A 115,343-nucleotide genomic window follows, 5' to 3' on the forward strand; every position below is an offset into this window, starting at 1 on the left:
AATTTGCAAAATAGCTTCATTATATTATTTTTGTCCCAGCCTCATGTTAGCTACTCTCTATGTCTATTCAACTCAATTTTTTACTAATTACGCTTGTACTTATCATATTTACCGTTAGCTATATCTTGTTCGCGTTGTTGAATTGTTTCATATACTTCATCAGCATCATCACCATCATAATAACCTTCTTCAATGGCGTGTTTTGTTTGAAGTTCTCCTGAAGATAAGCCACCGTTATATTTCTTTCTCAAAGCATCAACATACTCATCCTCATTAGTGGCAGCATTGATTTCTGCATTAGGATCATCAATATCATCTGTCTCAGAAGTTTGGTTTGATTGATCATAAATTGATTTTTCTTGTCCACGTTCAACGCGTAATGAGCTTTCGTATGCAGCGCTTGCAGGGCCTTCCATCACATTCCCTTGAGGAATGACGCCATTAGCTACTGCGCTATTGTATGCAGCAATTTTTTCTATTTCAGTATAGTTATTACTATAAATCACTGTTTCTAATGTTGCTCGATCAGTTATATTTTGAACATCAATTTGCTTAGTGTCTTGGGACACTGAGTCTTGTTTGTTAGACGAGTGGTCGTTATTACTTTGTTGCGTGGATGGATGATCACTTTGCGTATCTTTGTTTGATGATTTAGCACTAGACTGTTGATTGACTTTCTCTTTATCATTATCTTTGTTATCTTGAGATGTTGTCTTAGACTTAGAATGATCGTTTTCCTTGTCTTGGTTTGAAAAGCTACAGCCAGCTAATAGAACTAGGCTTAATAATAATGTAAATAAAACTTTTTTCAATATAGTCACTCCTAAATTTAATATATTATTATTTTATAATGAAATAGATATTGAATGTTTTTATTTTTTGAAAATATTTTCAAAAACAAATTTACATAAAACATACAGTAACTTCATTAATATTTTACAAAATAATGGTAAATATGAAGTGAATAGGATGTGAGATAACATGAATAAAAAATTATTAAAAAGGTACTTTGATAACAATGATTTTAAAGCCATTGCGATTGTGGTAGGTACTAAAAAAATGGTGATGGAAAATGATATTCATTTAGATTATGAAAATGAAATTATTATCTATCCGCTAAAAAATTGTACACGTATTATCCCGTTTAGTTCTATTTCGTATATTGATTTATTAGAAGAAAACGAGCATTTCATTAATTATTTCAAAGAAACAGTATAATCAAAAAAGCCTGAGACAACAATCGATGTCTCAGGCTACAACTATATATTGGCAGTAGTACAATGAAATAAAATTTGAAAAAATCTTATTTCTGTCACACACCCTTGCGATATCTATTTAGTATTGTTTAACTAATTGGAGTTGGTAATCATCAGTGAAGTTGTCGACTAGGGCATAAGGGGAAATGATAAGTAATCCATGTTCATTAATAGCATTTTTACTTACACCATATTTGTACGCCTGATAAATAATTTTAGTGCAGTATGTAAATCTTTCGCTCTTAAGATTTAAAGTGACTAAATAGGTTTTATCTGTATCTTTATAGTGTGTTTCAGCCCATTTGGCAGCTTTCTCTCCAGCACCTGGCATAGTACAACGATAAATTTTAATCCAATCATCCTTTCCTTCACCAAATCGTTGTTTGAAAGAATGAAAGGATTCAGTAATGGGTTCATCACCTGGACCTTCTATTTGTAAAACAGTATCATGATCTAATGCAATGCTTGAATGTCCAAAGAACCCAAATAAAACTGGGCCCTTAGTAAGTATGATATCACCTGGCTGTAAATCAAAATCATCTTCGGTTGGAGAGAGTACTTTTGTATCATCTGTATGCGCGATTGCATGCGTCGAATAAGGTAGAAAAGTAATTAATATTACTAATTGTATTTTTATAAATGAAGAAATTAGACATTTCATTTTTGTACTCCTTAGTAATTATTAAGCATTTATGAATATTGCATATAGATAACAATAAAAAAGGGCGTGCGACAATGAATGTAATAAGATTCCTGTCACACTCCCAAATTCACCGCTATAATATACCGAATATGAATACATAGATTAATAATGCAAATCCGAAAATATAAAATATGACGGTAAAGCCTAAGTATGATTCTTTGCGTTCTTCTCTTTTAGATTTAAGTAATAAGCCCAATATAATTGAGGCTGCTACTACGAAAATGATCCCGAGCCATAATAATATGGTTAAATGCAAACTCATGTGTAAGCCTCCTAAATATTAATTTAAAAAAATGTATATACCATAGGATAAATGTAGTATAGAAGCATAACAATATTAATTAGAAAAATCACTTCGCTAACTATGTTCTTACAAATAAGGGCAGTACTCAAACTTAATATAATGGTAATGCCACTAACCGTAAGTCCTGGAACTAGCCAAAAGAAATCATCTAAATCTGGATTATAGGTGACAACGATATTAAAGCCCAGAAATAAAAGTGTCATAAAAATATTTATCCAAAAAATTTTATTATTATTCATGGGTGTCACCTCTTTATAATTCGTTAAACTTACTAACATCATATCATTTATTTTATACCGGTAACACGAGTTAATCAAAGTAATTAAATGTTTTTATCTTAATATTGAAATTTGGTGAAAATTTAGTTGCTTATATTTGGAAAGTAAGCAATAATGAATATCAAACTAATATGACAACATTTTTAAATACAAAAAGCCAACCGCTATAAAGCAACGGTTGACATCATATCTCTTATTAAATTAAAAATTGAGTTGAATAGTTATTTTCAAATTCATATATGCTGCACAATTAAATAAACGTACCTCGAATGATTCACTTAATTGTAACAATTACAACAAGAAACCATTAAATAAATGATAAATTTAGTGATTATTTATTGGGTTAATGATTTAATAATCTTTAACAGTATATTAAATGTAAGACATTATATACTACAAATAAGCAAAATAAATGCTAATTACATATTAAAGTTGAGTTATATTATATGTTTAGACAAAATTAATAATGAAATATTCAAAGAAAGCATAATTAGACTGAGGAGGGGGAACTATGACATTTTATGATTTTGTAATTGGGTTTATTAATGATGATACGCCTCTTGGAAGTTTAGCTCAGTATATCGAGAATGACGGTGAGTTTCCGAAACATGAACGAAATAATCAAGTAATTAGAGCGTATGTTATGTCAAACTACGTCGATCACCAACTTATTGAAAGTACAAATAGAGCAATAAGTTTATATAAATTAATTTGAGTGAGCGTAATACCAATTTTGCGTGTTTAACGCATTCCACACATCTTTAGTTTTAAAGTTAATTTCATTATTTTTTATTGAAAAAGGTTCAATAATATTTCTGTCCATCCAAGAATTAATTAATTCTTGGGGAACACCATCTAATAGCATGTCAGTTTTGCTTATGATTAAACATTCCCAATCTAACGAGAGCTTATTTGGATTAACATAATTATATTCATTATGATTGCTCATCAATGACACTCCTTTTAGAATTGTGAATCTTATAATAATTAATACCCATCATGACGGGATTCAAACCACTTTATAAATTTTTTCAATGTTCTTGTTTTTGAAAATTAAAAAATTAATGTATACTATTACTCGAAAATTCAATTGTGCTTAAGCATTGTTAGTAATTAGTAACACTTTCGATAAAAGTGAATGATTAGAAGCAAAATTTAAGTTTGAGGTGTATATAATGGTAAAAACTCTCTATTTAATGAGACATGGACAAACAATGTTTAATCTAAGAGGCAAGGTGCAAGGGGCAAGTGACTCTCCTCTAACAAACTTAGGCATCGCTCAAGCTAAACAAGCAGGTCAATATTTTGAGGCACATCAAATTACATTTGGAAATTTATATTCATCAAGTTCGGAACGTGCATGTGATACGTTAGAATGTGTTGTACCTGATCAAGACTATAAGCGTCTAAAGGGACTTAAAGAATGGCATTTTGGGATTTTAGAAGGGGAAAGTAATGATTTACTAAATTCGAATTATGATGTCGAAGATGCATTTGGAGACCGTTTGGTTGTGTTTGACGGAGAATCTAAGGAAGAAGTTGAAGCGCGTTTTATCGGCACGTTAACCGAAATTATGCGTACCACAGACAGTGATACTAATTTAGTTGTCAGTCATGGAACGACACTTGATGTTTTTTTAAGAAAAGTTATTGGAGATACAGCAGCAACGCAATACTTTATTGGAAATTGTCATATTTTAAAATTTACATATGACAATAACGTATTTCAATTTATAGAAAAAATTGATCCAGAAAATGGAGATATTTCTAAACATGAAAATTAAATGGGTTCATGAAGGGAGTGGGACAGAAATCTTTTTAAATTCGTCGTCCCACCCCCGCAAGGATGACTAGAACTGAAAAAAGCTTGATTTAAGCGTATTTTCAGTTCAGTCAGCTACTGCGAATTTGCAAAATAGCATTATTATATTATTTATGTCCCAGCCTCTTTTTGTGCTATTTAGAATGAGTCCTTAGCGCATATACAACAACACTTTTTAAAATAATAAATGGAACATTTTTTGAAGTATCATTAATGCAACGATAACAATGATAATGCTTGATATTTTATTTAATATTATCAATAATCGACCGGACTTATCAAAGTGACCCACACTGCGTCCGGCAATTGCTAAAAAGATAAACCACAACCGTGAAATACTAATCGTCGCTATAGTAAATGCTATCTTTTCAGAACCGGCGTAGGCAGAAGCACTTGTACCAATTACTCCAATTGTATCCATAATTGCATGTGGATTAAGGAGTGAAACAGAGAGAGCGAAGCTAATTTGCTTAGCAGGTGAGATTCCCCTCTGATCATCTAATTGCGTACTTTGTTCATGCCACAATGACCATGCCATATATAGTAGAAACACTAATCCAATGATGTATACTACAATTTGGAGCAATGGAAATGACATAAGGATTAAAGATACACCTATGACAGCTAATACTATGAGTAAAGAATCACATAGTCCAGCGGTAATTACAGCAGGCAGTGCATGCCGAAATTTCGTTTGATTAGCACCTTGGTTAAAGACAAATATATTTTGGGCACCTAAAGGTAGTATTAAGCCTATTGCCAATAAGAGCCCGTGTATAACAGCTTGTATCATTTTATACCCCACATAGAAGCGATTTTGAATTAACAAATTCTGAAAATTTAGAATATAAAACCCATTATAAAGGTCATATATGAAATGTCTAGAAAAATGTTAAGCAATTATGAAAAAGGGTTAGACAATATCATACAATAACCAATGTACATCAAAATATTCATCACCAATTTTTGAAGATTTCGCTTCAAGTCCTAACGTTTCAAATCCTAAAGTTGAGAAAAAGATTTTACCGGTAATGTTATTAGACGTCACACATGTCATTAGTTTTTCGATATTACGAGATTTGGCATGATCTAAAGCAGCTTTCATTAAATCTTGAAGTGTTGTTTCATCCTTCTTATCAAGAAAGAATAAATTCTCTAGCATGGCTTTATGGGAAGTTCCAACTTGTTTTAACTGACGTAATGTCACACATGCAACAAGTTTATCATCCTTGAAAGCACCGATTATATTACAAAATGCTTCATCATCAGAAAGTATTTGATTCAGGTCATCATTAGAGATATTCTCGAGGTATACTTTATCCCATGAATACGTGTGGGAATTACTTGATAATAATTGAGTATAATATGCTAAGTCATTTTGTTTTAGTATACGAATCGTTGTCATTATGTCCTCCTATACCTATCATAGATTACAGTTCTATAATCGCAAAATTTGTATGATTAATAGGGCAAGCTCAAAAAAATTGATGTAAAAACAATTTTATTATAAACTATTTGAGATTTAATATGTATAAATGTTTTATAAAGTTATTTATTTACTGTATTTATAGAATAACTTAAATCTGAAAATTTCACAAAAAAAGAAGACACAAAAATTCTAGAAAAAATTTTTGTGTCTAAAGGTAAGGGAGTGGGACAGAATTCTTTTGAATTCGTCGTCCCACTCCCAACTTGCTTTGCTTGTAGAATTTCTTAGTGAAATTCTCTTTGTTGGGGCCCCGACTCCCAACTTGCTTTGCTTGTAGAATTTCTTAGTGAAATTCTCTTTGTTGGGGCCCCGCCCGCAAGGATGACTAGAACTGAGAAAAGCTTGATTTAAGCGCCTTCTCAGTTCAGTCAGCTACTGCGAATTTGCTAATTAGCGTGATTATATTATTTATGTCCCAGACTGTATTTATTTAAAACGCAGTTATTCTACAACTTCCACATTTAAGTCAACGTCGATATTACCACGTGTTGCTTTAGAATATGGACAGAATTCATGTGCATCTTGTAAATATTTTTCAGCGTCTTCTTGAGACAATACATTTTTTACTTTAGCATCGATTGCTACACTTAGTTTTGGACTTTCTGCATCAGGATCATCTTCAAGGCGTACAGTTAAAGTTACTTCTGGCTCAGCGCCACGCACTTTATTTTGTTTTAAGATAAGGTCAAAAGCACCATTAAAGCATGAAGCGTAACCAGCTGCAAATAATTGTTCAGGGTTAGTTGCTTTTCCGTCCGCTTGTTGTGGTGGTAATACATCTACATTTATTGCATTATCGTCAGTGTTTACATGTCCTTTACGTCCACCAACGTTTGTTGCTTTTGTTTCATATTGAACTGCCATTATTATTACCTCCTAAATTCGTATACAATCATTATCTACCCATTTATAAAATATTAAATCATTAAATAGTAAATTAATCGATAAAGTAAGTAACTTGAGGTTGGAGATAGACTGACAATAGTTTAAAATAAATGCAAGTTTAATTTAGGAAGAAGGAAACTTTATGACTAACGTTGAAGTGGCTGCAACAGTAGCTCCGAATCAATTATTGGATACAGCAACACTAGATGATATTCAGGCCTTTAATGAAGATATGGATATACTAGAATTACGAATTGATCAATGGAAACAACAACATCTTGAGTTACTTGAATCCAATCTCAAGCGTCTACAAGATATGAATTTGAGCGTTAAAGTTCTAGTAACATATCGTACGCTGTCACAAGGTGGCCAAGGTGAAATGTCGTATGAAAGCTATATGGCTTTATTGAATAACATTATCAAAGATTATCATTGCCATATGATTGATATTGAATGGGATATTGAATGGGATAGTGATTGTGATGTCAGTGCATACCGAGATTTAGTCAATTTAGCACATCAAAACAATAAACAAGTTGTCATTTCATATCACAATTTTGAAGAAACGCCTGAAACAGATATATTAAAATTTACTTATTATAAAATGAATCAATTAAATCCTGATTATGTCAAAATCGCTGTGATGCCTCATGGCAAAGAAGATGTGGTTACGTTACTTGAAGCAATGGCAGCAAGTGCAGATACATTAGATGCGAAAGTGATTGGTATTTCAATGTCTAGTACTGGTTTAGTGAGTAGAACTGCGCAAGGTGTATTTGGCGGTACAGTATCATATGGATGTTTAGGTGAACCTCAAGCGCCAGGACAAATACATATCAATCGTTTAAAACAGCAATTACTATTTTATGAGAATCATTAATAGACATTTGAAATTAAGTGGTAAAGGCTTTATAATTGAGAAGAATTATCAATAATAAGGGGCGATAATTGTGGAACTACAAGAAGCAATTGCTTCAAGAAGAAGTATTAAGAAATTTAAACATGATATGACTATAGATGACAATAAGCTTTATCAAGCGATTGAGAAAGCAGCAGATGCTCCAAACCATGGAATGCGAGAACCATGGAGAATTATCCATATAGCTAAGGATAGATTAGGGGAGATGAGTAGAGATGTTACGCATTTTGCTTTTCCAAATGACCCTGATAAACAAGAAGACCACTACCAGAATGTGACTAATTTGGGTGGCATGTTAGTACTCGTGCTTAAAACAGATCCAAGACAACGACAAAATCGCGAAAACTTCTTTGCGATGGGTGCGTATGCTCAAAATTTAATGCTACTATTGCATGAACAAGGTATTGGTACATGTTGGAAGACACCACCTTATATTTTTGAAACTAAAGTTCGAAAAGTATTTGGTGTACAAGGAGACGAAATTATTGCAGGTTTCCTATATTTAACAGATTTAGAAGAAGTGCCACCAAAAGCACCACGTAAAAATAAACATTTAATTTCTAAGTATTAGAATGAACGGGGAGAGTGGACTGAAATAAAATAAATTCGTTGTTTCTCTTCATTAAAGAGAATTTCTTGATAAAATTCTCTTTACTTAGGCCCGGCGACAATCATGACTAGGTTTGAAAGAAATTGATTTAAGCGCATTTTCAAACCAGTGAGTTATTGCTAAAACGATAAGTAGGCTGAGACATTTTATATTGTCCCAGCCTACTTATTTGAGTTAGAAGCTGACCAATTTGACAAGGTCTGAAAGACAAGCTTATCTCAATTTCAGTCAACTACGCCGTAATATAACGACCCAATGTTTAAATTATTTTTTGCTACGTCCTATTTATTAAACGTTTCATCTAAAAATGATTCTACTTGTTCAGGTGATTTAGCATTTGCAGAATGTAAATGTGCGCGTTTATTACCATTTTCAAATACTAATAAACTAGGAATACCCATTACATCATTTTCTGCAGCTACATCTTCAAGTTCATCACGATTTACAGTGTACCATTCGTAATCGTTATACTTTTCAACGATTGGATCAATCCACATATCCATCGCTTTACAATCAGGACACCAACCGGCTTCAAATTTAACGATAACGGGTTTATCACTTTCGATTGTTGATTTAAACGCATCAGTTGTAGTAATACTTTGCATAATAAACGCTCCTTTTAATAAATACTAAATGTATTATAACGAATAATTTACTTTAAATGAAAAATTAAGCTTAAAATATAGAGCGTTTACATAGATTATCTGATATATTTAAAATAAGACGAAATAGGAGGTTACATCTGAATGATTAAATTTTATCAATATTCAAATTGCACAACTTGTAAAAAAGCAGCAAAATTTTTAGATGCGCATGGCGTAAGTTATGAGCCGATTGACATTGTACAACACACACCAACTAAAAAAGAGTTTGAAGATATTATCGATAAAACAGGTGTAGAAGTTAATAAACTATTTAATACGCATGGTGCAAAATATAGAGAATTAGGTTTAAAAGATAAATTAAAAGATTTATCTACTGATGAAAAATTAAATCTATTAGCTTCAGATGGCATGTTAGTTAAACGACCACTAGCTATTTCTGGAGAAAACATCACATTAGGATTTAAAGAAGATCAATACAAAGAAATTTGGTTATAGTTTAAAATTACAAATTTTATTTATATAAATTATTGTAACTTTTACTTTAATAGTTGAATGAAACCTTACTGTATGGCATCATTAAATTGTAATTAATTTTAGGAGGGGATTCTCGTGGCAGTACCGAGCGAATTAAAATATTCAAAAGAACATGAATGGGTAAAAGTTGAAGGCAACACAGTAACAATTGGTATCACTGAATACGCACAAGGCGAATTAGGTGACATTGTATTTGTTGAATTACCAGAAGTTGATGATGAAATCAACGAAGGGGATACTTTTGGTAGCGTAGAATCAGTTAAAACTGTTTCTGAATTATATGCGCCAGTATCTGGTAAAGTTGTAGAATCAAATGAAGAATTAGAAGATAGTCCTGAGTTTGTTAACGAATCACCATATGAGAAAGCATGGATGGTTAAAGTTGAACTTAGCGATGAAAGTCAATTAGATGAATTATTATCAGCTGATCAATACAAAGAAATGATTGGTGAATAATTAATTTAAACTCCTTGATTGCGATCATGGAGTTTTTATTTTGTCTTTTTATCTATAAAGTAATCATCTCAGTTTGGTAGGGTGTCTTTAATTGCGTACATTGTTAAGTAATTGTAAATGATGTTTAAGGTATTCGCGTTCTGTGAAGAAGTAACTGATTGTTTATTATCGACTTAGAAGGTGGATTAACATGGCAATTTTAAATAAAGTTATTATTGTTGAAGGCAAATCTGATAAGAAGAGAGTACAACAAGTCATCGCTGAACCTATCAATATTATTTGTACGCATGGTACAATGAGTATTGATAAATTAGATGACATGATTGAAACATTATATGACAAGCAAGTCTTTGTGCTAGCAGATTCAGATGACGAAGGTGAAAAGATAAGAAAATGGTTTAAACGTCATCTTAGTGAATGTGAACACATTTATGTTGATAAAACATATTGTGAAGTTGCTAGATGTCCCAAGAACTATCTTGCGCATGTATTGAGTAAACATGGCTTTACAGTACGTAAAGAAAAACGTCTAATTCCCAATTTAACGACTGAAAGGTTAGTAATCATGCATGAGTAAATCTGTAGAAATTGAAGATATTAGTGAGAATTTTAATAAAGATAAACACCTCATTTTCGGATACACACCGATGTGTGGTACTTGTAAAATGTCTGAGCGCATGCTCGATATTGCGAATGAAATACTACATTTACCCGTTAAAAAAATCGATTTGAATTACCATCCTAAATATAGTGAACGTAACAAAATTATGTCAGTACCTGTTCTAATTGTTATGAATAAGGATATAGAGATAGATAGAATTTATGCATTTCAATCTGTACCTTATTTGTTAGAAAAATTAAAATAATTGTTGACGAAATTATAGTGCAATGGTAGGATATAAATTAATTAAATAGTGCGAAAACTCTTATCAAGAGAGGTGGAGGGATGTGCCCTATGAAGCCCGGCAACCGTCTATTATTAGAAATGGTGCCAATTCACATAAAGTTAATTACTTTAGAAGATGAGAGAAAGATGAATCAATGCTTTCTCAACTTAATCTAAAGTGAGAAAGCATTTTTTTAATTACATAATGAATTTTAAGGAGGCACTAAACGTGATTAAGTTAAATCAAGTTGTTAAACGCTATCACACAAAAGATAAGGATGTACTAGCAGTTGATCACGTTAACTTAAATATAGAAACGGGCTCTATTTTTGGAGTTATCGGATTCTCTGGTGCTGGTAAAAGTACGTTAATTAGAATGTTCAATAATCTAGAAGCGCCTACATCTGGCGATATTATTATAGATGGCGATAATATTAACAAACTTTCAAAAGCAGAATTAAGAAAAAAACGTCAAAAAGTAAGTATGGTATTCCAACACTTTAACTTATTATGGTCAAGAACGGTACTTCGCAATATTATGTTCCCGTTAGAAATTGCAGGATACTCTAAAGGTAAAGCAATTGAAAGAGCACGAGAATTAATTGATCTTGTTGGTTTGAAGGGACGAGAAAATGCTTATCCTTCTGAATTGTCAGGTGGTCAGAAACAAAGAGTCGGCATCGCACGAGCTCTGGCAAACGAACCAGATGTTCTATTATGTGACGAAGCTACTAGTGCATTAGACCCACAAACAACAGATGAAATATTAGACTTACTGTTAAAGATTAAAGCGCGCGAAAATCTTACAATTGTGATCATCACACATGAAATGCACGTTATCAGACGTGTTTGTGATGAAGTAGCAGTCATGGAAAGCGGACGTGTGATAGAGCAAGGTAAAGTAACGCAAGTATTTGAAAATCCACAACACGAAGTGACTAAACGCTTCGTGAAAGATGATTTAGATGATGATTTTGAAGAATCTATCCAACATCTTGAACCGTTAGATTCAGATGCTTATATCGTTAGACTTAATTTCAATGGTGATAATACGACAGAACCCGTTGTTTCGTACATAAGTAAAACACATAACATTGATATCAATATTCTTGAGGCAAATATCAAAAACACACGTGGCGGTGCAGTAGGTTTCTTAGTGGTTCACATACCACATATTGCTGAAACAGAATTTGAGACATTTAAAGATGATTTACATCAGCAACATGTAAATGTGGAGGTGGTTAAGCATGGATAAATCATACGGTGATATTTTCAAAGAGATGATTACAATGCCTAACGTCCAGTGGCCAGAAGTATGGGAAGCCATTTATGAAACGCTTTATATGACTATTGTTTCGACGATTTTCGCATTTATTTTTGGTTTGATTTTAGGTGTACTTTTATTCCTATCAGCCAAGAGTAATTCGAAAGGTGCTAGAGTCTTTTATAGTATCGTTTCATTTATAGTTAACCTGTTCCGAGCAATTCCATTTATCATCTTAATCTTGTTATTAATTCCATTTACAAGTGTCTTACTCGGAACAATAAGTGGTCCAACGGGTGCTTTACCAGCATTAGTCATCGGCGCAGCGCCATTCTATGCAAGATTAGTTGAAATTGCTTTTAAAGAGATAGATAAAGGTGTTATAGAAGCGGCTTGGTCAATGGGAGCAAGTACTTGGACGGTTGTTCGTAAAGTACTATTACCAGAAGCAATGCCAGCACTCGTTTCAGGTATTACCGTAACAGCGATCGCATTAGTTGGATCTACTGCAATTGCAGGTGTTATTGGTGCAGGTGGTTTAGGTAACTTAGCTTACTTAACAGGATTCACGCGTAACCAAAATGATGTCATTTTAGTTTCAACTGTATTTATTTTAATTATCGTATTTATAATCCAATTTATTGGGGATTGGATTACAAATAAAATTGACAAACGCTAAAAGAAAAGAGGAATGATTCAATGAAAAAACTTTTAAGCTTAATTTTAGTACTAACATTAACTGTCGTTTTAGCAGCTTGTGGCAATGGTAGTGGGGACAAAGATAAGAAAATCGTTGTAGGTGCATCTCCAGCACCACACGCTGAAATTCTAGAAAAAGCGAAACCTTTACTTAAAGAGAAAGGCTATGATCTAGAAATTAAAACGATTAACGATTACACAACACCAAACAAATTGTTAGATAAAGGTGAACTAGACGCGAACTATTTCCAACACGTACCTTACTTAAAAACTGAAAGTAAAGAAAAAGGGTACAAAATTGAAGATGCAGGTAAAGTTCACTTAGAACCAATGGCTGTTTACTCTAAAAAATATAAAAGTTTAAAAGACCTTCCTAAAGGTGCAACAGTATATGTTTCAAACAACCCAGCAGAGCAAGGTCGTTTCTTAAAATTCTTTGTTGATGAAGGATTAATTAAAATCAAAAAAGGTGTAAAAATCGAAGATGCTAAATTCGAAGATATCACTGAAAACAAAAAAGACATTAAATTTAACAGTAAACAATCAGCAGAATATCTTCCAAAAATCTATCAAAACGAAGATGTAGATGCTGCAATCATCAACTCTAACTATGCAATTGATCAAGGATTAAGTCCACAAAAAGATTCAATTGCTGTTGAAAAAGCAAACAATAACCCATACGCAAACTTAATTGCAGTTCAAAAAGGACATAAAGATGATGAAAAAATCAAAGCTTTAATGGAAGTATTACAATCTAAAGAGATTCAAGACTTCATTAAAGATAAATACAAAGGTGCAGTTGTACCAGCAAAGTAAGCATAGAGGCTAGGTCATCAATAATATAATGATGCTATTTTGCAAATTCATAGTAGCTGACTGAACTAGAAAAGCGCTTAAATTAAACTTTTTCAGTTCTAGTCAACCTTGAGGGCGCGGAGCCCTAGCAAAGAGAATTTCATTAAGAAATGCTTCAAGTAAAGCAAGCTAGGAGTCGGGGCCCCAACACAAAAAATCACGAAAGTGATTTTACCAGCTAAGCAAGTTGGGGTTACGACGAATTTTAAAAGAATTCTGTCCACTCCTTTAATTTAGAAAGATTTTCTATCTTTATACAGTATGCCGACACCTTGTCCGCCAGATCCCATTGTATAGTCAAATTTTATAACTTCAATATATGGATTTTCTTCTAAGAAACGATTTACCTTTTTAGTGAGGCCGCTTTCAGTCATTGCAGTAAAATTAATGAATTTCATTATAACCACTCCTTAAATTGATTTATTTCATTATCATTATAGTTGAACGCATATGTAAAATGAAAAAATTAAATTTTTACGAATACGATGTTTAAACATGTTATTGTGTGGTATTTATTACTATACAAGATATACAGACTATCAAGGAGGAATCTCAAATGGCTGAAGATAAATTTGAACAAGCAAAAGGTAACTTAAAAGAAACTGTTGGTAATGCTACTGACAATAAAGATTTAGAAAAAGAAGGTCAAAGCGACAAAGCTTCTGGTAAAGCTAAAGAAGTTGTTGAAAACGTTAAAGAAAAAGCAAACGATGTTATCGATAAAGTAAAAGGTAACAACGATAATAAATAATTTGTTTATAATACGAAGCGCAAGTGCTTAGCACTTGCGCTTTTTTTCATATCCAAGCAACTTTTGTTGCGACGCATGTCTAAGGGAAAGTTTATAGAATCATTTGTGATTCAATACATCGCTTGTCTTTGTCATTAGTATAGGGAACTTTATGAATAGGGACACTATTATTTTGTAATAAAACTTTAAGAAAATAAAAAAATATTTAAAAATCTAGTTAAAAAGTATTACAACGCATTTTGTTTTAAATTATAATCAAATTATAAAATAGGGGTGGGTGATTTAAAGTGAAAACAGATTATATTTTAGGATTAGATATAGGTATAACTTCAGTTGGATATGGCATTATAAATTACAATGACAAATCAATTATTGATGCCGGAGTGAGGTTATTCCCTGAAGCTAATGTAGAAAATAATGAAGGACGTAGAAGTAAAAGAGGCGCTAGAAGGTTAAAAAGACGAAGAATCCATAGATTAGAGCGTGTTAAACAATTATTAAAAGATTATAAGCTACTCGATTCTATTGATGTCATGCCTCAATCAACAAACCCTTATGAAATAAGAGTGAGAGGGTTACGAGAAAAATTAACGAGAGATGAATTAGCAATCGCATTATTACATTTAGCTAAAAGACGCGGTATACATAATATAGATGTTATAGATCAAGAAGAGGATGCATCTAACGAACTTTCTACTAAAGAGCAGTTATCAAAAAATAATCATTTATTGAAAGATAAATTCGTATGTGAACTTTTACTTGAAAGATACAATGAAGGTAAAGTTAGAGGCGAGAAAAATAGATTTAAGACGGCAGATATTGTTAAAGAAATAAAACAAATTTTAGAAACACAAAAAGAAACGCATCATTTGGATAATAGTTTTATTGATAAGTATGTTGAATTAGTGGAGACAAGAAGAGAATATTATGAAGGTCCAGGTGAAGGTAGTCCTTACGGATGGGGTGCTGATTTAAAGAAATGGTATGAACATTTGATGGGCCGTTGTACATATTTTCCTGAAGAATTAAGAAGCGTTAAGTATGCATACTCTGCTGATTTATTTAATGCATTAAATGATTTAAATAACTTAGTAATTCAAAGAGATGGGCTAAATAAATTAGAATATCATGAAAAATACCACATCATTGAAAATGTGTTTAAACAAAAGAAAAAACCTACTTTAAAACAAATTGCTAATGAAATAGGTGTAAAACCAGAAGATATAAAAGGTTATAGAATAACTAAGTCCGGTAAAGAAAACTTTACTGAATTTAGACTGTATCACGATTTAAAAAAATCTCTAAAAGACCAAAGTATATTGGAAAATATTCAGTTATTAGATCAAATTGCTGAAATTATAACTATCTACCAAGATAAAGAGAGCATTAAAAAAGAATTAGAGCAATTAGCTGAACCAATTAATGAAATAGATAAGGAAAGTATTTCTAACTTAGCTGGTTATAACGGTACACACCGACTTTCTTTAAAATGTATAAATTTAGTATTAGAGGAATTATGGCATACTCCTAGAAATCAAATGGAAATCTTTGCATATTTAAATATTAAACCTCGAAAAATTGACTTAAAGAAAGCAAATAAAATACCTAAAGATATGATTGATGAGTTTATACTATCTCCAGTAGTGAAAAGAACGTTTGGTCAAGCAATCAATGTTATCAATAAAGTAATAGAAAAATATGGTGCTCCTAAAGATATTATAATTGAGTTGGCGAGAGAGAATAATACAAAAGATAAACAAAAATTTATTAATGAATTACAAAAGAAAAATGAAAAAACAAGACAGAGAATAAACGAGATTATCGGAAAAACAGGTAATCAAAATGCGAAGCGATTAGTTGAAAAGATTAGACTTCATGATGAACAAGAGGGCAAATGTCTGTATTCTCTTGAGAGTATACCGTTGGAAGACTTATTAAATAATCCTAATCATTATGAAGTAGACCATATTATTCCTAGATCTGTATCATTTGATAATTCATATCAAAATAAAGTTCTCGTTAAGCAAACAGAAAATAGTAAAAAAGGTAACCGTACACCATACCAATACTTAAATTCAGGAGAAGCGAAACTATCCTATAATCAGTTTAAACAGCACGTGTTAAATCTTAGTAAATCAAAAGATAGAATTTCGAAGAAGAAAAAAGACTACTTACTAGAAGAACGAGATATAAATAAATTTGAGGTACAAAAAGAATTTATTAATCGAAACTTAGTTGATACGCGATACGCTACAAGAGAATTAACCAATTATTTAAAAGCATATTTCAGCGCTAATGATATGGATGTTAAAGTGAAAACAATCAATGGTAGCTTTACAAATCATTTAAGAAAAGTATGGGAATTCAAGAAAGAACGTAACCATGGTTATAAGCATCATGCTGAAGATGCGCTAATTATCGCTAACGCTGATTTCTTATTTAAAGAAAGTAAAAAGTTAAAAGCAGCAAATAAGGTTTTAGAACAACCAGAACGTAAAGAGATAGAAACTAAAATTGAAGTTGATAGTGATGAAGAATACCAAGATTTATTTGTCATTCCACAGCAAGTAAAAGAAATTAAAGAATTTAGAGATTTTAAATATTCGCATAGAGTGGATAAGAAACCAAATAGACGATTGATCAATGACACACTATATTCAACAAGGGTAAAAGATGATGACTTATATATCATCTCGCCGATTAAGAATATTTATAGTAAAGATAATACAGATTTAAAAAAACATTTTAAAAAGAATCCTGAAAAATTCTTAATGTACCAAAATGATCCAAAAACGTTTGAAAAACTAGAAGTGATTATGAAGCAATACGCTAATGAGAAAAATCCATTGGCTAAATATCACGAAGAAACAGGAGACTATTTAACTAAATATAGCAAGAAAAATAATGGACCAATTGTTAAATCGATTAAGATGTTTGGTAAAAAGGTTGGAAATCATTTAGATGTTACTAATCAATATAGCAATTCGAGAAACAAACTTGTGAAATTATCATTTAAGTCGTATCGTTTTGATGTGTATCTGACTGATAAAGGTTATAAATTCGTTAGCATTACATATTTGGATGTACTTAAAAAAGATAATTATTATTATATTCCTGAAGCCAAATATGAGAAATTAAAGTTAAATAAAGGTATCGATGCTAAAGCTAAATTTATTGGAAGTTTTTATTATAATGATTTGATTGAACTAGATGGTAAGGTATATACAATTATTGGGGTTAATGAAGATAAGAGAAATATTATAGAACTCAATTTTCCTAAAATAAATTATAAAGAGTATTGTGAGATTAATGGCGTCAAGGGTAGTGGAAGATTAAGGATAACAATAGGTAAAAAAGTGAATAGTATTAGAAAATTATCTACTGACGTTCTAGGAAATAAATATTATCAATCTTGCGCCGAAAAGCCACAATTAATATTAAAAAAAGGAATCTAAGCTATGAGTTGGAGAATTGTGTATATAACAGAAGTTAATCACATGTCACTTAATTTAAATAGCTTGAAAATCAAAAAAGGCGATCTAGAAACTAAGATTCCTTTAGCTGATATTTTTGCGTTAGTTATTGAAGATTTAACTGTTACATTAACATCCAGATTATTAGTAGAACTCTCGGATTATAATATTTTAGTTATCTTTTGCAATCAAAAGCATTTGCCAGAATGCACTTTACAACCGATATCAGGTCATTTTAATCAATATACGCAAATGAAAGCGCAATTAAAATGGGATGTAGCTCGTAAAAGTGAATTGTGGCAATCAATTGTAAAGCAAAAAATTCAAAATCAAATTGAATGTATGAAGTATATGCACATTGATACTGTGCGAATTCAAAAAATGACAGAGTTAAAGCAGTCAGTATTGATATACGATCGGAATAATATTGAGGGTCAAGCTGCAAAATACTATTTTAATAGTTTCTTTAAAGATTTTACAAGAGATAATGATGCGCTTATAGAGAATGCGGTTTTAAATTATGGGTACACTATTTTGAATGCTGCAATAGCTAGAACGATAGTCGCAAAAGGCTTAATACCAGCAATTGGCATCCACCATATTGGAGGGAGAAATCATTTTAACTTAGCATCAGATTTAATTGAACCATTTAGGGCGCTAGTTGATTTGTTCTTATTGAAACATCCTCCTGAAGACTATTTAACGAAAGCGTATAGATTAAAAATAATTAATCTATTACATGCACGTGTTGAAATTGATGGAAAAATGCAAACGGTTATTCGAGCTATTGATATCATGGTGCAATCTATAATTGAGTATTTTAAAGACGGTGATATTAAATCATTAAAGTTTCCTAGTTTGAGTAAATATTCATTTTATGAGTTATAGATTTATGAGAGTACTATTAATGTTTGATCTACCAGTTGAAACTAAGAAACAAAGAAGAATTTATAGTAAATTTAGAAAGCAACTCATTGAGGATGGATTTTTAATGATGCAATACTCAATTTATATCAAGAGTGTCATAAATAAAGATGCGGCAAACCAAACTATAAAAAAAGTAAATACTTTTCTACCTCAAGAAGGTCATGTCAGGGCACTCATGATAACTGAAAAGCAATATCAACATATGCAAATACTTTTAGGAGAAGAAAATCATAATATAGAACTATTAGGTGATAATAGAACTATTATTTTTTGATAAGAGAAAATATGGAACATATCATATGGCAAATAAAATCTGAAGCAGTACCTACAGTGAATCTGAATATTGGCCAATACACTGCTATCTATAATGAATTTGAAACCATTGAAGAGGACATACTTGAACTTATTGGTCAATATTTTAAAAAGAGAAATTCAAATAAGAATGAAGTTTCTATTATAGAATGTACTAATCATGAACTAATTTCTAATCTTGAGTATGAGAGTTTTATTATTGATAATAACAAAATAGAACTTGAGCATTCATTAGGCGCCGCATCTATTTTGAATAAGAAACTTCAAAGAGATTTTGCTAATCACATTGAAAGTTCAGGATATTTAAATTCTATTAATCAACTTCTAAATGATTTACTAGAGATGATTAATTACAATGAATTACCTTTACAAATAAAGACTTTAGATATTAAATATTTCATTAAGTTATTAAGCTTTGAATATGAAATGAAGAAGGATTATACAAAATTAGTAAACAGAATAGAGCAAGTGCTACCTTTAATCGTTGATGAATTAAACAAGCTATACAATAATCATTTATTATTGATTTACTTATATCCTGAAGCAAATTTAAGTCCTAAAGAACAAATTAAATTGAAAGAATTGTTGTTAACGCTCGATGCAAACATAATTGTATTAACAGGATCATTACATTTTCTATCCGAAGAATGGAAATACAATAACTATATAAGAGATGGTAAGCAAAAAAACACATCTGAATTTCTGGAAGAATTAGAGTGGAATGCGCCACTTAATTTTGATAAGAGCGAACTGGAAGAAAGTTTGAACCGATTCATTTTAATTTATCAAGATAAATTAGAATTAAATCCCGTAATATCTAATTATCAAATAGCACAAATTATGTTATTTAGTGCTATTGATATATATGTTGGCGTTTCATATATGCAACATTGTAATCACAAATTTGAATTGAAAATTAAAAATGAATTACTGCCTAAAAGCATCAATAAATATTTAAATCAACAATCGTTGAATTAATTACTTTGCTATAATTAACATAATAATCTATTATTATCTTAGTGAATGAGTTTAGCTAACTTGTTCACTGAGATACCTTTTTATAAACTAATTCTTTTAGCGATTTTATATTGCTAGAGGTTTTAGTACTCTGTAATGTTTTAGTACTCTGTAATTTTAGGTATAAGTGAAACTGCCATATCTACAATTAAAACATCGAGTAGTTTTAGTACTCTGTAATTTTAGGTATAAGTGAAACATTCAAGTTTGGTGTATGGAGCGATACGGTGTTTTAGTACTCTGTAATTTTAGGTATAAGTGAAACACGTGACTAGTAACACGTTGCACTTCTTTTGTTTTAGTACTCTGTAATTTTAGGTATAAGTGAAACAATTAAAACATGCTCTCTACTCAAATGTAGGTTTTAGTACTCTGTAATTTTAGGTATAAGTGAAACGTTGGTGTATCTTCGCCACTTACAACATCTGTTTTAGTACTCTGTAATTTTAGGTATAAGTGAAACTCAAGAAGATGTGAATATATAGATGTTGTTGTTTTAGTACTCTGTAATTTTAGGTATAAGTGAAACATCGCTGATGCCATTACTGCCGGTTCTATTGTTTTAGTACTCTGTAATTTTAGGTATAAGTGAAACATACAAAAAGAAAATGGAGCGTAATCATGCGTTTTAGTACTCTGTAATTTTAGGTATAAGTGAAACAAAACGCCTGCGGACTTTTCAGACTTAGGTGTTTTAGTACTCTGTAATTTTAGGTATAAGTGAAACAGTGCAGGAACGGTTAAACCAATGTGGTTAGTTTTAGTACTCTGTGATTTTAGGTGTAAGTGAACGATGCATTGATGCTACACCGCAAGATTGAAGTTTTAATACGCTAGTACTTCAGTCACAACTATTTTAAATAGTAATTATTAAGTACTATTACTTTCAAATTATTTGATTTAAGTGATTATCTCTATAATTACGCCGATCCATTGTTACTTTCAAATAATCCATAATATTGAAATCAATTATTTGGGGAAGAATGAAGAAATAGTTAATTTTAATTAAAATAGTAGTTGGCTAACATGCTAAGGTAGAAATATAATAAACGTAAGGAACAAGTTTAGCTAACTTGTACTTATACCTAAAATTACAGAATCTACTAAAACAAGACTTTATGTCGTGTTTATCCCATTAATTTATTAATGGGATTTTTTCTTTATAATCAGACAAATCGCCAACGATGATGACTATCGTTGGCGATTATTTTTTAATACTATTGATTACACATTCTCACCTGTAATTTGGCCGAGCCAATAACTGCCGGCAAAACCGACGATTAATGTGATGATTGAAAGTGTCCACTCAACACCAGTTTGAGGAAGACCTGGGAAAACGGCATAGACGGAACCAATAACGAATCCAGTTATTAATGCGAATGTGGTATAGAAGTGATGATGCAAGAAGTATTTAATGATACGACTAGATAATAAAAATCCTGCTAATACACCTAAACCTACAACGATTAATATTGGAAGGCCATCGAAGTTTAATTTAACTAAATCAGCAATGGCTAACATAATTGTTCCATAAGTACCAAATACAAGTAGCATGAATGATCCAGAAATACCAGGTAATAACATTGCACTTGAAGCACACGCACCAGCTAAGAAATATTTAATAATAAGACCAAATGATAAATCTAGTGATGTATCAGCGCTTTGATTACCAGAATTCATTAATGTTATCACTACTAAAATAATGATACCTACTAACATAATGCCGTAATGTTTTGTTGTAAATGTTTTATTAAATTTTGCTGTTCTTAATAAGTAAGGGATAATACCAATGATTAATCCTGTAAAGAAGAACATGGTAACCACTTGATGATGTTCTAATAAATAATTGATTAAGTTACTTAATATGCCAATGGCTAAAGCCATACCAATTAATATAGGAAGTAAAAACTTTAAGCTAGGCCAAAATCGCTTGGAGAATATACCACTTATTGAAGAAATAAAGCCATCATATATGCCTAATAATAACGCGATAGTACCTCCACTAATTCCAGGAACTAAATCGGTTGTTCCCATACCGAACCCTTTTAATATATTAATCCATTTGAAATTTTGCATGAACGTCTCCTTTCGAAATAGGTTAAATAGCATGATAACAGACTTTTGAAGAATAATAAAATATTAAGATTGTAATATTATAATTTTTATAAATATTGCACTAAATGAACGGAGTTTGTGTCTAAATTATTTCTATTGAGAACTGTAAGCCTTTGATTATCAGTTGCAAGAAAAAATTGAGTCCTAGATAAAAATTATTTTAGATAAATAATCACTATAATTTAGAGTTTTAATAAGTTTATATTAAGGGCTATTTGCGTTATAATGAAGTGTATTAAAGTACACAAAGTCTTTTTGACTACAAATTAAAATTATTATAAACTAGTTAAGAAAACTTTATATTTACGGAGGGAATATAAATGTCATCAACATTAGAAATTAAAGACCTACATGTGTCTATTGAAGATAAAGAAATTTTAAAAGGTGTTAATTTAACTATTAATACAGGCGAAATACATGCAATTATGGGGCCAAATGGTACGGGTAAATCAACGTTATCATCAGCGATTATGGGACATCCATCATACGAAGTAACGCAAGGTGAAGTGTTACTTGACGGTGTTAATATTTTAGAATTAGAAGTTGATGAAAGAGCTAAAGCTGGTCTGTTTTTAGCAATGCAATATCCATCAGAAATCACTGGTGTAACGAATGCTGACTTCATGCGTTCAGCGATTAACGCGAAACGTGAAGAAGGACAAGAAATTAACTTAATGCAATTTATCAAGAAATTAGATAAAGAAATGGATTTCTTAGATATTGATAAAGATATGGCTCAACGTTACTTAAACGAAGGTTTCTCTGGCGGTGAGAAAAAACGTAACGAAATCTTACAATTAATGATGTTAGAACCTAAATTCGCTATTCTTGATGAAATCGATTCAGGTTTAGATATCGACGCATTGAAAGTTGTATCTAAAGGTATTAACGAAATGCGCGGTGAAGAATTTGGTGCATTAATGATTACACACTATCAACGTTTATTAAACTACATCACACCTGACAAAGTGCATGTTATGTACGGTGGTAAAGTAGTTAAATCAGGCGGCCCTGAATTAGCTAAACGTCTTGAAGAAGAAGGCTATGAGTGGGTTAAAGAAGAATTTGGTGCTAAAGAATAATCTAGCAGTCGTTTGTTTTTAAATGATGAAACTAGATGCAGATTATTAATGTAAATAGTTGCATTAATAATGACGATTGAATATGTGAGACTGAGACATCGAACATATAAATAAAGTTATTATTTCGATGGTGTTACAGTCGCTAAAATTTTTCATCAAGTAGGAGGAAAAGAGAGTTATGACAACCGAAACTTTAAACATTTCTGAAGAACAACTTGTTGATTATTCTAAAGCGCACAATGAACCTTCTTGGATGACTGAGTTACGTCAAAAAGCGTTGAAATTAACAGAAACTTTAGAAATGCCAAAACCAGATAAAACGAAATTAAGAAAATGGGACTTTGATTCATTTAAACAACATAAAGTCGAAGGACAAACGTTCAATGATTTATCAGAGCTTCCAGATGCGATTAAAAACATTATTGACGTTGAAAACACTAAAAATTTAGTCGTACAACATAATAATGCTTTAGCTTATACGCAAGTATCACAAGAAACACAAGATAATGGCGTGATTATTGAAGGCTTATCTGAAGCATTAGTTAATCATGGAGATTTAGTACAAAAATATTTAATAACAGATGCAGTTACAGTTGATGAACATCGTTTAACTGCATTGCATACGGCTTTAATTAATGGTGGCGTGTTTGTTTATGTACCTAAGAATGTCGTTGTTAAAGATCCTATCCAATATGTTGTGTTACATGATGATGAGAATGCTAGCTTCTTCAATCATGTGATTATAGTTACTGAAGAAAGTGCTGAAGTGACTTACGTTGAGAACTATTTATCAACTGCAAGTGGTGAAGGTAACCAACTCAACATCATTTCTGAAGTCATTGCAGGTGCAAACTCTAATATTACGTATGGTTCAGTTGACTATTTAGACAAAGGCTTTACTGGTCACATCATCCGCCGTGGTACAACTGCTGCAGATGCATCAATTAATTGGGCATTAGGTTTGATGAATGAAGGTAGTCAAATCATTGATAATACAACTAATTTAATTGGTGATCGTTCAACAAGTGAACTTAAATCCGTTGTTGTTGGTACAGGCGACCAAAAAATCAACTTAACGTCTAAAATTGTTCAATATGGTAAAGAAACGAACGGTTATATCTTAAAACATGGTGTAATGCGTGAGAATGCATCATCTGTATTTAATGGTATTGGTTACATTAAACATGGTGGTACGAAATCTATCGCTAACCAAGAGTCACGTGTCTTAATGCTTTCTGAGAATGCTAGAGGTGACGCTAACCCAATCTTATTAATTGATGAAGATGATGTAGAAGCAGGACACGCAGCTTCAGTAGGTCGTGTTGACCCTGAACAACTTTACTATTTAATGAGTCGTGGTATTTCTCAAAAAGAAGCAGAACGATTAGTGATTCATGGTTTCTTAGACCCTGTAGTGCGTGAATTACCAATTGAAGATGTTAAACGTCAATTAAGAGAAGTTATCGAACTTAAAGTTAATAAATAAACTTATCAATCCCAAAGAGATTTTTAATATAAGAAAGGTCGTGAAATAAAGTGGCCGAAACTTCATTAAATGTTGAGGAAATTATTAAAGATTTTCCAATATTAGATCAAAAAGTTAATGGAAAAAGATTAGCGTACCTTGATTCAACAGCTACAAGCCAAACGCCAGTTCAAGTATTAAACGTATTAGACGATTACTACAAACGATACAATTCCAATGTACACCGTGGTGTGCATACACTTGGTTCACTAGCTACTGATGGATACGAAGGTGCTCGTGAAACTGTAAGACGTTTCATTAACGCTAAATACTTTGAAGAAGTCATCTTTACAAGAGGAACAACTGCCTCAATTAATATTGTTGCGCGTAGTTATGGAGATGCCAATATTGAAGAAGGCGACGAAATTGTTGTTACTGAAATGGAACATCATGCCAATATTGTTCCATGGCAACAATTAGCTAAACGCAAAAATGCCTCATTAAAATTCATTCCAATGACAGAAGAGGGTGAATTAAATATTGAGGATGTTAAGGCAACAATTAATGACAACACTAAAATCGTAGCCATAGCACATGTATCTAATGTTCTAGGTACGATTAATGACGTCAAAGAAATCGCTAAAATCGCGCATGAACACGGTGCGATTATAAGTGTCGATGGTGCACAATCTGCGCCACACATGAACATAGACGTTCAAGATTTAGACGCTGATTTCTTCAGTTTCAGTGGCCATAAAATGTTAGGACCTACTGGTATTGGTGTATTATACGGTAAACGTGACTTATTAAAAGACATGGAACCAATTGAATTTGGTGGGGATATGATTGACTTTGTAAGCAAATATGACGCTACATGGGCAGATTTACCTACTAAATTTGAAGCAGGTACACCAATCATTGCTCAAGCTATTGGCTTAGGAGAAGCAATTCGCTACATTGAGAATATAGGCTTCGATGCTATTCATGAACATGAAAAAGCATTAACAGAATATGCTTATGAACAAATGTCATCGATTGAAGGACTTGAAATATACGGTCCGCCTAAAGATCGTCGTGCCGGTGTTATCACATTTAACTTAGCTGATATTCATCCACACGATGTTGCTACTGCAGTAGATACTGAAGGTGTTGCTGTAAGAGCTGGACACCATTGTGCACAACCATTAATGAAATGGTTGAACGTATCATCTACTGCGCGTGCAAGCTTCTATGTTTACAATACTAAAGAAGATGTAGACCAACTTGTTGAAGCATTGAAACAAACGAAGGAGTTTTTCTCTTATGAATTTTAATAATTTAGATCAACTTTATCGATCTGTAATTATGGATCATTATAAGAATCCTAGAAATAAAGGTGTTTTAGATAATGGCTCAATGACTGTAGATATGAACAATCCTACTTGTGGTGACCGCATTCGATTAACGTTTGATATTGAAAATGGCATCATTAACGATGCTAAATTCGAAGGAGAAGGTTGTTCTATTTCAATGTCTAGTGCATCTATGATGACTGAAGCGGTGAAAGGTCATTCACTAGGTGAAGCGATGCAAATGAGTCAAGAATTTACTAAGATGATGCTTGGTGAAGATTATGAAATCACTGAAGATATGGGAGACATTGAAGCACTTCAAGGTGTATCTCAATTCCCAGCTCGCATCAAGTGTGCAACATTAGCCTGGAAAGCACTTGAAAAAGGAACAGTTGAAAAAGAAGGTAAAGCAGAAGGTTCGACTGAAGAATAATCGGCCAGTTTTATGTAAGACTTTATTATCTTATTTAAAGCTTAACCTTAACTTTTTACACGTTTGACTTTTTATGAAGGTTGCATATTGTTACAATGACAATAGACAATAATGAATATTAAAAATCTCGCGCACGTCGTTTTAAATATATTTAAGGAGTGATTGAAATGGCTAAAAAAGCACCTGATGTTGGAGATTACAAATATGGTTTCCACGATGAGGATGTTTCCATTTTCAGATCAGAACGTGGTTTAACTGAAAATATCGTTAGAGAAATTTCAAAAATGAAGGAAGAGCCTGAATGGATGCTTGACTTCAGATTAAAAGCTTTAAAATTATTCTATAAAATGCCAATGCCTCAATGGGGTGGCGATTTATCAGAATTAAACTTTGATGACATCACATACTACGTCAAACCTTCAGAGCATACAGAACGTTCATGGGACGAAGTGCCTGAAGAAATTAAACGTACATTTGATAAATTAGGTATTCCAGAAGCCGAACAAAAATATTTAGCAGGTGTTTCTGCACAATATGAATCAGAAGTTGTATATCACAACATGGAAAAAGAATTAGAAGAAAAAGGTATCATCTTTAAAGATACAGATAGTGCTTTACGTGAAAACGAAGAACTATTCAAAGAATACTTTGCTTCTGTTATTCCAGCAGCTGATAACAAATTCGCAGCATTAAACTCAGCTGTATGGTCAGGTGGTTCATTCATCTATGTACCTAAGAATGTTAAATTAGATACACCATTACAAGCATACTTCCGAATTAACTCAGAGAACATGGGTCAATTCGAACGTACATTAATTATTGCTGATGAAGGTGCATCAGTGAACTACGTTGAAGGTTGTACTGCACCAGTTTATACTACAAGTTCACTACACTCAGCAGTAGTAGAAATCATCGTTCACAAAGATGCACACGTACGTTACACAACAATTCAAAACTGGGCAAACAACGTTTATAACTTAGTTACTAAACGTACATTTGTGCATGAGAATGGTAACATGGAATGGGTAGATGGTAACTTAGGTTCTAAGTTAACTATGAAATATCCAAACTGTGTTCTTTTAGGTGAAGGTGCGAAAGGTAGTACATTATCTATCGCCTTTGCTGGTAAAGGTCAAGTACAAGATGCTGGTGCTAAAATGATTCACAAAGCACCTAACACATCTTCAACAATCGTATCTAAATCAATTTCTAAAAATGGTGGTAAAGTAATCTATCGTGGTATCGTTCACTTCGGACGTAAAGCGAAAGGTGCACGTTCTAACATTGAATGTGATACGTTAATTTTAGATAACGAATCTACTTCAGATACAATTCCATACAATGAAGTATTTAATGACAATATTTCATTAGAACACGAAGCGAAAGTTTCTAAAGTATCAGAAGAACAATTATTCTACTTAATGAGCCGTGGTATTTCTGAAGAAGAAGCGACAGAAATGATCGTTATGGGCTTTATTGAACCATTCACAAAAGAATTACCAATGGAATATGCAGTAGAAATGAACCGTTTAATCAAATTCGAAATGGAAGGCTCTATCGGTTAATTTAACCTATATTACCAACTTTTTCTTAATAACAATCATAAGTACCAAAGTGTTCTAACTAAGTGAATGCTTTGGTGCTTTTTTATATCTCAAAATAGTTAACACTTATTTATATTAATTGTTTATTATTATGATGATATATTTATATATAATATTAAAAAAGTAATTGATTTAACAAAATACATGTTTTGAGAGGATTCTACAATGTTTGACTTTTATGCGAATTGGTATTCTTTGATTATCATTATTGAATATCTTGCTATATTTTTAGGTTCAATTGGCTTAATCTTTATAGCAATGATCAGTCTAAGGCAGATTCAAAAGAAAAAGAAGATTTGGTATTTAGGAATATTTTTAATTTATTCATCATTACTTGAATTGTTAATACATTTCACAGGGGAAGATATTCATACTTACAACTTGGTTTTTGTTGTAACACTTCTTCCTTTTTTATTGGTGTGTTATTTATCAAGTCATTATTTGGTAAAACGGCCATTCAAAACAAAATTAGAATTTGTGAAAACTGGTAACGGTAAAACTAACAAAGTTACTAAGCAAGAAATGAAAGAAATGAAAGACGAATTGCAATCGGCTAATATAATCGCATGGTCAGGTTCAATTGGAGCCGCTTTTCTAATAGTTGCTTGGTCAGCTAAAGTAAGATTTATACATAATAAGGAATGGATGATGTCGCAAGAATTGACCAAAACTACTGATAATTTGTTAGGGTTTGGAGGCTTTATGTTTTTAATCTCGGCCTTTTTAATTGTTATTTATTTCATTATTGACGTAGTGTTATGGAATAAAAGAGGTAAATTTCCTGGTCTAGTATTTCGACCAATGATTTTGTGCTTATGGCAATTTTTGTTTTTGATTTCGATTTAAAAAATAATAATTAGATAATTATCAAGCAAAGTTTACTGAAAATGGGAGTAGGGAATACTTTGAATAATTATTTAAGTGAAAAAAGCATAGTAATTACCATAAAATAAAGAAAAGGTGATTTTAAATGTGGTATAACAATCGACTAACGCAATCTTTAAATATTCAATATCCCATTATTCAAGCAGGTATGGCTGGTAGTACAACACCAGAACTTGTGGCATCTGTTAGTAATAAAGGTGGATTAGGATGTATTGGTGCAGGCTACTTTACAACTGAAAAGTTAGAACAAGAAATAGAACAAGTTCGATCGTTAACAACGCAACCATTTGGCGTAAACTTATTTGTACCAGGGCAACATACGTATACCAATGAACAAGTTGAGCGTATGAATGCTTGGCTAAAACCTTACCGTAAGGCTTTAAATCTTGAAGAACCTGTCATTAATATCTCAGAAGCACAACAATTTAACCAGGCAATTCACATGATTATTAAAAAGAAAATACCAGTGTGTTGCTTTACCTTTGGTATACCATCACAAGATATCATTAAACAACTGAAAGATGCTCAAGTCACTTTAATAGGTACGGCAACATCTGTTGATGAAGCAATAGAAAACGAACAGGCAGGCATGGATATAGTGGTTGCGCAAGGTAGTGAAGCAGGTGGCCATAGGGGGTCATTTTTACCAAGTAAACAGCAATCAACACCACTAATTGGCACAATGAGTTTAATTCCTCAAATTGTTGATCAAGTGACGATACTAGTTGTTGCTGCAGGCGGTATCATGGACGGTCGTGGCGTATTAGCGAGTCAAGTACTAGGAGCGCAAGGCGTTCAGATGGGGACAGCGTTTTTAACTACAGTGGAAAGTGGTGCGAATGATTTAGTGAAACAAGCGGTGCTACATAGTAAGGAAACGGACACTGTTGTTACGGACGTCTTTAGTGGTAAATTTGCGCGTGGCATCCATAATGAATTTGTGGCAAAACTGTCGCAATATGAAGGTGTTCTACCACCGTATCCAGTTCAAAATCAATTAACCAATGCAATTAGAAAGACTGCGGCTTCCAATGGTAAACGTGAATGGACACATATGTGGAGTGGTCAATCGCCACGTTTAGCTACAGCGCAACATGTAGATCAATTCATGGATAATCTTGTCGAACAAATTGAGGCGTTATTGAAGGCTGTGCAATAGTATGGATTTATAAAAACAATGTGAGCTGAAGTGGGCCGCATTTTCAAAAAATAATAAGATAATGTAAAGATGGGATAGAACAAGTGATATCTTAAAATTGAATATGGTATCATATACCTGGTGATAAAAATGATTAATATAGGTCTTACTGGATGGGGCGATCATGATACGTTATATGAAGATTTGGAACGACAGTCGGACAAGTTACAAACGTATGCAAGTCACTTTCCTATTGTTGAACTTGATGCATCATATTATGCCATCCAACCTGAACGAAATATCATGAAATGGATTAAAGAAACACCTGATCGCTTTGAATTTGTTGTGAAAATTCATCAAGCGCTCACATTGCATGCAGATTATAAAGATTATGCAGAAACAAGAAGTGAATTATTTGCGCAATTTAAGCGTATGTTACAACCACTCATTGACCATCATAAATTAGCTATGGTACTAGTTCAATTTCCACCTTGGTTTGATTGTACGGCACAGAACATCAAGTATATCTTATACGTTCGTCAGCAATTATCAGATATACCGATTTGTGTTGAATTTCGTCATCAATCATGGTTTAACGAACAATTTAAAGAGCAAACGCTCTCATTTTTAATGGAACACCATATAATCCATTCAGTTGTTGATGAACCACAAGTAAGAGAAGGATCTGTACCACTCGTTAACCGTATTACTACTGAAACAGCGTTCGTCCGTTATCATGGAAGGAACAGACAAGGATGGACTAAAAAAGATATGACAGATCAAGAGTGGCGTGATGTGCGATATTTATATAATTACAATAAGGAAGAGCTTACCGATTTAGCTAATAAAGTTAGGATTTTAGAACAAAAAGCCAAAAAAGTTTATGTCGTATTCAATAATAATTCAGGTGGCCATGCTGCTCAAAATGCTAAAACATATCAAGATATTTTAGACATTGAATACACAGGTTTAGCTCCCCAACAATTAAAATTATTCTAAGAGGCGAAATATAATGTTAGTGACAATTATTTTATTAGTGCTTATCGGTCTTTTCTCTGCTATTTTAGGGTCATTAGTAGGCATTGGTGGAGGTATTATCATCGTTCCAACACTGGTTTATTTAGGCGTGACGCACGATATATTACATGGTATAACACCGCAAATAGCAATAGGAACATCATCTGTGATTTTAATCGTCACAGGTTTATCTTCATCACTAGGCTATTTAAAGACGAAGCAAGTGGACATCAAGAATGGCTCTATTTTTTTATTTGGTTTACTACCAGGTTCGTTGCTAGGGTCATTTTTAAGTAGGTACCTCACTTTAGAATCATTCAATTTATATTTTGGTATTTTCATGATTATTGTCTCTATTATTTTAATGGTAAGACATAAAATCAAACCGTTTAAAATCTTTGATAAAGAGAAATATCGTAAAACGTATATTGATTCTGAAGGCAAGACGTATCATTACAGTGTACCGCCTTTATTTGCATTTGTTGCGACGCTATTTATCGGTATATTAACTGGTTTATTTGGTATTGGTGGTGGCGCATTAATGACGCCACTCATGTTAATCGTCTTTAGATTTCCACCTCATGTTGCAGTAGGTACAAGTATGATGATGATCTTCTTTTCAAGTGTAATGAGTTCCATAGGGCATATCATACAAGGTCATGTTGCGTGGTCTTATTCTATCGTCCTCATTATTTCAAGTTATATTGGTGCTCAAATTGGTGTGCGTGTCAATCACTCAATTAAATCTGAAACGGTTGTCACACTTTTGCGTACGGTGATGTTGATAATGGGTGTGTACTTAATTATTAAATCTTTTCTTTAAATAAAAATAGGGGGAATTTAAGTGAAGTTAACCATTTTTCACACGAACGATATTCATAGTCATTTAAACGAATATGCACGTATTACATCTTATATGGCAGAACATAGCCCTCAACTTCAACATCCCTCACTCTATTTAGATATAGGCGACCATGTAGATTTATCGGCACCGGTGACTCAAGCAACGATAGGGCGTAAGAATGTCGAGTTGCTTAACGAGGCACATTGCGATATTGCGACAATTGGTAATAATGAAGGAATGACGATTTCACATGAAGCGTTAAATCAGTTATACAACAACGCGGAGTTTGACGTGATTTGCACCAATGTTATTGATGAGGAAGGGCATTTACCACATAATATAGCATCGTCGTGTATTAAAGACATTGAAGGTGTTCGTATTTTATTCGTGGCGGCTACAGCAGCGTTTACGCCATTTTATCGCGCACTTGATTGGATTGTTACAGATCCGTTAGAAGCGATTAAAGATGAAATTGCCAATCAACAAGGTAATTACGATGTACTTATTGTGATGAGTCATGTTGGCATATTCTTTGATGAAAAGTTATGCCAAGAGATTCCGGAAATTGATGTCATTTTAGGTAGTCACACACATCATCATTTTGATAAAGGTGAAATGAACAATGGTGTACTTATGGCTGCTGCCGGAAAATATGGATATTACTTAGGTGAAGTTAATTTAACTATTGAAAATAAAAAGGTTGTTAATAAAGAAGCCATGATTTATCCAGTTGAAACGTTGCCTTTAGTTGACACGGATTATGAGTCTGAAGGGAAAGCGCTTATGAGTGAGCCAGTGATTGATCATCCTATCAATTTAAGTAGTAAAACCGATGTGATTACTAAAACGACGTATTTATTAGCAGAAAGTGTATTCGAATTCACGAATACAGATTGTACGATCATTAATGCAGGGCTTATCGTAAAAGGCGTTGAAGCAGATCGACTAACAGAATACGACATTCATAAAATGTTGCCGCATCCGATTAATTTAGTGCGTGTACGTCTAACAGGTGCTGAACTTAAAAAAGTCATTATCAAAAGTCAAAAGCAAGAATATATGCATGAACATGCGCAGGGCTTAGGCTTTAGAGGCGATATTTTTGGTGGTTATATATTATATAATTGTGGCTATATTCAGTCAGACAATCGCTTCTTTGTTAATGGTGAAGAAGTGATTGATGATAAGACATATACGCTAGGAACAGTTGATATGTATACCTTTGGTCGATATTTTCCAATATTAAAAGGTAAATCAATTGATTATTTAATGCCTCAATTCCTTAGAGATATTTTCAAGGATAAGTTATTAAGATTATAATAGAATAGTGCAAGATATATTTGTTCATTAAATAGAAATCGTGTGAATCACGAAATTTATAGCTTATTACGTTTTAATTTAATGTAAAGTTCGTTATAATAGGAAAAGATAGATTATACAGGAGGGTATACGTGGTTATGGCTACTAAAAATGAAGAAATCTTACGTAAACCAGATTGGTTGAAAATTAAGCTTAACACGAACGAAAACTATATTGGCCTCAAGAAAATGATGCGTGAAAAAAACTTACACACTGTTTGCGAAGAAGCAAAGTGTCCAAATATACATGAATGTTGGGGAGCTAGACGTACGGCTACATTTATGATTTTAGGTGCGGTATGTACAAGAGCATGTCGTTTCTGTGCTGTTAAGACAGGCTTACCTAATGAATTAGATTTAAATGAACCAGAACGTGTTGCAGAATCAGTTGAATTAATGAACTTGAAACACGTTGTTATCACTGCTGTTGCACGTGATGACCTAAGAGATGCAGGTTCAAACGTTTATGCTGAAACGGTACGTAAAGTACGTGAGCGTAATCCATTCACTACAATCGAAATCTTACCATCAGATATGGGTGGTGACTATGAAGCACTAGAAACTTTAATGGCTTCTAAACCAGATATCTTAAACCACAACATCGAAACAGTACGTCGTTTAACACCAAGAGTTCGTGCACGTGCTACATATGAACGAACATTAGAATTCTTACGTCGTTCTAAAGAATTACAACCAGATATTCCTACTAAATCAAGTTTAATGGTTGGCTTAGGTGAAACGATAGAAGAAATCTACGAAACAATGGATGATCTTCGTGCAAATGATGTAGACATACTAACAATTGGTCAATATTTACAACCATCACGTAAGCATTTAAAAGTTGAAAAATATTATACGCCATTAGAATTTGGTAAATTAAGAAAAGTAGCTATGGACAAAGGATTCAAACACTGTGAAGCTGGCCCTATGGTACGTAGTTCTTATCATGCCGATGAACAAGTAAATGAAGCGGCTAAAGAAAAACACCGTCTAGGTGAAGAAAAATTACAACAAAATTAATTTAAACATGTGAATAGTTTAGATTAAGTTTTTAGAGACTTAGGTTGCACATTTTTTACTGAATTGTGTAATCTAAGTTTTTATTATACGAGTTAAAGGTGACAAATTATGATTAAGATAGGTCAACAATATTTTGAAATCATTGAAGATTATAGATCATGTTTTGATGAAGAATTAGTTGCATCGAGATATTCAGATATACTAGATAAATATGATTTTGTCGTAGGAGATTTTGGATATGACCAGTTACGTTTAAAAGGCTTTTACAAAGATACCAATAAGAAAGCTGAAATATCTAAACGTTTTTCAAGTATTCAAGATTATATATTAGAATATTGTAATTTTGGTTGTCCTTATTTTGTATTGCGTCATTTATCAAATAAAGAAGTACAACAATTAGAACATGAAAAAGATGATGTCATTTTGTCGGATACAGAAGATAAGTTGCATGACGTTAAAATTAAACCTACGATTCAAGAAGTTAAACACCATGATGATGAACAATAGAAATAATTAAATAAGCTGTGAAAAAATNNATTTTTTCACAGCTTATTTAAATTGAAATTATTGAATAACTTGATTCAGATATTCAATAATTTCATCACTTTCTTCTTGGCTTATACCTAGAATATGCGCGATGTAGCCTTCTTCTTCAATATCATCTGTACCGATGATACCAAATTTATTTGTTTGCATATTTAACACAAGCGTTTTACCATAATGACGGTCTGTTTGAACAAGCATTAAATCATATCGACTGTGTTCACCTACAAAGCCTACAAATTGCACTTGGCTTTGTTCTTCATCGTCATATAAGTACATATCTATCATAAGAGTAGAACTCCTTTTATCTTTGTATTTTAATTTAGTATAACGACAAATGAAGACCGATGCAAAACTGTGATATGATAGACATATTAAGAGGTGAAGGATATGTATTTTGTAGATAAAGATCAACTTACTTTAAAATTAACTTACTTAAATCAATTAATTAAAGATTATGAAGCAAATAAAGAAAATCATTACGCATTTGAACGTATCGCTCAAATGTTAATTGAATCATCTGTGGATATAGGGAATATGATTATTGATGGTTTTATCTTGAGAGACCCTGGAAATTATAAAGATGTCATTGATATTCTTGAACTTGAAGGTGTTATTTCGAAATCTACACAGCAACGTGTAAATGAAACGATTGATGTTAGAAAGCAGTTCGCACACAATTACACGGAATTAGATGATACTAAGATTCAACCGTTATTTGATCATGCTCTGCCGTATTATGAACAGTTTATTCAAGAGGTAACGCAATTCCTTGAGAAAGAGAATGTGCCGGTTACTGCTTTTGGAAAAGGAGACAACAGCTAATGAAGAATTATAAAGGTTATTTAATTGATTTAGATGGAACGATGTATTTAGGTACAGACGAAATTGATGGTGCAGCACAATTTATCGATTACTTAAACAATCATCAAATTCCACATTTATATGTTACAAACAATTCTACAAAGACACCTGAAGAGGTAACGCAAAAATTAAAAGAGATGAAGATTGATGCGAAACCTGAAGAGGTTGTCACATCTGCGTTAGCAACAGCCAATTTTATTGCCGGTGAGAAAAGTGATGCTACAGTATATATGTTAGGTGGTAATGGCTTACGCACAGCATTAACTGAAGCTGGATTAACTGTAAAAGACGATGAAAACGTGGATTATGTTGCGATAGGTTTAGATGAAAATGTCACTTATGAGAAGTTAGCCGTTGCAACGCTTGCAGTACGTAAGGGTGCACGTTTTATTTCAACAAACCCAGATGTATCTATTCCTAAAGAACGTGGTTTCTTACCAGGTAATGGTGCAATTACGAGTGTAGTAAGTGTATCAACGGGTCAAGCCCCTCAATTTATTGGTAAACCTGAACCAGTCATTATGGACATTGCATTAGATATCTTACAATTGGACAAATCTGATGTAGCAATGGTCGGTGATTTGTACGATACAGATATCATGTCAGGGATTAATGTTGGTGTAGATACGATTCATGTTCAAACAGGTGTAACGACGTATGAAGAATTACAAGAGAAAGATCAACAACCTACATATTCATTTAAAGATTTAAATGTAGCAATTGCAGAATTAGAAAAAAATGCCCAAAAATAGATAAAGGGGTGGCACGACAATGGTGAAAATTCTAGTCACACGTCAGATTCCAAATCGTTTCATTGAACAATTGGAACAACTCGGCGACGTTAAAATGGGGAAGAAGCATTTGAACCTATGCCAAGAGCGCAATTTTTGAAGGAAATAGAAGACGTAGATGCATGCTTTATTACATTGAGTGAAACGATAGATGCAACCTGTCTGGAACACGCGAAAAACGTGAAGATTATTGCAAATATGGCGGTTGGTTTTGACAATATTGATGTTGAGTTAGCAAATCATAAAGGTATTGTTGTCACTAATACGCCTCAAGTACTTACTGAAACAACAGCTGAATTAGGATTCACATTAATGTTAGCTGTAGCGCGACGTATTGTTGAAGCAGAACACTACGTTCAAAATGGCGAATGGAAAAGTTGGGGACCTTATTTGTTGTCAGGCAAAGATGTCCATGGCTCTACTGTAGGTATTTATGGTATGGGTGATATTGGAAAGAGCTTTGCACGTCGATTGCAAGGGTTTAATGCAAATATCTTATATCATAATCGCTCTAGACATGAAGATGCAGAAACGCAACTCAATGCAACCTACGTACCGTTTGATACGTTATTAGCAGAAAGTGATTTCGTCATATGTACTGCACCGTTAACGCCGGAAACGGAAAATAAATTTAATAAAGATGCATTTTCAAAAATGAAAAACGATGCTATCTTTATTAATATTGGCCGTGGCGCTATTGTAGATGAGGAAGCATTAATTGATGCATTGAACAATCAAGATATTGGTGGTTGTGGCTTGGATGTTTTACGCGAAGAACCTATTCAGCTTGACCATCCACTACTGAAAATGCCTAATGCAATTATATTACCGCATATTGGCAGTGCTTCAGTAGCAACGAGAGATCACATGATTCAATTATGTGTGGATAATATTGCTGCGATATTAAAAGGGGAAGCACCACTTACACCAATAACAAATAAATAAAATGATAAAGAACTTCTAACGTTTAGGTAATAATTTACTATTTAACGATAGAAGTTCTTTTATATTATCTAACAGTTTTGTTATGTCGTATGTAATTGTTAAGTAGGTTAATTGGTACTAATATAATTAATGTCATTTAAATTCATCCATGGCATTACAAGGCGTACTTAATGTGGATACTGACTCACTTACTTCTATGAACTTGGAAATATGAATGGCAGTGTCGTTATCGCAACATCTTGAAGTGCAAAATTTAATTTGCTATAAAAACAAATTTTAATTATAATAAGATGAATGTATAATATATAAAAATTATATTTAATGAATTTGCTTTTTCGGAGCTTCAAATATCCTTCGCGAGAAAAGCGATTAATTCGCTCCGATAATTGACATGATAGTGAGGTGCAATAGTGCATTGAAAGAGAATAATCATAAAATAATGCAATATTATGAGAAAGCTAAACCCTATTTAGTAACGCTTCTCTATTTAGCTATATTTATTGCGCTGTACCTAATTTATGGTTCCGGCGATACACATAATAATTTCATTTATAATGAATTTTAATAAGGAGTCTAATTATGACAGATATCATAAATTTAATAAATGACTTCGGTCAACGTCATCCTCAACGTGTAGCAGTTAGACATAAAGATGAAACATTAACATATCAACAATTAATGGATGAATCTAGTAAATTAGCGCATCTATTACAAGATAATAAGAAACCATTAATCGTATACGGACATATGTCTCCTTATATGTTAGTAGGTATGATAGGTGCGATTAAAGCAGGGTGTGGATATGTACCCATTGACACATCCGTACCGAGTGAACGTGTAAATATGATTATAAATAAGGTTCAACCTGAAATGATATTTAACACAACAGATTCACGCTTAAATCAGCCTGGTATTCAAGAGCTGACAATCCAAAGTATCCAAGACTCAGATAATCCAACACTATTTGATAGTCAAATGGGATTAACAGACGTGGTATATACAATCTTTACATCTGGCTCAACAGGTGAACCTAAAGGGGTTCAAATTGAATATGCAAGTTTAATTGAGTTTGCAGAATGGATGGTATCACTTAACGAGTCTGAAGGTGCACAAGAATGGTTAAATCAAGCACCATTTTCATTCGACTTATCAGTCATGGCAATCTATCCTTGTTTAACTTCAGGTGGCACATTAAATTTAGTAGATAAGGACATGATCAACAAACCTAAATTGTTGAATGACATGTTAGTTAATACACCAATAAATGCATGGGTGTCTACACCATCATTTATGGAAATGTGTCTATTATTACCTAACCTTAATGAAGCAAGTTACCCAAGTTTAAATCATTTCTTCTTCTGTGGAGAAATCTTGCCACATAGAACTGCTAAAGCTTTACTAGATAGATATCCAAGTGCGGTAGTTTATAACACGTATGGACCTACCGAAGCGACAGTTGCAGTTACAGGTGTTAAATTGACGCCTGAAATTATTGAAATGTATAATCCGCTACCAGTTGGTGTTTCAAGACCGAATACAACATTATTTACAACGGATGAGGGTGAACTTGTAATTAAAGGTAATAGTGTTAGTTTAGGTTATTTAGATAATAAAGAAAAAACAGAAGCGGTATTCAACTTTGAAGATTGCCTTCGCATTTATCATACTGGTGATAAAGCAATCGAAAAAGACGGACAATGGTTCATTCAAGGAAGAATTGATTTCCAAATTAAACTTAACGGTTACCGCATGGAATTAGAAGAAATTGAAACGCAACTTAGACAGTCAGAATTCGTAAGAGAAACCGTAGTCGTACCAGTGTATAAAAATAACAAGGTTATACACTTAATCGGTGCGGTTGTTCCAACTGAAGAAGTTAAAGATGATTTGGAAATGACAAGACAAATTAAATCCGAACTCAAATCTCGCTTACCTGAATATATGATTCCGAGAAAATTTGTTTGGATGAAACAATTACCATTGACTTCAAACGGAAAGCTTGATCGTAAACAAGTGGCAGAGGATATTAACGCATGATTCCATATGGTACGTTTACCTTCTTCTTAGTTGCATTTATAGTACTTTTACCAGTCATCATACTCGGATTCTTAGGTAAGCGAAGCTATATATATAACGGTATAAGTACTGCAATTATGATTGTCGTCATTTTTTCATCAGATAAACATAATTTATTCGGTAATAAATATTTAAGTATTCAACTTATTAGTTTTATCATTTATCTCATTTGGCAAGTGCTATTAATCATGGGATATTATAAATCGAGACAGAAAAATAATACATTTAGTAAGTTTGTCATTGTGATGATTTTATCCATTTTACCATTAGCGATTGTTAAAGTATTACAAAGCTCATGGTTAGGTGGTCAACAAATTCACTTCCATGAACATAAACTAATTGAATTTGTAGGTTTCCTAGGTATTTCATATGTAACGTTTAAAAGTATTCAGTTAATTATGGAAATACGCGATGGCTCTATAAAAGAAATTAAAGTGGGCAAGTTGTTCCAATTTATTTCTTTCTTCCCAACAGTGTCTTCAGGGCCGATTGATCGCTATAAACGTTTCGTTAAAGATGATAAAAAGGTTCCTACAGGTGAACAATATAGAGAAATGGTTGCTAAAGCGATACATATGATTATGCTTGGGTTCTTATATAAATATATACTCGCTTATTTAATCAACGTCTATGCAATTCATCCATTATTGATGGATTTGAATGGTTTTACGCATAAATGGCTGTATATGTATGCTTACAGTTTTTATTTATTCTTTGATTTCGCAGGATATAGTTTGTTTGCTGTAGCGGTAAGTTATTTATATGGTATCAATACACCACCTAACTTTAAGCAACCTTTCAAAGCGAAGAATATTAAAGATTTCTGGAACAGATGGCATATGTCATTATCATTCTGGTTTAGAGACTGTATCTATATGCGTACATTATTCTATATGTCACGTAAGAAAACATTTAAAAGTCAATTTGCGATGTCTAATTTCGCATTCTTCCTAAACTTCTTTATCATGGGTGTGTGGCATGGTTTAGAGTTATTCTATATCGTTTATGGTATTTACCACGGCCTGATGTTTATCGGTTATGGTTACTATGAACGTTGGAGAAAGAAACATCCACCACGTTGGCAAAATGGTTTTACTACAGCATTAAGTATTATCATTACATTCCATTTTGTAGCATTTGGATTTTTAATCTTTTCAGGAAAATTAATTTAAAAGGAGTCATAAATTATGGAATTTAAAGAACAAGTATTAGATTTATTAGCTGATGTGGCAGAAAATGATGTTGTAAAAGAAAACCCTGATGTTGAAATCTTTGAAGAGGGGATTATCGATTCATTCCAAACAGTAGGATTATTACTTGAAATTCAAAATAGATTAGGCATTGAAGTATCAATCATGGATTTTGATCGTGATGAGTGGGCAACTCCTAATAAAATTGTTGAAGCATTAGAAGAATTACGATGAAATTAAAACCATTTTTACCAATTATTATTAGCGGCATATTATTTCTAGCCTTTGTGTTAATGCCTGCTAGCTGGTTTACTGGATTAGTCACAAACAAGGCTGTCGCTAATAATAGAATATCTTTAACAGATCAAGTTCTTAAAGGTACGCTCATTCAAAATAAACTATTTAGTAATGATAATTATTATCCTATCTATGGGTCTAGTGAATTGAATAAGTTAGATCCATTTAACCCTGCACTTGCATTACATAATAGAAAAGACACTAAGCCCATCTTTTTAGTGGGTACGGGTGGTAATACTGATTTAATTAATGCAATTGAATTAGCTGCTCAATATGATCAACTTAAAGGGAAAAAGATGACGTTTATTATTTCGCCACAATGGTTTAGTACGCATGGTGTGAATAATCGTGATTTTGCAGCACGAACAACACCTACCCAAATTAATCAGTTATTTCAACAAAAAGATATGCCTTCAGAATTAAAGGAAAGATATGCCAAACGCTTATTACACTTTAAAAGTGCGACAAATAAAGCATTCTTGAAAGATGTTGCTAACAATCATGGCGAGGTAGATGGTCATTATGTTTCGCGCTTTAAAGAGAATCAATTACTTAAAATTGAAGCAATTAAAACATACTTCTCATTTGATAAATCACCTTTATCACATGTGAAAACGATAACTGAACCGAATGCCTCATGGAAAGAAATGCAAGATAAAGCTATAGCTTTAGGTGAGAAACGCTCATCATCTAATAACTATGGCATCCGCAATGAATATTGGAAACAATTGATGCACCAAAAGCCGATGAATCATCGTCAATATGAGTTTAAAATGAACTCTCCAGAATTTAATGATTTATCATTATTAGTAGATACGATGCATCAAGCAGGTGCAGATGTACAATATGTCATTTTACCGGTAAATGGTAAATGGTATGATCATTTAGGCATTAAACGCGCCACAAGAGAACCTGTCTATAAGAAAATACACCAAACTGTTGCAGCACATGGTGGTAAAGTGTATGACATGTCAGATAAAGACTATGAAAAATATGTACTTAGTGATGTCGTTCACGTAGGTTGGAAAGGTTGGGCGCATATGAACCAACATATCGTTCAACATATGAATGATGATAATAAAGACCAAGAAAAACATCATGATCATAACTAATAAATAAAAGCACCAATGACTAGCGTGTAAAAACGCTGTTCATTGGTGCTTTATTGTATATATAAACGATATATTAGACGTTTAGAATACTTGTTCAACTTCGATAACGCCTGGAACTTCTTCGTGTAATGCACGTTCAATACCGGCTTTTAATGTGATTGTTGAGCTTGGACACGTACCGCAAGCTCCGTGTAATTGTAATTTCACGATGCCATCTTCAACATCTACTAACGTACAGTCTCCGCCGTCACGTAATAAAAAAGGACGTAAACGCTCAATGACTTCAGCTACTTGATCAAACATTGTTGCATTCTCAGTAGGCATGAGATATGTCTCCTTTCAAGTAAATTACTTCATAAATTCATTATTTATTTATTATAATAGATAAAGAAAGAAAAATCTATAAAACAAAACGGGGGATTTGAGTATGACTAAAGTTAGCGTGGTAGTTTACGGCGCAGATGTTGTGTGTGCGAGTTGTGTCAATGCGCCAACATCATTGAATACATTTGAGTGGATTAAGCCTTTATTAGAAAGAAAGTATCCAGACATTCAATTTGAATACACATATATTGATTTTCAAAAACAAACAGAAAATTTAAGTGATCACGACCAACACTATATCGAACAACTTGAGGAAGATGAGTTGTTCTATCCATTAATTACAATGAATGATGAGTATGTAGCAGATGGATATATTCAAACGAAGCAAATTACCAATTTTGTCTATAAACATTTTGCAAATTAATAGCAATCTTTATAATAGTGAAATAGAACACGGGATTAAGTCTGAACATGCTCAGACCTAATCCCGTGTGTCATCTTAACCGTTATGATATTTATATAGCCATAAAACACCAGATTTAAGTATATGCGCAAGACGTCCGGTAACTGTACGGTCCATAATATAGGCAAATCCTTTCTTTTCACCAAGAGAACCAAGGAAACCTTGAACTTTTAATTCGGGCATTTTATCTGGTAGTGGTTCATTATTCCATTGTTTCTTGAGTACATCAGCGATTTGATCACCTTGTACTTCAGCTAATTGAGCACTTGGTGCATGCGGTAAATCAGCACAATCACCAACGATAAATACATTTCGATACGTTGGCACTTGATGATATTGATTAATAATGACACGTCCGCTTCGATTGATATCGATAGGTAAGTGTCTTACAACTTCAACAGGTTGAATACCCGCAGTCCAGACAACCAAATCAACATTTTCTGGTGATCCACTATTATAAATTTTACCAGGTTCTACTTTATCAATTAAAGAATTTGGAACGACTTTCACATTGTTTTCGCGGAACCATTTGGCAATATAGTTACTTAATTTTTCAGGGAAATTTCTTAAAATGCGTTCACCACGATCATAAAGGATAACTTCTAAATCTTCACGACTTTCACGCAGCTCACTTGCTAGCTCGATACCACTTAATCCAGCGCCAACGATGCCTACACGCGCACCACTAGGTAATTCACTAATACTATGGAATGTTTCGCGAGCTTTAGAAAGTGTTTGAATGCTATGCGTATACGCGTCAGCACCAGGCACATTATGATATTTATCTTCGCAACCTAAGCCAATGACTAATTCATCATAATCCACCTTCGTATGACCAACAGATACGATTTGAGCATCTAAATCAATATCATTAATTTCGCCATAAATCGTATTAATGCGTTCTGAATCAGGAAAATTCATGCGCACATCATTATCAGACTTAGTACCCGCTGCTAAAGCATAAAATTCTGGTTTCAAACCATGAAATGGCATACGGTCAATTAATGTTAAAGTATAATTTTCTGGTAATGCATCTGGTAGAATACGCGACATGATACGCATATTACCATAGCCGCCACCAAGTAACACTAAATTTTTCATTTGTTATACCCCTTTATAAAAAATTTGTTATTCCGAAATAAATTTTGACTTATACCCTTTGAATTAAGCAAACTTTTGTAAATAAACGATACTTTAATTTGGAAACTTTCAATTAATAAAGTTATTTATCGCCGACATTTATTGCCCCTAACAATAAAGTGTGCGATATATGTATATGTGTATTATATCTTTTTTTCAAAATGACTACAATGAAATGTATGATATGGAAAATGAAGTTAATGATTTCTAGTCGGAGAAATTCGTTGTAAATAGTAGGAAAATGATGAGCCAGGACAATGCAGTTCTAAGTAAGATTTGTTATAATAATGTAATTAAAAAATGAAGAAGAAGGTGAAGTATGTTTCCATTAGTCGAATTTTGCATTTCTAATATGGCAAAAGGCGGAGACTACGTTTACGATAAACTTGATAACGATCCCAATGTGGATGTATTAGAATATGGATGTTTAAACAACTGTGGCGTATGTTCATGTGGGTTGTATGCATTAGTAGATGGTGATACTGTTGAAGGTGATACACCTGATGAGTTATTAAGCAATATTTATAAACATATAGAAGAGAATGATTTTACTAACTTATTATAGGAGGGATAATTTATGCCAACTGTAACATTAACTGAAGCGGCAGCGTATGAAGTTAAAGATATGTTGAAGAGCAATGACATGGAAGATGGCTATTTAAAGATTAAAGTAAACGGTGGTGGTTGCACAGGCCTTACGTATGGTATGTCAGCCGAAGAACAACCTGGCGAGAATGATGAAGTACTCGAATTCTACGGTTTGAAAGTATTAGTAGATAAATATGATGTACCTGTATTAAATGGGACAACGATTGATTTCAAACAATCTTTAATGGGTGGTGGCTTCCAAATTGATAATCCAAATGCCATCGCTTCATGTGGCTGTGGTAGTTCATTCAGAACTGCTAAAGTAGCTGGAAACCCTGAAGAATGCTAGGATAAGTTCAAATCATTTGTCTCTATCATTGATTTTCGAAGACGTCATTGTATGGATAATTTGATTATTTTAATATTCATCTTGTTGTAGCTTGAAAATGAACTATAAAAGCTATAAAATTGAAGATGGATTGAACTTTGTCTTTTTTGTGAACGTAAGTTCATAAAATCGAACTGAAAATGAAAGTGTTGACTAAGACTATAAATGGGGATGAACAGTTAGGTTAAGTGCAAAGTCTTTTGATAGAATCAGATAAACATATATTAAAGTAAACTATATTGTTATGTCTGAACTTTGTTATGTTCTGAAGTTTGTAGCCTTTTTCTACATTTAAGAAAATAATAATGAAAGCTTAGGTGAATGAAATGGCACAAGATCGTAAAAAAGTACTTGTTTTAGGTGCAGGTTATGCTGGTTTACAAACAGTAACTAAATTACAAAAAGAACTTTCTGCTGAAGAAGCGGATATTACATTAATTAACAAAAATAAATATCACTATGAAGCAACTTGGTTACACGAAGCTTCAGCTGGTACATTAAACTATGAAGATTTAATTTACCCAATTGAAAGTGTAATTAAAGAAGATAAAGTTAAATTTATCAATGCAGAAGTAACTAAAATCGATCGTAACGCTAAAAAAGTAGAAACTAATCACGGTATCTATGATTACGACATTTTAGTAGTAGCATTAGGTTTCGAAAGTGAAACATTTGGCATTGATGGTATGAAAGACTATGCATTCCAAATCGAAAATGTTGAAACTGCACGTAAATTATCTCGTCATATCGAAGATAAATTTGCTAACTACGCAGTTTCTAAAGAAAAAGACGATAAAGACTTAGCTATCTTAGTTGGTGGCGCAGGCTTTACAGGTATCGAATTCTTAGGTGAATTAACTGAAAGAATTCCTGAATTATGTAATAAATATGGTGTTGATCAAAACAAAGTTAGAGTAACTTGTGTTGAAGCTGCACCAAAAATGTTACCAATGTTCTCTGACGAATTAGTTAATTATGCAGTTAGCTACTTAGAAGACCGTGGTGTTGAATTCAAAATTGCTACACCAATCGTTGCATGTAACGACAAAGGTTTCGTCGTTAAAATTAACGATCAAGAACAACAATTAGAAGCAGGTACAGCAATCTGGGCTGCTGGTGTTCGCGGTAGTAAATTAATGGAAGAATCATTCGAAGGCGTTAAACGTGGTCGTATCGTGACTAAACAAGATTTAACAATTGAAGGTCATGATGATATCTTCGTTATTGGTGATGTTTCAGCATTCATCCCAGCTGGTGAAGAACGTCCATTACCAACTACAGCACAAATTGCTATGCAACAAGGTGAACACGTTGCTAAAAGCATTAAAAATATCTTAAACGGTCAAGCACCAACAGACTTCGAATATGTTGACCGTGGTACTGTATGTTCATTAGGTGCTCATGACGGTGTAGGTATTGTTTACGGTAGAGATATTACTGGTAAAAAAGCTGCATTCATGAAAAAAGTTATCGATACACGTGCAGTATTCAAAATTGGTGGCGTAGGCTTAGCATTTAAAAAAGGTAAATTCTAAGTTATTACGTTAATATAGTCATCCTTGCGGGGGTGGGACGACGAATTTATAAAGAATTCTGTCCCACGCCCTTTTTTTATATTACATTCAATAAGGAGTGAGAGGTTATGGTTAATTTCAAAATATGTAACAATGCATCTTTACAATCAGAAGTATTGATTCTAGGTTTACCTGACCACATCAATCAACTCGGTACTATCCATTACAATAATCAGGATTTGACCCATCAAATAGATACATATCGCCATCATCATTTGGTTAGCAGCAAATTAGGTAAAGTATCTTCAACCTTATTACCATTAGCAGATACATCTAAACGACTTATTACAGTTGGATTAGGAAATTTAAAATTGCTTGATTATGCTGCATTATTGAAAGTATTTGGCCATTTGTTTCAATTTTTAAAAGAAGAACAAGTAACTGAAGCAGATGTGCTATTCGATACATTGATTTCAAAACAAGTGGAACAAAGTAAAGTTGCAGAGGTTATGGGACTTCAAAGTGAACAGTCGATTTATAGTTTTGATAATTATAAATCTGATAAGACTGCACCGTATCAATTAGAGTTAAATATTACGTCTGCCACTGAAGATTTGAATCAATATATCATTAATGGTAAGACAATCGGTCAATCTATTAACCTAGCACGTGACTTTAGCCAGATGCCGCCAAATATACTAACGCCTAATTACTTTGCTGAACAAATTACGCAACACTTTGCGCAATCATCAGTAGCAGTTGATATAAAAGATGGTAGCCAACTATTAGATGAAGGATTTGGACTTATTCACGCGGTAGGTAAAGGTTCTGAGCATCCTCCAGTTGTCATAACGATGACTTACAATGGTGGGGATAGTAATGATGCACCGATTGCATTGGTAGGTAAAGGCATTACATATGATTCAGGTGGTTATAGCATTAAATCTAAGATTGGCATGCAAACCATGAAATTTGATATGTGTGGCGCAGCAAATGTAGTTGGTATGATTGATGCTGCATCACGTTTACAACTTCCTATCAATATTGTAGGGGTTATCGCTTCCGCTGAAAATATGATTAGTAATCAAGCAATGAAACCGGATGATGTATTAACGGCATTAAGTGGTGAAACCGTTGAAATGTTAAATAGTGATGCGGAAGGACGATTGGTATTGGGAGATGCAGTATTTTATGCTAACCAATTTCAACCGAAACTTATTTTAGACTTTGCTACACTTACAGGTGCAGCTGTTGCAGCATTAGGTGAAGATAAGGCAGCTATATTTAGTTCTAATGCAGATAAAGAAATTGAGGCTATACGTCTTAGTGCTAAAGCAATGGATGAGTATGCATTTGAATTACCAATGACACAAACTGAGCAGCGACTAATACGTCAGTCAGATGTTGCAGATTTAGTTAATCATACAAATGGACACGGGAAAGCACTCTTTGCAGCGACATTTATTACACATTTTAGTGGTGCTACACCCCATATTCATTTTGACATAGCTGGTCCGGCAACAACGACTAAGGCCAGTTATAAAGGTCCAAAAGGTCCAACTGGCAGTATGATAACAACTGTATTGAATTGGCTAAGATAAGTTAAATATGAAGTAATGATTTAGTCTTTAAGAGTGGAAACAATTACTAATACGCGTTTCCACTCTTTATTTATGTCAATGATCTTATTAAATTTGAATGTAATCTTACATTGACATCGTCTTAACTACTTGGTAAGATAAAAAACATATAAAATACTTTAGTTCGGTAGAGAGATAAAGGATGTGTTGTTATGTTAAATGCAGTTGTTATTGCTGTACTATTAATGATTATTCTATGTTTATGTAGATTGAATGTAGTGATAAGTTTATTTATTAGTGCACTCGTAGGCGGTCTCATTTCTGGTATGAGTATTGAAAAGGTCATTAGCGTATTTGGTAAAAATATTGTAGATGGTTCTGAGGTAGCATTAAGTTATGCATTACTTGGTGGGTTTGCTGCCTTAATCTCTTATAGTGGTATTACAGATTATCTTGTAACTAAGATTATTCGTGCAATTCACTCTGAGAATAGTAGACTTTCAAGAATCAAAGTAAAAGTTATTATTATCGTAGCATTGCTTGCGATGAGTATAATGAGTCAGAACCTCATTCCAGTTCACATTGCTTTTATTCCAATTGTTATTCCGCCATTGTTAAGTTTATTTAATGATTTGAAGATTGATAGACGACTTATTGGATTAGTCATCGGATTTGGTTTATGTTGGCCTTATGTATTATTACCTTATGGCTTTGGTCAAATTTTCCATCAAATCATTCAAAGTGGTTTCCAAAAAGCACATCATCCTATCGAATTTAATATGATTTGGAAAGCTATGTTAATTCCTTCACTTGGTTATATCGTTGGATTAATCTTAGGTATGATTTATTATCGTAAACCACGTGAATATAAAACTGAAACGTATGTAGAAGATGAAAATGCGACAACAGAAATTAAACCATACGTACTCGTCGTTACTATCGTTGCTATCTTAGCTACGTTCTTAGTACAAACATTTACAGATTCAATGATTTTTGGCGCATTAGCGGGTGTTCTTGTATTCTTTGTTTCAGGAGTTTATAAATGGAAAGAATTAGACAGCCAATTTGTTGAAGGGATTAAAATTATGTCATTTATTGGTGTCGTTATTCTTTCAGCGAATGGGTTCGCTGGTGTGATGAATGCGACTGGTGATATCGAAAAATTAGTATCAAGCTTGACTGATATTTCTAGTGGCCATAAATTAATAAGTATTATTATTATGTATATCATTGGCTTAATTGTAACTTTAGGAATTGGATCATCATTCGCAACGATTCCTATTATTGCCACTTTATTTATTCCGCTCGGCGCTTCGTTAGGTTTAAATACGATGGCTTTAATCGCCTTAGTTGGTACGGCAAGTGCGTTAGGTGATTCAGGTTCACCTGCGAGTGATTCTACACTAGGACCAACAGCTGGTTTAGATGTGGATGGACAACATGATCACATACGTGATACATGTATACCTAACTTCTTGTTCTATAATATACCTTTAATGATATTTGGCACGATTGCAGCTATGATATTATAAGTGTATATGAGGTGAAATAAGAAATGACGAACTTATTAGAAACGTTTGAAATGAAGATAGAAGAAGTGTCAGAAGGTAGCGTAGTTATCTCTATGCCAGTGACGGATAAAGTTAAACAACCATTTGGTTACTTGCATGGCGGTGCCTCAATTGCTTTAGGTGAAACAGCGTGTTCATTAGGTGCTGCTCATTTAGTAGATACTGAGTCATTTATACCGCTGGGGCTGGAAATGAATGCGAATCATATTCATTCAGTTAAAGAAGGTCGTGTGATTGCTACAGCAACAATTATCCAACAGGGAAGTACGACTCAAGTGTGGAATGTAGAAATAAACAGTGAACAAGGACAGTTGATTAGCATTATGAGAGGAACGATTGGCATTAAACCATTAAAGCAATAAACGCACATATTCTACTTAAGTTCAATTAAGTATCGTTTGAAATACTTTTATTATAAAAGCTTTAGACTAAGTAAAGAACGCAGGCGTAGGACGATGAATTCATGATGAATTCTGTTCTACGTCTGCGTTTTTGTTGGGGATGGGACGACAAATTTAAAAAATTTTCCCAATCCCTAGTGTTGGTATGTTAATACTGACGTCTAATTAAATTATGCATGTTTTTGGATATGTTGATCTGATAAACGTTGATAGGCTTGTTTAATTCTTTGAGCTGCTTCACGTCCACCCATAATATTTCTAGCAAATGGCCCTAGCTCTAAATCAGCTAAACCGCCAGATACGAATAACTGTGGCAACCATTCTAATTCAGTGCTAATGGAAGGGAAACCACAATGTGTTAGTGGTGCATGTTCATTCGTAATTAATGATTGAATCATAGGTTGCTGTAATAGTGTAGATTTAAAACCAGTTGCTAATAAAATAAAATCATAGGGCTCAGTTGAATGTTGTGTGTGAATATGATGTTGATCAACTGATTCAATTGTATCTTTATGAATGATAAGACGTCCAGACTGTACATGTTTCTTTAATCGTAAATAGAGTTCTCTCGGCATTGATCCTTTGTGTCGTTCTTGTTGTATGATAGACATTCGTTCTATAGAAGAATCAATATTTAAAAAACGACTCATATTTTTAGGGCCAAGCCACCCTGGATCAGCATCAAAATGTTGTATGTCAATATCTTTATTCATCCACAAATGAACTACTTTATCGTGGGATTGATTGATCAGTTTCAAAGTTAAATGTGCAGCAGAAATACCACTACCAACAACGTGAGAACTGTGTTCATACATACTTGAATTAAAAGACGTATCAAAAATATGGCATGCATTATCAACGTGTTGATAAATATCAGGAATATAAGGTTGATGCGTACATCCATTTGCTAATATCACACAATCTGAATGAATAACTTGGTTATGATTTAATTGAATTTGCCATTGTTCATCATTTCTTGATAAAGATTTCACGTATCCTTGAATATGACTTTCATTTAAATCGTAGTGATGTACTTGCTCATGAACATGATGCATAAACATATCAGTTTGTGGACGTTGATATTGACCATATGTAGCATGAGTATATTGTTGCATTTTAGCAAATTGCTTTAAATGAAATGGGTTAGGGTGAATATGATGTACAATAGGAGAGCGTAAATAGGGCATACTGATACGATGTGAAAAATCATTAAATTGTTCACAGAGTGATGAATAAGGATCGATAATACTTAAATCATCTTGCGATAATCCTAAAGCTCTAAGTTGAATTGCAATCGTTGTACCTTGTATGCCACCACCGATAATTGTCCAATGCATAGTAACACTTCTTTCTTCTTGAAACGTAATAATTACGATTTATGATAGCATAATTAGTCTAATTAGACAATAAAAAGCGAGTACAAGATAGCAATCACTTTGAATTCTATCTCGCACCCGCGTTTATGATTAGAAGTAAACCAAGTCTTTGTTTTGTTAGGACCTTGAGTTATATCTTTTTATTTTTAAATTCATTTTTAAGTTCATCAATTTTTGTATCTTTAGTGTAAGGTGTTTTATTATTATAGGCTGCTCTCATAATTAAGTGACTTGAGAGTGGGCCGGTTACAAGGATAAAAAGAATACCAAAAATCAATTGCATATTAATATATCCGTCAGTAGCAATAAAGTATAAGAATGTACCAAACAGAAGGAAAATAGCACCTAAAGTTGCCGATTTACCAGCAGCATGGCCTCGTGAATAAATATCTTTCAATCTTATAATGCCTATAGCTGTAACAGCACTAATAATTGCTCCTAAAATAACAAAGATAACTGCCAAACTAGTGACGATGTTCGTTATCACGTTCAATCACCTTACCTTTATCCATATATTTTGAGAAGACTGCTGTACCTAGAAAGGCCAAGATACCAATTAACAAAATGGCAACGAGTAGATATTCCGCTCCCATAAAAATACTATATAGCGCAATACATGCCATTAACTGTAAACCAATTGCATCAAGTGCTAAAATTCTATCAGCTAATGTAGGACCTTTAATAATACGCGTAAACATCGCTAACATTGATAGGGCAACAATAATTAAAGCAATCATCATAATGATTTTTACCATTAGTCTTCGCCCACCTCTCTAACTACTTTCTCTAATGAAGATTTTATACCTTCAATTTCTTCTTCTTTTGTACTGAAATCTATAGAGTGAATGTATATTTTTCTTCTATCATCACTAATACCTAATACGACTGTTCCTGGTGTCAAAGTAATTAGATTAGATAATAATACGATTTGCCAATCTGTTTTTAAATCAGTGTGATATACAAAGAAACCTGGTTCATTTTTAAGTTTAGGTTGTAGAACAATCTTTAATACATCAATATTGGCTTTTAATAATTCTATGAAAAATACAACTGCCAGTTTTAAAATCTTATAAACTTTAATTAAATAAAATCTTCCTGGTAATATTCTACTAAATAAATATACCAATCCTAGTCCTAGTATGAATCCAAGTAAGAGGTTATTTAATGTATAGCTACCACTTAGGAAAATCCAAATAAAAGCTAAGATGAAGTTTAAAATAATTTGAATCGCCATTATGATCTACCTCCTAAGACACTCTTGATATAGACGCTAGGATCATAAAATGATTGAGCTGCCTCAGATATTATTGGATATAATAGATCAGCAGATAATCCAAATACAACGGTAATGATGACAGCTATAATAGAAATTGTAGTTGCTTGTTTAACATTAACGTTTTGCGTAACTTCATATCCTTTTGGTTCTCCGAAAAAGCCTTTCAAGAAAATGTGAATAACAGAATAGAGTACTACTAAACTTGAAAGTAATACAATAAGGCCACTGACATAAAAGCCTTTTTCAAAGGTTGCTTGTACGATGTAATATTTACCATAAAAACCACTTAATGGCGGTATACCAGCTAAACTTAGTGCTGCGATGAAGAAAGTCCATCCAAGCACCGGATAGTGTTTGATAAGACCACCAAAGTCTTTAAGACTGGTTGATTTCGTAATTTGATACATCACACCGATAAGTAAGAATAGGGCAGTTTTAACTAACATATCATGGATTGTATAGTAAATAGCACCTATAATACCCGCTTCATTCATCATGGCTACACCAACTAAGATAACGCCTACAGCAATCATGATGTTATAAATAATAATCTTTTTAGTGTCATCATAGGCGATGGCACCTACCGAACCAAATATGATCGTTAATAAGGCTAAGAATAAAATCGTATAATGTGAAAAACTCATTGTATCGTGGAAGAACAAGCTCAATGTTCTTAAAATCGCATATACACCAACTTTTGTTAATAAAGCACCGAAAAATGCAATGATTGCAAATGGTGGCGCATAGTATGAACCCGGCAACCATACATACATAGGGAAGGCACCAGCTTTAGTTGCAAACACGAAAATAAATAAAATAAAGACAATACTTAAGAGCCCACCGTGAGTGTTAGACAATGTAGATAACTTCTCACTAATATCCGCCATATTTAACGTACCAACGATAGAATATAAAATTGCAACCGCCATCACAAAGAATGTTGAAGTAACAATATTGACCAATAAATATTTAACTGTTTCACGCAATTGGATTCGCGTACCACCAAGTACGAGTAGTGCGTACGATGACATTAAGAAAACTTCAAAGAATACAAATAAGTTAAAAATGTCACCAGTTGTAAATGCGCCGATAATACCGACTAACATAAATGTGATAGAGAAATGGAAGTAATAACGTTCTCTATCGATGCCTGCAGTTGTAAACGAAAAGGCAGTAATTAAAACAGTAATAATAATACTAGTCACAATTAACATTGCACTGAAACTATCTAGTAAAAAGATAATGCCATAAGGTGCAGGCCAAGAACCTAATTCTACTTTTAGTGGTCCGTGAACATAAACATTATATAAATTTATAATCGCAACGATTAATGTAAGCAACAAACCGATTATCGTGACATATCGTTTTGCACGATAACGTTGTCCTAAAAAGACCAATATAATTGCTGTAAAAATAGGTACGACTAATGAAAGGACGACTAAATTATTTTCAATCATCATCTAACACTCCTTTCATTCTTTCTACGTTGTCTGTACCTAACTCTTTATATGTTCTAAATGCTAACACTAAGAAAAAGGCAGTTGTCGCAAACGCGATAACGATTGCCGTAAGTATTAATGCATGGGGGATAGGATCAACATATTGACTAATCGCCTTTTCATAGATGGGCATTTCGCCATGTTTTAATCCACCCATTGTAATTAAAAATAAATTGGAAGCATGTGTAATTAATGTTGTCCCCATAACAATACGTATCAAACTTTTAGATAAAACGAGATAGACACTAATTGAAGTGAGGATGCCACATACAAATATCATGATTATTTCCACTATTCGCTCTCTCCAATCGTTATAATAATTGTCATGATCGTTCCAACTACTGCACATAGCACGCCAAAATCAAAGAACATAGGCGTGTTCATATGCACAGGTTGAAGTAGGGGCAACGGTATATTAAATTCTGTGTGCGTGAAAAAGTTTTGACCATAGAACCAACTCGCTAATGGTGTGCCAACACAAAATAATAAGCCAATACCAATTAGAATTTTAAAATCCCATGGAAATACTTTTTGCATCGTCTTAATATCAAATGCAATTGCAATGATTGTTAGTGCACATGATAATAATAAGCCACCTACGAAACCGCCACCTGGTGTGTAATGTCCTGCGAAGAATAATGTGACACCAAATAAGGCGATTAGAAAAGCGATAATAACAGCAGCATATTGAAACATTAAATTATTGTTCTGTCTGTTCATCACGTTTCACCTCACTTGATTGATGTTTACGACGCAATTTAATCATTGTATATACACCTAAACCGGCAATACCTAATACAGATGATTCAAATAATGTATCCATACCACGGAAGTCAACAAGGATGACATTTACCATATTCTTACCATGTGCTAAATCGTAAACATGTGCTTTATAGTATTCTCCGATAGACGTAAAATGTCTGTTGCCATATGCAATTAAGCCTAAGATGATAACTACTAGACCCACACCTATAGAGATAAGTGCATTCGTTAATTTAAATGATCGCGTTTCATTATAGCGATTTAAATTCGGTAAATGATAGAAACATAACAAGAATAGCGCTGTTGAAATAGATTCTACAACGAATTGTGTTAATGCAAGGTCTGGTGCTTTGAAAAATACAAATAGCACGGATACTGAATATCCGACGACACCGAGCATAATAACGCTAAATAAACGAGATTTCGCTATGACAACCATAAATGCTGCGATGACTAATAATATTAAAATCGCAATTTCATAAATATGAATGTTATTAATATCTTTAAAATTAAAATCAAACGGAATGTTTAATAATGTCACAATCGTAACGACGATAAGCATGCCGAATATTATGACTAAACTATCTCTAACATAACCATTTACATAACTATTCGTCATGTTCGCTGAATAATTAGGTAAATATTTTCCAGTTGAATCATACCAATGATTCAATGTAAGACGTGTTGGTTGTGCGTGCAATAATCGAATCCAATAACTAAATGTGAGTAGTAATAGAATACCGATTACCCAAATTATTAATGTTGAAATAAATGCAGGTGTAATGCCATGGAATAAATGGAATTCTGCATTCACATTATGCATGCCACTTATTGCAGTTGTAGCTGGTTCAACAATAGATTGTGTTATCAATCCAGGGAACAAGCCAAAGACAATAACGAGCACAGCTAAAATGATTGGAGATAGTAACATTAGCAATGAAGCTTCGTGTGCTTTTTTTGGCAAGGCATTCGGCTGATGTTTACCAAAGAATATATACGTAATAAATTTGATTGAATAAACGAAAGTGAAAATACTTCCCACTATAGCTAAAATAGGGAAAATAATACCTAACGTATTTAAGCTAAACAGATTAGCATGAGAAATCTCAATCATGGCTTCAAGGAACTTCTCTTTAGAAAGGAAGCCATTGAATGGTGGAATACCAGCCATACTCAAAGCTGTAATAACAGTTATGGTGAATGAGATAGGCATAATCGTTAGTAAGCCACCAAGTTTTTTAACATCTCTTGTACCTGTAACATGATCAACAGCGCCTGTAATCATAAATAGCGCACCTTTAAAAGTAGCATGATTGACTAAGTGAAATACTGCTGCAGTAAAGCCAGCGATATACAATTGACTCTGACTTCCCTCGAAGTGATAACTTACGGCACCAATACCTAACATTGACATAATCATGCCAAGTTGAGACACAGTTGAAAAGGCAAGAATACCTTTTAAATCGTGTTGTTTAGTTGCATTTAAAGATGCCCAGAATAGTGTGATTAAACCGACTAATGTAATAGTCCAAATCCACCCTTGAGAAATTGCAAAGAGTGGTGTCACACGCGCTACTAGGTACAAGCCAGCCTTAACCATCGTAGCTGAGTGTAAGTATGCACTCACTGGGGTAGGTGCTTCCATTGCGTCTGGTAACCAAATATAAAATGGTACCTGCGCTGATTTTGTGAATGCACCTAACATAATGAGTACCATTGCTAAAGTGAATAAAGGACTATGTTGAATCACTGAAGCATTAGCAATGAGTTCATGTAAGCTAAGTGAATCGCCAGCTAGAGAAATTAAAATGAATCCCCCTAATAAACTTAAACCACCAAACACTGTAATGATTAAAGATTTCTGTGCACCATAAATTGATGCGCGTTTTTCTCTCCAGAATGAAATAAGTAAAAAACTTGAAAAAGACGTTAATTCCCAAAATAAATATAAAATGATTAAATTGTCTGAAAGGACAACGCCTAACATTGCACCCATAAAAAGTAATAAATAACAATAAAAGTTACCAAGTTGTTCAGACTTACTTAAATAGCCGACAGAGTATAAGACGACTAATGAGCCGATACCTGTGATAAGTAAACTAAATAAAATACTTAAGCCATCAAGGTATAAATCAAAATTCATACCTATATGAGGCATCCAGTTTAATGTTTTTATTACTGTATTACCTGACTGAGTAGTCGCAATATGAGATAAGAAATAAATAAATAAGACAACAGGAATAGGTAATACAAACCAACCTAAATGAATCTTTTTATAGAATCGATAAAGAATTGGAATAAGGAGTGCAAATATTAACGGTAGAATGACCGCAATATGTAACAAACTCACTATGTTATCCTCCTTAAAAAATATTTATGAAATATATTATACATGAATCATATTGTTCTGAAAAACGACGATAACGCTTACGGGTAGCGATTTTTCGGAACTTGTTAAATAAGAAGAAACACGTTCAAATTTCCTATAAAAATTTTTGTTTATATTGAATTGAGTAGTCATTTTTTAGATTTTCAAGATTAGTTAATGCTAATTTTGCAAATTCTGTATCCTGTTGTTTTAAATCATTTTCCATTTTTGTAATGGCTTGTTGCAATGACGCTTCATAAGGCATTGCTTCTACATTGAATTCACGTAATTGTGAACGTGTTGCATAACGTTTCTCATAATGACTTAAAGCACGTCTTTCATGGAAAAAGACACCTTCCGTTTGACCTGGGTTATGTAAATCACCTTGTTTTGGATGTTTAATCACCTGTTCGACTTGGACGAGAACTTGATCATCATTCTCCTCTTTAATTGTGACACCATAAGCACCCGTCTTATGTGAGAATCGATATAACATGCTATATTACTTCCTTTCAAATGTGTTAAGATGTATCTATATCATCATAACATGAATGGAGAATTGAAATGACTAACTATCCACAACTTAACAAAGAAATACAAGATAATGAAATTAAAGTAGTTATGCATACAAATAAAGGCGATATGACATTTAAACTGTTCCCAGATATCGCATCGAAAACAGTTGAAAATTTTGTGACACATGCGAAAAATGGTTACTACAATGGTATTACTTTCCACCGTGTCATTAATGACTTTATGATCCAAGGGGGCGACCCAACAGCGACTGGTATGGGTGGTGAAAGTATTTATGGTGGCTCATTCGAGGATGAGTTCTCATTAGAAGCTTTCAACTTATACGGTGCACTTTCAATGGCAAATGCAGGACCAAACACAAATGGTTCACAATTCTTTGTCGTACAAATGAAAGAAGTACCTGAATCTATGGTGAATCAATTAGTAGATGGTGGTTGGCCTGAACCAATTGCTAAAGCTTATGCTGAAAATGGTGGTACACCTTGGTTAGACCAAAAACACACAGTATTTGGCCAACTTATCGAAGGTGAAGCAACATTAGAAGATATTGCAAATACGAAAGTAGGGGCACAAGATAAACCTGTACATGATGTAGTCATTGAATCTATTGATGTAGAAGATAAATAATCAGTGGCTATAAAATAAAAGTTCTGTCTAGCGAGTCGGCGGTTGATGTCGATTCGCTTTTTTATGAGATGCGTATTTGAATCTAATGTCAACGGCGCAACATAAGTTAGCAATTGTCACAGGATGCATTTAAATGCGAACGTTTAAGTCATAATCGTCAGCAGGCGTATAATATTATTGAAAAAATGTGGATTTTTATTGGTTTATAGTTAGTCCAAGTTTGTTATTTATGCTATTATAATTATGTTAAGTAAATCGAAGTAAGGGGTTATCAAGTTGAATAATCACTATAAAGCAGGTCAGCATATTAAAGTGCGTGTGACTGGCATTCAACCGTATGGCGCTTTTGTTGAGACCCCTGACCATACTGAAGGACTTATCCATATTTCAGAAATTATGGATGATTATGTCCACAATTTAAAAAAATTTCTATCAGAAGGACAAATCGTTAAAGCAAAAATTTTATCAATTGATGATGAAGGAAAACTCAATTTGTCTCTTAAAGATAATGATTACTTTAAGAATTATGAACGAAAAAAAGAAAAGCAGTCAGTATTAGATGAAATTAAAGAAACAGAAAAGTATGGGTTTCAAACGCTTGAAGAACGCCTACCGGTCTGGATTAAACAGTCTAAACGTGCGATTCGTAATAATTGATTGACTGTTAACACGCTCAGCTAACGTTATATGTTACATATAACGCTAGCTTTTTTAGTATCTTCATTTATAAGTGTGATGACTCGTTTCTATGTAAGACGCTAAGTAAATGTATGCATGCACATGCAAGCAAAATATTGGTGGAAGATGATTTCTTCGTGCTATAGTCTAGTCATAATAAAAATGGAAAGGACTTACTTATGAATAATAAATACGAAAAATTATTTGAAACAGTCACATTACCTAACGGGGTTGAATTGAGAAATCGCTTTGTTTTAGCACCATTAACGCATATTTCATCTAATGATGACGGTACGATTTCAGATGTTGAAATACCATATATTGAAAAGCGTTCTAAAGATGTAGGTTTAGCAATCAATGCTGCAAGTAATGTTAACGATATCGGTAAAGCTTTTCCGGGACAACCTTCTGTTGCACGTGATTCAGATATAGAAGGACTCAAACGTTTAGCGCACGCAATGAAGAAAAATGGCGCTAAAGCATTAGTTCAAATCCACCATGGCGGTGCCCAAGCTTTACCTAATTTAACACCAAATGGAGATGTGGTTGCGCCGAGTCCAGTCACATTAAAAAGCTTCGGACAAACAGAAGAACATGCCGCTAGAGAAATCACACCAGAAGAAATTGAACAAACTATCAAAGATTTTGGTGAAGCTACACGACGTGTCATTGAAGCTGGCTTTGACGGTGTAGAGATTCACGGTGCCAATCACTATTTAATCCATCAATTTGTATCTCCATATTATAATAGAAGAAATGATGAATGGTCTGACCACATGAAATTTCCAACTGCTGTTATAGATGAGGTATTAAATGCCAAGGAACAATATGCAAATGATGATTTCATCGTCGGTTATCGCCTTTCTCCTGAAGAAGCAGAATCACCAGGTATTACTATGGAAATTACAGAACAACTAATCCATACAATTACTGAAAAATCCATTGATTATGTTCATATTTCTTTAGGCGATATTCATTCAAAAACAAGAGAAGGTAAGTATGCTGGACAAGAACGATTGAAATTAATCCATCAATGGGTTAATGGTCGTATGCCTGTCATTGGTGTAGGTTCAGTATTTACAGCTGATGATGCATTAGATGCGATTGAGTCAACAGAAGTTGAACTTGTAGCGCTAGGTCGTGAAATACTATTAGATTATAATTTCATCAGCAAAATTCAAGAAGGTAAAGAAGATCAAGTTTTATCAGAATTTGACCCAAATCGCGAAGATAAACATGGGTTAACACCTAATTTATGGAATCAATTTAACGAAGGCTTTTATCCTTTACCTCGTAAAGATAAATAAGCATGAACGATTGGTTCGTCTTTATAAAGAAATGTTGACTTAGCATTATATTGTAATGGTGCGCGTGCATGATATGTTAAGTCATGTGTCGTTATTCAATTTAATGATATGACAAGCTGAAACAGGTTATGGCAATGACATTTGCTTTAACCTGTTTTTTTAATATGACAAATATTGAAGTATTTTATTTATCGGAAAATTTTTAATATTTTGCTTGTAAATTTATTGGGAGATATGTCATTATATCTGTAAGGGCTTTCATTTAGATTCAAAGGGCATATATGATGTAATATTTAATCATTTCATGCTCTTATTAATTTTGCACATATCCTCAATGTATATAGCATCGAAAGCCGCAAACGTATGGCCATTAGTTTTAATATAAATTAAGCAAAGGGGAGATATTATGACTAAGTCAGAACAAATTATTGAATTAACAAACCACTATGGAGCACAAAACTATGTACCACTACCAATCGTTGTAGCAGAGGCGGAAGGTATTTGGGTAACTGATCCAGAAGGTAATAAATACATGGATATGCTTTCAGCTTATTCAGCTGTAAACCAAGGTCACCGTCATCCTAAAATTATTCAAGCACTTAAAGATCAAGCTGATAAAGTTACTTTAGTTTCTCGAGCGTTTCACAGTGATAATTTAGGTGAATGGTATGAAAAAGTATGTAAATTAGCTGGCAAAGATAAAGCATTACCAATGAATACAGGCGCAGAAGCAGTTGAAACTGCATTAAAAGCTGCACGTCGTTGGGCATATGATGTTAAAGGTCTTGAACCAGATAAAGCTGAAATTATTGCGTTCAACGGTAATTTCCACGGTCGTACGATGGCACCTGTGTCTTTATCATCAGAAGCTGAATACCAACGTGGATATGGTCCGTTATTAGATGGTTTCCGTAAGGTGGATTTCGGTGACGTTGATAAATTAAAAGAAGCAATTAATGAAAATACAGCTGCTATTTTAGTCGAACCAATTCAAGGTGAAGCGGGTATTAATATTCCACCTGAAGGTTATTTGAAAGCTATCAGAGAATTATGTGACGAACATAACATTCTATTTATTGCCGATGAAATTCAAGCTGGTTTAGGACGTTCTGGTAAACTATTTGCGACTGATTGGGATAATGTTAAACCAGATGTTTATATTTTAGGTAAAGCACTTGGCGGTGGTGTATTACCAATTTCAGTAGTGTTAGCTGACAATGAAGTATTAGACGTCTTTACACCTGGCTCACACGGTTCTACGTTTGGTGGTAATCCATTAGCTTGTGCGACTTCAATTGCTGCATTAGATGTTATTTTAGATGAAGATTTACCTGGTCGTTCAAATGAATTAGGGGAGTACTTTAAATCTGAATTACAAAAAATTAATCACCCAGCTATTAAAGAAGTACGTGGTCGTGGCCTCTTTATTGGAGTTGAATTACATGAAAGTGCTAGACCATTCTGTGAGGCATTAAAAGAAAAAGGCCTATTATGTAAAGAAACACATGATACGGTGATTCGTTTTGCACCTCCTTTAGTTATTTCTAAGGAAGAATTAGACGATGCATTAGACAGAATTAGAAGCGTATTTAACTAAGTTCAAAAAGTTGTAACATTCATTTTGAAAACCCTTTAAAAAGCAAAGACATGTGTTACAATATGTATGAAAGCGAAATCATTTGTTAAAAAGAGGCGAAAGTGATCATGACTGAGAATAATAATTTAGTGACTTCTACACAAAGTATCATTAAAGAAGCTTTACACAAATTGGGATTTGACGATGGTATGTATGATTTAATCAAAGAACCATTAAGATTCTTACAAGTTCGTATCCCAGTACGCATGGATGACGGTACGGTTAAGACATTTACAGGTTATCGTGCACAACACAACGATGCTGTCGGTCCAACTAAAGGTGGGGTACGTTTCCACCCTGAAGTTGATGAAGAAGAAGTTAAAGCATTATCTATGTGGATGACTTTAAAATGCGGTATCGTCAACCTACCATATGGTGGTGGTAAAGGTGGTATCGTATGTGACCCACGTCAAATGAGTATTCATGAAGTTGAACGTTTATCACGTGGATATGTACGTGCAATTTCTCAATTCGTTGGTCCTACTAAAGATATTCCAGCACCAGACGTATTTACGAACTCTCAAATAATGGCTTGGATGATGGATGAATACAGTGCATTAGATAAATTTAACTCACCAGGTTTCATCACAGGTAAACCTATTGTCTTAGGTGGTTCACAAGGACGCGACCGTTCTACTGCATTAGGTGTAGTTATCGCAATTGAACAAGCAGCTAAACGTCGTGGTAAAGAAATTAAAGGTTCTCGCGTAGTTATTCAAGGATTTGGTAACGCAGGTAGCTTCTTAGCTAAATTCTTATATGACATGGGTGCGAAAGTTGTAGGTATCTCTGATGCTTATGGTGCATTACATGATCCTGAAGGTTTAGATATCGACTATTTATTAGACCGCCGTGATAGCTTCGGTACAGTTACAAACTTATTCGATAATACAATTTCTAACAAAGAATTATTCGAATTAGACTGTGACATCTTAGTACCAGCTGCTATTTCTAACCAAATTACTGAAGATAACGCGCATGATATTAAAGCGGATATTGTTGTTGAAGCTGCAAATGGACCTACGACACCTGAAGCAACGCGCATTTTAACTGAACGCGGTGTGTTATTAGTACCAGACGTATTAGCAAGTGCTGGTGGTGTAACAGTATCTTACTTCGAATGGGTACAAAATAACCAAGGTTATTATTGGTCAGAAGAAGAAGTAAACGATAAATTACGTGAAAAATTAGTAGATGCTTTTGATACGATTTATGAATTAGCTCAGAATAGAAAAATCGATATGAGACTTGCGGCTTATATTGTCGGTATTAAACGTACTGCTGAAGCAGCACGCTATCGTGGTTGGGCTTAAGCCATAATATCAATATAATTAGGCTCTATAATCAATTGGACTGATGACAAAATTCATCAGTCCAATTTTTATGTTTTGAATACAAAAATAGCGCAATTACCTCTATAATTATTAGTTACCACAACAAATAAAAAAGAAAGGTAATGCGCCTATATGTAAGTCTATATTAAATACATTAAAAATTAAAGATAAAAACCTATATTTTTCAGATTCGTAGATGTGGTAGCGGATCGTAAGTTAAAATCGCTAAAGGATCATTTTTATCGCTATTCTTTGAAACTAAGATAAAATGTCAAAACAGTAACGATTGATATGTATGAACCATATATGTCGCTAATCAAGCAATTATTTCCTAATGCGAAGGTTATTATTGATCGTTTTCATATTGTTCAATCTTTAAATCGAGCGTTAAATATGTCTAGAGTTCATATAATGAATGGTTGTAGAACCTCAAATAGACCGCTTGATAATAAATATAAAAGTTATTGGAAACTACTTCTTAAACCTTTTGAAACACTAGGGGTATTTAATTATCGTAAAGTCCATTTATTTAAAGAGTGGAAAACAGAAAAAGGCATTATGAATTACTTATTAGGTGTAGATGTAGAATTATTTAATACATATCACTACGTTCATGAGTTAAGACGATTATTAAAAGAAAATCAAATAGAAAAATTTAATCATACACTCTTTTCAATTCATCTTTCAGATGTGTGCCCTAAGCTACGCCCAGTCATTAGAACTTTAAGACGATTAACAGCTTTCATTGAAAATACTATGACATATTCTAACCTGACCAACGGTCCGTTAGAAGGAGTTAACAATAAAATCAAACTCATTAAAAGGGTATCTTTTGGTTATAGAAACTATGATAATTTGCGTAATAGAATTATTATAACTTCGCGACTATTTGCCTCAACAACAAAAAAAGAGATTAAACAACCTAAGGTTGCTTAATCTCAATATTAGGACTCATCAGTCTGATTTGACGAAGAGCCTTTTTAGTTTAAATAATGATTTCTATCTTCGAGTACCATAACCCTCTTTTAAATCATGCCAACCATTTGAAATGGCATTACCAATATCAGTGATTTCGCCAGTAATTTCACCAACAATCCCTTTACCACCATTGATATCTTTTAATTCTTTTTCATTTAGTGTTTTCATGGAATAGTCCTCCTTTAAATTATTTTCCTTCGAATTTATTAACTAAATTACCAATACCTTGTCCTATATTGCACATTATTCCATCTTCTTCAAAATTACCAGAACAACCAGTTTCACGACCACCATTGATATCTTTTAATTCTTTTTCATTTAGTGTTTCCATTGAAATAGTCCTCCTTTAAATAATTTCATCTTACATTTTATAAATTAACATCGGAATGTAAAGAGAATGTAAATATACAATTAAATGAGCTTTTTTTTGAATTTATTTTTTTATCATCGAAATATTTTTAATAAATATCGTATATTAATATAAAATTAGTCTATTTTCATTTGAAGTTGCCATAAATTTTTATATATACCGTTTAAATGAACTAACTCATCATGTGTACCATTCTCAGCAACTTGACCCTCATTTAAAACATAGATATTATCAGCATTTTTTATAGTGCTTAACTTATGTGAAATAATGATTACGGTTTTACCACGTTGAGTTAGTAAGTCGGTATGCTCCATAATTTTGTTTTCAGTTAAACTATCTAAAGCACTTGTAGCTTCATCAAAAATGTATATATCAGGATCTTTTAAAAATGTACGTGCCAAAGATAAGCGTTGAGATTGTCCACCTGATAAATTAGCGCCTTCTTTTTCTAACATAGTATTAAACTGATCTGGGAATTTCTGTATGAAATCTAGGGATTCTGCTAACTGACAAGCCTTAACGATATCTTCGTCACTTTTGTATTTATTGCTACCATGTAAAAGATTATTTTTAATTGTATCAGCAAAAAGGAATGTGTTTTGTGAAACATAGCCTATATTCTTACGTAAGTCGGATAGATCAATATTATCAATACTATAGTTATCAATCATAATATTACCTTCTGAAGCAGTGTAATAGCGATTGAGTAACTTACCTATAGTTGATTTACCACTACCACTTTCACCAACAATAGCAACCTTTTGCCCCTTTTTTATATTTAAATTAATATCTTTTAATACCACACTTCGAAAGCCATACTGAAAGTCTAAATTTTCAATGCGAATGTTGTTTTTAAAAGTATAAGGTTGTTTAGAAGTATATAATTCATTTTCGGTTTCTAAATCAATTATTTCAGCAATACGGCGTGCTGCAACAAATGAAGATTGCAGTGTCGGTTGAATATTTATTAGACGTTCAATGGGATCAAGGTAATAAATAGTTAAGGCATTAAAAGCTAATAAACTACCTAACGTCATACTATCCGTCATGACTAAGTAACTACCAAGCCATAATATAACAAGACTGATAGTTAATTTTAAAAAGTTGTTAACCGTTAATTGTATATTAGAAAATCTACCCAGTTTTAATAAGTTTTCAATAATACCGTTAAATTTAGTAGTACCCATGTAGAAACGATCGTCTTCAGATTGATAACTTTTAATAGTATTACTACCATCAAAAGATTCTATTAAATATGAACTCAATTCAGCATCCTTTTCAGCCACCTTTTGATTATATTTTTCAAAAGGTTTACGTAAAGTGTAACTACAAATAATAAAACAAGGTATAAAAATAATTGTTATCAGTAGTAACAAAGGACTTTGCATATAAAGTAATATAGCACCGATAATAATCATGAAAGTATCAACTAACAACGTTACCGTTGAAGATGATAAAGCTTCACGAATTTTAGATGTATCCATGAAACGTTGTAAGATTTCGCCAGATTTACGTGTATCAAAAAAGTTCATCGGAAGATGTAAAACATGATAAAAATAATCTTTCATTAAATTAACATCGATTTTCAAACTTAAATGTAAAATAAGTTGAAACCTTAAATAATTAATGAATGCATTGATTATGTATAAAAGTAAAATACCTAAGCTAATAATATGTAAATTTGTAAGAACATTGGATGGAATAATATGATCAGTTAATAATTTAAAATATAGAGCCCCGACAATACCAACAACATTAATAAATAATGAGATAAAAGCAATAAATAACAACTTCCCATAATTATTTTTAAATATATCAATGAAAATATTAAGATACGAGGGTGATTCATTGTCAGTAGTAAAATCATCTGTTTTATCAATTAATACAGCAATATTAGTCCAATATTTTCCAAATTCAGTACTTGATAACTTATATTTACCTTTAGCAGGATCGACAACATAAAGCGTGTTATTTTTTATTTTTTCAATAATGATATAGTGGTCATAACCTTGTTGATTAATAATATGTACCATAACTGGTAATTGTGCTTGTTTTAAATCATCAAAGGAATCAGCTTTTACACCAGTTAACTCAATACCAATCTTTTTACCTGCTTGTACGAGACCATATAGATTTGTACCTAATTTATCTGTCTTAGCATATTCGCGTAAACGTGGGATGGATACACGCTTACCATAAAACTGTGAAATCATGGCAAGGCAAGTAGGACCACAATCCTTTTCATCGTATTGTCTTATAAATTTTATAGCCATCATAATGAGTCCTTTCAATAAAAGTTTAACTCTATTTTAATAAGTATAAATAGTTAGTATTAAACATAAGTTAAGTAATCCTTTTGATAATGTTAAAAGTACTAAAAAGTAAAAAATGTTTATCTATATTTCTACTTGTGGTATACCCTAATCATACAAATGAAGTTGTTGAAATTATAACAACTAAAAACGTATGATTAGGGTGTATATTAATTATGGGGTAAATGTCACTGATTGTTGGCTATGCGAGGGTATCTTCGATAGATTAGATAATTAAATATCTAGACAAAAATAAATTTACTTTAAACAAATATATAATGCCTGCAAATAGTGGTTGGGAAGTATTTTGGGGTGGAGATAATGAATTATTTAATTATCATTATCCAAATGAATCACAACGGTATGCTTATGATTTAATTATTAGAAAAAAATAATATGAGTTATAAAAATTTTGGCTATATTAATAAGGATTATTATTGTTTTAGTGAAGATATTATAGCCCCACAAGATGGTATCATAATAGATATAGAGAATAAACAACTTGATAGTGACTCACAAAAAGATAATAATTTATTTAAAAATTATATTTTAATATCACATAAACACAATGAATATAGCCTCTTAGCTCATTTAGAATACTTCTAGTATAAACATTTCAATAGGTGTAAAGGTACACCAAGGAGATTTGAAAGGTAAATGTGGAAATTCTGGTAACTCTTCCGAGCCACATTTACATTTTCAAGTTATGAACTCATCTAAAATAGACGAATGTGTTTCTTTAAAAATTAAATATTCTAATGGAAGATCACCTATAAAAGGAGATAGTATATAAAAAATTAAAAGGGGGGACTAAGCAGTGGAAATTTTAATTAAAATAATAGATGTAATCGTTGCTATTGTATCTACTTTTACGGATGAGACTTCGAAATATTTAGCGAAATTAAAAGAAAAAAGGGATAAAAATAAAAAATAAAATTTTAAAAATCATCAATTCTACGAATCTTGGGTATTTTAAAAATATGAGAGGATATTTTATCAGATAAATTAACATAAAATGACTTATCAGAAGTTATCTGTCACTCATACATAATAGATGATATATTATACAGGTCGCCTATCTCTCGGGCGTCAAATTTAGACGTAGAGAGGAGGTGCATTATTTTGTTAATCGTTTTCGTTCACAAAATTATAACACTGGTTAATAGGGGAGCGCAAAACTCTTATATTAAAAAAATGGGGAACTTTGAGTAGTATTATAAGCTATAGTACAGAAATATTTAAGTGTTTGTATTCAGAATTTAGCTTTCCATTAAATGATATATTGCTAGAAGGTACTGATAAAAAAGTGAGTAAAGAATATATAAACAAGAATCAGAAAAATTTTTATTGTCTATAATCATCTATTACTTTCTTTTTACTAGTAACTTCGATAATTGCAAGCAGTATCATTGGTCATTAAAAAAATAAAAGACGAATAAAAAATAACATATAACATTAATAAGATAATTGATCTTTTTTAGTGGTTCTATAATCAATCAGTCTGGGACATAAATTATATAGTAATGCTATTTATCAAATTCGCAGTAGCTGACTGAACTGAAAATACGCTTAAATCAAGCTTTTTTCAGTTCTAGTCATCCTTGCGGGGGTGGGACGACGAATTTAAAAAGAATTCTGTCCCACTCCCATTTGACGAAGCGCCTATAATTAAAACGCTATCGTTTGTTTTGATACAAAAACAAGCGATAGCGTTTATTTTATTATTCACTAAATTATTAATTTATGAACCATAGTCATACTTTTATTTTTGAGCACTGATTGCTTTATATTGATCAGCATAGTTAGTGAATACACCGTCAACACCATATTGGTTTAAACGCTGCATATCAGCCGTTTCATTGACAGTAAATGGGTGTACAAGAAAGCCAAGGTCTTTTAAATGCGCTGTATTTCGTTCATTTAAATCACTATATTCAGGACCTACACCAATTGCATAAGAACGAATACGTTGTAAATCGGCATCGCTTTGTTGTGATAATTCGCCTTTGTCTAATAAACGAATTAATGGCACATTCGCATTTAGTTGATGCATTTTTAATAAACTTGCTTCTGAAAATGATTGTATCAATACGTGACCGTGCTGAAGCGCGTTAGAATTAAGCATATTGTGTTTGTCTAGTGTGTCTAAAAGTTGTTGTTCCATGCCAGGATAAACATCAGGCTGCTTTGTTTCAATATAATAATTTGCATCTGTACCATAACGTGTCAAAATTTCATCTAATGTTGGAACTGTAGCACCTTTATATCGATCATTAGCAAATTGAGGATGTTGTTCATTAAAAGATGAACCAGCGTCAAGCTTCTTTAATTCCGATAAAGTGTAATCCTCGACACGTCCTGAGCCATTCGTTGTACGGTCAACTGTTTCGTCATGCATGGCGACTAAATGACCATCTTTGGTACGTTGTAGATCAATTTCAATATATGAAGCACCTAACTCATTGTGACTTTTGTCATAGGCTGCAAATGTATGCTCTGGTGCATAGCCGCTTGCGCCACGATGAGCAATAGTAGTGTAGCGTTCTCCTGTTAAATTGGTTGTCCATTGTGATTGATTACCTTGGGTTGTAGACGTACTAGATTGGTTCGGCGTTATAGTATTTGAGATCGCACTACCACTTGCTTCAACAGGCGTATGTATAATTGCTAACCCTAAAGTAACTATAGTTAGACTTGAAATGATACCTTTTTTCTTTGCTTTCAACAAACTCATCCTTTCACAGTTAAAGTTACAGTTAAAATCTAGCAAAGCATATTTATGAAAGGAAGTGAATTTTCAAAAGCTTAAAATAATTATTAAATAGTTAAAATTCACTCAATAATGTTAACAAAAAAAGGCTGGAGTGGGGCAGAATAATGAATGAACTCTGTCCCATTCCAAGCCTTTATAAGGTATCGTTATTTAATACTTTCTTAGCAACGTTAAGTTGATGGCGTACTGCATCTTGACCTGTAGAACCATAACTTTTTCTACGGCTAAGACAATTTTCGGGTTTAAGATAATCATAAACATCTTGATCAATGTTTGCATTTAATTCTTGGTAACGTGCAAGGGGTACATCTAATAAATAAATACCTTGTTGAATGCATTCATAGACGATTTTTCCAACAATTTCGTGCGCTGTTCTAAAAGGCACATCTTTAGCTACTAAATAATCGGCTAATTCTGTTGCATTTGAAAAGTCTTGATGTACGGTTTCGTTTAGACGGTCTGTATTAACAGTCATTGTATCTAACATACCTTCAAAAATGCGCAATGATCCTTTTACTGTGCGTACTGAATCAAATAAACCTTCTTTATCTTCTTGTAAGTCTTTATTATAGGCAAGTGGTAGACCTTTTAGTGTGACGAGCATACTCATTAAATGGCCTGTCGTACGTCCGACTTTACCACGAATAAGTTCTGCCATATCAGGATTCTTCTTCTGAGGCATAATAGATGAACCAGTAGAAAATGCATCAGATAGTGTGATGAATTTCGCTTCATCTGTTGACCAAAATATAATTTCTTCAGCGAAACGTGATAAATGAATCATTGTTAATGAAATATTATGCAGTGTTTCAATAATATAATCACGATCACTTACTGCATCTAAACTATTCTCATAAACTGAGCCGAATCCTAATAACTGTTGCGTTTCATGTCTATCAATAGGGTGTGTGGTACCACTTAATGCTGCTGCACCTAATGGTGAAATATCAATACGTTTCATACTATCGACAAAGCGTGAATAATCTCTATCAAGCATCCAGAAATACGTCATAACATGGTGTGCAAATGAAATTGGTTGTGCACGTTGCAAATGCGTATAACCTGGCATAATAGTGTTGACATGTGATTGTGCTAGGTTAAGAATGGATGTTTGGAATGAACGTATAAGTGTTTGGATGTCTTGGACTTCTTTTTTAACATATAAATGCAAATCAGTGGCAACTTGGTCGTTTCTACTACGACCTGTATGCAATTTACCTCCGGCGTCACCAACGCGTTGAATGAGTTCATGTTCGATGTTTAAATGAATATCTTCGAGTGACTTCTTAAAATCAAGCTTACCATTATAAAAATCTTGTTGGATCTCTTTTAATCCATTAATGATAGCATCTTTGTCATCTTGCGAAATGATATGTTGATTAGCTAACATGGTCGCATGTGCAATACTACCTTGAACATCTTCATCTAACAATGTTTGGTCGAAATCAATCGACGCATTAAATTCATCGACCCAATCTTCAGGTTGTTGTTGAAAACGACCACCCCATACTTTACTACTCATTACTATAACCTCCATGAAGATAAGCATTGACTTGAGTAGGTAAACCATAAATATCGATGAAACCTACAGCTGCTGATTGATTAAATGCATCTTCTTTAGTATATGTTGCTAATTTTTCATCATATAAAGTATATGGAGACTTTCTTCCATTAACAATTGCATTACCTTTAAATAGTTTAATTCTGACATCACCTTCAACATATTGTTGTGTACTATCGATAAATAATTTTAAGCTATCTGTTAATGGTGAGAACCATAAGCCGTTATATGTTTGTTCAGCAAATTGTTTCTCTATTACTGGTTTAAAATGAGCTACATCTTTAGTTAAGGTTAATGTCTCAAGTGCTTTATGTGCTTTTAAGATAACTTCAGCACCAGGTGTTTCATATATTTCACGAGATTTAATACCAACTAGACGATTTTCAACATGGTCGATACGTCCAATACCATGTTTCCCAGCTAATTCATTTAAAGTTAAAATTAATTGATCTAGGTCATAATCTTTATGATCTAACTGAACAGGAATACCATTTTTAAATGAAAGAATGATTTCATCCGGTGTATCCGGTGTATCTTCTAATTCTGCTGTTAAGTCATAAGCGTCTTTAGGTGGTGCAGCATATGGATCTTCTAAAATACCACATTCATTTGCTCTGCCCCATAAGTTTTGGTCGATAGAATACGGAGAATCATGATTGATGCCAACAGGGATGTTATGTTTGATAGCATAATCAATTTCTTCTTCACGACTCCAGCCCCATTCTCTAACTGGCGCAAATGTCTTAAGGTTAGGGTTTAACGCTTTAATAGCAACTTCGAAACGAACTTGGTCGTTACCTTTACCAGTACAGCCATGCGCAATACCTATTGAATTCGTTTTCTCTGCAATCTCAACTAATTTCTTCGCAATAAGTGGACGTGATAACGCCGATACGAGTGGATAACTATTTTCATACATTAAATTACCTTTGATAGCGTAACTTACGAAATCATCACTAAATTCTTTCGTTGCATCAATAATGTGACACTCAACTGCCCCCATATCTAATGCTTTAGAATAAACGACATCTAAATCTTTACCTTCACCAACATCTAAACATACAGCTACAACATCATAGCCTTTATCTATAAGCCATTTAACGGCAACACTTGTATCTAATCCACCTGAATATGCTAATACGATTTTCTCTTTCATTAAAATTCACCTCATAATTTTTCTGAAAATTGATATAAATTAATACTAACAGATATCAAATGAAAATAAAACCATTTTTTTACATAAATATACAAAATTTTGAAATCTGTATATAATAATGAATTCCATTGAATTAAAGGGGATAATGCAACATGACTCATTTTCAGTATTATTATTTTATTTATAAAATATTCATTTTTGAATTATTAGAAAATGTCTTAAAATTGTTGAATTAATTTGAAAATATGTGAATAGTCAGTCATGTCAATTGAATAGATAGCATAAAGTTAGTAAAATTAAATCAACAAGGACATACAGGAGGCTTTTATAAAATGACTCATATTCAATTAGATTATGGCAAAGCATTAGAATTCTTTGGTCAACATGAAATTGATCAACAACAAGATATCGTTAAAACTATCCATAAAACGATTCATGAAGGTACTGGTGCAGGTAGTGATTTCTTAGGTTGGGTCAATCTACCAGAAGATTACGATAAGCAAGAATTTTCAAGAATTGTTGAAGCGTCAAAACGCATTAAATCAAATTCAGACGTACTTGTAGTTATCGGTATTGGCGGTTCATACTTAGGTGCACGTGCTGCTATCGAAATGTTAACTTCTTCATTCCGAAATTCAAATGAATATCCGGAAATTGTATTTGTTGGTAATCACTTATCATCAACATACACTAAAGAATTAGTAGATTACTTATCAGATAAAGATTTCTCTGTGAATGTAATTTCAAAATCTGGAACAACTACAGAACCTGCAGTAGCATTCAGACTGTTTAAACAATTAGTTGAAGAAAAATATGGTAAAGATGAAGCTAAAAAACGAATTTTTGCTACTACAGATAAAGCTAAAGGTGCATTAAAACAATTGGCTGATAATGAAGGTTATGAAACATTTGTTGTACCAGATGATGTAGGTGGCCGTTATTCAGTATTAACAGCTGTAGGTTTATTACCAATTGCAACAGCTGGCATTAATATTGAATCAATTATGATTGGTGCTAACAAAGCGCGTAAAGAATTATCATCAGATAACTTAAATGAAAATATTGCGTACCAATATGCGACAATCCGTAACATTTTATATAGTAAAGGATATACAACTGAAATGTTGATTAACTATGAGCCATCAATGCAATATTTCAATGAATGGTGGAAACAATTGTACGGTGAGTCTGAAGGTAAAGACTTTAAAGGTATTTATCCATCAAGCGCAAACTATACAACGGACTTACATTCATTAGGTCAATATGTTCAAGAAGGACGTCGTTTCTTATTTGAAACAGTTGTAAAAGTAAACAACCCTAAACACGATCTTACAATTGAAGAAGATAGTGATGATTTAGACGGATTGAATTACTTAGCAGGTAAAACAATTGATGAAGTAAATACGAAAGCATTTGAGGGTACATTATTAGCACATACTGATGGAGGCGTACCTAACGTAGTTGTGAATATACCACGTTTAGATGAAGAAACATTTGGTTATGTCGTTTACTTCTTTGAATTAGCTTGCGCAATGAGCGGATATCAATTAGGTGTTAACCCATTCAACCAACCTGGTGTTGAAGCATATAAACAAAACATGTTCGCGTTATTAGGTAAACCTGGATATGAAGATAAGAAGAAAGCGTTAGAAGAACGTCTATAATACGCTAATCTTCTCATTGATTAAATTAAATATATATTAAGAATAATCCGGGACAAAAATAATATAATGAAGCTATTTTGCAAATTCGCAGTAGCTGACTGAACTGAGAAGGCGCTTAAATCAAGCTTTTCTCAGTTCTAGTCATCCTTGCGGGGGTGGGACGACGAATTTAAAAGAATTCTGTTCCACTCCCTTTCTATTATATACCTTTATATTAAAGCTAAGGAATGAGTTCTAACTACTACCTATGACTGTTTTGTAACCATAGAGGTAGATTTATAAATGAAACAGTGTACAATATTTCTATGAAATAATGACTGTTAATTCAATAGGAAGGATTTGATGTAACTGTGTTTCATCAAATTGAACAATGGTTTGATTTATTACAAGGTTTTGGTTACTTAGCTGGGTTTATCATATTATTTTTTAGGGCCATTGTACCAGTGCTTCCATTAACATTGTATGTTATTTTATGTGTTCATGCGTATGGCTTTTTAGCAGGTACGATTGTGAGTTGGTTAGGTGTTGTAGCAGGTACTTACACTGTCTTCTTCTTCTGTAGAAAATTCGTGAATGCCAACTTTATGAAACGGATTAAATCAAGACGATCAGTCGAAAGATTAATTCATTTTATTGACAGACAAGGTTTGGTACCTATATTTATCTTAATGTGCTTTCCATTTACCCCTAATACACTTGTCAACTTTGTAGCTAGTTTGTCTCATATTAGAGGTAAATATTACTTTATGATTTTACTTGTATCTAAGCTTATTTCTATCACATTTTTGGCAATTATGGGAAAAAGTGTAACAACTTTTTTTACACATCCTTTTAGAGCAGTCATGATAATAATGGTAACGATAGCATTATGGTTTATTGGTAAGAAAGTAGAAGGCTATTTTATGGGTTCGGACAAGGAGTGACAACGTGCGTAGAATTGCAAGTTGGGTAGTAGCATTACTATTTGCTTGTCTCTTTGTCATTTTTATACAAATGTTCATCATTAAAGGTGCGGTCGTTCAAACTAACGATATGTCTCCCACTTTAAATAAAGGTGATCGCGTCATTGTTAATAAAATTAAAATCACCTTTAACTTATTGGATGATGGTGATATCATCATGTATCGCCAAAATGATCAAATGCACTTTGGTCGATTAGTGGGTAAACCTGGTGAATCTATAGAAATCAGAAATGGTGAATTGTATAGAGATGATAGACAAGTTGACAAATTTTATGCTAAAAATAGAGATATTAATAATTTTGCGATAAGAGATTTACATGATTCTGATGGTGATATTATTCCACCAAATTCATATTTTGTTTTAAATGATAATGGTGATAAACGCAGTGATTCACGTAGATATGGATTAATAGATAAAGACGATATTGTTGGAGATGTTAGTTTGAAATATTATCCATTTAAAGAATTTACCTATCAATTTAATAAGTAGATGAGGTGTTAATAGTGAAAAAAGAAATAGTTGAATGGATTGTTGCCATAGCGGTAGGTTTATTACTTGTATGGGTAATGGTAAACTTCGTCGCTAAGTCATATACGATTAAAGGCGATTCTATGGATCCAACATTAAAAGATGGCGAACACGTTATGGTCAATATTTTAGGATATAAAGTTGGAGACATTAAAAAAGGGAACGTTATCGTTTTTCACGCGAATCAACAAGACGACTATGTAAAACGTGTTATTGGTGTGCCGGGAGATAGTGTTGTTTACAAAGATGACAAACTATATGTGAATGGTAAAAAGATAGATGAACCGTATCTTGATTACAATGAAAAGCGTAAACAAGGAGAATATATTACGGGTTCATTTGAAACGAAAGATTTACTAAATGCCAATCCTAAATCCAATGTTATACCTAAAGATGAGTATTTAGTTTTAGGTGATAATCGAGAAGTGAGTAAGGATAGTAGAGCATTCGGGTTAATCGATAAAGATCAAATTGTAGGTAAAGTATCATTTAGATTTTGGCCATTCAGTGAATTTAAGTTTAATTTTAATCCTGACAACGATAAATAAAAGCATTGGCTAATAATTTGATATATAGCTATCAAGGCTGGAAATGGAATGTTATAGAGATTCCAACCAGTCTTTTTTTGTTCACTATTTTAATGCAACAAAACATTTTTAGGAACGTATGTTCTATGTTAAAATGAACTCAAAGGAGTGTGGGAATAATGGAGTTGAACGCATACATAGGTAGAGCCGGGACAGGTAAATCCCATTATATGATTAATAATATAAAGCAACAAATGAAAGATGACCCACTTGGTGATCCGATTATTTTAATCGCACCAACTCAAAGTACGTTTCAATTAGAACAAGCTTTTGTAAGTGACAAGGCATTGAATGGAAGTTTAAGAACTGAAGTGCTTCACTTTGAACGTTTGAGTTATAGAGTTTTTCAGGAAGTAGGGGGATTAACTGAAGAACGATTAACGCAAGCAGCCACTGAGATGATGATTTATGATCTTGTTCAACAACATCAATCTGAACTCAAATTATATCGATCACAAGTGAATTACTATGGATTCAGTGAGAAGTTAAGTGAACAAATTCAAGATTTTAAGAAATATGCTGTTACGCCTGAACATTTGAAATCCTTTTTGCAAGATAATGACATAAGTACGAGAACGAAACATAAATTAGAAGATATATCCCTCATATACCAATCTTTTGAGGAACGTATAAATGGAGCGTTTATTACCTCAGAGGATAGCTTAAATCATTTTATTGATATTTTAAATCAATCAGAATGGATTAAAAGGTCAGAAATATACATAGACGGGTTTCATAACTTCTCTACATTGGAATATCAAATAATTAAAGCGCTGGTACAAAATGCCAAAAAAGTTACAGTCCTTCTAACAACAGATGGTAATGAAGATCCATTCAGTCTCTTTAGAAAACCATCCGAAGTATTAACCCACTTAAAGGAAATTGCTAATGATTTAAATATAGACTTACAACAACAATTATTTAAACAACAACATCGTTTTAACAACAAAGATTTAATGCAATTGGAACAACAATTTGATGCACTGCAAATTAATCCTGTAACTTATGAAGGTAATATTAATATTTTAGAATCATCAAGTATACGTGAAGAAGTGAATGAAGTGGCTCGCCAAATTATAAAAGATACACGAGATAAGCAATATCGATACCAAGATATCGCTATACTGTATCGCGATGAAAGCTATGCCTATTTATTTGACTCTGTACTTCCACAATATGACATCCCATTTAATATCGATACCAAAAGATCAATGACACATCATCCCATCATGGAAATGGTGCGTTCGCTTTTAGAAGTAATTCAAACGAACTGGAATATGAGTCCGATGATGCGCTTAATTAAAACCAATATTTTGTCTAATCATTTTAAAGATAGTGCGTATTTAATTGATTTATTAGAGAATTTTGTAGTTGAACGTGGTGTTTATGGCAAACGTTGGCTCGATGATAAATTATTTAGTGTAGATAATTTTACTAAAATGGGCCGAAAAGAGCATAAATTGACTGTTGAAGAACGAGAAACGTTTGAGCAAGTCGTTAATTTGAAGCATGATATTATCGATAAAATAGTAACTTTCGAAAAGGCAATGAACGAAGCGGATAATGTAAGAGGGCTTGCGACAGCATTTTATGAAACTATGGAGTCATTTGATTTACCAAAATATTTAATGACACATCGGGATCAACTAGATGTCGAGGGTCATCATGAAGAAGCGGAAGAAATTGACCAAATTTGGAATGGCTTTATCCAAATATTAGATGATTTAGTCACTGTATTTGATAATGAAGATATGACACTTAAACGCTTTTTAGAAGTTTTTGATATTGGTTTGGAACAATTAGAGTTTGTTATGATTCCGCAAACACTCGACCAAGTTAGTATAGGGACAATGGATTTGGCTAAGGTAGACAATAAAAAGCATATTTATATGGTTGGAATGAATGATGGCGCAATGCCACAACCTGTTTCGTCTTCTAGTTTAATAACTGATGAAGAAAAGAAAATGTTTGAGCAACAGACACAAGTTGAATTGAGTCCAACCTCAGATATCTTACAAATGGATGAAGCGTTTGTTTGCTATATTGCGATGACACGTGGAAGTGACCAAGTTACATTTTCATATAGCTTAATGGGGGCTAAAGGCGAGGATAAAGAGAAGAGTCCGTTTCTTGACCAAATACAAGCATTGTTTAATGGTTTAGAAGTAACGAATATTCACTATAAACATAATGCTCAACCTATTTCTTTAATGGAACATCCGCATCAAACTAAGGTAGCGTTATTTGAATCGTTAAAGCGTTGGTTGGAAGCAGAGATGGTTGCAGATATATGGGTAGATGCGTATCAAGTTATGCGAGATAATGACAAATTGAACGGTGGTTTAAGTTACTTATTAACAGCGTTGACATATGACAATGAAACGGTGCAATTAGATGAACCGTTGGCAGCATCATTATATGGTTCAACAATCAATGCCAGCGTTTCTAGATTTGAAGGATATAATGACTGTCCATTTAAACATTATGCGAACCATGGTCTAAGATTAAATGAACGCACGAAATATAAACTTGAAAATTTCGATTTAGGTAATATTTTCCATACTGCATTAAAGTATATTTCTGATAAGATTAATGGCGATTTTAAAAATCTTGATAATAAAAAGATTCGCGCATTAACTGTAGAAGCTTTAGAAAATGTATTGCCGCAAGTTCAGTTTAATCTTATGGATTCAAATGCGTACTACCGATATATGTCTAAACGAATTGGTGTTATTGTTGAAAGTACGTTGAAAGCTTTACGCTACCAAAATAAAAATACAAAGTTTAAACCGCAACGATTCGAAGCAGGATTTAGAAAATCACCTAAGAACAGTGAAGAACTTATTGCACAACCATTAATTACAGAACAAGGTATTCCAGTTAATATACGCGGACAAATTGATCGTATAGATGCTTATACTAAGAATGATACGAGTTATATAAATATCATTGATTATAAATCATCTAATCCGAGTGCGACATTAGATTTGAAAAAGGTTTATTATGGCAAACAAATGCAAATGATGACTTATATGGATATTGCATTGCAAAATGCCCAAAGACTGGGCTTGTCAAATGAAATTAAACCAGGTGGGCTATTGTATTTCCATGTCCACGATGAACGTCTTAACTTTAAAGATTGGGGCGAATTGCAAGATGATGCTTTAACAGAAGATAAACTGGAACAAGCGTTTTTGAAAGAATATAAATTACGTGGATTAGTTAATAGTGATATGGATGTCGTAGATGCATTAGATATTCGATTAGAAGACATTGGCAAATCTGATATTGTTCCAGTTAGTTTGAAGAAAGATGGAAGTATTGGTAGTAGGGGAAGTAGTGTGGCTGATGAAACAACGATTCATAAATTTATTAAGCACAATAAAGACAACTTTATAAATACTGCCACAAACATTATGAAAGGTCACACTGAAGTTGCACCACTTAAATTTGATGACCAACTCCCATGTCAGTTTTGTAATTTTAAATCTGTTTGTCACGTGGATACGATGATAGATAGTAAACATTATCGTCATGTAGATGAAACAATAGACCCTATTAAAGCAGTACAAGATGTCGAGTTAGAAAGTGGTGATAATAATGAATGATATTCCGATTAAACCTAAAGATGCGCAATGGACAGATGCGCAATGGAAAAGTATATATGCTAATGGGCAGGATATATTAGTAGCCGCTGCTGCTGGTTCCGGCAAAACTGCCGTTTTAGTAGAAAGGATTATCCAAAAAATAATTAGAGACGAAATAGATGTTGATAAATTACTTGTTGTAACATTTACAAATTTAAGTGCTAGAGAAATGAAACATCGTGTAGATCAACGTATTCAACAAGCTTCAATTGAAGATCCGAGCAATGAACATTTAAAGAATCAACGTATTAAAATTCATCAAGCACAAATTTCAACACTACATAGTTTCTGTCTAAAGATTATCCAACAGCACTATGATGTCATTGATTTAGATCCCAATTTCCGTACTATAAGTGATGTGGAAAATGTACTTTTACTTGAACAAGCTATTGATGAGGTACTAGAAAAGCATTATGAAACACCAGATGTTGAGTTTCTTACGCTTGTGGAACAATTATCGAATGACCGAAATGATAATAGTTTTAGAGATTTATTAAAGCGTTTCTACAACTTTAGTATCGCTAATCCATCACCATTTGAGTGGCTAGATTCATTAGTTGATATCTATGACAATGAAGATAAACATGAAGCATATTTAAAAGAATTAGAAAAACTAGCAAAAATTTATATCAAAGCAGCATACCGTACCTTATTAGAAGCGGAAAATAACTTTTTAAATTGTATAGAAGCAGAAAAACATTTAGATGTTATTAAATTAGAAAAATACAAATGTGAAAAAATGCTAGAGGGTAATGTAATAAATTATGAAGAAATTCTTAATTACGCTTCTGAAAAATTGCCTACAATTACTAAAAAATTAAAAGACACGAATGAAGACGCAGGTATAAGTGCTCAATTTTTAACAAATGCGAAAGACTTTTATGATGACTATAAAAAGCTATTATTAAATGTGAAAAATAAGTATTTAATGCGTTCTTTTGAAGAATTAAAGGTAGATATGAAGCGTTTAGCACCAAGAATACAGTATCTTGTTCGAATTGTTAAAGATATTATTAATGATTTTGCTGATAAGAAACGTAGTCGCAACGTTCTAGATTTTTCTGATTATGAACACTTTGCATTACAAATATTAACTAATCAAGAAGGAAATGCTTCACCCATCGCTAAAGAATATCGTGCCCAGTTTTCAGAAATATTAGTAGATGAATATCAAGATACAAACCAAGTACAAGAAGCTATTATATCTAAAATTAAACGTGGCGATGAGTCTAATGGTAATTTATTTATGGTAGGCGATGTTAAACAATCTATTTATAAATTTAGACAAGCTGACCCAACGCTATTTATGAATAAATATCATCGTTTTACAAAGAATGGTGATGGAACTGGTATGCGAATTGATTTATCTAAAAATTTCCGTTCGCGTAAAGAAGTGCTCGCCACGACCAACTATTTATTTGATCATATGATGGATGAAGAAGTTGGTGAAATTGATTATGATGCTGATGCACGACTTTATTTTGGTGCTACTAAATATTCTGATAAATCTATGCCACTTGAATTACATGCATTAGTTCAAGATAAAAGCAGTGATACGGATTTAGAAAAATTAGAACAAGAAGCCCGTTATATCGTTGAACAAGTTAAAGATATCGTTGAAAATAAACAGGTATATGACATGAAGACGGAAACATATAGACAGGCGACTTTCAAAGATATCGTCATACTTGAGAGAGGTTTGAAAAATGCACGTAACTTACAACAGGTATTTAAAGACAATAATATTCCGTTTCATGTAAATAGTAAGGAAGGCTACTTCGAACAAACTGAAGTGCGATTAGTCTTATCTTTTTTAAGAACTGTCGATAATCCATTGCAAGATATTTATCTAGTTGGATTGATGAGATCGGTAATCTATCAATTCACAGAAGATGAATTAGCCCATATACGTGTGCTCAGTATGAATTATGATTATTTCTATCAATCTATCATGCACTATATTAAAGATGAGGAAGCGCGACCAGCATTAGTTAAAAAGTTACAACGTTTTATCGATGATTTAACAATGTATCAAGCCTATAGTCAGTCGCACCCAGTTTACCAACTCATAGACAAATTTTATAATGACCACTATGTTATTCAATATTTTAGTGGCTTAATAGGTGGTAAAGGTAGACGTGCAAATCTTTATGGATTGTTCAACAAAGCAGTGGAATTTGAGAATTCAAGCTTTAGAGGATTATATCAATTCATAAGGTTTATTGATGAATTAATCGAGCGCAATAAAGACTTTGGTGAAGAGAACGTTATAGGACCTAATGATAATGTGGTGCGAATGATGACAGTTCATAGTAGTAAAGGTTTAGAGTTCCCATATGTGATTTACTCTGGACTCTCTAAAAATTTCAATAAAGGTGATTTACGTAAACCACTAATTTTAAACCAAAAATATGGTCTGGGTATTGATTATTATGATTTGGAACAAAATGTGACGTATCCTTCTCTATCATCAGTAGTCATTAAATCAATTACTGAAAAAGAATTAATCTCAGAAGAAATGCGCTTGATGTATGTGGCTATGACCCGTGCTAAAGAACAACTCATTCTTATTGGGACAATTGATAAGGAAGAAGTCTTAGAAAAATTTGAACGACTGCCTATTGCAAATAATCATATTGCATTACACAAGCGATTATCCGCTGATCGACCTTTTGATTTAATTTATAGTATTTTAGCTAAGTATCAATCTTCATCTCTATTACCGGAATATCAATTTGAAAAATCAATTGATCAATTAGATGAAAGTTTACGTCCTTCTGTGGAAATTAAGGTCGTACATTTTGAAGCACTTTCGATTGAAAATAGTGAGTCCGAGCAGGAACGTCGTAGCGTTTCGGATTTAGAGACAGAAGGCACTCATGATGATGCTTTGAAACAACAAATTAATGAACAACTCTCTTTTGAATATCCTTACTTAAAGGATACGGAGAAGCCATCAAAACAATCCGTTTCTGAATTAAAGCGACAATTAGAAACAGAAGAAAGTGGCACAAGTTATGAAAGAGTCAGACAATATCGTATAGGTGTTTCAACGTATGAAAGACCAAAATTCCTAAGCGCTAATCGTAATCGAAAAGCTAATGAAATTGGTACCTTAATGCATACAGTTATGCAACATTTACCATTTAAAGACACACGAATGACTGAAACAGAATTAAATGATTATATTGATGAGTTAATCGCAAAGCATATCATTGAAGCGGACGCTAAGAAAGATATTCAATTTGAATCAGTTATGAATTTTATCAGAAGTGACTTGTATATGACGATTACACAAGCTGATGAAGTATATAGAGAGTTACCGTTTGTTGTAAATCAAGCGCGTGTTGACGAAATGCCTGAAGAGGATGAAGATGTATCAATAATTCAAGGAATGATTGATTTAATTTTCTTAAAAGACGGGCAATATTACTTTGTAGATTATAAGACGGATGCCTTTAATAAACGTAGGGGTATGACGGATGAAGAAATAGGTAATCAACTTCGAGATAAATATAAAATTCAAATGAAGTATTATCAAAATACATTAGAAACGATTTTGAATTCTAAAGTGTATGGTTATCTGTATTTCTTCCAATTTGGTCAAATGAGTATTGACGACGGTGACAAACGATCTTCTAATTAAATATCATCCAATTCACTAAATTTCTAAAATTTCAGATATATATATTTGTGGTTTAGCAAAGATTAAAGTTATAATATGTATTAAGATATAGATGAGGAGTTGATACTGAATGAAATTTCTATCATTCAATTATAATGACGCTGAATCTTACGGCGTAAAAGTTAAGCGTGAAGACGCAGTTTGGGATCTAAAAAAAGTGTTTGCACAATTTGGCGAAGGTGACTTCCACCCTAAAACACTATTAGAAGGTTTACAACAAAACCAAACACTTGATTTCCAAGAACAAGTACGTAAAGCAGTTGTCGCAGCTGAAGATAGTGGTAAAGCAGAAGAATTCAAAATCGCTTTCAATGATATTGAATTCTTGCCACCGGTTACACCACCAAATAATGTTATCGCATTCGGTCGTAATTACCAAGATCACGCAAGTGAATTAAATCATGAGGTACAACGTTTATACGTATTTACTAAAGCAGCATCATCATTAACTGGTGATGAATCAACAATTCCAAATCATAAAGATATCACTGATCAATTAGATTATGAAGGCGAATTAGGTATCGTCATCGGCAAATCTGGAGAAAAAATTCCAAAAGCGTTAGCATTGGACTATATTTATGGTTACACAATTATTAATGACATCACTGACCGTAAAGCACAAAATGAACAAGATCAGGCATTTTTATCTAAAAGTTTAACTGGTGGTTGCCCAATGGGACCTTACATTGTAACTAAAGATGAGTTACCAACACCAGAAAATGTTAATATTGTAACTAAAGTTAACAATGAAATTCGTCAAGATGGTAATACAAGTCAAATGATTAATAAAATTGATGACTTAATTGAAGAGATTTCTAAATATGTAGCATTACATCCAGGAGATATCATTGCTACTGGTACACCAGCTGGTGTGGGTGCAGGATTACAACCACCTCAATTCTTACAACCAGGTGATGAAGTTAAAGTTACGATTGATAATATTGGTACGTTAACTACTTATATCGCAAAAGATTAACGGCTATTCAACATATAAATTGTCATTACTAGCTCATAATCAGTAACTGACTCAATTGCGATGACGTACACAATACGTCTTTCTTGATTCCATATATTTATATAGGAGTGGTAAATTGAACGCATCATGCGCTCGATGCACCACTCCTTTTATCGTTTAACAATACGTTTGGATATAGATATGATATGATGATTAAGTAAAAAAGTAATCAATAGTATTGGGGGAATTTAGTCTTGTTACATATGCATATTGCAAGTTGGGCATTGACAATTATTTTATATGTAATTGCATTTTTACATATTTCAAAATCACAAGGTCCTACACCTATGTTTAAACCTTTACAAATGGCCTTGAGAGTCTTTATGTTACTTACATTGTTCTCAGGATTTTGGTTGTTAATTCAAGAATTTATGGCCGCTAGTCATGGCGGTGGCGGTAATCATATGTTGTTAACATTGAAGATGCTTTGTGGTATCGCAGTAGTTGCATTAATGGAAGTATCTATTGCGAAACGTAAGAAACACGAAGCAAGCCACGGTTTATTCTGGGCAACAATTATTTTAATCATTATTACTATGGCATTAGGTATTATCCTACCATGGGGTCCAATCAGTAGTCTTTTTGGAATTAGTTAAAATAAGATAAGTGATTCATGAAAGAGGTATAGCCCTTAAATGATTGTTATTAACAAAATCATTTAAGGGCTATATTTTATAAATCCCGGGCTTTATAGCCAATCATATTAATCAAATCTTTAGGATGACTATAGGGTGGCGCATAGGCTACTTCAAATTCAGTTAATTCATCAATAGTAATGCCACTCATCATTGCCATTGAAATGACATCAATGCGTTTATCTACGCCTTCTTTTCCAATTGCGGCAGCACGCAATAGTCGACGACGTTCAGCATCAAAGTAAACACGCAAGTGGATTTCTGTATTTCCAGGGTAATAACCAGCATGTGTTCCAGAAGTAATTTCAACCATTTGAGTATCAAACTGAGATAATTCTTCAACTTTAACGCCCACACTTGCTAATGTATAGTCAAAAAATTTAACGATATTAGTACCTAGAAATCCTTTGAAAGTAATATGATCGTTACCAGCAAGTTGTTCAGCAATGATACTGGCGCCACGATGTGCACCCCATGCTAAAGGAACTTGTGCAGGTAGATTGACATGGCGATAGAAAGAAATGATGACGTCGCCTAATGCATAAATATTAGGGATATTCGTCTCAAATTTCTCATTAACTGGAATAAACCCTTTGTCATTTAATGCTATATTTGACGACTCGATGAAGCTTGAATTTGGGTGTGTACCGACACCTTCAATAATTAAATCATAGTCTTCTATGACACCTGATTTAAACGTTACTTGATGGTCATGAATGCTAATGATTTCTTCATTTAAACGATAAGGTATATGACGTGAATCAAGCTCGTCAAAGATAACTTGATTCATATCTTGGTCCATTAACTTGTTTACTTTTTCAGAACGGTGAATTAATGTAACCTCTAAACCTCTAGTATATAAATTCTCTAAGACTTCTAATGAAATATAGCCTGCACCAACGACCAATGCTTTCTTAACTTGATGTTGCTCAATAAATTGATCTATTGCATCAGTATCTTCCATATTGCGTAAAGTGAAAATGAAATCATTATCAAAGCCTAATGAATTAGCACCTGCACCTGGACTTAAAATGAGTTTGTCATAACTAGTTTCAAATGTTTCTTTAGTTTCACGATTTAACACTGTAACGGTTTGAGCTTTATCATTAATGGCAATCACTTCGTGATACGTTTTTACTGTAATATTTTTCTTCTCTTTAAACATATCTGGCGTAATCGGTAATACATCTTTTCGCTCATTTACAACGTTGCCGAGATAGTAAGGCAAGCCACAATTAGCGAAACTCATGTCGCGGTCTTTTTCGAAAATGGTAATTTGACTGTCTTTATCTAAACGACGGATTTGGCTGGCGCAAGTTGCACCACCCGCAACAGCTCCGACTACAATAATCTTTCGCATCGTATATTCCTCCATAAACATATAGTAAAAAAGTGAGACATTAGAAAAATATACATTTGTCTCACTTTATGAATTGATTGTTAACCTTTGTAAGGTATATTTAATTTAAAGAAATCATTTAAATAACGACCGATACCGTCATCATTGTTTGAATAAGTAATATGGTTAGCAATATGTTTTAATTCATCAAGGCCATTGTCCATTGCAATGCCATATTTAGCATATTTGATCATTTCGATATCATTATCCTCGTCTCCGAAAGCGATAATGTGAGAAGATTCGATTCCTAGATAATCTTTGACTTGATCAATCCCACGTGCCTTGCTTATACCACGTTTAACAATTTCAATGACTGGGAACGGTGCACCCCAACGTCTGTGTTCAATATTCTCCGCATAGAAACGCGTAAGCATTTGCTTGATTCTAGGTATGTAAATTTCTTCGGCTTCTACAAGTAAAGATGTCGGCGCTTCGTCTAATTCTTCTAATAAATTACCTGTTTCTATTTTAGGGTTACCCATTGAGAAACCTTCAAATAATCTAGGATCGTGATTATTAATAAAGACATGATCGCGTACCTCAGCAATAATATTTGTAATTTTTGCTTTTTGAAGTGATTCAATCATATTTCTAGCTAAGTCTACATCTAAAACTTCATGGGTCGTTTTAAAATCATCTGATTTAGGATGATGCACATAAGCACCATTGAAGTTTACAATAGGTGTGTCCATATTTAACTCATGGTAATATATTTGGCTTGCACGATAAGGTCGACCAGTTGCAATCATAATTTGATGACCTTGTTTTTTTAAGGTTGTAAGTACTTTTTTAGTATACTCACCAATTTCTTTATTATCATTTAATAATGTTCCATCTAAATCTAAACAAATTAAATAAGGTTTCATATATTTCTCCTTAAGCTACATATCAATAGAATAAAGTTCACTATCATTTTATATCAAATGTCTGTGAAGGTGATACATTAAATCAACGCTATAGTGTCATTATAACGTCTTTAATCGTTTAGTGGTATCATAGCATTTTATTGGCGTTTTGTCGGATATTTGATATATTAGTGTAAAGATAAATAATGAGAGGTGATACTAATGGAAGAGGCATTAAAAGACAGTATCCTAGGTGCACTTGAAATGGTTATTGACCCTGAATTAGGTATTGATATCGTTAATTTAGGTTTAGTATATAAAGTGAATGTTGATGATGATGGTTTGTGTACAGTTGAAATGACACTAACTTCAATGGGCTGCCCACTTGGACCACAAATTATCGAACAAATTAAAACAGTATTAGCTGAAATTCCAGAAATACAAGATACAGAAGTTAATATTGTTTGGAATCCACCTTGGAATAAAGACATGATGTCAAGATACGCTAAAATTGCATTAGGCGTTGGTTAATTAATCGCTTAGAAACAATAGTACACGATGATGATGTACTATTGTTTTTTTATTTTAAATGATCTTAACTTTTTAATGATATCGATTCAAAGTTATATCTTCAGTGCGTATAGTGACAAAGTGATGTTAATAAATGACATAATTGTAATATAAATTGAATTTGTTTAAGCGTTATACTACAATACATAAGAATTACAATATAAAATGATTTAAATTGTACTTGCATTTATGAAAATTTATAATAAATGCGCCAAATTATATAAAATAATATTATAGTTCAAGCTCAGACATCTAAGTATAAAACTCGATTTAATCATACACATTAAAATATTAAAGAATATTAAGCTAAATCATATTCACTCATGTTGTTGATCATCGACTTTCGTTTTATCCTGATTTTCAGTGCTTTAGTAATTAATGAATTTATCAAAATTTATTATTTAATAGGGAAAGAATGTGAACAATGAAACAAGATTTTGAAAAAGGGAATCAACGTAAGACTAAAATGCGTTACATGCCTGGTTTAGATGGACTAAGAGCAATTGCTGTCTTAGGTATTATTATCTACCATTTAAACAGGAAATGGCTTACAGGGGGATTCATAGGTGTAGATACCTTCTTCGTTATTTCTGGATATTTAATTACAAGCTTGCTTTTAAAGGAATACGAAGAAAAGGGCATAATAAACCTGAAACAATTCTGGTTACGACGCATAAAACGATTACTTCCTGCAGTTGTTGCGTTATTAATCGTCGTTGGAATTGCTACATTAATATTTGAACCACAGGAAATTGTACGAGTTAAGCATGACATTATAGCCGCATTATTCTATGTGTCGAACTGGTGGTATATTGCCAAAGATGTTAACTACTTCGAGCAATTTTCATTTATGCCATTAAAACACTTATGGTCACTTGCAATTGAAGAACAGTTCTATTTGTTCTTCCCGTTCGTGTTAGTTATTTTACTCTTAACAATTAAAAAATATCGCAACGTCACTTTGATATTATGGATTATTTCTCTAGCATCTTTATTAACGATGGTCGTTATTTCTCAACCCAACGTTGGATATTCTAGAGTTTATTTTGGGACAGATACACGCTTACAAACATTATTATTAGGTGTAATATTAGCATTTTTATGGCCACCGTTTAAATTGAAAGCACATCCGCCAAAGGTGCTGCAACGTTCTATTGATGGAATCGGTATAATAGGACTTCTCATACTGATATACTTATTCTTCACAGTAAAAGATACGAGTTCATGGATTTATAATGGTGGATTTTATCTTATATCAGGTATGACGTTATTCGTTATTGCTAGTGTAGTACATCCATCTAGCATTTTAGCTAAAGCGTTAGGTAATCGCGTATTCGTTTATATTGGTAAACGCTCATACAGTTTATACCTATGGCATTTTCCTGTTATAAGTTTTATACACATACACTTTGTTGATGGACAGCTTCCAATCTATGTGTATGTTATCGATATCGTACTTACAGTATTATTTGCTGAATTATCATATCGATATGTAGAGACACCGTTTAGACGTGAAGGTTTCAAGGCATTTTCATTCAATCATCTAAAAAGACCTAAATTCATTAGAACGATCATATCAATAATAGCCTTAATACCAATAGTATTAATGTTTATTGGGGTCTTTGACCGTTTTGGAAAAGATGACATTGAAAATAAAGCAAATTCATTTAATACGAATGAGCAAGATAAATATTTAATCAGAATGATGCCTGGTGAAAATATAAAAATCGATGGTTCAAATAGTAATAGTAAAAGTAAAAAACAGGTGTATACCGATATAAGTCCATTACTCATTGGAGACTCAGTAATGGTAGATATTGGTGAGACATTTAAATCTCAAGTGCCTAAAGCAACGATTGATGGTAAAGTAGGTCGTCATTTACAAGAGGCGCTCTCAATTGCAGGCAATTATTCTAACTATAATAAACCTTCAGATAAAGTTGTTTTAGAACTAGGTACTAACGGTGATTTTACAGAGGAAGAATTAAATCAATTAATCAGTAAGTTTGGTAAAGCACAAATTTATTTAGTAAATACACGTGTACCTCGTGATTGGCAAGATAACGTTAATAAACAGCTTGCTAATGCTGCTAAAAAGCATAAAAATGTAACCTTAGTAGATTGGTACCAACGCTCTGCAGGACATCCTGAATACTTCGCACCAGATGGCGTTCACCTTGAAAATAGTGGTGTAAAAGCATTATCTGATGAAATAATTAAAGCGATGAAGAAAAATTCGAATAATAAATAAGATATGCTAAGCGTTTGAATCAAAAATAAACAGTTGAGCTATGTAGCACATGCGCTCTAACTGACTAAATTGAGAATGCACTTTTAATTAACTCAATACTAGTCATCTGTGTGAGACTGAGACGATGAATTCGATAAGAATTCCGTTTCGGTCTCTTATTTAATTTGACGATAATTTGATGTTTATACCAGAAGGAACTGTGATAAAACATAGCATAAAAGCGTCTGGGACATAAATAATATAATGAGGCTATTTTGCAAATTCGCAGTAGCTGACTGAACTGAGAAGGCGCTTTAACAAAGCTTTTCTCAGTTCTAGTCATCCTTGCGGGCGGGGCTCCAGCAAAGAGAATTTCATCAAGAAATTCTACAAGCAAAGCAAGTTGGGAGAGGGACGACGAATTTAAAAGAATTCCGTCCCACTCCCGTCAAACATGCGTGTACAAGCTATTTCAGAAAAATAAAAAAATGAGTATAACTGTTGATTAATCATTTAAGAGGGTCTATAATGTAATTAAGGTCAAAGAAAGTCAAAGTCAAAAACAAAGAAGTACTTGGCCTTGCTCTTATCAAATCAATAGGGGTGAAAAATTTGGATATTAATCAAATGACATATGCAATTCAAGGTGCATTACAAAAAGCCATTGAATTGAGTAAAGAAAACGAATTACAAAACATTGAAATCGAAGCAATTTTAAAAGGAACTTTAGAAGAAACTGATAGTTTATTTAAAAGTATATTAGAACGCGCAAATATCGATACAGATAGATTAAATCAAGCATATAACGAAAAATTAAAAAAATATCCCTCAGTACAAGGAGATAATATTCAATATGGACAATATATTGGTTCAAAATCGAATGAATTATTAAATAAAGCTGAATCATATATGAAAGAATACGAAGATGACTATATCTCAATGGAACACGTCCTACGTGCTGCGATGGATATCGATGATACAACAAAACAGATTGTTGGAAATAAAGAAGAAGTTGTAAAGGAAATTATTACTAAAGTTAGAGGGGGAAATCATGTGACTTCACAAAATCCAGAAGTAAATTATGAAGCTTTAGAGAAATATGGTCGTGACTTAGTTGAAGAGGTACGCCAAGGTAAAATGGACCCTGTCATTGGTAGAGATGAAGAAATTCGTAATACCATTCGAATTTTAAGTCGTAAAACGAAAAATAACCCAGTCTTAATTGGTGAACCAGGTGTAGGTAAAACAGCGATTGTTGAAGGCTTGGCACAACGTATTGTACGTAAAGACGTACCTGAATCATTATTAGATAAAACAATTTTCGAATTAGACTTAAGTGCCTTAGTTGCGGGTGCGAAATTCAGAGGTGAATTCGAAGAACGTCTTAAAGCAGTGCTTAAAGAAGTAAAAGAATCTGATGGACGAATCATCTTATTCATTGACGAAATTCACATGTTAGTAGGCGCAGGTAAAACAGACGGCGCAATGGATGCCGGCAATATGTTGAAACCGATGTTAGCACGTGGTGAATTACATTGTATCGGTGCTACTACTTTAAATGAATACAGAGAATATATTGAAAAAGACTCTGCATTAGAACGTCGTTTTCAAAAAGTTGGTGTAAGTGAATCAGACGTAGAAGACACAATTTCAATCTTACGTGGCTTGAAAGAACGTTACGAAGTATATCACGGTGTACGCATTCAAGACCGTGCTTTAGTAGCAGCAGCTGAATTATCAGATCGCTACATTACTGATAGATTCTTACCTGACAAAGCCATCGACTTAGTCGACCAAGCTTGTGCCACAATTCGTACTGAAATGGGCTCAAACCCAACTGAATTAGATCAAGTGAACCGTCGTGTCATGCAATTAGAAATTGAAGAAAGTGCATTAAAAAATGAATCTGATAATGCTAGTAAACATCGTTTAGAAGAACTACAAGAAGAACTTTCAAATGAAAAAGAAAAACAAGCATCATTACAATCTCGTGTTGAACAAGAAAAAGAAAAAATCGCAAAAGTACAAGAAAAACGTGCTGAATTAGACCGTAGTCGTCAAGCTTTAGAAGATGCACAAACTAAAGGCGACCTTGAAAAAGCAGCTGAATTACAATATGGTACAATTCCTCAATTAGAAAAAGAGTTAAAAGCATTTGAAGAAGCGTATCAAGATGAACAAGGTGACAGTGAACGCATGATTCGTGAAGTCGTTTCTGACGAAGAAATTGGCGACATTGTAAGTCAATGGACTGGTATTCCAGTTTCTAAATTAGTTGAAACAGAAAGAGAAAAATTATTAAGTTTAAGTGATATCTTACACGAACGTGTGGTAGGTCAAGATAAAGCGGTAGACTTGGTATCTGATGCTGTTGTAAGAGCACGTGCGGGTATTAAAGATCCTAATAGACCAATTGGTAGTTTCTTATTCTTAGGACCAACTGGTGTAGGTAAAACTGAATTGGCTAAATCATTAGCTGCATCATTATTCGATTCTGAAAAACATATGATTCGAATTGATATGAGTGAGTATATGGAGAAACACTCTGTTTCTAGATTAATTGGTGCCCCTCCAGGCTATGTAGGTCATGATGAAGGTGGTCAATTAACTGAAGCGGTTAGACGTAACCCATACTCAGTAATCTTGCTTGATGAAGTTGAAAAAGCGCATAGTGATGTATTCAACGTGTTACTTCAAATCTTAGATGAAGGTCGTTTAACTGACTCTAAGGGACGTAGTGTTGACTTTAAAAACACAATTATCATTATGACTAGTAACATCGGTTCTCAAGTATTACTTGAGAATGTCAAAGATACAGGTGAAATTACTGAAGATACTGAAAAAGCTGTAATGGATAGCTTACATGCTTTCTTTAAACCTGAAATCTTAAACCGTATGGATGATATTGTATTATTCAAACCATTATCTGTTAACGACATGAGTATGATTGTTGATAAAATTTTAACGCAATTAAATATTCGTTTAATGGATCAACGACTTTCTATTGAAGTTTCTGATGACGCGAAAAAATGGTTAGGTGAAGAAGCTTACGAACCACAATTTGGTGCAAGACCATTGAAACGTTTTGTACAACGTCAAATTGAAACACCATTAGCACGTATGATGATTAAAGAAAGTATGCCAGAGAGTACTTTAATTAAAGTAGATTTAGATGGCAACGATGCGTTAACTTTCGATGTACAAAAGCCTGAAAATGAATAATGAATGATTATGGGAAACCTAGAGAGTGTGATGCGCACTTTCTAGGTTTTTTTGTGGGAAGTTTAGTCATTTTCTGGATAGTGTTGGTTTCGCTTGCCCTAGGCATGGCTTAAGCCAATGGTTAGTGAGGGTAAGCAATTCATCGCTTTAGAAGCCTTTTTCAAAGTCTTGTAAGTTGTGATGAATTGCTTTTTGATTAGAGTATTGTCTTAATCTGATGCTATTCCTAGAGGCGTCTCACCCACACTATTTGAGAAACAATATGTAAGATAACAAAACATATGCTTAAGTAAGTACATTTTATATAATAATATTAAGCGAAAAGAAAGTTGCGATCTAAAATGAACCCCGCAAAAGTGTTTAAAAATGGTAATAGTCAAGCAATTACTTTAAATAAACATATTTTAAAGCAAGCTGATTTGGAGATTGGTGATGATTTAGATATATATGTCACTAATGACGGAAAGGTTGTATTTTCTAAAAAGGAACTATCAATAAAAGAACAAATTCATAATTATTATAAAAATGGCGGTATATATAGTGAAGAGGAAATGGATTATGGACAAGATGTAGGTAAAGAAAAATGGTAAGTCAGTTTGAATAATAAAGATTGATTTGAACCCTGTAAAAGGAATTAAAAAAGGTAAGGTATAGGACCTGTTTAATTATAAGTAACACATATATTAATCATTACACTGGGGTAATTTGGATAATGACTATTACAAGTAGAAAGCAACGTTACTTTTCAGACATAGTGATGAAAAATAGATTAGCATTATTGATGGGGTACTGAAGGGCATCCAGAAGTAGTTTAGGTACTTTATTATCAAATTAAAAAAGCGATAAATGAAACAGTGTACTTGTTTCACTTATCGCATTTGTTTCTTTAATAAACATGCTATGTTATTAAATATGTCTGTTACCTTGGCGGGTAAAGTCATCTGGTTTTATCATTGCACCTAAAATAGCAATAACAATTGTAAAGACAACTGCTAGAATTAATGGCGTAATAAAGTTTAATGATCCACCGCCATTTAAACTATTCAATACAAAGTTAACCATTTGTAATAGAATGACTGCCCAAATAAAAGTTACGAGGTATTTCATACCGATGACCTCCATAATTTATATACTTCCATTTTAATGTAAAGTAGTCGTTTTGTATAGAGATAGCAAATAACTGATTATACTTTGTACTTTTTTATTTAGTAGAAAATCATCATCTTGAAAGGGTAACTACTTGAGTAGAGATAAAAAAGTGTGTTAAATTAATACCTGGTATTAAAAATTGAAGTAAGAAGGTGTACGTTCATGAACGTAGGTATAAAAGGATTTGGTGCATATGCACCAGAGAGAGTCGTTGATAACGCTTATTTCGAAAGTTTTTTAGAAACTTCAGATGAATGGATTTCTAAAATGACTGGTATTAAAGAAAGACGTTGGGCGAGTGAAGAGCAAGATACATCTGATTTAGCATTTGAAGCTAGTAAAAAAGCGATTGAAGATGCAGGACTCACACCAGCTGATATAGATATGATTATTGTGGCAAGTGCTACTGGAGATATGCCATTTCCATCAGTTGCCAATATGTTACAAGAAAAATTAGGTACGCGTAAAGTACCTACTATGGATCAATTAGCAGCTTGTTCTGGATTCATGTATTCAATGATAACGGCAAAACAATATGTTCAATCAGGCGACTATAAAAATATACTTGTAGTCGGTGCAGATAAATTATCTAAGATAACAGATTTAACAGACCGTTCAACAGCCGTTTTATTCGGTGATGGTGCTGGTGCAGTAGTTATTGGTGAGGTTTCAGAAGGCCGAGGTATCATTAGTTATGAAATGGGATCTGACGGTACCGGTGGAAAATACTTATACTTAAATAAAGATACTGGTAAACTAGTTATGAACGGACGAGAAGTCTTTAAGTTTGCTGTAAGAATTATGGGTGAAGCCTCAACGCGTGTTGTTGACAAGGCAGGACTAAAATCTGATGATATTGATATGTTTATTCCTCACCAAGCAAACATTAGAATTATGGAATCAGCACGAGAAAGACTTGGTATAGAGAGAGAAAAGATGAGTGTATCTGTTAATCGCTTTGGTAACACATCTGCTGCCTCAATACCATTAAGTATTTCACAAGAATTAGAGAATGGAAGAATTAAAGATGATGACACACTCGTGTTAGTAGGTTTTGGTGGTGGCCTAACATGGGGCGCTATGGTTATCAAATGGGGTAAATAGGAGGATTTAATGTATGACTGAGAATAAACGAGTTGTAATTACTGGTATGGGTGCATTATCACCTATTGGCAATGATGCCCAAACAAGTTGGGAAAATGCCTTAAAAGGTGTTAATGGTATCGATACAATTACTAGAGTAGATACAGAAGATTATAATGTTCACTTAGCAGGTGAACTTAAAGATTTTAATATTGAAGATCATATCGATAAGAAAGACGCACGCCGTATGGACCGTTTCACTCAATATGCGGTAGTTGCAGCACGTCAAGCAGTTGAAGATGCTAAGCTAGATATCAATGAAGAAACTGCTAATCGCATTGGTGTATGGATCGGTTCAGGCATTGGTGGTATGGAAACGTTTGAAACAGCGCATACGACGCTTCAAAAGAAAGGACCTAGACGTGTAAGTCCATTCTTCGTACCAATGTTAATTCCTGATATGGCAACAGGTCAGGTATCGATTGATTTAGGTGCAAAAGGACCAAATGGTTCTACAGTTACAGCATGTGCAACAGGCACTAACTCTATTGGTGAAGCTTTTAAAATCATTCAACGTGGCGATGCAGATGCGATGATTACAGGTGGTACAGAAGCGCCGATTACGCATATGGCACTTGCAGGATTCAGTGCTAGCAGAGCATTATCTACGAATGATGATAAAGAAACAGCTTGTCGTCCATTCCAAGAAGGCCGCGATGGTTTCGTAATGGGTGAAGGTGCCGGAATTTTAGTGCTTGAATCATTAGAATCTGCACAAGCGCGTGGAGCTCAAATCTATGCTGAAATTGTTGGTTATGGTTCAACTGGTGATGCTTATCACATTACAGCTCCAGCACCTGAAGGCGAAGGGGGCTCACGCGCAATGCAAGCAGCACTTGATGATGCGGGTATTGAAGCAAAAGATGTTCAGTATCTAAATGCACATGGTACGAGTACGCCTGTTGGTGATATGTATGAAATTAGAGCAATCAAGAATACATTTGGAGAAGCCGCTAATCATTTAAAAGTTAGCTCAACTAAATCAATGACTGGTCACTTATTAGGTGCTACAGGTGGTTTAGAGGCTATCTTCTCAGCATTATCAATTCGTGATTCTAAAGTTGCACCAACGATTCATGCCAATACACCAGATCCTGAATGTGATCTTGATATTGTTCCAAATGAAGCGCAAGATTTAGAAATTACTTATGCAATGAGTAATAGCCTTGGCTTTGGTGGTCATAATGCAGTATTAGTATTTAAAAAATTTGAAGATTAATATCATAAAATAGCGAAGTTGGGACGACGAATTTAAAAAGAATTCTGTCCCACCCTCGCTATTTTTTTTGCCTTTTTATCAATAAAAAATGGAAATGATGATTGTTAATACAAAGTATAAGCTATTGATGATTAGCGCAGGAAAAATCCATGATGATATAAAATAAACCTCTTTTTTGACTTGTGAAGGATTAAAAAACGCATCATGTTTCATTGTCTTTTTCTTTGCACGTGAAGACATTTGATAACGAATACGTCGAAAACCATAACTTGTAGCGTCGAAAATGCCTTCTTGAACTAATAAAATAATGAAAACGAGTATAAAGACTATAAGTGATAGATAAAATAATGTATTTATGTATGAAATAAAGGAATGGTTAGAAAAGATTAACCAAATTATCAATGTAATCATAGGAGTACTTAACAACCAGAGCCCCCAACTTTTTTTATGTTTCATTTGTATACCCCCTGATGAAGTTAATACTAGTTTAACGTATTCGTATAAAGAATAATATCTTAAATCTAAAACATCGGATTATAATATCAAAAACAGTAAAAAGAACATTTATTTTACAATTCAATTTTTAAATATTGTGAAAATTATATTGCAATTGTATGAAAATTGTATATATAATATTACTAAATATTTCTGAAAATTTTGAAGGGAATGTTAATTTTGAAAATTCAAAAGGGGGCGGAGTAATGACGCGATATGTTTTAAAACGATTGGGGTACATGTTTTTGTCGCTGTTTATCATTATTACGATTACATTTTTCTTAATGAAAATGATGCCAGGTTCACCGTTTAATGATGCAAAATTAAGTGCTGAACAAAAGGCTATTCTTAATGAAAAATATGGATTAAATGATCCGGTTGCCGTTCAATATCTTCATTATTTAAAGAACGTTGTAACAGGGGACTTTGGTTATTCATTCCAGTATCATAATCAACCGGTATGGGAGTTAATTAGACCGAGATTGATTCCATCAATGGAAATGGGTATTATCGCTATGATTATAGGTATAATTTTAGGTCTAATCCTTGGTATTGCAGCTGCAACTAAGCAAAATACATGGGTAGACTATACAACTACTGTGATTTCAGTTATCGCTGTATCCGTACCATCGTTCGTTTTAGCCGTACTTCTACAATATGTTTTTGCGGTGAGATTAAGATGGTTCCCTGTTGCTGGTTGGGAAGGAATTGCTACAGCTGTATTACCTTCACTTGCGCTATCTGCAGGGGTTATGGCAACAGTAGCAAGATATATACGAGCTGAAATGATAGAAGTTTTAAGTTCGGATTACATATTATTAGCAAGAGCGAAAGGGAATTCTTCTTTGCGTGTGCTATTTGGGCATGCATTAAGAAATGCACTCATACCAATTATTACCATCATAGTACCGATGTTAGCAGGAATTCTAACAGGTACGTTAACCATTGAAAATATATTTGGTGTTCCGGGATTAGGGGACCAATTCGTAAGATCGATTACGACAAATGACTTCTCAGTTATTATGGCTACAACAATTTTATTCAGTACTTTATTTATTGTTTCAATCTTTATCGTAGATATTTTATACGGAATCATTGACCCAAGAATTCGTGTACAAGGAGGTAAAAAGTAATGGCAAATGATAAATTTGAAAAGCCATTTGATGATCATTCAAATGCGGCTATGACACATACCTCTGAAGGCATTGCAGCTTCTGATTTCGTAATGAGAGAGCTTGATTTAAATAGAGAACCAGAAATGCAAAGAGAAAGTAAAAACTTCTGGCAAGATGCCTGGACCCAATTAAAAAGAAATAAATTGGCTATTGTAGGATTAATCGGATTGGTTTTAATTGTTATTATGGCTTTTATTGGTCCTTTATTAAGTGATCATGATTATGCCGAACAAGATGTCTCAAGACGAAATTTACCTGCTAAGATTCCGGTATTAGATAAGGTACCTTTCCTTCCATTTGACGGAACAGGCGCAGATGGAACAAACGCATATAAAGATGCAGGCGTTAAAGAAAATTTCTGGTTTGGTACTGATCAATTAGGTAGAGATTTATGGACACGTACATGGACAGGTGCTCAAATTTCATTATTTATCGGTGTAGTAGCTGCAGTACTAGACATTTTTATTGGTGTTGTATATGGTGCAATATCCGGTTTCTTCGGAGGACGGGTAGATAATATCATGCAACGTATTCTAGAAATTATTGCATCTATTCCTAACTTAATTGTCGTAATTTTATTTGTACTCATATTTGAACCGTCTATATGGACAATTATCTTAGCGATGTCGATTACCGGATGGTTAGGAATGAGTAGGGTAGTTCGTGGGGAATTCTTAAAGTTAAAAAATCAAGAATTTGTGATGGCATCAAGAACATTAGGTGCATCAAAATTCAACTTAATTTTTAAACATATTTTACCAAATACGTTAGGCGCAATTGTTGTAACTTCAATGTTCACAGTGCCAAGTGCCATATTCTTTGAAGCATTCTTAAGCTTCATTGGGATCGGTGTACCAGCACCACAAACATCACTTGGTTCATTAGTTAATGATGGACGTGCTATGTTATTAATTCATCCACATGAACTATTTATTCCTGCAACAGTATTAAGTTTGCTCATCTTATTCTTTTACTTATTTAGCGATGGTTTACGCGATGCATTTGACCCTAAGATGCGTAAATAAAAAAGGAGGCAAAGGTTATGTCAGAAAGAGTTTTAGAAGTAAACGACTTGCATGTTTCCTTTGACATTACGGCAGGGGAAGTGCAGGCAGTTAGAGGCGTAGATTTTTATTTGAACAAAGGGGAAACGTTAGCAATAGTAGGCGAGTCTGGTTCGGGTAAATCAGTAACGACAAAAGCAATCACTAAATTATTCCAAGGGGATGTTGGAAGAATAAAAAAAGGTAAAATTGATTTCTTGGGCGAAGATTTGGCCGTCAAATCTGAAAATGAGCTTATTAAATTACGTGGTAAAGACATTTCAATGATTTTCCAAGATCCAATGACATCGCTTAATCCGACGATGCAAATTGGTAAGCAAGTTATGGAACCACTTATCAAGCATAAAAATTATAATAAGGCGGACGCTAAAAAACGTGCGCTAGAAATATTGAATTTAGTAGGATTACCTAATGCAGAAAAACGTTTCAAAGCGTATCCACATCAATTCTCTGGTGGGCAAAGACAAAGGATTGTTATCGCAACAGCTTTGGCTTGTGAACCGAAAATATTAATCGCTGATGAACCAACGACTGCCTTAGACGTTACTATGCAAGCACAGATATTAGATTTAATGAAAGAATTGCAACAAAAAATTGATACATCAATTATATTCATAACACATGATTTAGGTGTTGTAGCAAATATTGCAGATAGGGTTGCTGTCATGTATGGCGGACAAATGGTGGAAACCGGGGATGTAGATGAAATCTTCTATGATCCAAAACATCCGTATACTTGGGGATTACTGTCATCTATGCCTGATTTAACTACGAGCAATGATACAGAATTAATTGCAATTCCAGGGACACCTCCTGATTTACTACATCCACCTAAAGGGGATGCATTTGCTCGACGAAGTCAATATGCTTTAGATATTGATTTCAAACAAGAACCACCATGGTTTAAAGTATCACCAACTCATTTTGTTAAATCTTGGTTATTAGACGAAAGAGCGCCTAAAGTAGCACCACCAGAAATGGTGATGAAGAGACAGCGCCAAATGCCTAATAATTACGACAAACCACGTCAAGTAGAAAGGGTGTCGTTCGATGGATAAGAATAATGAAATATTATTAGAAATTAAAAATTTAAAACAATATTTTAATGAAGGTAAACGAAATGAAGTAAGAGCCATAGAGGACATCTCTTTTGACATTTATAAAGGGGAAACACTAGGGTTAGTTGGAGAGTCAGGATGTGGTAAATCAACAACAGGAAAGGCAATTATTAAATTAAATGACATCACGAGTGGAGAAATTTTATATGAAGGTCAAGATATTCAGAAAATTTCTAAACGTAAAGATTTATTAAAATTCAATAAAAAAATTCAAATGATATTTCAAGATCCATACGCATCTCTTAATCCTAGGTTAAAGGTAATGGATATCGTTGCTGAAGGAATTGATATTCATAAATTAGCTAGTGGTAAAAAAGATCGTAAACGACGTGTATATGATTTACTTGAAACAGTAGGTTTAAGTAAAGAGCACGCAAACAGGTATCCTCATGAATTCTCAGGTGGACAAAGACAGCGTATTGGCATTGCACGTGCGTTGGCCGTTGAACCAGAGTTTATCATTGCGGATGAACCAATTTCAGCACTAGATGTATCGATTCAAGCGCAAGTTGTTAACTTAATGTTGAAACTACAACGAGAACGAGGTATTACTTTCTTATTTATCGCACATGACTTATCTATGGTTAAATATATTTCAGATCGTATCGCAGTGATGCATTTTGGGAAAATTGTAGAGTTGGGTTCTGCCGATGAAATATACTATCATCCATTACATGAATACACTAAATCATTGTTATCAGCCATTCCACAACCCGACCCAGATAGTGAAAGAACACGTAAACGTGTAGCATACAAAGATGATGAATCTAAAAATAGTGAGCGAAGCCTTCAAGAAATTAGACCTGGTCATTTTGTCTTTGTTACTGATGAAGAAGCGGCTCAATTAAAAGAACAGCATCTAACGCAAAGCGTTTAATACTGGGGAAGGAGGATGAAATTGTTATGAGAAAAATTAACTTTAAAGTGATTTTAGGTTTAATTGTAACTACTTTACTATTAAGTGCATGTGGTAAAGGTGGTGGATTATATGATGATAGTGGGCAAACATATCGAGTTGCCACTTCTTCAGATATAAATACACTTGATTCAACACTAGCTACTGATACAGTTTCATTTACGATATACAATCAAGTATTCGAAGGGTTATATTCACTTAATGGTAAAGATGAAGCTGTACCAGGTGTCGCAAAAGGACAACCTAAAAAGTCAAATGGTGGAAAAACGTGGACAATTAAATTACGTAAAGATGTAAAATGGTCTAATGGGGACCCGGTAACGGCACATGATTTTGTATTTGCATGGCGTAAAGCTGTTGATCCAGAAACTGCATCAGAATATGCATACATAATGTACGATTTGAAAAATGCAGAGGATATTAATCTAAATAAAAATGGTAAGAAACCTAAAGATTTAGGAGTAAAAGCATTAGATGATTACACATTACAAGTTGAGTTAACAAAACCAATTCCTTATTTCCAACAAATGTTAGCTTTTGGTACGTTTATGCCACAAAATGAAAAAGTAGTAAAAAAATATGGTAAATCTTATGGTACTACTGCTGATAAAACTGTTTATAATGGTCCTTTTAAAATTGATAAGTGGGCTGTAGAAGATAAAATCATGTTAACTAAAAATAATGATTATTGGGATAAAAACCATGTTAAATTAGATAGAGTCAACTATAAAATATTGAAAGATACACAAGCTGGTGCCTCATTATACGATACAGGTTCTGTTGATGTTGCAGGTATAACATCTGAACAAGTAGACAAGTATAAAGATAGTCCAGCGTTATTCAAACGTTTATTAGCATCTACATTCTTTTTGAAACTAAACCAGAAAGAACAACCAGAATTTAAAAATAAAGACATGAGATATGCGATTGCTCAAGCAATTAATAAAAAGGACTATGTTAATGAAGTGCTTGGTACAGGTGCAAAACCGTTTGATGGCTTTACTGCACGTGGAACAGCTAAAACACCAGATGGCAAAGATTATGCTGATACTGTAAATTCACCACTTAAGTACAATCCTAAAAAAGCAAAAGAACATTTAGAAAAAGCGAAGAAAGCACTAGGTAAAGATGAATTTACCTTCACATTAAATACTGAAGATACACCAGATTCTAAAATTTCTGCGGAATTTATTAAATCTCAAATTGAAAATAATTTACCAGGAGTAACGGTAAAAGTTAAGCAATTACCTTTTAAACAAAGAGTTCAAGCTGAATTGACGATGAATTACTCAATGTCATTATCAGGTTGGGGACCAGATTATCCTGATCCAATTACTTTCTTAGATACGATGACAACAGGAAATGCTCAAAACAACACTGGTTGGAGTAGTAAAGAATATGACAACTTATTAAAAAAAGCGAACGGTAGTTTACTACAAAAACCAAATGAGAGATTTGCTGCTATGCGCCAAGCTGAGGAAATTTTCTTAAATGATGCACCTGTAGCACCAATTTATCAAAAAGGTGCTGCTTCATTAAGAAATCCACAATTAAAAGGTATTGAGTATCACCAAATTGGTGGAGATTATTCATTAAAACATGCATATATGGACAAATCGATTGATAGAGAAACTGGTAAGAAAAAATAAAAATGAATAAAGCGTGTCAAAATGCAGCCTAGCTACGAATGAGATAGTTAGGTTGTATTTTTTATGGAAAATTTAAAGTAATTGAAAGTTAATAAATAAAATGTTATCTGAAAATTCTAAAATTTAACTTGTTAATTTTTATTTTAGAAGTAAAATAAGAAAAACATCTTAGAATCAACAGGAGGATTGATATGAGTGAAAGTCATTGGTAAATATTTAATACTCTTACTAGTAGCAGTATTAGTATTGAGTGCATGTGGAAAAGGAAAACAGGATGAAAATTCAAAGGATTTGTCAAAAACAGAAACATCTAATCACAAAGGTGGAGTATTAAACGTAGGTTTAAATGCTGCTCCTTCAGGAACACTGTCATCTGTGTTGAGTTCAGATGCTTCAGACTCAGCAGTCGAAGCTTATTATAATGAATCATTAATTAAACTAGATAAAAATATGAAACCTAAACCATTTATTGCTTCATGGAAAGATATTGATCCAGGTAAGAAGATTAAATTTACAATTAAAAAAGGCATTAAATGGCAAGATGGTAATGAGTTTAAAATTGATGACTGGATTTATACGTTAAATGTTTTAGCAGACAAAGATTATGAAGGTAGTTATTTCCCTATCGTTGAAAACATCGAAGGTGCTAAAGAAAAACATGAAGGCAAAGCGGACACGATTAGTGGATTGAAAAAACTAGATGATTATTCTATGGAAGTTACTTTTAAAGAGAAGAAAGTAAACTATCTTGAATGCTTCTTTGCTGGTCCATTATTAAGTAAAAAATATTTAAGCGATGTAGCAGTTAAAGATTTAGCGAAATCAGATAAAATCAGAAAACATCCAATTGGTATTGGACCTTATAAAGTGACAAAAGTTGTTCAAGGTGAAGCAGTTCAATTAGAGAAATTTAATGATTATTGGCAAGGTAAACCAAGTTTAGACAAAATTAATTTAAAAGTTATTGATCAAACACAAATTGTGAAAGCTATGAAAAATGGCGAAATTGATATGACTGATTCTACTACAGGTAGTATTGCTCAAGAAGCTAAAAAATCTGGAGATGGAAAACTTAAAGTATTATCAACACCAGGTACAGACTATTCTGTTATTGGTTTTGTATCTCATGATTATGATAAAGAGAAGAATAAAACTGGTGCAGAACGTCCTAAATATAAAGAAAAAGAACTTAGACAAGCAATGTTATATGCAATTGATAGAAAAAAATGGATTAAAGCATTTTATCAAGGTTATGGTAAAGAACTAAATAGCTTTGTTCCATCTATCCATTGGATTGCAGCCGATCAAAAAGACTTAAATAACTATAGTTACGATCCTGAAAAAGCTAAAAAAATGTTAGATAAATTAGGATATAAAGATAGAAATGGAGATGGCTTCAGAGAAGATCCTAACGGTAAACCTTTTGAAATTAACTTAAAACATTATTCAGGCTCAAACCCTACATTTGAACCTAGAACTGCGGCTATTAAAGATTTCTGGGAAAAAGTAGGATTAAAAACAAATGTGAAAATGGTTGAGTTTGGTAAATATAACGATGATTTAGCGAGTGCTTCTAAAGATATGGAAGTTTATTTCAGAACATGGACAGGCGGTTCTGACCCAGACCCTTCTGATTTATATCATACTGACAGACCACAAAACGAAATGCGTACTACTGATAAAACATCAGATAAATTGTTAGATGATGCGTTAGATTTCAATAAAGTAGGAAATAACGATAAAAAACGTAAAGAAATTTACTTAGAATGGCAAAAACATACTAATGAAGTTCTTCCAGCATTACCAATTGTTCAATTAGATACTATTACAGTAGTCAATGATAAAGTGAGAAATGTTGATATCTCAATTGGCTCAGATAAGGATTTATATCAAATAACTAAAGAATAAAAGATGAACCTCGACTTTAGTCGAGGTTTATTGATTGGAGCAAATTATGGATAACTATTTATTAGAAATAAATGAATTAGAAACATCTATTAATATCAACAACAACTGGTACCCTACAATTGATCAAATTTCTTTTAAATTAAAAAGTAATGAAACACTTGGAATTGTTGGAGAATCTGGATGTGGCAAATCAATCTTAAATAAGTCAATTGTAAAACTCTTACCAGAAAAAATATCTAAAATCACACACGGTAAAATTATATTCGACGGTAAAGCGCTACAAAATGCTAGTGAAAGTGAATACCGAAAAATTAGAGGGAAAGATATCGGTATGGTGTTTCAAGAGCCTATGACGGCACTGAATCCTGTATTTAAAATCAAAAATCAATTAATAGAACCTATTATTTTACATTTACATAAAACGAAAAAAGAAGCATATGTGTTGGCTAAAGAATTGTTACAGCAAGTAGGGATAGCTCGAGTAGAAGAAGTACTAAATAGCTATCCGCATCAATTATCCGGTGGGATGCGACAAAGAGTGATGATTGCGATTGCAATTTCTTGTAACCCAAAATTATTAATTGCTGACGAACCGACTACAGCGTTAGATGTAACGATACAAGCACAAATTCTTGAATTACTAAAAAAATTACAGCAAGAAAATAACATGTCAATTATTCTGGTTACGCATGATTTAAGTGTCGTATCGGAATTTTGTGATAAAGTCATCGTCATGTACGCTGGACAAATTGTTGAATTTGGGGAACTACATCAAATTTTAAATCATCCTAAACACCCATATACTAAGAAATTACTTCGTACAATTCCAAAGTTAAATGAAAGTGTGGAGTATTTAGAAGTGATTGATGGCATGGTACCCAGTATAACTGAGTTTAATAAAAATCAATGTCGTTTTGCGAATAGATGCGAAGTCAGAATGGAATTATGTAACCAACGAGAACCAAAACTTATGAGTAGGGATGGTAGTCAAGTACGCTGTCATCTTTTAGACCAATAGAGGGGAAGAAAAAATGGATAACATCTTAGAAATACAGAATTTAAAAACATATTATCCTATTAAATCAGGCCTTTTTAAACCAACGCAATACGTTAAAGCAGTAGATGATATTTCTTTTACAATTAGAAAAGGACAAACATTTGGTTTAGTAGGAGAATCAGGATGTGGTAAGTCAACGCTTGGAAAATCTATCGTTCGATTAGAAAATATAACATCGGGTGAAATTAAAATTAATGATGTTGATATTACGCAATTAAATGGAAAAAAATTACGAGAAGCGCGTAAAAATTTTCAAATGATATTTCAAGACCCCTATGCTTCGTTAAATCCAATGCAAATGGTTGGAGATATCATAGACGAACCGTTACAAAATTACCATGTAGTTGATAAAAAGAAACTTAAAGATGAAGTAATGTATTTATTAAACTGCGTAGGGATGAGTGAGGATACGTATTACAAATATGCGCACCAATTTTCAGGGGGACAAAGACAGAGAATAGGTATAGCTAGAGCGTTAGCAATTAGACCAAAACTTATTGTGGCTGATGAACCTGTGAGTGCTTTAGATGTATCTGTTCAGTCTCAAGTATTAAATCTTATGAAAGATCTACAAAAAGAATTTAATTTAAGCTATTTATTTATAGCTCATGATTTGAGTGTAGTGAAACATATTAGTGATGTGATAGGTGTTATGTACTTAGGACATATGGTGGAAATCGCAGATAGCACTGAGTTATATAGAAATCCACAACACCCTTATACTAAGGCTTTAATTTCGTCTATACCCCAATTTAATCAGGCTAAGGGAAATAGAATTATTTTGAAGGGAGAATTACCATCTCCAAGTAATCCACCTAAAGGATGCCCATTCCACACTAGATGTCCGATTGCACAAGATAAATGTCGCGAGCAAAGACCGAAGCTAGAAGAAATAAAATCACAACATCATGTTGCTTGCTTCTTTACTGAAAGGGTGAATGCTAAATGATAAAACTCATCTTAAAACGATTTCTTTTAATGATACCATTACTATTTTTAATATCAATCGTGGTATTTAGCTTAGCAATAATTCAACCAGGTGATCCTTTTAGTGGACAATACAACCCTCATGTTAAGCAAGAGGCAATTGCCGCTCAGAGAGAAAAACTAGGTCTCAATGATTCTATACCAACGCAATATGTCAGATGGATTGGAAATGTAGCACATGGTCATTTAGGAGAATCTATTAAATATAAGCGACCAGTATTTGATTTAATTATTGAACGCTTACCTAATACAATATTGCTTGGTGTTGTATCTCTAATAATTACATATATATTATCGTTTATTCTAGGAATTGTTTCAGGAAGATATGCATATTCAATAGGAGACTATACTATTCAAGTTTTTAACTACGTTATGTTGGCTATTCCTTCATTTATTGCGGGTGTATTTGCAATTTATCTATTTGCATTTCAATTCCCGATATTTCCTTTTCAAGGGTCAGTCAATATTAATCTTCAAGAAGGAAGTTTTGCATACTATTTGAGTAAGCTCTATCATACGATTTTACCTGCTTTAACGTTGGGATTATTATCAACTGCCGGTTATATTCAGTATTTAAGAAACGATATTATTGATAATGCTAATAAAGACTATGTTTTAACTGCTAAAGCAAAAGGTTTATCAATGAATAAAATTTATAATAAACATATTTTACGTAACTCATTAATTCCAATCATTACGTTTTTAGGAGCTGATATTGTAAGTATCTTAGGCGGTGCGGTTATTACTGAAACAATTTTTTCTTTTAATGGTATTGGTAAATTGTTTTTAGAATCAGTAACTGGGCAAGATTATCCATTAATGATGGCGTTAACGTTATTCTTTTCATTTTTGGGGTTATTTGGAAATCTTATATCTGATATAACTTATAATTTTGTCGATCCTAGAATTCGTAGTAATTAAAATGAGAAGAGGTAAAGGTAAATGATGACCAAACGACGTAATCACTTAAAAACTGTAAAAAAGGCATCTTCACCTACAAAGATTGCCTTACACAAATTTGCCAAGAATAAAATTGCTATGGCATCATTAGTATTTTTAATTTTAGTAGCCATTATATCAATTATTGCACCACTATTAGCACCGTTGCCTATTAATCAGCAAGATTTATTAAATATCAAAGGTGACATGACTTCTCAAAATATATTAGGAACCGACTCCGGAGGTAGAGATAATTTCAGTAGATTATTATTTGCAGGAAGAATGTCGTTGACAATTGGATTAGTTTCTACGATTGGTATGCTGATAATTGGGATAGCAATAGGTGTCATATCAGGTTATTTTGGAGGCATACTTGATACCCTATTAATGCGTGTCACTGAATTTGTAATGCTTTTTCCGTTTTTAATTTTCGCAATCGTTTTAAATGCTGCGCTTGGTGATAAAATTAAAAATCCATACGGCTCAGCGATTATTTTAGTAGCAGTTATTATCGTTCTTAGTTGGGGAGGTATTGCTAGGTTAGTACGTGGGAAAGTCATGCAAGAGAAAGAAAATGAATATTTCTTAGCAGCGAAATCGATTGGTACGCCCACACATAAAATTATTTTAAAGCATTTATTACCTAATATTTTAAGTGTAGTTATTGTACAAGCTACTTTAACATTTGCAGGAATGATTGTAGTAGAATCTGGTTTGAGCTTTTTAGGATTTGGGATTAGTAAATCCATTCCTTCATGGGGGAACATGTTAAGTGATGCACAAGAAGGCGACATTATTAGTTCTAAGCCCTGGATATGGATGCCCCCCGCACTAATGATTATGTTTACAATACTAAGCATTAACTTTGTTGGTGAGGGACTCAAAGATGCATTTAACCCTAAAGGAAGAAAATAACTAAAAATAGGTAATAAAAAAGTGAGATGACTTAACTCATCTCACTTTTTATTATTATCGTTTACGTCCTAGTCCCATAGCGCGTTCCATTTTTTTCAATGTTTTGAACGAGGCTTTTTGAGCTTTATCGCGACCATGATCTAGTATTTCATCTAATTTGTCTGAATGATAAAATTCATCATATTTCTTTTGGAAATCAATTAAGAAATCTTTGACGATTTCTGATAAGTCGGTTTTGAATTTTCCGTATCCTTCATTTTCATATTTAGCTTCTAAATCTTTAATAGATTCATTTGTTAGGCTAGAGTAGATTGTTAATAAATTTGATATACCTGGTTTGTTATCTCGATCAAATTTAATAATGCCATCTGAATCTGTTACAGCACTTTTAATCTTCTTAGCAGCCACGTTAGGTTCATCTAGTAATGAAATAAAGTTTTTTTGATTGTCATCACTTTTACTCATTTTCTTAGTTGGGTCTTGTAAACTCATTACACGGCCACCTACTTTAGGCATGCGAATTTCTGGCTTAACTAAAACGTCATTATAACGACTATTAAAGCGTTCAACTAAGTTTCGAGTTAATTCCATATGTTGTTTTTGGTCTTCACCAACTGGAACAATGTTAGTATTGTAAATAACAATATCTGCAGCCATTAACGGTGGGTAAGTTAGTAACCCAGCTGGAATACCATCAGTTCGCTTTTGAGCTTTATCTTTATATTGAGTCATACGTTCAAGTTCACCCACACTTGAGATTGTTGTGAGCATCCAACCAGCTTGTACGTGTGCTGGTACTTCAGATTGTATAAATAAGGTCGCTTTTTCCGGGTTGATTCCTGATGCTAAATAAATAGCTGCAAGTTGACGTATTTGTTTACGCAATTTGATTTTATCTTGCGGCACTGTGATAGCATGTTGGTCAACAATGCAAAAATAACAATCGTAATCATTTTGTACATCAGCAAATTGTTTCAATGCGCCAATATAATTACCAATTGTGGGTATGCCACTAGGTTGAATTCCTGAAAATAATGTCTCCATATTAGATGCCTACTTTCTTAGTTTTAATTCATATTATTTAAATTATAACAGTATTTCTTTAAAATGTAAGTTATGTTAGTATGTAGTTATACGTTAATTCTAAGCCTTTAAAGTTAGGTTTTTAGAAAATTTGAGATTTCTCAGAAAAATTAGGATTTTCTCATTTAATTTTAATGTTAGATAGTTATACTTACATTGTAAGGTTAAGAGGACTAAATAAACGATTATTTCTTAATCAATAAATTTAAAAATAATGAATAATATTCATTCAATAGGAGAGTGAGATGTATGGTAACATTATTTACTTCACCAAGTTGCACATCTTGCCGTAAAGCGAAAGCATGGTTACAAGAACATGACATTCCATATACGGAGCGTAACATTTTTTCTGAACATTTAACAATTGATGAAATCAAACAAATTTTAAAAATGACTGAAGACGGAACTGACGAAATTATTTCTACTCGTTCTAAAACATATCAAAAATTAAACGTTGATATTGATTCTTTACCATTACAAGATCTTTATGCAATCATCCAAGATAATCCTGGACTTTTACGTCGTCCAATTATTTTAGATGAAAAACGTTTACAAGTTGGTTATAACGAAGATGAAATTAGACGTTTCTTACCTAGAAAGGTACGTACTTTCCAATTACAAGAAGCGCAACGTCTTGTAGATTAATTCTAAAATTTAATTGAAGATTATAATATTATGAAGAGGCTAGGCATAAATAATATAATGCAGCTATTTTGCAAATTCGCAGTAGCTGACTGAACTGAGAAGGCGCTTAAATCAAGCTTTTCTCAGTTCTAGTCATCCTTACGGGGGTGGGACGACGAATTTTAAAAGAATTCTGTTCCACTCCCTTTTTGTAACTTTAAAAGGGAATATGTTAGTATATATAACGATTATAAAATAGTTAAATTTAATCAAACAAATAAATTGTAATTTCCACCACGTTCTAATACAATATGGTTACTATTCATCGACTGTAAGGAGTGAGATGATATGAGAATAGAACGCGTTGATGACACAACAGTCAAATTATTTATAACTTATAGTGATATTGAAGCTAGAGGATTTAGTCGTGAAGATTTATGGACGAACCGTAAAAGAGGCGAAGAATTCTTCTGGTCAATGATGGATGAAATCAATGAAGAAGAGGACTTCGTAGTTGAAGGTCCACTTTGGATACAAGTACATGCCTTCGAAAAAGGTGTGGAAGTTACGATTTCTAAATCTAAAAATGAAGATGCTATGCATATGTCAGATGAAGATGCGAATGAACAATTTGAAGAACAGGTTAATGAATTGCTTGCAAATACATTGGAAAATGAAGACAGTATTGAAAACTTATTCGAACAAAGAGCGCAACAAAAACAAGCGCATAAATCTGAACAAAAGCAAACGAAACAACGATCTAATATTAGAACAGTTATTGTTAAATTCGATGATTTAGAACAAGTGATAAGTTATGCTTATCATCATAATTTATCAACTGATGAATTTGAAGATTTATTATATATGAATGATAATAAATATTATTATGCTGTTCACTTTGATGAAACAGTGAGTCAAGAGACTATTAATGATAGTTATAGTCAAATGTTAGAATTTGCATATCCAACTGATAAAACTGAAGTGTATTTAAACGATTATGCTAAGATTATTATGAGTCATAACGTTACTGCACAAGTCCGTCGTTATTTCCCAGATACGGTTGAATAATGAAACGTTTTTACCGAGGCAATGAATATTGCTTCGGTTTTTTTGTGTTGAGAAGTAAAATCACCATCTCAAACGTTTAATCTTATGAGGTGAGTGAAATTTATGTTAATGGCTATAAATCAACAAGGCGAGCAAGTATATGCGCATCGTGCAAAACAACAAGACAGTTATTTTTGTCCGCATTGTAGATCACAACTATTGCTAAAACGTGGCACAAAGAAAATGCCGCATTTCGCGCATAAAGTGGATAGCGTAAGTTATTGTGCGAAGCAAGAATCGGAACAACATTACTTTGTAAAGTGCTTCATTGCGAAGATGTTATCACAACAGCATTATCACGTTCAAATTGAGCCTTATTGCCCGACGATACAACAATTCCCAGATATACTAGTCAACTTAAAATTTGTCATTGAAATTCAATTTTCTAGAATAAGTATAGAAGAAATCTTAGAACGAACAAAGGGGTTTAAACAACTGAATATGGAAGTCATTTGGTTGCTTAAAGATTGTCGATATCATAGAGGAAGGTTATATCTCAATTCATTTCAAGCACATTTTATACATCCAATTAACAGGTGTTTATATGTATGGAATCATGAGAACAAGCGCATTGTTTTATATAGTCAAATTCAGCATATTGGTGGCAAACAATTTATCGCAAAACAAACAGTAATTGAAATCAATGAATTAGTGAATCAGATTAATATAATGTCTCCACCATATCAACACATTTTCAAGTTAACGAAATCTGAAATACATCATTACTTGAATCAATGTAGAAGGCAAAATTCTGTCCTTGAGCCTTCTTTAAGTGCAATGTATCAATTAAGGTTGTCAGATGAAGTTGTTTATCGTAACTTCGGATACATATTCCCTTATCAACTTTACATTGAGAATCATCCAGTTCAGTGGCAATTACAATTGGAATTATTGAATCAACAAGAACGTGATGTGCATCAGTGTTTAAAAGACTTTCTTAAATTTAGACAGATGTACCTTAACACTATTTCTATGGATCATGTTGTCTCAGAACTCATTAATCATTACAGAAAATATAGTTAAAACGTGCAATTCAAAGGGAATAATGAGAAAATTATACCATTAGTTATTATAGGAGGTTTACTATATGAGTCAACAATTAACAAGAGAAGAGCAAGAACGTAAATATCCAAATGATACGTGGGATTTAACAACAATTTTTGAGAGTGATGAAGCTTTCGAAGCCGCATTAAAAGAGGTTGAAGGTTATCTAGGTAAAGAAGAACAATTTAAAGGACACTTAGGTGATAGCTCGGAAACGTTATACAATGCGTTATCATTAGAAGATGAAATTAGTACTAAACTTGAAAAAGTATATGTTTATGCACATTTAAAACAAGACCAAGACACATCAAATGATAAATATACTGGTTTTGAATCACGTGCGCATCAACTTATCATTAAAATAAGTTCAGCATGGAGTTTCTTAGTACCTGAAATACTTCAAATTGATGAAGATAAATTACAATCTTTTATTAATGAGAATAATGAATTAAAACGTTACGAATTTGACTTGAAATTGATTAACGAAAAACGACCACACATTTTAGATGCAGAACAAGAAAGATTATTAACTGAAGCACAAGATGCATTGTCTACACCAAGTAATGTATATGGTATGTTCAGTAATGCTGATCTGGAATTTGAAGATGCGGTCGATAAAAATGGTGAGAAACATCCATTAACGCAAGGCACTTTTATTAAATATTTAGAATCAGATGATCGAGTATTACGTCAATCTGCATATAATAATTTATATAAAGCATATGGTGCTTACAATAATACTCTAGGATCAACTTTAGCAGGTGAAGTTAAGAAGAATGTGTTTAATGCTCGAACACATCATTATAAAACAGCTCGTGAGCGTGCGTTAAGTAACAACCATATTCCTGAAGAAGTGTACGATAATTTGATTAAGACCGTGCATAAATATTTACCATTATTACACAGATATACGAAACTAAGAAAAGAATTATTAGACGTTGATGAGCTGAAAATGTACGATTTATATACGCCAATGGTTAAGGACGTTAAATTTGAAATGCCTTATGAAGAAGCGAAAGAATGGATGCTTAAAGCGTTAGAGCCAATGGGTGAAACATATCTTGATGTTGTTAAAGAAGGTTTAAATAATCGTTGGGTAGACGTATATGAGAATAAAGGTAAACGTTCAGGTGGTTACTCATCTGGTGCGCACTTAACTAATCCGTTTATTCTATTAAACTGGTCAGATACTGTCTCTGACTTATATACACTAATTCATGAGTTTGGTCATTCAGCACATAGTTATTTCAGTCGTAAATATCAACCATCAAATTCTAGTGACTATTCAATCTTTGTTGCTGAAGTTGCATCAACTTGTAACGAAGCGTTATTAAGTGATTATATGGATAAACATTTAGATGATGAACGTCGTTTATTATTGTTAAATCAAGAACTTGAAAGATTCAGAGCGACTTTATTCCGTCAAACAATGTTTGCAGAATTTGAACATAAAATTCATCAAATTGAAGAAGCGGGTGAACCATTGACGGCAACACGTATGAATGAGGAATATGCTAAATTGAATCAACAATATTTTGGTGATGTTGTTGAAACAGATGACAATATTAGCAAAGAATGGTCACGTATTCCTCACTTCTATATGAACTATTATGTATATCAATATGCAACAGGTTATAGTGCCGCACAAAGTTTAAGTCATCAAATTCTTACTGAGGGTAAACCAGCTGTAGATAGATATATTAATGAATTCTTGAAAAAAGGAAGTTCTAATTACCCAATTGAAATTCTGAAAAATGCAGGTGTGGATATGACATCTCCAGAACCTATTGAGCAAGCTTGTGAAGTTTTTGAGCAAAAATTAGATGCGTTTGAAAAGTTAATGAAAGCTTAAAATAACTGTATACGTTTACAATATGGCAAGTTTGTGACAATTTAAAAATAAAGGGACTTTATTATTGAAACACCTATTTTAGCGTGTTATATTATGAACATGAAATTAATCACATAACAAACATACCCCTTTGTTTGAAGTGAAAAATTTCTCCCATCCCCTTTGTTTAGCGTCGTGTAATCAGACACGGCGTTTTTTTATGCCTTTTAATAACCATCTCAGTTTATTATCTCTTATT

At 33.1% G+C, this 115,343-nt stretch carries 111 protein-coding genes, 2 pseudogenes, 1 CRISPR repeat array and 1 riboswitch; of the genes and pseudogenes, 79 read left to right on the forward strand and 34 right to left on the reverse strand.

The genetic code is table 11. From position 1 onward, the window contains the following. Positions 1–83: 83 nt before the first annotated feature. The gene (locus JVV30_RS02060; RefSeq protein ID WP_070855153.1) at positions 84–812 is read right to left on the reverse strand and encodes a hypothetical protein; all 729 of its coding nucleotides are present in this window, start codon (positions 810–812) and stop codon (positions 84–86) included. Between the two features lie 169 nt (positions 813–981). Here JVV30_RS02060 and JVV30_RS02065 point away from each other — a divergent pair, with 169 nt between their 5' ends. Next, positions 982–1,218 (forward strand): hypothetical protein, encoded by a 237-nt coding sequence (locus JVV30_RS02065; RefSeq protein WP_070855152.1) that lies wholly within the window; start codon positions 982–984, stop codon positions 1,216–1,218. A gap of 117 nt (positions 1,219–1,335) precedes the next feature. Here JVV30_RS02065 and lnsA read toward each other — a convergent pair whose 3' ends face one another. The 3 genes from lnsA to tsaA all read right to left on the reverse strand — a co-directional run bounded on the left by lnsA (position 1,336) and on the right by tsaA (position 2,502). Next, positions 1,336–1,917, reverse strand: a complete 582-nt coding sequence (gene lnsA / locus JVV30_RS02070; protein WP_053029870.1) for a lipoprotein N-acylation protein LnsA — start codon at positions 1,915–1,917, stop codon at positions 1,336–1,338. Between the two features lie 115 nt (positions 1,918–2,032). Beyond that, positions 2,033–2,221: a type II toxin-antitoxin system toxin TsaT gene (gene tsaT / locus JVV30_RS02075; protein ID WP_070855151.1), complete on the reverse strand. Its 189-nt coding sequence runs from the start codon at positions 2,219–2,221 to the stop codon at positions 2,033–2,035. 23 nt (positions 2,222–2,244) lie between these two features. Beyond that, entirely contained in the window at positions 2,245–2,502 is a 258-nt protein-coding gene (gene tsaA / locus JVV30_RS02080; RefSeq protein WP_053029868.1) for a type II toxin-antitoxin system antitoxin TsaA, read from the reverse strand. A 550-nt stretch (positions 2,503–3,052) separates the two neighbouring features. Between tsaA and JVV30_RS02085 the strand changes: the two genes are divergently transcribed. Beyond that, positions 3,053–3,256, forward strand: coding sequence for a sterile alpha motif-like domain-containing protein (locus JVV30_RS02085; protein WP_053029867.1), 204 nt, complete (start codon positions 3,053–3,055; stop codon positions 3,254–3,256). Here the strand turns inward: JVV30_RS02085 and JVV30_RS02090 are convergent. Beyond that, entirely contained in the window at positions 3,248–3,490 is a 243-nt protein-coding gene (locus tag JVV30_RS02090) for a hypothetical protein (RefSeq protein WP_053029866.1), read from the reverse strand. The genes JVV30_RS02085 and JVV30_RS02090 overlap by 9 nt on opposite strands. Positions 3,491–3,716: 226 nt before the next feature. Between JVV30_RS02090 and JVV30_RS02095 the strand changes: the two genes are divergently transcribed. Beyond that, positions 3,717–4,325, forward strand: coding sequence for a histidine phosphatase family protein (locus JVV30_RS02095; protein ID WP_070855150.1), 609 nt, complete (start codon positions 3,717–3,719; stop codon positions 4,323–4,325). A 213-nt stretch (positions 4,326–4,538) separates the two neighbouring features. Here the strand turns inward: JVV30_RS02095 and JVV30_RS02100 are convergent, their stop codons facing one another. The 3 genes from JVV30_RS02100 to JVV30_RS02110 form a co-directional block, all read right to left on the reverse strand. Further along, a complete protein-coding gene (locus JVV30_RS02100; RefSeq protein ID WP_204193243.1) occupies positions 4,539–5,156 on the reverse strand; it encodes a LysE/ArgO family amino acid transporter in 618 nt (205 codons plus the stop codon). A 120-nt stretch (positions 5,157–5,276) separates the two neighbouring features. Continuing rightward, complete coding sequence (locus JVV30_RS02105; RefSeq protein WP_070855148.1) at positions 5,277–5,768, reverse strand: GNAT family N-acetyltransferase; 492 nt, start codon at positions 5,766–5,768, stop codon at positions 5,277–5,279. 525 nt (positions 5,769–6,293) lie between these two features. Continuing rightward, a complete protein-coding gene (locus tag JVV30_RS02110; protein ID WP_053029860.1) occupies positions 6,294–6,716 on the reverse strand; it encodes an organic hydroperoxide resistance protein in 423 nt (140 codons plus the stop codon). 163 nt (positions 6,717–6,879) lie between these two features. On the opposite strand from JVV30_RS02110, the gene aroD reads away from it, so the two are divergent. Together aroD and JVV30_RS02120 are read left to right on the forward strand one after the other, a co-directional pair. Then, entirely contained in the window at positions 6,880–7,617 is a 738-nt protein-coding gene (gene aroD, locus JVV30_RS02115) for a type I 3-dehydroquinate dehydratase (protein ID WP_070855147.1), read from the forward strand. A gap of 70 nt (positions 7,618–7,687) precedes the next feature. Beyond that, the gene (locus JVV30_RS02120; protein WP_204193244.1) at positions 7,688–8,227 is read left to right on the forward strand and encodes a nitroreductase family protein; all 540 of its coding nucleotides are present in this window, start codon (positions 7,688–7,690) and stop codon (positions 8,225–8,227) included. A gap of 320 nt (positions 8,228–8,547) precedes the next feature. Here the strand turns inward: JVV30_RS02120 and JVV30_RS02125 are convergent, their stop codons facing one another. Beyond that, on the reverse strand, positions 8,548–8,871 hold the full coding sequence (locus JVV30_RS02125; RefSeq protein WP_070855145.1) for a thioredoxin family protein: 324 nt from the start codon (positions 8,869–8,871) through the stop codon (positions 8,548–8,550). 141 nt (positions 8,872–9,012) lie between these two features. Here JVV30_RS02125 and JVV30_RS02130 point away from each other — a divergent pair, with 141 nt between their 5' ends. From JVV30_RS02130 to JVV30_RS02160, 7 genes are all read left to right on the forward strand, one after another. After that, entirely contained in the window at positions 9,013–9,366 is a 354-nt protein-coding gene (locus JVV30_RS02130; RefSeq protein WP_053029856.1) for an arsenate reductase family protein, read from the forward strand. 114 nt (positions 9,367–9,480) lie between these two features. Beyond that, entirely contained in the window at positions 9,481–9,861 is a 381-nt protein-coding gene (gene gcvH, locus JVV30_RS02135) for a glycine cleavage system protein GcvH (protein WP_053029855.1), read from the forward strand. Between the two features lie 190 nt (positions 9,862–10,051). Further along, the gene (locus tag JVV30_RS02140; RefSeq protein WP_053029854.1) at positions 10,052–10,438 is read left to right on the forward strand and encodes a toprim domain-containing protein; all 387 of its coding nucleotides are present in this window, start codon (positions 10,052–10,054) and stop codon (positions 10,436–10,438) included. Then, positions 10,431–10,727 carry a thioredoxin family protein gene (locus JVV30_RS02145; protein WP_070855144.1) on the forward strand — a complete coding sequence of 99 codons (297 nt, stop codon included), beginning with the start codon at positions 10,431–10,433 and terminating at the stop codon, positions 10,725–10,727. Before JVV30_RS02140 ends, JVV30_RS02145 begins: the two co-directional genes overlap by 8 nt. Before the next feature lie 57 nt (positions 10,728–10,784). After that, positions 10,785–10,890, forward strand: a riboswitch (SAM riboswitch). Between the two features lie 86 nt (positions 10,891–10,976). Further along, positions 10,977–12,002: an ATP-binding cassette domain-containing protein gene (locus JVV30_RS02150; protein ID WP_204193247.1), complete on the forward strand. Its 1,026-nt coding sequence runs from the start codon at positions 10,977–10,979 to the stop codon at positions 12,000–12,002. After that, positions 11,995–12,690: a methionine ABC transporter permease gene (locus JVV30_RS02155; protein WP_070855142.1), complete on the forward strand. Its 696-nt coding sequence runs from the start codon at positions 11,995–11,997 to the stop codon at positions 12,688–12,690. Before JVV30_RS02150 ends, JVV30_RS02155 begins: the two co-directional genes overlap by 8 nt. Before the next feature lie 20 nt (positions 12,691–12,710). Then, a complete protein-coding gene (locus JVV30_RS02160; protein ID WP_053029847.1) occupies positions 12,711–13,526 on the forward strand; it encodes a MetQ/NlpA family ABC transporter substrate-binding protein in 816 nt (271 codons plus the stop codon). Between the two features lie 272 nt (positions 13,527–13,798). Here JVV30_RS02160 and JVV30_RS02165 read toward each other — a convergent pair whose 3' ends face one another. After that, positions 13,799–13,963 carry a hypothetical protein gene (locus JVV30_RS02165; RefSeq protein ID WP_016931019.1) on the reverse strand — a complete coding sequence of 55 codons (165 nt, stop codon included), beginning with the start codon at positions 13,961–13,963 and terminating at the stop codon, positions 13,799–13,801. Positions 13,964–14,121: 158 nt separating this feature from the next. On the opposite strand from JVV30_RS02165, the gene JVV30_RS02170 reads away from it, so the two are divergent. The 5 genes from JVV30_RS02170 (at position 14,122) to JVV30_RS02190 (ending at position 20,006) form a co-directional block, all read left to right on the forward strand. Further along, positions 14,122–14,316 carry a CsbD family protein gene (locus JVV30_RS02170; RefSeq protein WP_053029845.1) on the forward strand — a complete coding sequence of 65 codons (195 nt, stop codon included), beginning with the start codon at positions 14,122–14,124 and terminating at the stop codon, positions 14,314–14,316. A 287-nt stretch (positions 14,317–14,603) separates the two neighbouring features. Next, entirely contained in the window at positions 14,604–17,771 is a 3,168-nt protein-coding gene (gene cas9 / locus JVV30_RS13465) for a type II CRISPR RNA-guided endonuclease Cas9 (protein ID WP_204193258.1), read from the forward strand. 3 nt (positions 17,772–17,774) lie between these two features. Next, a complete protein-coding gene (gene cas1, locus JVV30_RS02180; RefSeq protein WP_070855140.1) occupies positions 17,775–18,677 on the forward strand; it encodes a type II CRISPR-associated endonuclease Cas1 in 903 nt (300 codons plus the stop codon). Positions 18,678–18,681: 4 nt separating this feature from the next. Further along, positions 18,682–18,990 (forward strand): CRISPR-associated endonuclease Cas2, encoded by a 309-nt coding sequence (gene cas2 / locus JVV30_RS02185; protein WP_193839594.1) that lies wholly within the window; start codon positions 18,682–18,684, stop codon positions 18,988–18,990. Positions 18,991–19,001: 11 nt separating this feature from the next. Beyond that, positions 19,002–20,006: a hypothetical protein gene (locus JVV30_RS02190; protein WP_204193261.1), complete on the forward strand. Its 1,005-nt coding sequence runs from the start codon at positions 19,002–19,004 to the stop codon at positions 20,004–20,006. Between the two features lie 137 nt (positions 20,007–20,143). Continuing rightward, positions 20,144–20,838: direct repeats of the CRISPR family, unit length 36 nt; unit sequence GTTTTAGTACTCTGTAATTTTAGGTATAAGTGAAAC. Between the two features lie 431 nt (positions 20,839–21,269). Here the strand turns inward: JVV30_RS02190 and popT are convergent. Next, positions 21,270–22,121 (reverse strand): polyprenyl-phosphate transporter PopT, encoded by an 852-nt coding sequence (gene popT, locus JVV30_RS02195; RefSeq protein WP_204193263.1) that lies wholly within the window; start codon positions 22,119–22,121, stop codon positions 21,270–21,272. Between the two features lie 359 nt (positions 22,122–22,480). Between popT and sufC the strand changes: the two genes are divergently transcribed. The 12 genes from sufC (at position 22,481) to JVV30_RS02255 (ending at position 34,844) form a co-directional block, all read left to right on the forward strand. Further along, entirely contained in the window at positions 22,481–23,242 is a 762-nt protein-coding gene (gene sufC, locus JVV30_RS02200; RefSeq protein WP_011276304.1) for a Fe-S cluster assembly ATPase SufC, read from the forward strand. Positions 23,243–23,420: 178 nt separating this feature from the next. After that, the gene (sufD, locus tag JVV30_RS02205; protein WP_204193266.1) at positions 23,421–24,728 is read left to right on the forward strand and encodes a Fe-S cluster assembly protein SufD; all 1,308 of its coding nucleotides are present in this window, start codon (positions 23,421–23,423) and stop codon (positions 24,726–24,728) included. Positions 24,729–24,778: 50 nt separating this feature from the next. Further along, on the forward strand, positions 24,779–26,020 hold the full coding sequence (locus JVV30_RS02210) for a SufS family cysteine desulfurase (RefSeq protein ID WP_204193269.1): 1,242 nt from the start codon (positions 24,779–24,781) through the stop codon (positions 26,018–26,020). Then, positions 26,010–26,471: a Fe-S cluster assembly sulfur transfer protein SufU gene (gene sufU, locus JVV30_RS02215; RefSeq protein WP_053029837.1), complete on the forward strand. Its 462-nt coding sequence runs from the start codon at positions 26,010–26,012 to the stop codon at positions 26,469–26,471. Before JVV30_RS02210 ends, sufU begins: the two co-directional genes overlap by 11 nt. 167 nt (positions 26,472–26,638) lie before the next feature. Continuing rightward, positions 26,639–28,036 (forward strand): Fe-S cluster assembly protein SufB, encoded by a 1,398-nt coding sequence (sufB, locus tag JVV30_RS02220; RefSeq protein ID WP_053029835.1) that lies wholly within the window; start codon positions 26,639–26,641, stop codon positions 28,034–28,036. A gap of 204 nt (positions 28,037–28,240) precedes the next feature. Then, positions 28,241–28,921, forward strand: coding sequence for a hypothetical protein (locus tag JVV30_RS02225; RefSeq protein ID WP_070855136.1), 681 nt, complete (start codon positions 28,241–28,243; stop codon positions 28,919–28,921). 124 nt (positions 28,922–29,045) lie between these two features. Next, the gene (locus tag JVV30_RS02230) at positions 29,046–30,119 is read left to right on the forward strand and encodes an NAD(P)H-dependent flavin oxidoreductase (protein ID WP_070855135.1); all 1,074 of its coding nucleotides are present in this window, start codon (positions 29,046–29,048) and stop codon (positions 30,117–30,119) included. 129 nt (positions 30,120–30,248) lie between these two features. Next, positions 30,249–31,097, forward strand: a complete 849-nt coding sequence (locus JVV30_RS02235; protein ID WP_053029831.1) for a DUF72 domain-containing protein — start codon at positions 30,249–30,251, stop codon at positions 31,095–31,097. Between the two features lie 13 nt (positions 31,098–31,110). Beyond that, positions 31,111–31,938: a sulfite exporter TauE/SafE family protein gene (locus JVV30_RS02240; protein ID WP_070855133.1), complete on the forward strand. Its 828-nt coding sequence runs from the start codon at positions 31,111–31,113 to the stop codon at positions 31,936–31,938. A gap of 21 nt (positions 31,939–31,959) precedes the next feature. Continuing rightward, on the forward strand, positions 31,960–33,279 hold the full coding sequence (locus JVV30_RS02245; protein ID WP_204193272.1) for a metallophosphoesterase: 1,320 nt from the start codon (positions 31,960–31,962) through the stop codon (positions 33,277–33,279). A 137-nt stretch (positions 33,280–33,416) separates the two neighbouring features. Further along, positions 33,417–34,337: a lipoyl synthase gene (gene lipA, locus JVV30_RS02250; RefSeq protein WP_029376689.1), complete on the forward strand. Its 921-nt coding sequence runs from the start codon at positions 33,417–33,419 to the stop codon at positions 34,335–34,337. Positions 34,338–34,445: 108 nt separating this feature from the next. Beyond that, positions 34,446–34,844 (forward strand): YutD family protein, encoded by a 399-nt coding sequence (locus JVV30_RS02255; protein ID WP_070855131.1) that lies wholly within the window; start codon positions 34,446–34,448, stop codon positions 34,842–34,844. A 57-nt stretch (positions 34,845–34,901) separates the two neighbouring features. Here JVV30_RS02255 and JVV30_RS02260 read toward each other — a convergent pair whose 3' ends face one another. Continuing rightward, complete coding sequence (locus JVV30_RS02260) at positions 34,902–35,168, reverse strand: DUF3055 domain-containing protein (RefSeq protein WP_070855130.1); 267 nt, start codon at positions 35,166–35,168, stop codon at positions 34,902–34,904. 102 nt (positions 35,169–35,270) lie between these two features. Between JVV30_RS02260 and JVV30_RS02265 the strand changes: the two genes are divergently transcribed. The 8 genes and pseudogenes from JVV30_RS02265 to dltD all read left to right on the forward strand — a co-directional run bounded on the left by JVV30_RS02265 (position 35,271) and on the right by dltD (position 42,155). Further along, positions 35,271–35,705, forward strand: coding sequence for a DUF86 domain-containing protein (locus JVV30_RS02265; protein ID WP_070855129.1), 435 nt, complete (start codon positions 35,271–35,273; stop codon positions 35,703–35,705). After that, positions 35,705–36,496 carry a TIGR01457 family HAD-type hydrolase gene (locus JVV30_RS02270; protein WP_053029820.1) on the forward strand — a complete coding sequence of 264 codons (792 nt, stop codon included), beginning with the start codon at positions 35,705–35,707 and terminating at the stop codon, positions 36,494–36,496. Before JVV30_RS02265 ends, JVV30_RS02270 begins: the two co-directional genes overlap by 1 nt. Before the next feature lie 19 nt (positions 36,497–36,515). Continuing rightward, positions 36,516–37,480, forward strand: a pseudogene (locus JVV30_RS02275) (2-hydroxyacid dehydrogenase). 439 nt (positions 37,481–37,919) lie between these two features. After that, the gene (locus JVV30_RS02280; RefSeq protein WP_107630223.1) at positions 37,920–38,045 is read left to right on the forward strand and encodes a teichoic acid D-Ala incorporation-associated protein DltX; all 126 of its coding nucleotides are present in this window, start codon (positions 37,920–37,922) and stop codon (positions 38,043–38,045) included. 14 nt (positions 38,046–38,059) lie between these two features. Continuing rightward, positions 38,060–39,517, forward strand: a complete 1,458-nt coding sequence (dltA, locus tag JVV30_RS02285) for a D-alanine--poly(phosphoribitol) ligase subunit DltA (RefSeq protein ID WP_070855127.1) — start codon at positions 38,060–38,062, stop codon at positions 39,515–39,517. Then, positions 39,514–40,728, forward strand: coding sequence for a D-alanyl-lipoteichoic acid biosynthesis protein DltB (dltB, locus tag JVV30_RS02290; protein WP_070855126.1), 1,215 nt, complete (start codon positions 39,514–39,516; stop codon positions 40,726–40,728). The genes dltA and dltB overlap by 4 nt, the downstream gene beginning before the upstream one ends. 15 nt (positions 40,729–40,743) lie before the next feature. After that, entirely contained in the window at positions 40,744–40,980 is a 237-nt protein-coding gene (gene dltC / locus JVV30_RS02295) for a D-alanine--poly(phosphoribitol) ligase subunit 2 (protein WP_011276285.1), read from the forward strand. Then, entirely contained in the window at positions 40,977–42,155 is a 1,179-nt protein-coding gene (dltD, locus tag JVV30_RS02300; RefSeq protein WP_070855125.1) for a D-alanyl-lipoteichoic acid biosynthesis protein DltD, read from the forward strand. The genes dltC and dltD overlap by 4 nt, the downstream gene beginning before the upstream one ends. Positions 42,156–42,236: 81 nt before the next feature. On the opposite strand, the gene JVV30_RS02305 is transcribed toward dltD, so the two are convergent. Next, a complete protein-coding gene (locus JVV30_RS02305; protein WP_002433501.1) occupies positions 42,237–42,479 on the reverse strand; it encodes a NifU family protein in 243 nt (80 codons plus the stop codon). A 103-nt stretch (positions 42,480–42,582) separates the two neighbouring features. Here JVV30_RS02305 and JVV30_RS02310 point away from each other — a divergent pair, with 103 nt between their 5' ends. Further along, positions 42,583–42,903, forward strand: a complete 321-nt coding sequence (locus JVV30_RS02310) for a YuzD family protein (RefSeq protein WP_070855124.1) — start codon at positions 42,583–42,585, stop codon at positions 42,901–42,903. 75 nt (positions 42,904–42,978) lie between these two features. Here the strand turns inward: JVV30_RS02310 and JVV30_RS02315 are convergent, their stop codons facing one another. Beyond that, positions 42,979–44,043 carry an NAD(P)/FAD-dependent oxidoreductase gene (locus JVV30_RS02315; RefSeq protein WP_070855123.1) on the reverse strand — a complete coding sequence of 355 codons (1,065 nt, stop codon included), beginning with the start codon at positions 44,041–44,043 and terminating at the stop codon, positions 42,979–42,981. Between the two features lie 358 nt (positions 44,044–44,401). Between JVV30_RS02315 and JVV30_RS02320 the strand changes: the two genes are divergently transcribed. The 6 genes from JVV30_RS02320 (at position 44,402) to JVV30_RS02345 (ending at position 50,085) form a co-directional block, all read left to right on the forward strand. After that, positions 44,402–44,647 (forward strand): YuzB family protein, encoded by a 246-nt coding sequence (locus tag JVV30_RS02320; RefSeq protein WP_053029806.1) that lies wholly within the window; start codon positions 44,402–44,404, stop codon positions 44,645–44,647. A 12-nt stretch (positions 44,648–44,659) separates the two neighbouring features. Continuing rightward, positions 44,660–45,019, forward strand: coding sequence for a HesB/IscA family protein (locus JVV30_RS02325; RefSeq protein ID WP_053029805.1), 360 nt, complete (start codon positions 44,660–44,662; stop codon positions 45,017–45,019). A 365-nt stretch (positions 45,020–45,384) separates the two neighbouring features. After that, positions 45,385–46,593: an NAD(P)/FAD-dependent oxidoreductase gene (locus JVV30_RS02330; RefSeq protein WP_204193274.1), complete on the forward strand. Its 1,209-nt coding sequence runs from the start codon at positions 45,385–45,387 to the stop codon at positions 46,591–46,593. 107 nt (positions 46,594–46,700) lie between these two features. Beyond that, positions 46,701–48,173 carry a leucyl aminopeptidase family protein gene (locus tag JVV30_RS02335; protein ID WP_070855121.1) on the forward strand — a complete coding sequence of 491 codons (1,473 nt, stop codon included), beginning with the start codon at positions 46,701–46,703 and terminating at the stop codon, positions 48,171–48,173. A 191-nt stretch (positions 48,174–48,364) separates the two neighbouring features. Next, a complete protein-coding gene (locus JVV30_RS02340) occupies positions 48,365–49,684 on the forward strand; it encodes a Na+/H+ antiporter family protein (RefSeq protein ID WP_070855120.1) in 1,320 nt (439 codons plus the stop codon). 23 nt (positions 49,685–49,707) lie between these two features. Next, positions 49,708–50,085, forward strand: coding sequence for a PaaI family thioesterase (locus JVV30_RS02345; protein ID WP_204193277.1), 378 nt, complete (start codon positions 49,708–49,710; stop codon positions 50,083–50,085). Positions 50,086–50,294: 209 nt separating this feature from the next. On the opposite strand, the gene JVV30_RS02350 is transcribed toward JVV30_RS02345, so the two are convergent. The 9 genes from JVV30_RS02350 to JVV30_RS02390 all read right to left on the reverse strand — a co-directional run bounded on the left by JVV30_RS02350 (position 50,295) and on the right by JVV30_RS02390 (position 57,901). Next, on the reverse strand, positions 50,295–51,461 hold the full coding sequence (locus JVV30_RS02350) for an NAD(P)-binding domain-containing protein (protein ID WP_070855118.1): 1,167 nt from the start codon (positions 51,459–51,461) through the stop codon (positions 50,295–50,297). Between the two features lie 169 nt (positions 51,462–51,630). Beyond that, positions 51,631–51,987, reverse strand: a complete 357-nt coding sequence (locus JVV30_RS02355) for a Na+/H+ antiporter subunit G1 (protein ID WP_070855117.1) — start codon at positions 51,985–51,987, stop codon at positions 51,631–51,633. Beyond that, positions 51,965–52,255 (reverse strand): Na(+)/H(+) antiporter subunit F1, encoded by a 291-nt coding sequence (locus JVV30_RS02360; RefSeq protein WP_070855116.1) that lies wholly within the window; start codon positions 52,253–52,255, stop codon positions 51,965–51,967. The genes JVV30_RS02355 and JVV30_RS02360 overlap by 23 nt, the downstream gene beginning before the upstream one ends. Further along, entirely contained in the window at positions 52,255–52,734 is a 480-nt protein-coding gene (locus JVV30_RS02365) for a Na+/H+ antiporter subunit E (protein ID WP_070855115.1), read from the reverse strand. Before JVV30_RS02365 ends, JVV30_RS02360 begins: the two co-directional genes overlap by 1 nt. Next, positions 52,734–54,233: a Na+/H+ antiporter subunit D gene (locus JVV30_RS02370; protein ID WP_204193279.1), complete on the reverse strand. Its 1,500-nt coding sequence runs from the start codon at positions 54,231–54,233 to the stop codon at positions 52,734–52,736. The genes JVV30_RS02365 and JVV30_RS02370 overlap by 1 nt, the downstream gene beginning before the upstream one ends. After that, positions 54,226–54,567 (reverse strand): Na+/H+ antiporter Mnh1 subunit C, encoded by a 342-nt coding sequence (gene mnhC1 / locus JVV30_RS02375; protein ID WP_053029787.1) that lies wholly within the window; start codon positions 54,565–54,567, stop codon positions 54,226–54,228. The genes JVV30_RS02370 and mnhC1 overlap by 8 nt, the downstream gene beginning before the upstream one ends. Then, positions 54,567–54,995 carry a Na(+)/H(+) antiporter subunit B gene (locus JVV30_RS02380; RefSeq protein WP_053029785.1) on the reverse strand — a complete coding sequence of 143 codons (429 nt, stop codon included), beginning with the start codon at positions 54,993–54,995 and terminating at the stop codon, positions 54,567–54,569. Before JVV30_RS02380 ends, mnhC1 begins: the two co-directional genes overlap by 1 nt. Continuing rightward, positions 54,976–57,387: a Na+/H+ antiporter subunit A gene (locus JVV30_RS02385; protein ID WP_204193281.1), complete on the reverse strand. Its 2,412-nt coding sequence runs from the start codon at positions 57,385–57,387 to the stop codon at positions 54,976–54,978. The genes JVV30_RS02380 and JVV30_RS02385 overlap by 20 nt, the downstream gene beginning before the upstream one ends. Before the next feature lie 133 nt (positions 57,388–57,520). After that, positions 57,521–57,901, reverse strand: a complete 381-nt coding sequence (locus tag JVV30_RS02390; RefSeq protein WP_053029782.1) for a kinase-associated lipoprotein B — start codon at positions 57,899–57,901, stop codon at positions 57,521–57,523. A 68-nt stretch (positions 57,902–57,969) separates the two neighbouring features. On the opposite strand from JVV30_RS02390, the gene JVV30_RS02395 reads away from it, so the two are divergent. The 6 genes and pseudogenes from JVV30_RS02395 to JVV30_RS02420 all read left to right on the forward strand — a co-directional run. Next, complete coding sequence (locus tag JVV30_RS02395; protein ID WP_204193283.1) at positions 57,970–58,566, forward strand: peptidylprolyl isomerase; 597 nt, start codon at positions 57,970–57,972, stop codon at positions 58,564–58,566. 276 nt (positions 58,567–58,842) lie between these two features. Further along, positions 58,843–59,223 (forward strand): S1 domain-containing post-transcriptional regulator Ygs, encoded by a 381-nt coding sequence (gene ygs / locus JVV30_RS02400; RefSeq protein WP_053029779.1) that lies wholly within the window; start codon positions 58,843–58,845, stop codon positions 59,221–59,223. Positions 59,224–59,423: 200 nt separating this feature from the next. Beyond that, complete coding sequence (locus tag JVV30_RS02405) at positions 59,424–60,551, forward strand: NADH-dependent flavin oxidoreductase (RefSeq protein ID WP_070855111.1); 1,128 nt, start codon at positions 59,424–59,426, stop codon at positions 60,549–60,551. Positions 60,552–60,957: 406 nt separating this feature from the next. Then, complete coding sequence (locus tag JVV30_RS02410) at positions 60,958–62,148, forward strand: ornithine--oxo-acid transaminase (RefSeq protein WP_070855110.1); 1,191 nt, start codon at positions 60,958–60,960, stop codon at positions 62,146–62,148. A 107-nt stretch (positions 62,149–62,255) separates the two neighbouring features. Then, positions 62,256–63,500 (forward strand): Glu/Leu/Phe/Val family dehydrogenase, encoded by a 1,245-nt coding sequence (locus JVV30_RS02415; protein WP_053029774.1) that lies wholly within the window; start codon positions 62,256–62,258, stop codon positions 63,498–63,500. Between the two features lie 207 nt (positions 63,501–63,707). Continuing rightward, a pseudogene (locus tag JVV30_RS02420) lies at positions 63,708–64,457 on the forward strand (ISL3 family transposase); the annotation flags it as partial. A 63-nt stretch (positions 64,458–64,520) separates the two neighbouring features. Here the strand turns inward: JVV30_RS02420 and JVV30_RS02425 are convergent. The 3 genes from JVV30_RS02425 to JVV30_RS02435 all read right to left on the reverse strand — a co-directional run bounded on the left by JVV30_RS02425 (position 64,521) and on the right by JVV30_RS02435 (position 67,142). After that, complete coding sequence (locus JVV30_RS02425) at positions 64,521–64,667, reverse strand: bacteriocin (RefSeq protein WP_070855109.1); 147 nt, start codon at positions 64,665–64,667, stop codon at positions 64,521–64,523. 19 nt (positions 64,668–64,686) lie between these two features. Then, positions 64,687–64,830 (reverse strand): bacteriocin, encoded by a 144-nt coding sequence (locus JVV30_RS02430; protein ID WP_070855108.1) that lies wholly within the window; start codon positions 64,828–64,830, stop codon positions 64,687–64,689. A gap of 155 nt (positions 64,831–64,985) precedes the next feature. Next, positions 64,986–67,142, reverse strand: coding sequence for a peptidase domain-containing ABC transporter (locus tag JVV30_RS02435; protein WP_204193285.1), 2,157 nt, complete (start codon positions 67,140–67,142; stop codon positions 64,986–64,988). Between the two features lie 646 nt (positions 67,143–67,788). Here JVV30_RS02435 and JVV30_RS13530 point away from each other — a divergent pair. Then, a complete protein-coding gene (locus JVV30_RS13530) occupies positions 67,789–67,974 on the forward strand; it encodes a M23 family metallopeptidase (protein ID WP_141763600.1) in 186 nt (61 codons plus the stop codon). A gap of 969 nt (positions 67,975–68,943) precedes the next feature. Here JVV30_RS13530 and JVV30_RS02445 read toward each other — a convergent pair. From JVV30_RS02445 to JVV30_RS02455, 3 genes are all read right to left on the reverse strand, one after another. Continuing rightward, entirely contained in the window at positions 68,944–69,906 is a 963-nt protein-coding gene (locus tag JVV30_RS02445; RefSeq protein ID WP_204193287.1) for a glycerophosphodiester phosphodiesterase, read from the reverse strand. 181 nt (positions 69,907–70,087) lie between these two features. Beyond that, entirely contained in the window at positions 70,088–71,476 is a 1,389-nt protein-coding gene (argH, locus tag JVV30_RS02450) for an argininosuccinate lyase (RefSeq protein ID WP_204193289.1), read from the reverse strand. Further along, a complete protein-coding gene (locus JVV30_RS02455; RefSeq protein ID WP_053029768.1) occupies positions 71,469–72,671 on the reverse strand; it encodes an argininosuccinate synthase in 1,203 nt (400 codons plus the stop codon). Before JVV30_RS02455 ends, argH begins: the two co-directional genes overlap by 8 nt. 332 nt (positions 72,672–73,003) lie before the next feature. Between JVV30_RS02455 and JVV30_RS02460 the strand changes: the two genes are divergently transcribed. The 8 genes from JVV30_RS02460 (at position 73,004) to JVV30_RS02495 (ending at position 85,356) form a co-directional block, all read left to right on the forward strand. Further along, positions 73,004–74,335 (forward strand): glucose-6-phosphate isomerase, encoded by a 1,332-nt coding sequence (locus JVV30_RS02460; RefSeq protein ID WP_053029766.1) that lies wholly within the window; start codon positions 73,004–73,006, stop codon positions 74,333–74,335. 350 nt (positions 74,336–74,685) lie between these two features. After that, positions 74,686–75,258, forward strand: a complete 573-nt coding sequence (locus JVV30_RS02465) for a TVP38/TMEM64 family protein (protein ID WP_070855101.1) — start codon at positions 74,686–74,688, stop codon at positions 75,256–75,258. A 4-nt stretch (positions 75,259–75,262) separates the two neighbouring features. Further along, positions 75,263–75,787 (forward strand): signal peptidase I, encoded by a 525-nt coding sequence (gene lepB / locus JVV30_RS02470; protein ID WP_070855100.1) that lies wholly within the window; start codon positions 75,263–75,265, stop codon positions 75,785–75,787. Between the two features lie 14 nt (positions 75,788–75,801). Beyond that, positions 75,802–76,374, forward strand: coding sequence for a signal peptidase I (gene lepB / locus JVV30_RS02475; protein ID WP_204193291.1), 573 nt, complete (start codon positions 75,802–75,804; stop codon positions 76,372–76,374). Between the two features lie 158 nt (positions 76,375–76,532). Next, positions 76,533–80,021, forward strand: a complete 3,489-nt coding sequence (gene addB, locus JVV30_RS02480; protein ID WP_204193293.1) for a helicase-exonuclease AddAB subunit AddB — start codon at positions 76,533–76,535, stop codon at positions 80,019–80,021. Further along, a complete protein-coding gene (addA, locus tag JVV30_RS02485) occupies positions 80,014–83,706 on the forward strand; it encodes a helicase-exonuclease AddAB subunit AddA (protein WP_204193295.1) in 3,693 nt (1,230 codons plus the stop codon). Before addB ends, addA begins: the two co-directional genes overlap by 8 nt. A 109-nt stretch (positions 83,707–83,815) precedes the next feature. Then, entirely contained in the window at positions 83,816–84,721 is a 906-nt protein-coding gene (locus JVV30_RS02490; RefSeq protein ID WP_053029751.1) for a fumarylacetoacetate hydrolase family protein, read from the forward strand. Between the two features lie 233 nt (positions 84,722–84,954). Further along, the gene (locus tag JVV30_RS02495) at positions 84,955–85,356 is read left to right on the forward strand and encodes a YisL family protein (protein WP_037538693.1); all 402 of its coding nucleotides are present in this window, start codon (positions 84,955–84,957) and stop codon (positions 85,354–85,356) included. A gap of 76 nt (positions 85,357–85,432) precedes the next feature. Here the strand turns inward: JVV30_RS02495 and JVV30_RS02500 are convergent, their stop codons facing one another. Together JVV30_RS02500 and JVV30_RS02505 are read right to left on the reverse strand one after the other, a co-directional pair. Next, entirely contained in the window at positions 85,433–86,755 is a 1,323-nt protein-coding gene (locus JVV30_RS02500) for a CoA-disulfide reductase (RefSeq protein ID WP_070855097.1), read from the reverse strand. Between the two features lie 80 nt (positions 86,756–86,835). Next, positions 86,836–87,660: a Cof-type HAD-IIB family hydrolase gene (locus tag JVV30_RS02505; RefSeq protein WP_053029747.1), complete on the reverse strand. Its 825-nt coding sequence runs from the start codon at positions 87,658–87,660 to the stop codon at positions 86,836–86,838. A 201-nt stretch (positions 87,661–87,861) separates the two neighbouring features. Between JVV30_RS02505 and JVV30_RS02510 the strand changes: the two genes are divergently transcribed. From JVV30_RS02510 to JVV30_RS02525, 4 genes are all read left to right on the forward strand, one after another. Continuing rightward, positions 87,862–88,170, forward strand: coding sequence for a metal-sulfur cluster assembly factor (locus JVV30_RS02510; RefSeq protein WP_011276244.1), 309 nt, complete (start codon positions 87,862–87,864; stop codon positions 88,168–88,170). A gap of 463 nt (positions 88,171–88,633) precedes the next feature. After that, the gene (locus JVV30_RS02515) at positions 88,634–90,460 is read left to right on the forward strand and encodes an acyltransferase family protein (RefSeq protein WP_070855095.1); all 1,827 of its coding nucleotides are present in this window, start codon (positions 88,634–88,636) and stop codon (positions 90,458–90,460) included. A 591-nt stretch (positions 90,461–91,051) separates the two neighbouring features. After that, positions 91,052–93,661 (forward strand): ATP-dependent chaperone ClpB, encoded by a 2,610-nt coding sequence (gene clpB / locus JVV30_RS02520; RefSeq protein WP_204193297.1) that lies wholly within the window; start codon positions 91,052–91,054, stop codon positions 93,659–93,661. A gap of 341 nt (positions 93,662–94,002) precedes the next feature. After that, complete coding sequence (locus JVV30_RS02525; protein ID WP_070855093.1) at positions 94,003–94,251, forward strand: AbrB/MazE/SpoVT family DNA-binding domain-containing protein; 249 nt, start codon at positions 94,003–94,005, stop codon at positions 94,249–94,251. A gap of 316 nt (positions 94,252–94,567) precedes the next feature. Here the strand turns inward: JVV30_RS02525 and JVV30_RS02530 are convergent, their stop codons facing one another. Further along, positions 94,568–94,768, reverse strand: coding sequence for a YjzD family protein (locus JVV30_RS02530; protein ID WP_053029740.1), 201 nt, complete (start codon positions 94,766–94,768; stop codon positions 94,568–94,570). A 204-nt stretch (positions 94,769–94,972) separates the two neighbouring features. Here JVV30_RS02530 and JVV30_RS02535 point away from each other — a divergent pair, with 204 nt between their 5' ends. Both JVV30_RS02535 and fabF read left to right on the forward strand, forming a co-directional pair. Further along, positions 94,973–95,914 (forward strand): beta-ketoacyl-ACP synthase III, encoded by a 942-nt coding sequence (locus JVV30_RS02535; protein ID WP_053029738.1) that lies wholly within the window; start codon positions 94,973–94,975, stop codon positions 95,912–95,914. 13 nt (positions 95,915–95,927) lie between these two features. Continuing rightward, positions 95,928–97,172, forward strand: a complete 1,245-nt coding sequence (gene fabF, locus JVV30_RS02540; RefSeq protein ID WP_053029735.1) for a beta-ketoacyl-ACP synthase II — start codon at positions 95,928–95,930, stop codon at positions 97,170–97,172. Positions 97,173–97,250: 78 nt separating this feature from the next. Here the strand turns inward: fabF and JVV30_RS02545 are convergent, their stop codons facing one another. Next, positions 97,251–97,628 carry a DUF3899 domain-containing protein gene (locus JVV30_RS02545; RefSeq protein WP_204193299.1) on the reverse strand — a complete coding sequence of 126 codons (378 nt, stop codon included), beginning with the start codon at positions 97,626–97,628 and terminating at the stop codon, positions 97,251–97,253. Between the two features lie 245 nt (positions 97,629–97,873). On the opposite strand from JVV30_RS02545, the gene opp3b reads away from it, so the two are divergent. The 10 genes from opp3b (at position 97,874) to opp4C (ending at position 109,395) form a co-directional block, all read left to right on the forward strand. Further along, positions 97,874–98,800, forward strand: a complete 927-nt coding sequence (opp3b, locus tag JVV30_RS02550; protein ID WP_053029731.1) for an oligopeptide ABC transporter permease — start codon at positions 97,874–97,876, stop codon at positions 98,798–98,800. Beyond that, positions 98,800–99,867 carry an oligopeptide ABC transporter permease gene (gene opp3C / locus JVV30_RS02555; protein ID WP_070855091.1) on the forward strand — a complete coding sequence of 356 codons (1,068 nt, stop codon included), beginning with the start codon at positions 98,800–98,802 and terminating at the stop codon, positions 99,865–99,867. Before opp3b ends, opp3C begins: the two co-directional genes overlap by 1 nt. 17 nt (positions 99,868–99,884) lie before the next feature. After that, on the forward strand, positions 99,885–100,964 hold the full coding sequence (locus JVV30_RS02560) for an ABC transporter ATP-binding protein (RefSeq protein WP_053029729.1): 1,080 nt from the start codon (positions 99,885–99,887) through the stop codon (positions 100,962–100,964). Next, a complete protein-coding gene (locus tag JVV30_RS02565; protein ID WP_053029727.1) occupies positions 100,957–101,901 on the forward strand; it encodes an ABC transporter ATP-binding protein in 945 nt (314 codons plus the stop codon). The genes JVV30_RS02560 and JVV30_RS02565 overlap by 8 nt, the downstream gene beginning before the upstream one ends. Before the next feature lie 26 nt (positions 101,902–101,927). Beyond that, the gene (locus JVV30_RS02570) at positions 101,928–103,589 is read left to right on the forward strand and encodes a peptide ABC transporter substrate-binding protein (protein WP_204193301.1); all 1,662 of its coding nucleotides are present in this window, start codon (positions 101,928–101,930) and stop codon (positions 103,587–103,589) included. A 195-nt stretch (positions 103,590–103,784) separates the two neighbouring features. After that, entirely contained in the window at positions 103,785–105,497 is a 1,713-nt protein-coding gene (opp4A, locus tag JVV30_RS02575) for an oligopeptide ABC transporter substrate-binding protein (RefSeq protein WP_204193304.1), read from the forward strand. Between the two features lie 46 nt (positions 105,498–105,543). After that, positions 105,544–106,515 carry an ABC transporter ATP-binding protein gene (locus JVV30_RS02580; RefSeq protein ID WP_070855089.1) on the forward strand — a complete coding sequence of 324 codons (972 nt, stop codon included), beginning with the start codon at positions 105,544–105,546 and terminating at the stop codon, positions 106,513–106,515. Positions 106,516–106,528: 13 nt separating this feature from the next. Further along, positions 106,529–107,503: an ABC transporter ATP-binding protein gene (locus tag JVV30_RS02585; protein ID WP_204193306.1), complete on the forward strand. Its 975-nt coding sequence runs from the start codon at positions 106,529–106,531 to the stop codon at positions 107,501–107,503. Next, entirely contained in the window at positions 107,500–108,462 is a 963-nt protein-coding gene (gene opp4B / locus JVV30_RS02590; protein WP_053029715.1) for an oligopeptide ABC transporter permease, read from the forward strand. Before JVV30_RS02585 ends, opp4B begins: the two co-directional genes overlap by 4 nt. 24 nt (positions 108,463–108,486) lie before the next feature. Then, positions 108,487–109,395: an oligopeptide ABC transporter permease gene (gene opp4C / locus JVV30_RS02595; RefSeq protein WP_141763599.1), complete on the forward strand. Its 909-nt coding sequence runs from the start codon at positions 108,487–108,489 to the stop codon at positions 109,393–109,395. Positions 109,396–109,449: 54 nt separating this feature from the next. Here opp4C and trpS read toward each other — a convergent pair whose 3' ends face one another. Further along, positions 109,450–110,439: a tryptophan--tRNA ligase gene (gene trpS / locus JVV30_RS02600; protein ID WP_053029711.1), complete on the reverse strand. Its 990-nt coding sequence runs from the start codon at positions 110,437–110,439 to the stop codon at positions 109,450–109,452. Positions 110,440–110,727: 288 nt separating this feature from the next. On the opposite strand from trpS, the gene spxA reads away from it, so the two are divergent. The 4 genes from spxA to pepF all read left to right on the forward strand — a co-directional run bounded on the left by spxA (position 110,728) and on the right by pepF (position 115,105). Beyond that, entirely contained in the window at positions 110,728–111,123 is a 396-nt protein-coding gene (gene spxA, locus JVV30_RS02605) for a transcriptional regulator SpxA (protein ID WP_011276230.1), read from the forward strand. 327 nt (positions 111,124–111,450) lie between these two features. Continuing rightward, entirely contained in the window at positions 111,451–112,170 is a 720-nt protein-coding gene (gene mecA / locus JVV30_RS02610; protein ID WP_053029709.1) for an adaptor protein MecA, read from the forward strand. Between the two features lie 102 nt (positions 112,171–112,272). Continuing rightward, positions 112,273–113,232 carry a competence protein CoiA gene (locus JVV30_RS02615; RefSeq protein ID WP_204193309.1) on the forward strand — a complete coding sequence of 320 codons (960 nt, stop codon included), beginning with the start codon at positions 112,273–112,275 and terminating at the stop codon, positions 113,230–113,232. A gap of 64 nt (positions 113,233–113,296) precedes the next feature. Continuing rightward, on the forward strand, positions 113,297–115,105 hold the full coding sequence (gene pepF / locus JVV30_RS02620) for an oligoendopeptidase F (RefSeq protein ID WP_204193311.1): 1,809 nt from the start codon (positions 113,297–113,299) through the stop codon (positions 115,103–115,105). The last annotated feature ends 238 nt before the right edge of the window (positions 115,106–115,343 follow it).

The organism is Staphylococcus sp. GDY8P47P (genome assembly GCF_016892225.1).
In the GTDB taxonomy this organism is placed as follows: domain Bacteria; phylum Bacillota; class Bacilli; order Staphylococcales; family Staphylococcaceae; genus Staphylococcus; species Staphylococcus borealis.

Coding starts and splice junctions, on each gene's coding strand:
- JVV30_RS02065 (WP_070855152.1), top strand. CDS start 982: ATGAATAAAAAATTATTAAAAAGGTACTTTGATAACAATGATTTTAAA.
- lnsA (WP_053029870.1), bottom strand. CDS start 1,917: ATGAAATGTCTAATTTCTTCATTTATAAAAATACAATTAGTAATATTA.
- tsaT (WP_070855151.1), bottom strand. CDS start 2,221: ATGAGTTTGCATTTAACCATATTATTATGGCTCGGGATCATTTTCGTA.
- tsaA (WP_053029868.1), bottom strand. CDS start 2,502: ATGAATAATAATAAAATTTTTTGGATAAATATTTTTATGACACTTTTA.
- JVV30_RS02085 (WP_053029867.1), top strand. CDS start 3,053: ATGACATTTTATGATTTTGTAATTGGGTTTATTAATGATGATACGCCT.
- JVV30_RS02090 (WP_053029866.1), bottom strand. CDS start 3,490: ATGAGCAATCATAATGAATATAATTATGTTAATCCAAATAAGCTCTCG.
- JVV30_RS02095 (WP_070855150.1), top strand. CDS start 3,717: ATGGTAAAAACTCTCTATTTAATGAGACATGGACAAACAATGTTTAAT.
- JVV30_RS02100 (WP_204193243.1), bottom strand. CDS start 5,156: ATGATACAAGCTGTTATACACGGGCTCTTATTGGCAATAGGCTTAATA.
- JVV30_RS02105 (WP_070855148.1), bottom strand. CDS start 5,768: ATGACAACGATTCGTATACTAAAACAAAATGACTTAGCATATTATACT.
- JVV30_RS02110 (WP_053029860.1), bottom strand. CDS start 6,716: ATGGCAGTTCAATATGAAACAAAAGCAACAAACGTTGGTGGACGTAAA.
- aroD (WP_070855147.1), top strand. CDS start 6,880: ATGACTAACGTTGAAGTGGCTGCAACAGTAGCTCCGAATCAATTATTG.
- JVV30_RS02125 (WP_070855145.1), bottom strand. CDS start 8,871: ATGCAAAGTATTACTACAACTGATGCGTTTAAATCAACAATCGAAAGT.
- JVV30_RS02130 (WP_053029856.1), top strand. CDS start 9,013: ATGATTAAATTTTATCAATATTCAAATTGCACAACTTGTAAAAAAGCA.
- JVV30_RS02140 (WP_053029854.1), top strand. CDS start 10,052: ATGGCAATTTTAAATAAAGTTATTATTGTTGAAGGCAAATCTGATAAG.
- JVV30_RS02145 (WP_070855144.1), top strand. CDS start 10,431: ATGAGTAAATCTGTAGAAATTGAAGATATTAGTGAGAATTTTAATAAA.
- JVV30_RS02155 (WP_070855142.1), top strand. CDS start 11,995: ATGGATAAATCATACGGTGATATTTTCAAAGAGATGATTACAATGCCT.
- JVV30_RS02160 (WP_053029847.1), top strand. CDS start 12,711: ATGAAAAAACTTTTAAGCTTAATTTTAGTACTAACATTAACTGTCGTT.
- JVV30_RS02165 (WP_016931019.1), bottom strand. CDS start 13,963: ATGAAATTCATTAATTTTACTGCAATGACTGAAAGCGGCCTCACTAAA.
- JVV30_RS02170 (WP_053029845.1), top strand. CDS start 14,122: ATGGCTGAAGATAAATTTGAACAAGCAAAAGGTAACTTAAAAGAAACT.
- cas1 (WP_070855140.1), top strand. CDS start 17,775: ATGAGTTGGAGAATTGTGTATATAACAGAAGTTAATCACATGTCACTT.
- cas2 (WP_193839594.1), top strand. CDS start 18,682: ATGAGAGTACTATTAATGTTTGATCTACCAGTTGAAACTAAGAAACAA.
- JVV30_RS02190 (WP_204193261.1), top strand. CDS start 19,002: ATGGAACATATCATATGGCAAATAAAATCTGAAGCAGTACCTACAGTG.
- popT (WP_204193263.1), bottom strand. CDS start 22,121: ATGCAAAATTTCAAATGGATTAATATATTAAAAGGGTTCGGTATGGGA.
- sufC (WP_011276304.1), top strand. CDS start 22,481: ATGTCATCAACATTAGAAATTAAAGACCTACATGTGTCTATTGAAGAT.
- sufD (WP_204193266.1), top strand. CDS start 23,421: ATGACAACCGAAACTTTAAACATTTCTGAAGAACAACTTGTTGATTAT.
- sufU (WP_053029837.1), top strand. CDS start 26,010: ATGAATTTTAATAATTTAGATCAACTTTATCGATCTGTAATTATGGAT.
- sufB (WP_053029835.1), top strand. CDS start 26,639: ATGGCTAAAAAAGCACCTGATGTTGGAGATTACAAATATGGTTTCCAC.
- JVV30_RS02225 (WP_070855136.1), top strand. CDS start 28,241: ATGTTTGACTTTTATGCGAATTGGTATTCTTTGATTATCATTATTGAA.
- JVV30_RS02230 (WP_070855135.1), top strand. CDS start 29,046: ATGTGGTATAACAATCGACTAACGCAATCTTTAAATATTCAATATCCC.
- JVV30_RS02235 (WP_053029831.1), top strand. CDS start 30,249: ATGATTAATATAGGTCTTACTGGATGGGGCGATCATGATACGTTATAT.
- JVV30_RS02240 (WP_070855133.1), top strand. CDS start 31,111: ATGTTAGTGACAATTATTTTATTAGTGCTTATCGGTCTTTTCTCTGCT.
- lipA (WP_029376689.1), top strand. CDS start 33,417: ATGGCTACTAAAAATGAAGAAATCTTACGTAAACCAGATTGGTTGAAA.
- JVV30_RS02255 (WP_070855131.1), top strand. CDS start 34,446: ATGATTAAGATAGGTCAACAATATTTTGAAATCATTGAAGATTATAGA.
- JVV30_RS02260 (WP_070855130.1), bottom strand. CDS start 35,168: ATGATAGATATGTACTTATATGACGATGAAGAACAAAGCCAAGTGCAA.
- JVV30_RS02265 (WP_070855129.1), top strand. CDS start 35,271: ATGTATTTTGTAGATAAAGATCAACTTACTTTAAAATTAACTTACTTA.
- JVV30_RS02270 (WP_053029820.1), top strand. CDS start 35,705: ATGAAGAATTATAAAGGTTATTTAATTGATTTAGATGGAACGATGTAT.
- JVV30_RS02280 (WP_107630223.1), top strand. CDS start 37,920: ATGCAATATTATGAGAAAGCTAAACCCTATTTAGTAACGCTTCTCTAT.
- dltA (WP_070855127.1), top strand. CDS start 38,060: ATGACAGATATCATAAATTTAATAAATGACTTCGGTCAACGTCATCCT.
- dltB (WP_070855126.1), top strand. CDS start 39,514: ATGATTCCATATGGTACGTTTACCTTCTTCTTAGTTGCATTTATAGTA.
- dltC (WP_011276285.1), top strand. CDS start 40,744: ATGGAATTTAAAGAACAAGTATTAGATTTATTAGCTGATGTGGCAGAA.
- dltD (WP_070855125.1), top strand. CDS start 40,977: ATGAAATTAAAACCATTTTTACCAATTATTATTAGCGGCATATTATTT.
- JVV30_RS02305 (WP_002433501.1), bottom strand. CDS start 42,479: ATGCCTACTGAGAATGCAACAATGTTTGATCAAGTAGCTGAAGTCATT.
- JVV30_RS02310 (WP_070855124.1), top strand. CDS start 42,583: ATGACTAAAGTTAGCGTGGTAGTTTACGGCGCAGATGTTGTGTGTGCG.
- JVV30_RS02315 (WP_070855123.1), bottom strand. CDS start 44,043: ATGAAAAATTTAGTGTTACTTGGTGGCGGCTATGGTAATATGCGTATC.
- JVV30_RS02320 (WP_053029806.1), top strand. CDS start 44,402: ATGTTTCCATTAGTCGAATTTTGCATTTCTAATATGGCAAAAGGCGGA.
- JVV30_RS02325 (WP_053029805.1), top strand. CDS start 44,660: ATGCCAACTGTAACATTAACTGAAGCGGCAGCGTATGAAGTTAAAGAT.
- JVV30_RS02330 (WP_204193274.1), top strand. CDS start 45,385: ATGGCACAAGATCGTAAAAAAGTACTTGTTTTAGGTGCAGGTTATGCT.
- JVV30_RS02335 (WP_070855121.1), top strand. CDS start 46,701: ATGGTTAATTTCAAAATATGTAACAATGCATCTTTACAATCAGAAGTA.
- JVV30_RS02340 (WP_070855120.1), top strand. CDS start 48,365: ATGTTAAATGCAGTTGTTATTGCTGTACTATTAATGATTATTCTATGT.
- JVV30_RS02345 (WP_204193277.1), top strand. CDS start 49,708: ATGACGAACTTATTAGAAACGTTTGAAATGAAGATAGAAGAAGTGTCA.
- JVV30_RS02350 (WP_070855118.1), bottom strand. CDS start 51,461: ATGCATTGGACAATTATCGGTGGTGGCATACAAGGTACAACGATTGCA.
- JVV30_RS02360 (WP_070855116.1), bottom strand. CDS start 52,255: ATGGTAAAAATCATTATGATGATTGCTTTAATTATTGTTGCCCTATCA.
- JVV30_RS02365 (WP_070855115.1), bottom strand. CDS start 52,734: ATGGCGATTCAAATTATTTTAAACTTCATCTTAGCTTTTATTTGGATT.
- JVV30_RS02370 (WP_204193279.1), bottom strand. CDS start 54,233: ATGATTGAAAATAATTTAGTCGTCCTTTCATTAGTCGTACCTATTTTT.
- JVV30_RS02380 (WP_053029785.1), bottom strand. CDS start 54,995: ATGAACAGACAGAACAATAATTTAATGTTTCAATATGCTGCTGTTATT.
- JVV30_RS02390 (WP_053029782.1), bottom strand. CDS start 57,901: ATGTTATATCGATTCTCACATAAGACGGGTGCTTATGGTGTCACAATT.
- JVV30_RS02395 (WP_204193283.1), top strand. CDS start 57,970: ATGACTAACTATCCACAACTTAACAAAGAAATACAAGATAATGAAATT.
- JVV30_RS02405 (WP_070855111.1), top strand. CDS start 59,424: ATGAATAATAAATACGAAAAATTATTTGAAACAGTCACATTACCTAAC.
- JVV30_RS02410 (WP_070855110.1), top strand. CDS start 60,958: ATGACTAAGTCAGAACAAATTATTGAATTAACAAACCACTATGGAGCA.
- JVV30_RS02415 (WP_053029774.1), top strand. CDS start 62,256: ATGACTGAGAATAATAATTTAGTGACTTCTACACAAAGTATCATTAAA.
- JVV30_RS02425 (WP_070855109.1), bottom strand. CDS start 64,667: ATGAAAACACTAAATGAAAAAGAATTAAAAGATATCAATGGTGGTAAA.
- JVV30_RS02430 (WP_070855108.1), bottom strand. CDS start 64,830: ATGGAAACACTAAATGAAAAAGAATTAAAAGATATCAATGGTGGTCGT.
- JVV30_RS02435 (WP_204193285.1), bottom strand. CDS start 67,142: ATGGCTATAAAATTTATAAGACAATACGATGAAAAGGATTGTGGTCCT.
- argH (WP_204193289.1), bottom strand. CDS start 71,476: ATGAGTAGTAAAGTATGGGGTGGTCGTTTTCAACAACAACCTGAAGAT.
- JVV30_RS02455 (WP_053029768.1), bottom strand. CDS start 72,671: ATGAAAGAGAAAATCGTATTAGCATATTCAGGTGGATTAGATACAAGT.
- JVV30_RS02460 (WP_053029766.1), top strand. CDS start 73,004: ATGACTCATATTCAATTAGATTATGGCAAAGCATTAGAATTCTTTGGT.
- addB (WP_204193293.1), top strand. CDS start 76,533: ATGGAGTTGAACGCATACATAGGTAGAGCCGGGACAGGTAAATCCCAT.
- addA (WP_204193295.1), top strand. CDS start 80,014: ATGAATGATATTCCGATTAAACCTAAAGATGCGCAATGGACAGATGCG.
- JVV30_RS02490 (WP_053029751.1), top strand. CDS start 83,816: ATGAAATTTCTATCATTCAATTATAATGACGCTGAATCTTACGGCGTA.
- JVV30_RS02500 (WP_070855097.1), bottom strand. CDS start 86,755: ATGCGAAAGATTATTGTAGTCGGAGCTGTTGCGGGTGGTGCAACTTGC.
- JVV30_RS02505 (WP_053029747.1), bottom strand. CDS start 87,660: ATGAAACCTTATTTAATTTGTTTAGATTTAGATGGAACATTATTAAAT.
- JVV30_RS02510 (WP_011276244.1), top strand. CDS start 87,862: ATGGAAGAGGCATTAAAAGACAGTATCCTAGGTGCACTTGAAATGGTT.
- JVV30_RS02515 (WP_070855095.1), top strand. CDS start 88,634: ATGAAACAAGATTTTGAAAAAGGGAATCAACGTAAGACTAAAATGCGT.
- JVV30_RS02525 (WP_070855093.1), top strand. CDS start 94,003: ATGAACCCCGCAAAAGTGTTTAAAAATGGTAATAGTCAAGCAATTACT.
- JVV30_RS02530 (WP_053029740.1), bottom strand. CDS start 94,768: ATGAAATACCTCGTAACTTTTATTTGGGCAGTCATTCTATTACAAATG.
- JVV30_RS02535 (WP_053029738.1), top strand. CDS start 94,973: ATGAACGTAGGTATAAAAGGATTTGGTGCATATGCACCAGAGAGAGTC.
- fabF (WP_053029735.1), top strand. CDS start 95,928: ATGACTGAGAATAAACGAGTTGTAATTACTGGTATGGGTGCATTATCA.
- JVV30_RS02545 (WP_204193299.1), bottom strand. CDS start 97,628: ATGAAACATAAAAAAAGTTGGGGGCTCTGGTTGTTAAGTACTCCTATG.
- opp3b (WP_053029731.1), top strand. CDS start 97,874: ATGACGCGATATGTTTTAAAACGATTGGGGTACATGTTTTTGTCGCTG.
- opp3C (WP_070855091.1), top strand. CDS start 98,800: ATGGCAAATGATAAATTTGAAAAGCCATTTGATGATCATTCAAATGCG.
- JVV30_RS02560 (WP_053029729.1), top strand. CDS start 99,885: ATGTCAGAAAGAGTTTTAGAAGTAAACGACTTGCATGTTTCCTTTGAC.
- JVV30_RS02565 (WP_053029727.1), top strand. CDS start 100,957: ATGGATAAGAATAATGAAATATTATTAGAAATTAAAAATTTAAAACAA.
- JVV30_RS02570 (WP_204193301.1), top strand. CDS start 101,928: ATGAGAAAAATTAACTTTAAAGTGATTTTAGGTTTAATTGTAACTACT.
- JVV30_RS02580 (WP_070855089.1), top strand. CDS start 105,544: ATGGATAACTATTTATTAGAAATAAATGAATTAGAAACATCTATTAAT.
- JVV30_RS02585 (WP_204193306.1), top strand. CDS start 106,529: ATGGATAACATCTTAGAAATACAGAATTTAAAAACATATTATCCTATT.
- opp4B (WP_053029715.1), top strand. CDS start 107,500: ATGATAAAACTCATCTTAAAACGATTTCTTTTAATGATACCATTACTA.
- opp4C (WP_141763599.1), top strand. CDS start 108,487: ATGACCAAACGACGTAATCACTTAAAAACTGTAAAAAAGGCATCTTCA.
- trpS (WP_053029711.1), bottom strand. CDS start 110,439: ATGGAGACATTATTTTCAGGAATTCAACCTAGTGGCATACCCACAATT.
- spxA (WP_011276230.1), top strand. CDS start 110,728: ATGGTAACATTATTTACTTCACCAAGTTGCACATCTTGCCGTAAAGCG.
- mecA (WP_053029709.1), top strand. CDS start 111,451: ATGAGAATAGAACGCGTTGATGACACAACAGTCAAATTATTTATAACT.
- JVV30_RS02615 (WP_204193309.1), top strand. CDS start 112,273: ATGTTAATGGCTATAAATCAACAAGGCGAGCAAGTATATGCGCATCGT.
- pepF (WP_204193311.1), top strand. CDS start 113,297: ATGAGTCAACAATTAACAAGAGAAGAGCAAGAACGTAAATATCCAAAT.